Origin of the sequence: Bradyrhizobium erythrophlei (assembly GCF_900129505.1) — a bacterium.
GTDB classification, from domain to species: Bacteria; Pseudomonadota; Alphaproteobacteria; order Rhizobiales; family Xanthobacteraceae; genus Bradyrhizobium; species Bradyrhizobium erythrophlei_D.
Map to the genome: position 1 here is coordinate 2,968,850 of NZ_LT670818.1, position 115,343 is coordinate 3,084,192.

Genomic DNA, 115,343 nt, shown 5'->3' on the forward strand with positions numbered 1-115,343 from the left:
CCCGGAGAAAGCCCCTTAGATGTCCACCCCGAACGATCTGCGCTCGCTTGCCGAACAATCCAACGCCTGGCCGTTCGAGCAGGCGAAGGCGATCGTCGCGCGGCTGAAAAAGAAACCGAAGGACGAGGTGCTGTTCGAGACCGGCTACGGACCGTCGGGGCTGCCGCATATCGGCACCTTCGGCGAGGTCGCGCGCACCACCATGGTGCGGCATGCGTTCCGCGTGCTGACCGAGGACAAGATCAAGACCCGGCTGCTGGCGTTCTCCGACGACATGGACGGCCTGCGCAAGGTGCCGGACAATGTGCCGAACAAGGAGATGCTGGAAAAGCATCTCGGCAAGCCCTTGACCACGGTGCCCGATCCGTTCGGCACCCATCCGAGCTTCGGCGCGCACAACAATGCGCGGCTGCGCGCCTTTCTCGATACGTTCGAATTCGACTACGAATTCGCCAGTTCGACCGAGTACTACAAGTCGGGCCGCTTCGACGCGACATTGCTTCTGATGCTGGAGCGCATCGACAAGGTGATGGCGATCATGCTGCCCAGCTTGCGCGAAGAGCGCGCGGCGAGCTATTCGCCGTTCCTGCCGATCTGCCCGCGCACGGGTGCCGTGCTCTATGTGCCGATATCGGAACACGACGTGAAGGCCGGCACCATCTCCTATGACGATCCCGAGACCAGGGAGCGCGTCACGCTGCCGGTCACCGGCGGGCATTGCAAGCTGCAATGGAAGCCGGACTGGGCGATGCGCTGGGCAGCGCTGGGCGTCGACTATGAAATGGCCGGTAAGGATTTGATCGATTCCGTAAAGCTGTCGGGCAAGATCTGCGCGGCGCTCGACGGCCTGCCGCCGGAAGGTTTCAACTACGAACTTTTCCTCGACGACAAGGGCCAGAAGATTTCGAAGTCGAAGGGCAACGGGCTCACCATCGACGAATGGCTGCGCTATGCCTCGCCGGAATCGCTATCGCTGTTCATGTACCGCGAACCGAAATCGGCGAAGCGGCTGTATTTCGACGTCATCCCGCGCAACGTCGACGACTACCAGCAATTCCTCGAAGGCTATCCGCGGCAGGACGCAAAGCAGCAGCTTCAGAATCCGGTCTGGCACATCCATGCCGGCCATCCGCCCAAGGCCGACATGCCCGTCACCTTCCAGCTTCTGCTGACCCTGGTGTCGTCGTCGAACGCGGAGAACGCCGCGACCTTGTGGGGCTTCATCGGGCGCTATCGTCCGGGGGTCACGCCGCAGACCCATCCGAAGCTCGATGCCATGGTCGGCTATGCCATCAACTATTATCGCGACTTCGTGGCGCCGACCAAGCAGTTCCGCGAGCCGGCCGATACCGAACGCGCCGCGTTGCAGGATCTGCGTGATGCGCTGTCGCAGCTGCCAGCGACGTCCTCGGCCGAAGACATCCAGAACGTGGTCTACGAGATCGGCCGCCGCGAGCCGTTCCTCGACCCCGTGAAGAAGGGCAAGGACGGCCGGCCGGGCGTGTCGCTCGACTGGTTCAACATGCTCTACCAGGTGCTGCTCGGTCAGGAAAAAGGCCCGCGCTTCGGCTCCTTTGTCGCGGTCTACGGCCTCTCAAATTCGGTCGCGATGATCGACGGCGCGCTGGCGCGGTCGGCGTAGGCCTTCCACTCCCTGCGAAAGCAGGGACGACTCCCTGCGAAAGCAGGGACGACGCTGAGAATCCGCGCATCCATGCGGAAGCGACGCCGTCCTTCGGACGGCTATGCCCGGCAATGACGATCGCGGCGAACCGTGCTACATTGCCGGCATAAGAAACACACTCAACATGGGAGCACGCTCATGCAGTTCAGGGTTTCGCCGGAAACGCTTGGGGACTACAGCGCCGAGGAATGGCAGGCGCGGGTCGACCTCGCGGCGGCGCACCGGCTGGCCTTTAACCAGGGCTTCAGCGAGGGCATCTTCAACCATTTGACCTTCGTGGTGCCGGGCCGCAGCGACCGCTACTACCAGATTCCGTTCGGGATGCATTGGTCCGAGGTCACGGCGTCTTCGTTCATGGAAGTCGGCATCGACGACGGCAAGGTCAAGCGCGGCGAGGGCGAGGTGGAACGCTCCTGCTATTGCATTCATGCGCCCATCCACAAGGCGCTGCCGCAGGCCAAGGCGGTGTTCCATACCCACATGCCCTATGCCAGCGCGCTCACGCGCCTGGAAGATCCGCGCATCAAGGAGATCGGCCAGACCGAAGTCGGAATGTCCGGCGAGATCGCGTATGACGACGAATACACCGGTCCGGCGCTCGATCCGGCCGAAGGCGCCCGCCTCGCCAGGGTGATCGGCGACAAGAGCGTGTTGTTCATGGCCAATCACGGCATCTCGACGGTCGGCGAGACTGTCGCCGACGCCTACGACCGGCTGTATTACATCGAGCGCGCGGCGCAGGTTCAGATCTACGCGATGTGGACCGGGCAGCCCCTGAAACAGCTTCCCGACGCCGTGGTCGAGAAGACCAGGCGCGATATCGGCGGGGCCAGCCTGTACAAGGGTCCATCGCCGGCGCAGCGCCATTTCGATGCATTGAAGCGCATCCTCGACCGGAAAGAACCTGACTACACGACCTAGCGCATGATGATTTTTGGCTAGGGCGTGAACCCATAGGTTCGAGCAGCCGGCGGAGGTCGCTTTGGTGCGTATTCCGGACTCATGTCGGACATTGCAGCAGTTCCGGAAAGCGCCATGAACAGACACGCCGCCTCATTCACCTCAAGTGCGGCGCAAGCCGAAACCTAATCTGATCCAGGCTGTGCCGGCCATGATGAGATCGATGCCAAGGAACACGCCGAGGATATAAAGGCTCGAGACCGGCCAGTGCGCTAAAATGAGCAAGCCGAGCAGCAGCGTGATGACGCCGGACAACAGCACCCAGATCCAGGGTGATTCCCGTTTCATGCTGAAGGCCAGGATGATCCTCATGATGCCCGAGGCCACGAGCGATGCGCCAAGAATGAGGGTGAGCAGCGCGGCCGCGAGCAGTGGATTCTCGAACGTGACGAAGCCGGCAACGATATAGAGGACCCCGAGCAGGGCCCAGAGCAGGAATTTGCCCCAGCTCTTGATCTGGAAGGCGCTAAACACTTCGGCGACACCGGCGATGATCATCATCACGCCCACCAAAAGGACGCTCGCGACGGTAGCCATCACCACGCTGCCAAGCGCGACAAGCCCGGCGAGCAGATAGACGACGCCGAGCGCGACGATCCAGCCCCACTTGGCGCGTAACGGTGCCAGGTCAGAACTGGCTTGAGGATTTCTCAGGGTGTCTGAAGCATTGGTCATGACGGTCCTCCGATGCGAAACCAATCCGACGTTCGTCTGCTGTTTTAATATCAAGAGGAGGAACTGCCTCATAAAGCGATGGGTTCCGTTGATCTATATCAACCTTCCGCGCTGAAAGTTCCTTAATCTCCCGTGCGTGGGGATTTATAGGGAGGTTACTGTCATGCTTCGCTATATTCTCGCTGCTCTTGCAGCAGTCGTTCTACTTACCGCGAGCTTGATCCCCGATGATGCCTATGCGCGTCGTGGTGGAGGTGGCGGCTTCCGTGGCGGTGGCGGCGGATTTCACGGTGGCGGCTTCCGTGGTGGCGGCATGCATGCCGGACGCATCCACGGCGGCACTGGAAGAATTCATGGTGGCGGCGGCTATGCGGCACGCCCCTCGCATCCGATAGCAGGTCGACCCATAGCCGGTCGTCCGGGCCGTCCGATAGCAGGTCGCCCCGGCCGCCCCGTCGCGGGTTATCCCGGCTATGGTGGTGGCTACCGCCCGGGTTGGGGCTACGGTGCTGCGGCAGTGGGAGCAGCCGCCGCGGCCGGCGCGTACGGTGCCTCTGGCTACTACGGCAACAATGGCTGCTACTACGGCAACTATGGCGAGTTGGTCTGTCCGCAGCAATATCCGTATCAATATTGATGCGACCGAAGTTCAGGGCGGCGGTCTGTTGCCGCCGTCCGCCCCTCGCTTTCTTGGTAGGGCTCAAAGGAGCCAACTCATCAGCGGCTGCCGTCAATTGCGCATCGGATTGTAACGGTAGTTTTTTCGGAAAGTGTCTGGCGCAGCGCAGCAACGTTTCTTTTCACGAGAGCTGAGTTCGTCAGCCAAGAGGCCATCCCACCGGCCCCGCGCGTGTCGGCGGCAGGCATCCTGCTGGATCGCGGCGTTGGCGTTGCTCGGCGATTTGATCCGGTCTACCGCCGATCTGAGAGGCGATTACTTCGTCCAACATGCTTTTGGCGAGACGGCGCAACAGTTTTTTTCGCGAGAGCTAAGGGCTAGACCGCTCATCGATATTCTCTGATCACGCGGCCTGATGCATCCAGGATTGCGTCCGAGGGGTTAGAAGGCTTCAGGGCGTTTTTCTTTGGGGTCGCTCGAGACGCAGCCGCTGCGCTCGCATGCGTTTGATCTCTTCATTGAGCGCGTCGATTTGCTCGTCGCGCCGCAAGGATTTCGATTGGCGCGCGTCCGCTTCGCGCAACTTGTCGAGCGCTTTCTCGACGGAAAGTTTTTTGGTGTCGGCCATGGTGCCATCCCTGATGCGAATGGGTGTTCTGACGAGGCGCACTACGCACTACTTCTTGAAGCCGGAAAAGGCCTTTTCGCGAATACGTCGCCGATATCGGCTGACACGTTCGGCCGTCGAACTGAATCAGCCGCAATTGCTTTCTCGGCCGGAAATCCCAAGGATCCCCGCTAGGCACCATATATATACATATTGGGCAGACGAAGCTGACCATAGACGTACGGCTTGGCTGACATCCGAGTTGGGTCTTGTGTCACGAAGCGTAGCCGGTCCAAACGGCTGCGCGCAACTTTATAGGAGATGAAGGTAGGTCCTTCGGGTTCGGCGATCAGGTCGCTGATCCCAAGCCACCGCAGGCCGCTTTGGTCAAAAGCCACGGTGGTGAGCGCTGCGGAAACGCTGGGACGGTGATCCCGGCAGGTACGGTTGAGAGAGGCGAGCGCAAGCGAACCGTCGATGAAATGTCGAAAGCGGATTAGGTGATGTCAAAACCGAGGGTTGACCCTACCTTCGGGATCAGTTCGGTGGATGTCCTGATACTGACCGAGCGACATCCGGCATGTAGACGGCGCGAAGCTCAACCAGGCTCTTGTAAGGAACGTGAGAACCTAGCCGGCGATGCCAAGGGAAAAGACACAAGCGGCTCCAACCGCAAGGCCGAAAGTACCGATGCGCCGGAGAGGGGCGGACTGCTCCGTAGTAGCGAGGAAGCGGCTGTAATGGTCGTGGAGCGAAGGGGGCGGGTCATCGACGATGAATCGGGCCAACCGGCAACGGGAGGAGCCCGAAGCTCAACGGAAGGCGGCAGCCTTCAATCGATGGCACGAGCCGGATGATGCGAGAGTATCAAGTCCGGATCTGTGAGAGGCTCAGGGTGAAATTCCCCGGGCCTACTCGGCATTCGTGTCGTTTCCGCGATGTCGGCTGTGAGTCCGCTTTACCCCCAAGAACCGACATCGTCAGTTAGACCAGCCACGTCCGAAAAGTGCCAACAACGGAAGTGAAGCGGCGTCTTTGCGGTCTTGAGATTGATGACCACTTCCATTTTGGTGGGCTGTTCAACCGGCAAATCGGCTGGCTTTGCGCCACGCAAAATCTTGTCGACGTAGTTTGCGCCCTCGATGGCGATCGCGACCATATTTGGACCAAGACGCATCAAGCCGCCAGCAACTACAGTATCCCTAAAACCGTAGCAGGATGGCAATCGATGCTGTTGCGTTAGTAGCGCAATCTGCGTGCTATTGAGCAAAGTAAAGGCCCCCGGCGATGCTGATGAGGCCATCTGCCTTGCTTTGTTCAATTTCCTGAAACACAGCAGGTAAATCGTCCGATGATTGGGCCTCGTATTGCGTTAGCTGAATGCCAAGGGACGGCGCTGCTCTCGCTAAGGCGGCTATGGCGAGAGTGGAGACGAACTGAGATGAGCAAACACTTTAAGGAGGATCTCCGATGGCTTGGCTCTTCCTGCTCGTTGCTGGCCTGTGCGAAATCGCCTGGGCAATCGGCCTCAAATACACGGAAGGATTCTCGCGCCTGTTACCCATGATCGGCACGGTCGCCGCCATGGCGGCCAGTATCGGATTCCTCGGCCTGGCCCTTAAGTCGCTGCCGGTCGGTACGGCCTATGCGGTGTGGACGGGCATCGGCACCATCGGCACTGCGGCGCTAGGTATCTATCTTTTCAATGAGCCCGCGACGTTGCCTAGGCTTGCCTGTATCGGCCTCATTCTCTCGGGCATCATCGGACTGAAAATCACCTGATAGGCCGTGCTGCGATGTGGATCTCGCGGAAGGTCAACACTCAAAAATAGCTCTCCAACGTGCCGCGCCGCCGGATGTCAAGCGTGGCGCAGTGGAAGGCGCCGCCAAATGCGGCGTAGTGCAAGAACTCGCATGGAATCGGCTCAAATCCCCATTTTTCCATCGCTCGCATTGTTCCGGTATGATGGGGATCAAGGATGACGCGATTCTCGTCCACTGTCAGCACGTTCATGTTGAGCCATTTGCCGCATAGCGACGTGATCTTGAGCATACGATCGATGATCGGGTCGGGCTCCGGGGCCACAAGGACGTCCCATTTTTTCAAGATGGCCGGGAGACGGTCGACGTCTATGTATTCGGGATTGATCAGAATCTTGCCGGGCCCAAGCGGCAACATGGTGGTATCGATGTGCATCGGATTGGGACAGCGGCTCTCGATCTCATGAATGCGATAACCGTCCCCAAGATGGCGACGCAGCCATTCAATACCGGACGCATTGGTTACGTTGCTGCGGATCACGAACAGGTCGCGCCCGCAGCGAAAGAAATCGGCGGCGTCGAAGACCGGTTCGAATTCAGTCAGGATATATGAGATCGGCTCGCCTTTTTCGGGGACGCGAAAATCTGGATCGAACAGTTCGTTCGTCAGTTGCGGTCTGGGCGCGGCGGTCCAGCGCGCGCCACGCCGGAAATAATCCTTCAGGATCGGACGATAGGAGTGCGTCTCGAAGTAGCGACACGGCCAAACCATCGGCGTTTCGATGATCTCGTCACCGATCACCAGCATGCTGTCGCGCGGACAGGTATTGCAGAACCCGTGTGAAGACCATTCCGGCGTGCTGAAGCGTTTCTTGTGATCAACCGGTTCCGGCCGCGTCACCACGATACCCAGCGACTGTAACAGCGCAACAAAGCCATCAAGCTCGCGCTGCGCCGGTTCGATCATGATCTTTGGAAAACGGAAGCCTGCGACCAGCGACTGAGCCCGCGCAGCCATGCCCGGAATGTTGCAGGTGACAACCGGATGACCGGACGGGATGGTCGCACCCTCGAGCCTTCCGACAATCACTTCCTCCAGCGGATCCCACTCGTTGTGCGAGTTCACTGGAGAAGCCTGCCCCGCTGGGGCCGCGTCCGGGCCGATACTGCGCGTGATCATGTCCATTGCATGAGGCCTCTGAGGGCTACAACTGTCGCGCGTCTTGGAGGTTCCAACGGAAGCTGGACGCGGTCGGCGGGCGACGAATTGGCCTAATCTACGACCGGGGACGGCTCGTATAAATCTAAAGACTAGAGCCGCTTGCCGATTTCAACTGAGGCGGTTCCGCCTGGCGTTAGCGTCAAAGTGTCCAAGTCCGAGTTGGGTCTTGTGTCACGAAGCGTAGCCGGTCCAAACGGCTGCGCGCAACTTTATGGGAGATGAAGGTAGGTCCTTCGGGTTCGGCGATCAGGTCGCTGATCCCAAGCCACCGCAGGCCGCTTTGGTCAAAAGCCACGGTGGTGAGCGCTGCGGAAACGCTGGGACGGTGATCCCGGCAGGTACGGTTGAGAGAGGCGAGCGCAAGCGAACCGTCGATGAAGTGTCGAAATCGGATTAGGTGATGTCAAAACCGAGGGTTGACCCTACCTTCGGGATCAGTTCGGTGGATGTCCTGATACTGACCGAGCGACATCCGGCATGTAGACGGCGCGAATCTCAACCAGGCTCTTGTAAGGAACGTGAGAACCTAGCCGGCGATGCCAAGGGAAAAGACACAAGCGGCTCCAACCGCAAGGCCGAAAGTACCGATGCGCCGGAGAGGGGCGGACTGCTCCGTAGTAGCGAGGAAGCGGCTGTAATGGTCGTGGAGCGAAGGGGGCGGGTCATCGACGATGAATCGGGCCAACCGGCAACGGGAGGAGCCCGAAGCTCAACGGAAGGCGGCAGCCTTAAATCGATGGCACGAGCCGGATGATGCGAGAGTATCAAGTCCGGATCTGTGAGAGGCTCAGGGTGAAATTCCCCGGGCCTACTCGGCAATCGCATCGGTTTTGGCATGCCCCAAGCATATCCAGTTAGTGGGTAATCTCGGAGGTGCCGAAGCAGATCAATTATCCGCGCCTCTGCGCACCTCCCATAGGGAGAGGTCGGCGCATCCGGGTCGGCGCATCGCGCCGTCCGGGCACAGGCTCAGCGCCGGGTGAGGGGTTACGCTCACTCGTTGGACCTGCGCCCCTTACCCGATTTGCTGCGCAAATCGACCTCTTCCCGATGGGAAGAGGTGACTAATCATCCTGGTCCAGCCGCGCCTCTGACTCGTTCCGCGAACGCGTGCCAGATTTCCGGACGCCAGCTTCCATTGGCCGCGCCCGATGTCGAAGGCAGTATCCAGATCCGGGTCGTCGCGATGGTCTCGGTCTGCTCGCCATAATCTTTCCTGCCGCCCAGAAATCTCTCGCCTGCCGTCTTGCTGGTGAAGGCAAGGAATTTGGGCCGGCACGCGGCGATGGACGCTTGCAGACGGGTGCGTCCGGTCCCCGCCGCGCCGGCCAGCGGGATCTGATGATCCATTCCCGCATGTGTCTTCACGAGGTCGGTGAGACCGATCCCGTATTTGAGGAGCTCGCGATATTGCCGAGGCTCCAGCAGCTCGGAAGTAAGCCCGGTCTCGTGCAGAATTATCCAGAACTTGTTCTGCTTGTGCGCATAGTAGGCCGCCGCTGCGGCGGATGCGGTACTTGCCGCGGATCCACACAGCACGACTTGCAGGGATTCGACCAGCAGGTCCTGGAGAATGTCCGGCAAGCGCAAGTTACTGACTCGCCCACACGATCCGCGCGATCCACGCGACGTCGCCGGCCGAAAGCGTGCGGTCGGCATGGCCCGAATTCAGCGATTGCAGCTCCAGCGTCTTGGTGGTGCGGCGCTTCAATTCCCTGACCATCACTTCGCCGGCCCTGGTTTTCACCACCACCCGGTCGCCCCGGCGGATCGGCGTACCGGGGGACACCACGAGGACGTCGCCGTCGCGATAGGTGGGCTGCATCTGGTCGCCGGAGATTTCCAGCGCGTAGGCATGCTCGTCATTGAGCGCAGGCAGCGCCACCTGGTCCCATCCCTTGCCGGTCGGGAACCCGCCATCGTCGAAATAGCCGCCGCCGGCGGTTTGCGCGAAGCCGAGATGCGGCAGCGACGGCACGGTCCGCGCGCTGTCGCCGATCAGTTGCACGAACGTCTCGATGGAACTGTTGGTTGCCGCCAGGGCCTTGGAGACCGATTCGGTCGAAGGCCAGCGTTCGCGGCCATCGGGCGTGACGCGCTTGGATTTGTTGAAGGTGGTGGGATCGAGGCCGGAGCGCCTGGCGAGCCCGGAGGGCGACAGGCCGGCGCGCTCCGCCAGCCGGTCCAGCGCCGTCCAGATTTGCCCGTGGGTCAGCGTTTTCGGCTGTTTGGCCATCATCCGGTGCTTCTCGACTTAGGAATTATTGCCTCAAATGGCGGCCTTTCGCAATCGCGGTGGAGCGTCCTGCGCTACGCCCTTGAAGTGCGCAGGCGCCGCCGATACGGTCCGGCACCCCCCGGGAAATCCCATTGGACTCAACGACAAGACAGGACTTTCGGATCACGTGCGCAGGATCTACAAAATCTGCCCCGCTTCGGCCTGGCGCGAAGCCGAGCGGCAAGGGGTTTACCGCGGCAGTGCCGACGACGCGCGCGACGGTTTTATTCATTTTTCCATCGCCTCGCAGGTCGCGGAGACCGCAAGGAAGCATTTCTTCGGCCAGACCGGACTGTTCCTGATCGAGGTCGACGCCGATGCGCTCGGCGAGGCGCTGCGCTTTGAACCCTCGCGCAACGGCGAACTGTTTCCGCATCTCTACGGCGAACTCGATCTCGGCGCGGTCGTCGGCGTGCACGACATGCAGGCGCGGTCGGACGGCACGCATGATATTCCGGAGTTCGCCCCGTGATCCGCGCCTTCGACGCCTTCTCGCTGCCGCTGTTGCGCTGGTTCGATCCGGAGGATGCGCATCGGCTTGCGATCCAGGGTTTGAAACTGCTGCCGCCGACGCGGCCGCGGCCGGACGATTCGAAGCTCGCGGTGCGGGCGTTCGGCCTGAACTTCCCCAACCCGATCGGCATGGCCGCGGGCTTCGACAAGAGCGCGGAAGTGCCCGACGCGCTGCTGCGGTTAGGTTTCGGCTTTGTCGAAATCGGAACCGTGACGCCGAGGCCGCAAACCGGCAATCCGCGGCCGCGGCTGTTCCGGCTGGAGCGCGACGAGGCCGCGATCAACCGCATGGGATTCAACAATGACGGCGCCGAGGCGGTGCTGCGGCGGCTGGCGGCGCGCGCGCATCTGGGCGGTATCCTCGGCGTCAATGTCGGCGCCAACAAGGATTCCGCCGACCGCGTCGCCGACTATGTCAAGCTGATCGAGACCTTCGCGCCGGTGGCAAGCTATTTCACCGTCAACGTGTCGTCACCGAACACGCCGGGCCTGCGCAACCTGCAGCAGGCCGCAGCCCTCGACGATCTCCTGGCAAAAGTGATCGACGCGCGCGAGCGCGTGCGCCAGAACGCCGGCGATTCGCCGGTGCTGTTGAAGATCGCGCCCGACCTCAGCCTCACCGAACTCGACGACGTCGTGCATATCGCCCGCTCGCGCCGTGTCGACGGCATGATCGTGGCCAATACCACCACGGCGCGGCCCTCGACCTTGCGCGAACAGATCCGCGCCAAGGAGCAGGGCGGCCTGTCGGGGCGGCCGCTGTTCCGGCTGTCGACTCGCATGGTGGCCGAGACCTATGTGCGCGCCGAAGGCGCATTTCCGCTGGTCGGCGTCGGCGGCATCGATTCAGGCGGCGCCGCGCTGACAAAAATTCGCGCCGGCGCCAGCCTGATCCAGCTTTATTCGTCGCTGATCTACAAGGGCCTCGGCCTGGTCGACCACATCAAGAACGATCTCGCCGCGACGCTGCTCCGCACAGGCCGCGACTCGCTGTCCGAAATCGTCGGCGCCGACGCCGCGACGATCACTGCCGAGGACTGGCCGGTTTGATTCGAACGGGCGGGATGTCAAACTCGTCATTGCGAGCGCAGCGAAGCAATCCATAGAGCGGCAGGAAAGAAAGCTAGATTGCTTCGTCGCTTCGCTCCTCGCAATGACGGGAAAATAGCTTACAACTCCACAATCATGCCGTCGCTCGCAGTCGTGTAGGCCAGCGTATCCAGCCGCCCCAGCATGTCGTCGCTCATGTGGGTCAGCACCAGCCGCTTCGGCTTGATCTCGTCGAGATGCGCCGCAAGCGTTGCGAGGCTAAGGTGGTTCTTCACCGGCCTGTCATACGTATAGGCCTCGGCGATGAACAGGTCGGCGCCGCGTGCCGCCGGAACCAGCGTCTCCGTCCATTCGGTGTCGGCGCTGTAGGCGATGACACGGCCCTCGGCTTCCACCCGGTAGGCCAGGAACGGGCCGCCGGATTCGCCATGCACCACCGGATAGGGCGTGACTTTGATCGTACCGAAGTCTTGCGTTTGTTCGGGCTTGAGCGCGACCACCGAAAGATCGAACCGCTGCTTTGTCCTGGACGAATTCTCAAACAGGACTTCCATCACCTGCGCCAGCCGCGTCTCGATTCCTTCCGGCCCCGCGATCACCAGCGGCCGGGTGCGGCGGGTGAACTGGGCGTCGAGCAGCAGGAACGGCAGCCCGGCAAAATGATCACCGTGAAAATGCGTGATCAGGATGAGATCGATGCGGTCGCGGTCGATGCCGAGCCGCTTTAGCGCCGGCAGCGAGGAAGCGCCGCAATCGATCAGGAAATTGACCTTCTCGCCAGTGACGTGAAAGCAGGTGTTGTACCTTCCGCCGGAACCGAACGCGTCGCCACAGCCGACAAACCGCACCTGCATCGGTCGGATTCCCTTAAGGTTCAGCCGGCACCTTCGGTTGCCGGAACGACGCCCGCAGCATCGCCGGATAGCGCAGCGCCTGCAACCCGCCGCGGGCGGCGTAATGCACCAGGAACGCAGCCCACAGCCCGGCATTGCCGAACGACCGCAAGCCCAGCCACGCAGCGAGAAAGATCAGCAGCGACAGCATCATCAGATTGCGCATCTCGCGCGCCCAGGTCGCGCCGATATAGACCCCGTCGAAGCCGAAGGCGAATACGGCAAGCAGCGGCGACGCCACCACGAACGGCAGATAGTCGCGCGCGCCATGGCGGACGTCCGCGCTCGCGGTCATGAGGTCGATCAAGCCGGGGCCGAACAGCGCGAAAATGGCGGTCACGGCAAGCGCGAAGCCAAATCCCCACGACATCACGCGCCGGACCGCGCCGGAGAACGCCGGCCTGTCGCGGGCGCCATAGGCGCGGCCGCAGAGCTGTTCGGCGGCATTGGCAAGGCCGTCGAGGAAGAACGCGCTGACTAGGAGAAAATTGTTCAGCACCGCGTTGGCGGCCAGCGTCACGTCGCCGGCGCGCGCGCCCTGCGCGGTGAAGAACAGGAATACGGTGATCAGCGAGGCGGTGCGGATCATGATGTCGCGGTTGACGCCGAGCATGCGGATCAGCTTGTCGCGGTCAAGCAGCGTCGCACGGGGGATGGCGGGTTGTCCGCTGGTGAGGCGGCGCGCAATGAGGAGGCCGAGCAGGAGACCGAAGGCTTCCGCGATCAATGCGGCGATGGCCGCGCCGGATATGCCGGCGTTTGCGACCAGCACCAGCAGCACCGTGCCCGCCATGTTGATGAGGTTGATCGCGATCTGCACGGCCAGCGCGAGCCGGGCGCGCGCCTGTCCGATCAGCCAGCCGAGCACGACATAGTTCGCCAGCGCCACCGGCGCCGACCAGATCCGGATGATGAAGTAGGTCCGTGCCGCGCGCGTAACGCCCTCGCTGCCACCCATCGCGCCGAGCATGATCGCGGCCAGCGGGATCTGCAGGGCGATGAGGGCGGCGCCGATCAGCGCCGCCACGACAAGCCCGCGCACGAACAGCGCGCGCAGTTCCAGCGTCTCGCCGGCGCCGAGCGCCTGCGCCGTGAAGGCGACCGTGCTCATGCGCAGGAAGGCGAACAGCCAGAACAGGCAGTCGAAGATCACCGAGGCGATGGCGACGCCGCCGAGCAGGGTGGCGTCGCCGAGCCGGCCGATCGCGATCGTCGAGACGATGCCGATCAGCGGCGTGGTCAGGTTCGCCACCATCGCCGGACCTGCGATGGCGAACACCTGCGCGCTCGTAACCCTGGAAGTCAACGACGGCTGCCTATACGCGAACTAAATCACGATCCGATTAGATCGGATCGTGATTTTCGTTTTTTGTTTGAGCATGATCTTGTCGGAAAACCGGCATCCACTTTTCCGGATCATGCTCTATCGCCCGCGCGGCGTGCCGAACAGCCGCGACAACAGCCAGATCGGGATCACGATCACCGCACCCAGCAGGAAGTAGCGCCACAGCCAGTTCACCGCGTCGAAGCCGAGGTTCCACAGCCGCTGGAACAACAGCCGGATGCTCTCGAGGATATTCCAGGGATCGAAGCCGATCGCAGCCAGCACCACGCCGACGAGGATCGACAGCAGCACCAGCCGAAACGCCACCATCAGCGGCGAGCCGCCGAGAAAGCGGCTGACGCTGTCATTGGCTGCCGGCAATTCCCTGGTGTCGTTGGCCATTGATGATCTCCCGCGCGTCAAGCCGCAGCCTAGTGTAGTCGGTACCGGGCAGATGGGGAACCCGCCTGTTGCCGTCAATGGCCCGCCGTTGCGGCTTTACTTCGACGTATTTTCTTCACGCGAACCGGCATCCACTTCGCTTGAAAACGCTACGGTTTCGGCCTTCAGCATCCGTTCCAGCGTTTCCAGCCGGTCGGCTTCGCGTGGGGGCTTGTCCCAGCGCAACCGGCTGATGCGGGGAAACCGCATTGCCACGCCGGATTTATGCCGCGGCGAGCGCGCCAGACCCTCGAACGCGACTTCCAGCACCAGCCCCTGATCCGGCTCGTGCACCACATGCCGCACCGGTCCGAACTTTTCCGTGGTGTTGCGGCGGACGAAGCGGTCGATCTGCAGGAGTTCTTCATCGGTGAAGCCGAAATAGGCCTTGCCGACCGGCACCAGCTGCTCGCCGTCCTCGCTATTGGTCCAGACCCCGAACGTATAGTCCGAGTAATAGGACGAACGCTTGCCGTGGCCGCGCTGCGCATACATCAGCACGGCATCGATGATGTGCGGGTCGCGCTTCCATTTCCACCACTGGCCTTTCGGCCGTCCCGGCAGATAGAGCGCGTCGCGTCGCTTGAGCATCACGCCCTCGACGGCTTCGGCGTCCGCGCCGGCCCCGGCGCTGGCCGGATCCTTTCGCGCCGAGGTCAGCGTGTCCCAGCTGTCGAATGCGATCACCGGCGACAGGTCGATCCTGGGATCGTCGAGCTTGGTGACGAAAGTCTCGAGCCGCTTGCGGCGTTCGGCGAACGGCAGCGTGCGCAAATCGGCATCGCCGTCGCCAAGGAGGTCATAGGCGCGCAGATGGATCGGATAATCCTTGGTCAGTTTCGGCGACACCACTTTGCGGTTGAGGCGCTGCTGCAGGACGTTGAAACTCTGTACGCGTCCCTCGCGCAGCACCAAAAGTTCGCCATCGATCGCGCCGGGCAAATGCAATGACGGCAATAAATCCGGAAAGCTCCCGGTGATGTCCTCGCCGCTGCGTGAATAGAGCCGCGCCATCATGTGGCCGCGCGGGTCGCGGCCGCTCACCGCCTGCACGCGGATGCCGTCCCATTTCCATTCCGCGATGAAATCGGCAGCATCAAGACCCGCAAAATCCGTGTTCTCGATTGCATGCGCCAGCATCACCGGGCGGAACGGCGTGGGATCGAGATTTTCAGGCTTTTCGCCGCGGCCCTCCAGCCACGCGAACAGATCGAGATAGGGCGGGCTGAGGCCTGGCCACATCAATTCGATCTCGTGCGGGTCCTTGGCCCCGAGTTCGGCCGCCGCCGTCTTCGCCAGCCGCGCCGAGATCCCGATCCGCATCGCGCCGGTGACGAGTTTTAGAAGCGCCCAGCGGCCGGTCTCGTCGAGCTCGTCGAGCCAGCGCGCGAGCTGTTTTGGGAGTTCGGTCTTGCCCAGCGTGCGCAGCGTGGTGACGACTTCGGTCAGCGTCGGCGGAGGCGGGTTGTTGTGACCAGCAACCGCTTGCTTCTCCCCTCCCTCCACGCGCGAAGCGCGTGGCGGGGTCCGAGGCGAGCGAAGCTCGCTCTCGAGGTCGGGGGTGGGGGGAGTTTCAGTAGATTCGGTGCCAGCATGAGAGCGAGAACTCGCTGAACCACCCCCCACCCCCGACCCCTCCCCGCCGCTTCGCGGGGGGAGGGGGGAAGAGGGAGCTGTCGCGGTGGCCGTCTTCAATTCTTTGCGGAGTGACCGCGCCGGATTCGGATCGGCTCCCTCCCCCCTTGCGGGGGAGGGTTGGGGAGAGGGGTGGCCCAGCAAAGGCTCCTCGCGATTGATCGCGGCCTTCGGCCACATCAGCGCCACCGTCTCCGAGAGGTCGCCGACGTAGTCATAGGACAGAGCGAACAGCACGGGATCGGTGCGGGCGGCGATCAGGTCGCGGATCAGGCCAGGCTTTGCGTGCTTGAACGACAGCGCGCCGGTCAGCGCGGCGAGCGCATAGCCGCGGTCGGGGTCTTCGGCCTCGCGGAAATAGGCGGTGAGCAGCCGCAGCTTGTTGTTGCGACCGGGCTCGTAGGCGAGGCGGTCGAGCAGTTTGGCGAAGCGGTTCATGCTTCGGGGTCCTCGGCCAGCGGCGCCGCATCACCCTCGTCCTCGTCGCCGTAGCCGACCAGATCGAGCGGCCGGGCGGCGAGGCCTTTGGTCTTGCACCAATGCACCAGCGCATCTTCCTGGCCATGGGTGACCCAGACCTCGCCGGCGCCGGTCGCCTCGATCGTCGCGGTCAGCCCGTCCCAGTCGGCGTGGTCCGAAATCACCAGCGGCAATTCGATGCCGCGCTGGCGCGCGCGGGCGCGCACCCGCATCCACCCCGAGGCGAATGCGGTGACCGGATCCGGGAAACGCCGGGTCCAGATATCCGAGGTGGCCGACGGCGGCGCCAGCGTGATGGTGCCGGCGAGATCGGCCTTCTTCACGCCCTTGACGGCGCGCAGCTCACCGAGCGCGATGCCGCGGCCCTCGTAGTAATGCGTGATCTTTTCCATCGCGCCGTGCAGATAGATCGGCGCGTCATAGCCGGCGACGCGCAACAGCGCGATCACGCGCTGTGCCTTGCCGAGCGAATAGGCGCCGACCAGATGCGCCCGCTCCGGAAACAGCGCCACCGACGCCAGCAGCTTTTTCACTTCATCCGCCGCATCGCCGTGGCGGAACACCGGCAGGCCGAACGTGGCCTCGGTAATGAAGACGTCGCAGGGCACCACTTCGAACGGCGCGCAGGTCGGGTCGGCTGCGTCCTTGTAGTCGCCTGACGCGACGATGCAGGTATCCCGGCAGGAGACCGCGACCTGCGCCGAGCCCAGCACATGGCCGGCGGGATGAAATTTCACCGTGACGTCGTCGAGTTTTACCGTTTCGCCATAGGCGATCGCCTGTGTGCTGCCGGCAATATTGTCGCCGTAGCGCAGCCGCATCATGTCGAGCGTCTCCTGCGTCGCCAGCACCGCGCCATGGCCCGCCCGGGCGTGGTCGGAATGGCCGTGGGTAATCACGGCGCGCTCGACGGGGCGGACCGGATCGATGTGGAAGCCGCCGGGCTTGCAGCACAGGCCGGCGGCAACGGGCATCAGGATGTCTTGCGGGCGCATGTCGTTTATATAGTCTCTGCCGGGACTCGTTCGAGTCTGGCTCCTCTGCCCTCGAAGCCCGCAATCGGTTCCCGACGATGCCCATCCGCATGTTCCTGTCCTCCGGCGATCTGATGGCCGACCGGCGGTTCGACTTCGCGCGCGATCTGCAGCTCAATGGCGATCTGGTCGCCGCCGCCGATCTGCTATTGCAAGCGATCGAGCTCGCGCCCGGCTTTGCCTCGGCCTGGTTCACGCTCGGCGAAATCCGCGTACAGCTCGGCGAGCGCAACGCGGCGATCGAGGCCTTCCGCAAGGCGCAGGTCGCCGATCCCGAGGACCGCCACGGCGCCGGCCTGCGTTTGATGCGGCACGGCGCCGAGCCGCTGGCGGACATGCCGCAGGCCTATGTGCGCGCGTTGTTCGATCAATACGCGCCGAAATTCGAATCCGCTTTGGTCGACGATCTCGGCTATCGCGGGCCGGCGCTGTTGTTCAAGGCGGTGCTCGCCGCGCGCGCCGCGGTCCGCAAGCCCGCCTTCTTCAGGCGCGCCATCGATCTCGGCTGCGGCACTGGCCTCGCGGCGACCGCCTTCGCCCGCAACGTCGACCATTTCATCGGCATCGATCTGTCGCCGCGGATGATCGAGAAGGCCCGCGCCTCGTCGCTTTATGCGGAACTGGAAGTCGATGATTTGCTGTCTGGCCTGCGCCGCAAACCCGACGCCAGCGCCGAGCTCATCCTCGCCGCCGACGCCATGGTCTATGTCGCCGATCTCGCTCCGGTGCTGGGGGAGGCCGAACGCGTGCTGGCGCCTGGCGGCCTATTTGCGTTCACGACCGAAACCCATGACGGTGAGGGCGTCATTCTCGGCGAGGGGCTGCGTTACGCGCACGGCGCGGATTATGTCGGCGCGTCGGTTGCGGCGGTGGAGCTCAATCTGTCGCAGCTTGAGGATCGCTCCGCCCGCAACGAGGACAATGCGCCGGTGCCCGGCCTGGTCGTGGTCGCCACGAAGTCGTGAATATCGCGTCCTGCGGAATTAGGGCGGAGCGGTATTGCGCCGCAATCCAGAACTTCGCGCTTGCCGTCTCTGCGCGAATGTAGATCAATGCTCCCTCTAGGGAGAAACCAAATGAACCGAAAACAGACGAGGCGCCAGTTTGGCGCCACCTCGCTTGCTGCGATCGCAGCCTCGGTGCTGCCCGCGCCTTACGTCTGGGCCGCCGAAAAGAAATACGATCCGGGCGCGACCGACAGCGAAATCAAGCTCGGCCAGACCGTGCCGCACAGCGGCCCGGGTTCGCTCTACGGCGTGCTGGGCCGCGTCGGCGAAGCCTATTTCCAGATGCTGAACGAAAAGGACGGCATCAACGGGCGAAAGATAAAATTCTTCACCATGGATGATGCCTACAGCGCGCCGAAATGCGTCGAAGCCACGCGCCGGCTGGTCGAGCAGGAGGAAGTGCTGGCGCTGTTCGGCTCGCTCGGCACCGCGCCGCAGACCGCCGTGCATAAATACCTCAATTCCAAGGGCGTGCCGCAGCTTCTGCTCAACACCGGCGCCTCGAAATGGAACGATCCGAAGAACAACAAATGGACCATGGCGGGGTTGCCGCTCTATCCGACCGAAGCGCGCATCCTCGCCAAGCATGTCGTGGCCGTGAAGCCGGATGCGAAGATCGGCATCCTCTACCAGAACGACGATTTCGGCCGTGATTTCCTCGGGCCCTTCAAGAAGGTGCTGGAGGATGCCGGCGGCACCGCCAAGGTGATCATGGAGCAGACCTATGATCTGACCGAACCGACGGTCGATTCCCAGCTCATCAATCTCTCGAAATCGGGCGCGGATGTCTTCTACAACATCTCCACCGGCAAGGCGTCGTCGCAGTCGATCCGGAAAGTGGCCGAGCTCGGCTGGAAGCCGCTGCAATTGCTGTCGGCGGGTTCCACCGGCCGCTCGATCCTCAATGCCGCCGGCTTCGAGAACGCGAAGGATATCGTCGCGATCCGCTATTCCAAGGAGGCCGGGCCGGGCCGCTGGGAGAAGGACAAGGACGCGATGGCGTTCGAGGCGCTGCGCGCGAAATACCTGCCCAATGTCGATCCCGACAACACCATCGCCTATGCCGGCTACGGCCAGGCGGTTTCGATGGGCGAAATCCTGCGCCGCTGCGGCGACGATCTGACCCGCGCCAATGTGCTCAAGCAGGCATCGACGCTGGCCGGCTTCCACTCGCCCTTCTTCCTTGACGATATCAATTACAGCTACACCCCCGACGACTACTCGCCGATGAAGACCCTCCACATCTCGATCTTCGACGGCAAGGACTGGCAGATTTCGGAAAAAGCGGTGACGGAATAGGCCGCGGCGCCATCTCCCCTCCCGCCACGCGCTACGCGCGCGGAGGGAGGGGAGAAGCAAGTGCTTGCGGTACGGAGGTGGCAGCGCCAATTCGTTTGCACCGGCAGCCGGGTTGACCTGCTGCCGCCCCTCGACGAACCCGGTCCGGCGGCATAGCTCTAATGCTGTGCCGCCCCGCATCCAGATCCAGTCTCCGACCGAACCGGCCGAATTGCTGCCGGAGCGTTTCCGTCGCTGGTTCGCCGCGCGCGGCTGGTCGCCGCGCGAGCACCAGCTCGAGTTGCTCGCAAAAGCCCGCGACGACCGCTCCGCGCTGTTGATCGCGCCCACCGGCGCCGGCAAGACGCTGGCGGGATTTCTGCCGACGCTGGTGGAACTGAGCGCGATGTCGGAACGTGCTAGCTCTGCTATCGCGTTGCCGGCACGCTCTTCTCCCTCATCCGCTGTGCGCTCTTCCCCCCTCCCCCCGCGCAGCGGCGGGGAGGGGTCGGGGGTGGGGGGTGCTTCAGCGGGCGCTCGTGCCCATGTTGGTGCCGAGACTGTTGAGACACCCCCCACCCCCGACCGCGAGAGCGAGCTTCGCTCGCCTCGGACCCCGCCACGCGCTTCGCGCGCGGGGGGAGGGGAGCAGAGATCGCGCGCTACGGAGGAGGCGACGCGCGCGGAAGGAGGGGAGGAGGAGTCATTCGTCGCGAAGGCAACGGCGAAATCTTCGCGCCCCGCCGTCGCCTCCACCGGACGCGGCGTGCAGCGCAGCCGCGGCCTGCACACGCTCTACATTTCGCCGCTGAAGGCGCTCGCGGTCGATATCGCGCGCAACCTGGAAACGCCGATTGCCGAGATGGGGCTGCCGGTCAAGGTCGAGACCCGCACCGGCGACACGCCGGTGTCGCGGCGGCAGCGGCAGCGGCGCTATCCGCCGGACATCCTGCTCACCACGCCCGAACAACTGGCGCTGCTGCTGTCGTCCGACGATGCGCCGTTTCTGTTCTCCTCCCTCAAGCGCATCGTGCTCGACGAATTGCATGCGCTGGTCACCTCCAAGCGCGGCGATCTGCTGTCGCTTGGGCTGGCGCGGCTATGGCAGCTCGTGCCGCAGATGCGCGCCATCGGCTTGTCGGCGACGGTGGCGGAGCCGGAATCGCTGGCGCGCTTCCTGGCGCCGCAGCGCGGCGGCGCAAGCGAAGCCGCCGACATCGTCGTCGCCGGTGGCGCCGCGGCGCCTGTTGTCGAGATGCTGGACACGCGCGAGCGGCTGCCTTGGGCCGGCCACTCCGCGCGCCACGCGCTCAACGAGGTCTATGACCTGATAAAGCGCAACAAGACCACGCTGGTGTTCGTCAACACCCGCAGCCAGGCCGAGATGCTGTTCCAGGACCTCTGGCGCATGAACGATGACGGGCTCGCGATCGCGCTGCATCACGGCTCGCTCGACGTCGCGCAGCGCCGCAAGGTCGAGGACGCGATGGCGACGGGAAAACTGCGCGGCGTGGTCTGTACTTCCTCGCTCGATCTTGGCGTCGACTGGGGCGACGTCGATCTCGTGATCAATATCGGCGCGCCGAAGGGCGCCTCGCGGCTGATGCAACGAATCGGCCGCGCCAATCACCGCATCGACGAAGCCTCGCGCGCCGTGCTGGTGCCGGCCAATCGCTTCGAGGTGCTGGAATGCGCGGTGGCGATCGACGCGGTCAATGAAAATGCCCAGGATACCCCGCCGCTGCGCACCGGCGCGCTCGACGTGCTGGCGCAGCACGTGCTCGGCCGCGCCTGCGGCGAACCGTTCTTGTCCGATGAACTCTACGCCGAAGTACTCACCGCGGCGCCGTACTCAAACCTGGCGCGATCCGATTTCGATGACGTGGTCGATTTCGTCGCCACCGGAGGCTACGCGCTGAAGACCTATGAGCGTTTCGCGCGCATCAAGCAGGACAAGCAGGCCCGCTGGCGCGTCGCCAATCCGCGGGTGCGGCAAAGCTACCGCCTCAATGTCGGCACCATCGTCGAGGAATCGATGCTGAAGGTGAGGCTGGTGCGCTCGCGCGGCGCCAAGGGGAATACCGGATCGACCGGCGTGCTCGGGCGCGGCGGCCGCATGCTGGGCGAGATCGAGGAATATTTCATTGAAGGCCTGGTGGTCGGCGACACCTTTGTGTTCGGCGGCGAGGTGGTGCGTTACGAGGCGCTGGCGGAGGACCAGGTCTATGTGTCCCGCGCCAACGACAAGGACGCCAAAGTGCCGTCCTATATGGGCGGCAAGTTTCCGCTCTCGACCTATCTCGCCGAACGCGTCCGCAAATTGCTCGACGACGTCAGCGCCTGGAAGGCGCTGCCGGACCAGGTGCGGGAATGGCTGTCGCTGCAGGCGCATTTTTCGCGCGTTCCCGGCGTGCGCGAGCTGGTGGTGGAAACATTTCCCCGCGCGGACAAGCATTACCTCGTCTGCTATCCCTTCGAGGGGCGGCTGGCGCACCAGACGCTCGGCATGCTGCTGACGCGGCGGCTGGAGCGCGCCCGCGCCCGGCCGCTCGGCTTCGTCGCCAACGAATATGCGTTGGCCGTATGGGGGCTCGGCGACCTGTCCTTCATGGTCCGCCAGGGCAAGCTCGATCTCGACGCGCTGTTCGATGCGGACATGCTGGGCGACGATCTCGAGGCGTGGCTGGCGGAATCGGCGCTGATGAAGCGTACCTTCCGCACCTGCGCCATCATCTCCGGCCTGATCGCCCGCCGCTTCACCGGCGAGGAAAAGACCCGGCGCCAGGTCCTGTTCTCGACCGATTTGATCTACGACGTGCTGCGCAAGCACCAGCCCGACCACGTGCTGTTGCGCGCCGCGCGTGCCGACGCCGCGACGGGGCTGCTCGATATCCGCCGGCTCAGTGATATGCTCTTGCGAATCAAGGGTCGAATCATCCACAGGGAACTCGACCGCATTTCGCCGCTCGCGGTGCCGGTGATGCTGGAAATCGGCCGCGAAGCGGTTTATGGCGAAGCCTCCGACGAGTTGCTGGCGGAGGCCGCCGAGGAACTGGTCAAAGAAGCGACTGGATAGAGGCGACTGGACAGACCGTGACGGCACGCGTGGAATCTTTGGACGAAGAAATAGCCCCTTCGCGCGCTGCTACCGTCGATGTCGCGGGCGTGACGTTCATCGCCGATCTCTCCGGCGCGCTGTTCTGGGAAGAACAGCGGCTGCTCGTCGTCTCCGACCTGCATCTGGAAAAAGGTTCGAGTTTCGCCACGCGGGGCGTGCTGCTGCCGCCCTACGATACCGCGGCAACGCTCGGACGCCTGAGCGCCGTGATCGCGCGGCATGACCCGCGCATGGTGATCGCGCTCGGCGACAGTTTTCATGACCGCGACGCCCACGGCCGGCTCTCCGCATCCGACCGCGACGCCATCGCGGGCCTGCAGGTCCGCCGCGACTGGATCTGGATATCGGGCAATCACGATCCAGCGTTGCCGGCCGATCTCGGCGGTGTGGTCGCGAGTGAAGTCGCGATCGGGCCGATCGCGTTCCGGCACGAGCCGACCGGCGCAGCGGGTGAAATCGCCGGCCATCTGCACCCCAAGGCGCGGCTGTCGACGCGCGGCCGCTCGATGGAGCGGCGGTGTTTTGCCAGCGACGGCGAGCGCGCGGTGATGCCGGCGTTCGGCGCCTATACCGGAGGCCTGAGCATCCGTGACGCGGCGTTTGCAAAAATATTCCAGACGCTGGGTTTTGTCGCGCACGTGCTCGGCGACAACCGCCTGCACGCCATCGCCGCGTCGCGCTGCCATTGATGGTCGCCCATCCAGCGGCCTCATCCCCGCGTAACGGCTTCGGCGTTATCGCTGGAGGAACGGCCACTTGGCCGCGCCTCGAAGGATGGACGCGCTGAGATTGGCCGAAATCTGCATTACGGCCCCAGCCGAATGGTAAACGACCCGTTGTCCCCACCGCCGGAATTCGGGGGCTGGCATTGAAGCTTGCTTATTGAGCGCGCGCATTAAGTGGTGGCTGGACCATCTGTCCGACGAGCCCTCGATGAGCAGCATCTCCACGATCGCACTGTCCGGCATGAACGCGGCGGCCCGCCGCCTCGAGGTCTCCGCCTCGAACGTCGCCAATGTCATGAGCACGGGCGCGCTTCCCAACGCTGATGGCACGGTGCCGGCCGGGGCGCGCCACGAGCCTATGCACCGCTCGAGCTTGTCCAGACCGCGAGCGCCGGCGGGGGTACCCAGACGGCCGTCACGACGGTTACGCCGTCCACGACCGCCGTCTCCGATCCGCAGGCGCCCTTCGCCAACCAGAATGGCCTCGTCGCCGCGCCCAATGTCGACCTCTCCCAGGAGATGCTCGGCCAGATGATTGCAAGCTACAGTTTTACCGCCAATGCGACGGTGATGAAGGCGGTCGACCGCATGGCCAAGACGCTGCTCAACATCACGGCGTGAGGCCAGGCACAGGACGGGGTTGGGCTGCTCGCTCCCCGATGACCGCTCCGGCTCAATCGCGTCGGCTTGACGAGGCGCCGACCACTTCCGGCCCGCCCCGGTTAACAGACATTTTCAAGGTTGCTCGCCTCTGCCTAACCCCATCATCGGCCGGTCGCATTTCGGCACCAGCCGAACGGCGCGGCCGGTGAAATTGCCGGCCATCTGCACCCAAAGGCGCGCGTATCGACGCGCGCCGCGCGATGGAGCGGCGGTGTTTTGTGCCTTTCGAATGAGGTGCTCCCTAGAGATCGAAATTGGTGGGCAGCATAACCACGTCGCGAATTGTCATGCCGCGTGGTCGCGTCAACATGAACATCACCACGTTCGCCACTTCGCTGGCCTCCAGCAGGCTTCCCGACTCCCTGGCTTCCTTCAGCTTCTCAGGCGGCCAGTCCGCGAGCAGTGCGCTGATGACCGGTCCGGGTGAGATAGAGCCCACGCGAATGCCGTGCTTGAAGACTTGGCGTCGTACCGTCTGGACAAAGCAGTTGATTGCCCACTTGGACGACGCATAGACCGGCTCCCATGGCGTCGGAAAATGGGCCGCCAGGGAACTCGTGACGATGATATCGCCGGTCCGGCGCTCGATCATGTGAGGCAGCACGTCGTGCACATTCTTCATCACGACGTTGACATTCAAGTTCAGCATCCGGTCGATATCCCCAGTGTCGGCATCGACCAGGTCGCCGCCAACGTAGGTACCCGCATTTGCATGCAAGATGTCGAGTTTGCCAGCCTTCTGCAAAACCCTGGGCAGCAACGTAGCGCAGTCCGCCGGGTCGAGCAGGTCGATGACCACCGCGATCGCGGCGTCGCCGTGCTTGGCGCAGAGCGCCTTCAGCGCTGCCTCGTCGCGGTCGACCATCACCACGCGCGACCCTGCGGCCAACATCGCCTCGGTACTAGCCAATCCGATGCCCGACGCAGCCCCGGTCACGGCGGCAACCTTGCCTTCCAATTCTCTCGCCATAGCTCTCCGCCTTGCCGGGTCACCACAACACGCGGCGCAGTATAGCAATCCCGGGCGGGGTTGTCGGGGACAAAGGAGGGCGTGGCGTTTGGCGGCGTTCGCCGCCGCACGCATTGGAGCGGCGGTGTCTTGCCAGCGACGGCGAGCGCGCGCCCCCCTTTGGCGGATGTTCGGATATCAAGCTCCGCCCTGGCGGTCCTTCGTCGACCGAATGTCCGGGTCAAAAGACGGCCTCGCGGGCAGGGCAGCTATTGGCTGCCAAGCGAACATTGACGGCGATCGCCACGCTGGCTGGTCGCGAGGCCACCCGGTACCAATTTCTACGAAATCAGCTTCATGGATAAATTCCAGAGCCGTTCGGCGTTCTCCAGATCGAGTGCATATCCAGCATACCCGCCCGTGAAGTCGCTGGGCCGTTTTGTGACCTGCTGCGCCTCGTTGCAGTCCTCGAAGTAGAGACCGCTGATGCCCTCAAGAAGAGGCGATGCTGCCAGCAACACCGACGTCGAGGCACCTTGCTCCGGTGTCTTACGCCGATCGGGAGGCGTCTTGAGGCCACCCGTATACTTCTGCAGCCCCGTCGCAATTGCTCCCGGGTGGAGCGTATTGGAGCGAATGCCGTCATCTGCCCAACGCTGCGTGATTCCGACGGCCAAGAGCGCGTCAGCAGTCTTGGACTGGCCGTAGGCACCAATTGGCGTGTACGGAACGAAGTCGAAATTCAGATCATCGAAAATCACCGGCGAGAACAGATGGCCGGTGGAGCTCACCGATACGACTCGAGCGCCGTTAGCTGCAGCAAGGGCCGTGTGCAAACCGATGGTGAGCGCGAAGTGTCCAAGGAAGTTGGTGCCGAACTGAAGTTCGAAGCCCTGCGGCGTCTTTTCGAGCTCCGGCACCGCCATGATACCGGCGTTGTTGACCAGGATGTCGAGTGGGCCCTCCCAGGCATCGGTGAAAGCCTTGACGGACCTGAGATCCGACAGATCAAGGGCCTTGATGTCGATGGCCTGGTTGCCCGCCGACCGGCGTAGTTCGGTCGCGACCGGTTCGGCGACATCCACGCGCCGCACGGCCATCGTCACGGCGGCGCCTGCACCGGCCAAGGCACGCACGGTCTCAGCACCGACACCCGCCGCGCCGCCAGTGACGATCGCTTTTCGCCCGGTCAGGTCGACGCCCGCGATGACTTCCGCCGCCGTCGATTGGAATCCAAAGTGGGTGGTGAACCGCGTCATTGTTCCGACGAAGATAGCAGTTTACGTGCGCTCCGTCGGTTAAAATTTGTTTTGGGAGTGCGCGCTGCGACGAGTCTCGCCTGCCTGCTGCGTGATCGGGGTCGATCCGCCGATGCCGTTGCGTGCCTCCGGCTGATCTACGATCGCTTTACGGACGGTGTTGACACCGCCGATCCAATCGCAGCGAAACGGCTTCTGGAACAGACTGGGCGTCACCCTGATCAGAGGCCACCTACCGCCGATCATGATCGTCAGGATGCGTCCACGGATACGGCGTTATCGCCCGCATGCGCACCGGTGGGGCGTACCCGCGCTTCTTGGGCGAGAATTCAGACGAGCCGCCATTGATCGGGTTTCTTCTTATCGTTCAGATGGCGAACGCGCGCTACGTGCGGAGAATGGCCGTTCCTTTTAGCCCAGTCGATTGCCTCCTTTTGCGTTTTGAATGTTGCCAGCACGTGATCCGCGTGGTCTTCAACGACGAAATCTGTGATCGGCTGTCCTTCAGCTTTACCCTTAGGCCGTGCTTCGACGAACACGTTGGACATTGAAAATCCTCCATTACGCCCATGAGGCTTGTGCGGTTCAGCATTATACTAAGTCTGTCCTGGATGAAGGTTCGACTGACTGGGAGCTTCCCAATCTTGCGCCTTTCACCGTCTAGGATGGCGACGCGACGACCCTCGGCAATTTCCAGCAGATCCGTTGCGATCTGTCGGGCTATGATGACAGCCTGATCAGTAGCTTACTGATCATCGCGGCAGTCAAGGCCAGCGGGATCGATCAGCCGGTGAACGTTTTCTTCGTCAAAAAATCAGCGCGGCATTCAATCTCCGATAGTGCCTGCCGAATAAGCAAATGCGATCAAGCGCGATCAGTTCCTGCCTGTAAGGAACACGCACAACACCACCAAGCTAAATACTTGCTTGGTGGCGAAGCACCAGAACTGAAAATTGCAATCCCCCAGTATCGTTGTGTCGGCAAAAGCGGCGCGGAGGTTCAAGAGCGGGACGTTGAGTTCCATGTCTGGAACCATCGCGACAAGGCCGTCATGTCTTATTTTGCCGCAATCAAAGTTCAAGTTGTGGCTGCTACACAGTGGTTATTCGCAACGATCAATTGACGTCGATAAAGGCGGCAGTCTGAGGTTGCCAAGAACATAAGTAGTGCTTCAGCACGGAGAATTATCAGTCGTTTCGCGACCGCTATCAAAAATTTCGCGATCCGAATGCTACGAGTAGCGATGCGATCTCATCGCCTTGCTGCTGCTGACTTTTGTAAATCGCCAATTTCACATGTCGATCTAATTGGCCACACAAATGATATTTGAAGCATTTTTTTGGGTTGCCCTTGTCTCTGCTATCCGAGCGATTGCCAAGAGCTATTATCGGCGGCGCGATGTGCTTTATGGACCATACATCCGACACCGACTGAGGGTCATGCGCCCTCTCGATCTTGCCGGTAGTGAGTGGCGTCATCGCTTGAGGCCTTCAGAGCCATCTCGGGTCGTAACGTCAGCTCTCGTTACGGCTAGCCCCAACCGCTTCAGCCTCGGCGCTGCCCGACCAACAGACATCACCGAACGCAAACGTCAGGTCCGAAAAGTCCCAGATCTTCGCTTCCTCTTCCGCGATGAGCTTGCTGATTAAGCACGCGGTCGTCGCCAAGTCGTCGCCTCCGAGCCAGACGCTTACGGAACAATTTGAGGTTCTCGTCATGAATGAAGTTTTCCATGATCTGCGTTCTCTGGTCCCGGCGCATCTCACATGCAGAGCGGCGCTCGTCATCATAACTTTATCCGGTTATTCGTCTTGCGCCGGTGCGGTCTCCGACTGAGACGGCGCGCGGTACCGGATGTCGCATGGAAACGTTAGATTTTTGCATCCTCCATTCGAACCCAGTTGTTTCCCCGGACACATTTCCGGGGAAGGGTCGGTTCATTCCCCTCCCGGCGCGCGCAGTGGGTGGTCGTGCGGAAAAAACAACACCAACCGCCAGCGAGGTTTTACAGTGGGTGCGAGTCCCCCGTTATGTTTCCTCCAAGAACCGGCGCTGGCACTTTTCCCGAGAGCTACCCGAAAAGTGCCAGAAGGCAAAATCGGTCAAGGATTAAAGGGCAGCATCCGCTGTGGGCACCTGCTCAATGAGCGCTTGAAGTCGAATGATGATTTCGGCTGCTCGCTTACCGTCGCTAGCGATAAAATTGAGCAGCTTTCGGACTTCCTCCAGATCTGGCGGTTCAGCGCGCAGCCAGTTTAGCCCAGCCTCTGCGCTAGTGACCGCCGCCGTCATCGCGTCGACGATCTCGTGGGCTTGGGCATTATAGGTGCGCACGAATTCCGCCGCCGCCGAGCTCTGCAATGGCACTTGGCCCTTCGCGTCGCTCACAATTCCCTCCGGCCGGAGCAAGTGTTGAACCATTAGCATGACAAATCTCCTCAACCGTAGAGGTGTTGAGTGTAGGAGACGCCCGCGCGACGGTCTCTCAAAATCGATCAGGAACCGATCACGCGGAGGCCGTAGTGGGCGGCGATCACGTCGTGTCCCTCCGCCTGAAGGGTGGGGATCAATTTGCTGAATGACGAGCCATCGGCCCAAATCCCGTGGACAAATACGATGCTCGGTTTGGTCTGCTTGGACCTAGCGCGCTCCCTTAGTGGGTATGCGATCCGGCGCTGTCGGCCCGAGGAGCCGCTCCAACGTCGATGCCAACGAGCCAACTCCTTCCAGCTAGTTCCTGTGAGTATATGCCCACGGCATGGTTATATGCTCACCTTAGAAATTCAGCTTGTCAAGGCTTGATCCCCCAAGGGAGCGAGTTTTTTGGTGCTGGTAGCCCAGCTTTCTTCCATATTTGCACTACTGGGTTCATTTTGGCCGGCCTACATTCCGCACCTGTTGCTCCAATAGAAAACATGACCACTCAGACCCTTCGGGAGGAAGCAAAACCCGCTGCGGCACTGCGGGTGCTTTTTGGATCATATGCCCTCGCTCTGGGTATTTGTTCATCTCAGGCTGCAAGTGAAAAAAGCTTGTTCCGCCGAGGCTCGCAGACCTTTGCATTTGGCGCCGAGGTCCGTCATACCCGCGTTAAGCTATTTGATATTAAAGGTCGCCCTCATAAAGTCTTTCGCGGCTTTGAGCGTTGCCTGGTAAGCGGCGTCATTATAGCCGATGTGAACGCCTTTTTCGATGCACGGGTTCTGACCATCGAAAGGCTTACCAGTCTTACTGTCAAGGATTTCGCCGTTCTCTCCCTCCTCAAGGGAGCAATTCCGTATAGTCGGTGCGTTAGGTAATGTGACCGGCGTCGCGAAATACGAAACGTCGTAAGCGTGGTAAGCGTCGGCAAATTCCGTAAGCGTGACATCCGCGCCTGCTTTCTTTAGGCGTTCGACGTAGGACCGGCAGGGCACAATTGAGACCCAATCGTCTGCAGCGCCGTGAAACAACCGTATTGGCTTGCCGGTCGTCTTAGTATCGTCGTGATAGATCAAATCGCAACCCGAGTAGAGCGCGATATGCGCCGCGAATTGGGTCGTGCTCGGGCCGTAGATTTTCCTGAACCGCTCATTGCTCGAATACAGCCCGGCACCGCCCCCGAGGGAAAATCCCATGACCGCGATCCGGGCGGGATCAACGAGCGGGTTCTCAGCGAGCAACGCAAGAGCACGATAGGAGTCCACAATCATGGTCCGTTGGCCTAACTGCGCCCTCTCGTTGATGGAGAAGGCGCCGCGACCGGCATAGGGGTCAAGGATGAACACAGCAATGCCAATACTGTTGAGCTCCTCCGCCCAACGATCGTGCGACGCGTCAGGTCCACCTACGCCGGGGACCAGGATGACGGCAGGAAGCTTATCAATCGCAGCCGGTGGTCCAGGGATTCGCAGCGCGCCAGCCACCACGGCCGGCTTGCCGTTCTGATCGCCCGTTAGGAACTGTTTCGGGGTCAGCGTAACTGTTGGAATTGAATGTATTTGCGTTCTGACGAAGGTTTCGGCACTGGCTGACTGCGTTTGCAACGCGCAGGCCGATAACATGATCGCCCAAGCTGTCGCCCCGACGAATCTTGACCTAACAACGGCTACGTTCATCATGTGGGCCTCCCTTGGTTATTGGGACAGACTAAACGTGGTCACGTGCGTCGATGCGGCGGAATAGGCCGGAAGCGCTTCATTCCGTTCGACGTCAGAATGCGCTTCACGGTGCCCCTAATTGATGGAAAGCTTAACGATGCGCCCGCCTCGCGCGCGTCGATGAGTTGCGTTTTTCGGAGATGATAGTTCGGCCGACAAAAAAGGCGGCGTGCTTCAAAAACAAATGCCTGCCGAAGGCACCCACGTTACCGACCGGACGGTGATTGCGGCATATCCCGTCGTGAAAAACTACTCTACTTTTGCGTGCTCTGTAAAGCTGCCGCCTGCGGCTGCTTTACAGCCCAATGACCTCAATTGTTTCGGGGAGAGCGCAAAAATAACGGCAGCTCTTCGTCGTCGTCCAGCCCGCTAAGCGGTTCAATCTCGGGCTCTGGAATACGTGGCTCAATCTCAGACTCTGAAATGGGTGCTTCAATCTCGGGCTCCGAAATTTTGTAAGACTTGCATTCCAAACGAGCCCATTTGAGTGCCTGAGAATAGTCCGGACAGCGGAGGATTATCTCTTGGCCCCGAACTGAAACCACGACGTCGCAAATCTTGGACGCTTTATGGCGTCGGATGAATACCTGCGGGGAAGTGAACTGCTCAATCATTTGGTGACGCCGAGCGCTGCGACCGTACAATCCGACTTGCGTCATGTCGCGGGTGGCGGCTCAATGTCCGGCGGCGTTATATCGAGCGTCGCGGCCGGTTCGTCAACTTTCGATTTAAGATCAGCCGCCTTGTCCATTAGAGCGGCGGAAATCTTGGGGTCCTTGGTTGCCTTGGCGATCCCAAACACGATCGCGGCTTGACGCACGAAGTACGGTTTGCCGATCACTGATTTTCCCCGTGGTTTCTCAGCGCGAACGCTTGACGCTGAATGGGGGAGATCGTTCCGGGCGGAATGTATAAAAGTGATCATAGCGGATTTAGGGCAACACATACACACCGGATCCCGAAACGTTTCTATGTCGCTAAGACGACATTCCGGAGTTATACGGAGTTCTCATCAACCAAAAGGACCACCACAAAAATCAAAACGGACCAGTCACTTATCCGAGGGATGGAAAGGGGCCAGCACCGAAATTGACATGGAAACAAAAAGTGAACATTCTCCCTGACGTCCCAATCTGCCGATGAGTTTGCCAGAATGTCATCAGCCCCCAACCCACAATCCGACACCGACCAGCTAGAGGCGCCCGCCGATCAGGCTGTCGCGGCCTGTGGCGGTGACGCTCGCGAGGCGGTCAAGGCGCTGATCGTCGCCAACCATTTTCTCGAAACTGATCTGGAAAAACTGAAGGCGGCGGCCTCGGTGGGCTTTCAGCTACCGGTCGACGTTGGAGAAAGCCGTTTCGAGGACATCACCGATTGGTTGCCACGTGCGGCCATCGAATTGAATTAGCCGCAGGTGTTTGATCGGCCGAAAATTCCAAGGTCCCGTGCTGATTTTGATCCCAGGTAGCAAAACGGAGCCTTGGTAGTCCTTAAGGGCCGCGGCTTGCTTCATGACGTTCTCGCGAGACAGGTCATTGCCGCACTGCTTGAGCACTTGCACCAGTGTCTCGGCGGCCGCGTAGCCGAAGACGGCGGCGCCGTCGTCTTTGCCTCCGGCCCGACTATATTTGTCAACAAATGACTGCCAGTCCTTTTTGGCTTGTTCGTCCTTCCAAGCTGGATCATTTGCATCCTTCAAGAAGGCGGCTGTCATCACGCCCACAGCATTCTCCAAGCCAGCAGGCCTTAGCGCCGTCGCAATCGATGAAGCCATATGGCTAAAAATGAACAGAGGGTGCCAATTTAACTCCGCCGCTATTTGGAGTACTTTTGCTGCGTTTTCAGGCGCTCCCGCAAATACCAAAATCTCGGCTCCTGATTGCTTCAAGATCGATACGTGCGTGTCCAGATGCTCATCTGCCATATCGTACGCGATATCGACCCTGATCATACGGGCGACGTTACCGAGCCCGTCCTCCAACCCCTTGATTATTTCCCGACCGACTTGATCGTTCTGCCAAAGAGCTACAATCCTGCTTCTAGGGTAGAACGCCTGTATATAGTTGGCGTAAATGCGCCCCTCTTCCCGAAATGAGGGCTGCCAACCCATTGTCCACGGAAACATCGATGGATCGCTCAGATGATCGTCTCCGGAGGCGATAAAAAGTTGAGGAATTTGCCTTTCATTCAAGTATGTGCGAACGGCAAAGTTGCCCGGAGTACCGAAAGAGCCGAACATCAACGAGACGTCGTCTTCTTCGATAAGACGGCGCGTAAGCTCTAGGGCGATCACCGGATTGGATTTGTCATCATATGAGATAAACTGCACCTTACGGCCGCTAATCCCGCCGCGCTCGTTGATCATCTCAAAATACGCTGCTTCGGCTTTCCCAATCGCCCCGAAGACCTCCAAATTTCCACTATAGGGCATGAGATTGCCGATACGAATTTCAGTGTCGGTCACGCCATGTACGCGCACTCGCTCGGAGATCGCGCTCAATGAAGTGAGTGCCAAGACAATCGCGACGAGCTTTAGGACCCACGTTTGCATCGGATCAACTCAATTACAAAAGCCCATCGCTTGCTGACGATGGGATAGTTGGGCTCGCGCGCGACGATCGGTGACGCACAGCGCTGCACCGCCACGAAGCATGATGAACTCACGCCGCCGTATGTGCCTCCCGCAAGATCACCCTTGTTCAATACGTAAAGCCTAGCACTTTGCTGCCGGGCAACGAATGAAAAATGGTCACAAACGATGTCAAAAAGCTGAACAGACTCAATGTCCGGTAATGGGATGGTCCGGCCGTGCTCCTGTCCTTCCAGCAATAGAATGCTGGGAAGGGGCGGCCCGAGCATAACAAACCAGGCAAGGCTGACGTGCGAACATCCATCCTTCGAGACGCGGCCAAGGGGCCGCTCCCGCCGCGATAACGGCGAAGCCGTTACGCGGGGATGAGGTCCGAGATATACTCACGACTCCGCAGGATGAGGATTTCCCGAATCAATCCTTCCTGAACACGATCGAGGCGATCCAGCCGGTCATCAGCGCCATGCAGGCGGTGACTAGGCCATAGATCAGGCCGTTCTGGCGCGCGGTGGTGGCGACGAACTGTTCGAATCCCACCTTGACGATTTCGAACGCGGTGTCGGTCTTGGTCACCAGCGCGCCGTCGGAAAACAGCTTGATCTCGACGTCATAGGTGCCGATCGGCACTTCGGCCGGAAGCGGGATGCCGGTGCGAAACAGCGTCGGCGTCAGGAAGGTGACCGCGCTTGTATCCTCGCGGTAGAGGCCGTGTTCGCGGCGCAGTCGCACGAAGGCGCTGCGGAACGCGTCGTTGGGCACCACGTCGGCGTAATCGGGCCCGACGCGCTGGGTCAGCAGCACATTGTTGAGGCCGAGCTGCTGGCGCCGTTCGACCTCGGGCGACGCGATGGCGTCGAACGGCCGGTTGGCAAACAGCGCGAGATAGGTCGGCACCTGCAGGAATTGCCGGTAGTCGGTGTTGATCCAGATGCCGAATTTGCGTTCCTTGCGGCGCGTCACCATGTCCGCGCGCGGCCCGCTCACGGTCACCACGAGATCGTAGGCGTTGCGGGTCGCGGGCGTCGCGGCGTCCTTCTCGACCGAGCCGAACAGCACCAGCTCTTCGCCGGAATAATTCGGCGTCACCGTGACCCGGTGGTTGGACACCGACACGATCAGCCGCTCCGCGCGCGCCGGCGGTGCCGGCAAAAGCGCGCCCAGCACCAGCGCGGCGACGACGGCAGCGAGTGAGGCGCGCCCGCTCATCCGGCGCCTCCGGTTTCCCGGATGGTGAAGAGATCGTCGGGCCGGATCACGAGCTCGATCGCAAAGCGGATTCCGACCGCGAGCACCAACAGTCCCAGCAACAGCCGCAGATGTTCGCCGCGGATCTTCTGGCCGGCGCGGGCGCCGAACTGCGCGCCGGTGACACCGCCGACCATCAGGATCAGCGCCAGCACGGCGTCGACCAGATGGTTGGTGACGGCGTGCAACAGGGTGGCGAACAGCATGGTGACCAGCGTCAGCACCATCGAGGTGCCGATCACGGTCGCAGTTGGCACCCGCAACAGATAGATCATGATCGGGACCAGGATGAAGCCGCCGCCGACGCCCATCACCGCGCCGATAAAGCCGATGATGGTGCCGACCACGATCACCGGAATCACCGACAGATAGATCTTGGAGCGCTTGAAGCGCATCTTCAGCGGCAGGCCATGAATCCAGCCATGGCTTCCCGAGCGGCGCAACGGCACCGCCACGCCGCGGCGAACGCGCAACAGCGCGCGCAGCCCCTCCCAGAACATCAGTCCGCCGACGCTGCTCAGAAGCACCACATAGGACAGCGCGATCATCAGGTCGAGCTGGCCGAGCGAGCGCAACAGCGTGAAGGTCCAGACGCCGAGCATGGTGCCAACGGTGCCGCCGCTCAGCAGCACCATGGCCAGCGCCGGATCGATGGCGCGGCGGCGCCAGTAGGACAGCGCGCCGGAAAACGACGAGGCCGCGATGTGGCTAGCGACGGAGGCGACCGCGACCGCGGGCGCGATGCCGATGAAGATCAGGAGCGGCGTCATCAGAAACCCGCCGCCGATCCCGAACATGCCCGACACGAAACCCACCGCCGCGCCCATCGCCAGGATGAGGAAAACGTTGACCGGCAGGTCGGCGATCGGGAGGTACAGCTGCACGCGCGTCCGCTTTTTTTGATTGAGCCGTGCGCCCGGCCGGGACCGCGTTCGGCTTGGTGCTAAAAATCGAACAAGTGGGATTCGGTTTGCACGACAAGCGCGCGCGAACGCGGATCGACACCCCCTGCATAACCGAATTCGCTTCCGGGAGGGACTAAAGAATCCGCTGCCAGCGGGCTATTTTGACGCGGCCCGCCGCGCAGCTTCGGATGGGGTGAATAATTCAGATTAACGAGCCAGATCAACGTGTCTGGCTCAAGGCGTCCGGGCAGGCTCAGTGACGAGCTTCATCGCCGCGGCTTCCCTGACGCCGAGCCAGCGGATGTCGCTGGTTTCGGACATGGCCTCCACCACCGAAGAGGAGACCCCCATCCTGGTCATATAGCTCAGGACCACTCCCGTGGTCCGCTGGGTCTCGGCGACGGGGTCGTGCCCGGGCACGGATGTCACAAACCGATGGACCCCGAGCTTCGAGCCTTCGATGCCGTAACGGCTCTTGCCGCCGGCGTAGACCAGTACGCAGGCGCTCGCGCAATAGGAAGGCCTGACCTGGCCGGAGCCGTCGACGACGCCGACGGCGGTGTCCAATCCGCGCGAGCGAATGATTTCGCCGATGATCATGGCCTGGTTCAGATCGCCGCCCGGAGAGGACATCACTATGGTGTCGCCGGGTGCGAGATGGGCTTCATCGAGCCTGTCGCGGAACCAGCCTGCGGCGGCGGCGCCGATCTTCCCCCTGATGAACAAGGCCGGCCGGCCGCGGCCTTCACCATCGATGTCGGCATTTGCAACCGGCGATGACGTCATGCTCGGGGCGAAATACTGATCTCTCCAATAGGCCCAGGCCTCCGGCCTCGACAGGTCCCGGTAGGCGCGGATGCCGATGCCGCTCGCCACGAGCATAAAGAGCACGGCCGACCACAGAGGCCGCCTGCTTCGGGTGGGTCGGGGTGGCGGCGCCGCGGGCGGCCCGGCCGGCCTGCGCGGCGGTGCGACCCGGGGCCCGGTCGGGGACCTCTGGAATTCGCCGCTTCCGTCCTGACGATCATCGAAAGACAAATGATCCTCTCGGCAACTCGAGTTGTCCCGGACGTCGAGCCTCCGGGCGCGCGCAGTCAATGACGAGCCTGTCTATGCGGCATTGTCGAGGAGGAATATGACGGCGATACCGCCGGATGCGTCAATGGGCGGAGGCGGTTCGCTTGGTCGCAACCGGCTTGGCCGCGGGCTTGACGGGTTTACCCTGGACCTGTGCCGGCCCCGGCGCCGCGTCCCATCCGCCGGCCGGACTTGCCACGTTGATGGCGTCGTCGGGCTGGGGTTCGGCCGTGAAGGTCTGGAGCGCCAGCTTGGCCGCGGCCAGCGATTGAGGATCGAGCCGCTTGGCGACATCGTCGCGTTTGCGCGCGGCATCCGCATCGCCCTGCGCCGCCGCCAGGCTGAACCATTTGAAGGATTCGGCGAGGTTCTGTTCGACCCCGATGCCACGGGCATAGAGGATGCCGAGGTTGAACTGGCTGTCGGCGACGCCGCGATCGGCGGCCTTGCGGAACCATTGCGAGGCGCTCTTGTAGTTGGCGCCATTGCCGCCGCCATCGGCGTCAAGCACGGCCAGATTGTGCATCGCCTTGGCGTTGCCGCGCTCGGCGGCCTGCAGGTAATAACGCCGCGCGATATCGATGTCCTTCTTCACACTCAGGCCCTTCTCGTAGAAAGTCCCGAGCCTGAAGATCGCCGGCACTACGCGGGCCTGGGCCGCGCGGTCGTACCATTTGGCGGCTTCGTCGAAATTCTGCGCCACGCCCTTGCCTTCGGCGAAACGCACGCCGACCTCGTAGGCCGCGGTGGGATCGCCCTTCAACGCGGCCGCGCGCAGCATTGGACCGCCGATGCCATCCGGCAAGTTCTCGCTCGGCGGGACCTGCACCTGACCGAGCTTTCGGCCGGCCGAGGACGGCTGCGCAGCCGGGATCGCGCCGGTGATATCGTTGGACGTGACCGGCGAGCCCGGGCTTTGCGGGATCGCGACCGAGGCGCCGTCGGGGCTGCTCGGCGCGGCGCTGTTGAGCGATTGCCGGCCGATCGGGGTCGGCGAAGTCATCGAGGGCGTCACCGGATCCGGCACCACCGGCCTGGCGCTGTCTTCCGCGGGCGGCTGCGCCGCGGCCGGTGACTCGCTCGAATGCTCGATCGCGGCAGTCGGCGGCGCGCTGCCGCCATCGAGCAGCGACATCCCCAACTTGAAGGTGCCAAGCACGATCACGACCACGCTCGCGGCGACCAGAAGCGAGCGGATCTTGGAGGTGATCGTCGATCCCTCCTTGGCCTTGTCGCCGGCGGTGGTCCTGATCGAGCCTCGGCCGGCCTTGCCGTCAGCGGGTTGCGCGGCCGCGGCGGCCTGCGCGGCGCGGCGGGCGGCGGCGATGAAGCTCGAGGTGCTGACCTTTTCGCCGCTCTTCAGGGCGGCGGCCGGAATCTCGCTGATGGCGCTTTCGGAAGCTGCGATGCGCTCCGACGGCGACGCGGTGCGGCCGGTCGGCCGAGTACCCGGTTCGAGCGGATGGTCGGGCGGCAGGCTCGGCTCGATCGGGGTGCGCGTCTGCGTGTGCGGCTCGAGGATCTCGCTGATGGCGCGCGGCGCCGCGATGGTCACGGCCGGTACCGGCGGTGGCGCGGCCTGGAATTCGCGGGGCGCCGCGGTGAAGTGTTCCTGTGCCGCGGCGGGGTTGGGCAATTCGGGTTTGGGCTGCGGCGGCGGTGCGACGCGAGCGGCGGCTGCCTGCGGGGCGGCTGCTTCCGGCGGGGGTGCGGTGGGCTGGGTGCGGACCGCGCGCAGGTCGCCTTCGATCATCGCCAGCCGGTCGACTACATGGCCGAGCGTATTGTGGACGGCCTCGAGCGAATCCTGGGTGTGGCGGCCTGTTTCCGTCTGGCTGAAGCGGATGTCGGACAATTCGCGCTTGACGAGATCGATCAGGCCCTTGTCAGCGGGCTCGGCTGCGTCGCGGCTGCTCTGCGCCAGCGCGGAGACGGTCGTATTCTGGTTTTCCAGATGGCGCAGAATGTCATGCAGCCCGTCCTCGACCCGTCCGAGGTCGACCGAGGGGCGCTGATCGGCCAGGGCTTCCAGCCGCTCGAGCAGATAGGACACGCGCTGCTCAAGATGGGCGAAGGCGGAGGCGTTGTCGGTGCCGACCGGCAGGCGGTCGATGCGGTCGGACAGCGCCCGCAGCGCGCCTTCGATCTGGTCGGTGTTTTCGGCCGGCGCCGGGCGTTCGCGGCTTTCCAGCGTCGAGGTCAGCGCCGCGATGCGCTGTTCGAGGATCGCGAAGGAATCGCTGTTGTCGCCGGCGCGGGACAGATGGTCGACCTTGGACGACAGCGTGTGTACGTCGTCGCTGAGCCGGGCCAGCGCGTCGTTGGAAGCGACATTGGAAACGATGGCGCGAAGTGCTGCGATGGCGCCTTCGAGCTGCTGCACCGTGGAGGGATCGTCATTGCTGCGCAGGATCAGGTCGAGTTTGGTGCCGAGATTGCGGATCGCCTCGTCATAGCCGGCCAGTTGCTCCGCCGGCATCAGCGAACGCAGCACTTCGCGAATTTCGCTCAACGCCCGTTCGATGCCGGAAAGCGCGTTGGCGTCGATGCCGTTCTGGCGGGTCTCGTCGATGCGGCGGGACAGCGAGCGGATTTCGTTTTCGATCGATTCGATCGCCCGGCGCGGCATCGCCTCGGTGATGGCCTGGCGGATCTCCGTGAGTTCGCTGCGGAACGCGGCGATCGATTGCTCGATCCCGTCGGGGCGCTGCAGCGCCTCGATCTGGCTGGTGATCTTGAGCAGATGGCGTTCGAGCGAGGAAAAATCCGGGCTCGGAGGCGCTGCCGGTGCCATCGGGGCCGGTGCCATCGGGGCCGGCGCCATCGCGGGCGCCATCAGGGGTGCAATCGGCGGCGCGCTGCGCGGCGGCATCTGTCGCGGCGCCGGCGCATCGAGCTCATTCTGGCGCGCGGCGATTTCCGCGATCGCGAAATCGAACGAGGCCGGGCTGAGCGGCGGCGAGGGACGATAGACCTGGGCGGCGGCGCGCTCGACCATCTCGGTCTGGCGCTGCTTGTCCTGGGGGGCCTGCCGCGGCGGTTGCGGGTTCGAGATCTGCGACAGCCGCGCGTCGAGGCGCGAGATCGCGTCGTTCAACTGCCTGGCGACGCCCTGCTCGCTGCGGGGGGCGGCGTCGTTGCGCGGCGCGTCGCCGCGCGGCATTTCGTTGCGCAGAGTATCGCTGCGCGGCATATCGCTGCGCGGTCTGGGTTGCGAAATCTGTTCGATCTGGCGGGTGATCGAATCCAGCCGCTGATGGATATCGGCGACATCGCGGCTTTCCTGGCTCGGCACCACGAAGTGCTGCTCGGGGGGGCTGCGGAAATTCGGAGGCGCGGAATCGCCGATGGTGGAATTGAGCCAGTCGTTCAGCGACATGCCGGCGCGCCGCGCGGCGGCCTCGGCCCTCTCGCGGACGGACGGATCGATGCCTTCAACACTCCACGATACGCGCGAATTCATGCTTCCGTCCGGTTCCAGACTTCGGCGCTCCACCTGCGCCTTCAGCCTCCCCGCGCGTCCCGCTCGAAAGACAAGCGGAATCCGCGCAGGTCGTCTGCCTCAGATCCTGACTTTTTCCCCTTACGGTAAATAACGGGTTAAGGATTTGAGTTGCCGAGAAGTAAAGTTGGCGAGGCGCCGAATCGACGGCATTCCGGCCCGGGCAATACGCCGGCCCCGCGCCGTCCTAATTCGTCAGGATGCGTCGGCTCGTCCGTTGTTGTCGCGCTGGCTCTCGTCGAGCGGCACGACATTCGTCCGACTGGCGGCGGACAAGGCATCGAGCGCCTCTTCGCACCACTCCGCCACCAGACGCTCGTGGCGCAGCCCGATGCGAAGGCCGAGCAGTTTGCCGGTGTCGGCGGGCGAGGCGGCGCCATGAGGAAAAAGTTTGTTGAGGATGCGTTCGTAGCGGGCGGAACGGTCGCGGTGGTATTCCTGCCGCGCCATCAGGTCGGCGCGCAAGGGTTCGATGTCGATACTGTCGAGCGCGCATAGCCGCACCAGCAGATCGTCCTTGATCGACGGCGGGATGCTCGGCTTCGCCGCCCAGTGCTTCAGCGCAGCCCGGCCCTCGCCGGTGAGCGTATAGACCAGCTTGTTGGGCTTGCCCGACTGCACGACTTCGCGGCCCTGGACATGGCCACGGTCCCGCAGCCGCGAGAGTTCGCGGTAGATCTGCTGATGATTGGCTTTCCAGAAGAACCCGATCGACGAATCGAACGTCTTGGCAAGCTCATAGCCCGTCATCGGACGTTCGGTCAGGCAGGCAAGGATTGCGTCACCCAGCGCCACGACGCGGCCTCCTCTTGCGAAGCTCCATCCTTGACTTTATGCATAAAGGCGCATATGCGTCAATGTGCATATCGTTTTGACCGATGACTGCCCCTGCACCCGTCCGAACGCGTTTTCAGCCACACGAGACGTCCGATGAGCATGACCGGCCTCGACAAATGGTACGGCTACATGAAGTCCCATGACCGTGCGGCGCTGTGGGATCTGCTGCATCCGGACGCGGTGTTCGAAAGCCCCGTCGTTCACACGCCGCAACGCGGCCGCGACATCACCTTCAAATATCTGTCGAGCGCGGAAAAGGTGCTGGGCGGTCCGGGCTTCGCCTATGTCGGCGAATGGCGCAGCGCGACCGGCGCGGTGCTCGAGTTCGAAAAAGCAATCGACGGCATCACCATCAACGGCGTCGACATCATCACCTTCAGCGACGACGGCCGCATCACGCATTTCAAGGTGATGGTGCGTCCGCTCAAGGCGATCAACCTGCTGCATCGGCTGATGGGCGAGCAATTGGCGATGACGCAAGGCGATACCGGCGGCGCAAGGTCGCAGCCGCCGACGTGATACCGAACTGACTTAAGGAATGCGTCGGACCGCCGGAACCGGTTAAGGTCCATTTCAGGAACTGAGTAATTGCTGCGCTGGATGAACTCCCCTAAAGGAGCCGCCAGCCAGCCGGGAGGACATCATGCCAATTTACAAAGCCCCAGTCGAAGACGTGAATTTCCTGCTCAACGACGTGTTTCAGATCGACCGCTACGACAATCTTCCCGGCTTCAGCGATGCCTCCGCCGACGTGCGGGAGGCGATTTTGGGCGAGGCCGCCAAACTCGCTGAGGAAGTGCTGCAGCCACTCAATCGCACCGGCGATCTCGAAGGCTGCACCCGGCATGACGACGGTAGCGTGACGACGCCGAAAGGCTTCAAGGAAGCCTACAAGCAGGTCGCCGAAGGCGGCTGGCTGGGCTTGTCCGCGCCGGCGGAATATGGCGGGCAGGGCCTGCCGGTGACGCTGAGCCAGGCGGTCAACGAATTCCAGTGCTCGGCCAACATGGCGTTTTCGATGTATGGCGGCCTGACCATGGGTGCCACCGCCGCGCTGATGGTGCATGGCAAGCCCGAACAGAAGAAGATGTTCGTGCCGAAGATGGTGGCCGGCGAATGGACCGGCACCATGAACCTCACCGAGCCGCAATGCGGCACGGATCTCGGCCTGTTGCGCACCAAGGCGGCCAAGCAGGCCGACGGCAGCTACAAAATTACCGGCACCAAGATCTTCATCTCCGCCGGCGAGCACGATCTGGCAGACAACATCATCCATCTGGTGCTGGCCCGCATCGAGGGCGCGCCCGCCGGTATCAAGGGTGTGTCGCTGTTTGTCGTTCCGAAAATCCTGGTCAATGCCGACGGTTCGCTGGGCGCCCGCAACGGCGTCACCTGTGGCTCGATCGAGCACAAGATGGGCATCCACGGCAATTCGACCTGCGTGATGAATTATGACGGCGCCACCGGCTGGCTGATCGGTGAGGAAAGCAAGGGCATGCAGGGCATGTTCGTGATGATGAACGAGGCCCGGCTCGGCGTTGCGGTGCAGGGACTGGCGCAGTCCGAAGTCGCTTACCAGAACGCGGTGGCCTATGCCCGCGACCGCCTGCAGGGCCGCTCGCTGTCGGGGCCGAAGGCGCCGGACAAGCCGGCCGATCCGATCATCGTGCATCCCGATGTCCGCCGCACGCTGCTCACCATCCGCGCCTTCAACGAGGCGGCGCGCGCCATGGTGGTGTGGACGGCGCTGAAGAGCGACGTCGCCCACCGCTCCAGCGATCCCAAGGACCGCCAGGAGGCCGACGATCACATGGGCCTGATGACGCCGGTCATGAAGGGCGTTCTCACCGATGTCGGATTTTCCAATGCGGTGCTGGCGCAGCAGATGTATGGCGGGCACGGTTACATCGCCGAACAGGGCATGGAGCAGTTCGTGCGCGACGCCCGCATCGCCATGATCTATGAGGGCGCCAACGGTATCCAGGCGCTGGATCTGGTCGGCCGCAAGCTGCCGCGCGACGGCGGCCGGGCGGTGATGGCTTTCTTCGGCGAGGTCGCGGGCTTCGCCAAGGAGCACGGCGGCGACGAGGCGATGAAGCCCTATGTCGCGCCGATGAGCGCCGCACTCGGTCATCTGCAGCAGGCGACCACCTGGCTGATGCAGAATGCGATGATGAAGCCCGACAATGCCGGTGCCGCCGCCACCGATTACATGCAGCTGTTCGGCCTCGTCACCTTCGCCTATATGTGGGCGCGGATGGCGAAAGTCGCAGTGGACAAGATTGCAGGCAGCGGCGCCACGCCCTATCTGACCACCAAGCTCGTGACCGGCCGTTTCTTCATGGAGCGCATGCTGCCGGAAACGACGGTTCACCTCGCGCGCATCCAGACCGGATGCGCGACCACCATGGAATTGGCCGCGGAAGCGTTCTGATCGGAGAAATTCTTCTTCAAGGCCCGAAAACCAACCCGCGACATCTTCGCCAATCCGCCTATATATTATGATCCTCATACCAGGAGGGCGTCATGCCTGAGGCATTCATCTACGATCACGTTCGCACCCCGCGCGGCCGCGGCAAGCCCGATGGCGCGCTGCATGAGGTGACCGCGGTGGCGCTGGCCACCGCACCGCTGAGGGCGCTGAAGGAGCGCAACAATCTGGCCGAAGACGTGGTCGACGACGTCATCCTCGGCGTGGTCGATCCGGTCGGCGAGGCCGGCTCCGACATCGCGCGCTTCGCGGCCATGAACGCCGGCCTCGGCGAAGCCGTCCCCGGCATCCAGATCAGCCGCTTCTGCGCGTCGGGCCTGGATGCCGTGAATTTCGCCGCGGCCCAGATCATGAGCGGCCAGCATGAACTCACCATCGGCGGCGGCGCCGAATCGATGAGCCGCGTCGGCATCGGCGCCTCCGGCGGCGCCTGGCCGATGGATCCCTCGATCGCGGTGCCGACCTATTTCATGCCGCAGGGCGTCTCCGCCGACCTGATCGCGACCAAATACGGCTTCTCGCGCGACGACGTCGACGCCTATGCGGTGCAGAGCCAGCAGCGCGCGGCGAAGGCCTGGGACGAGGGCCGCTTCAAGAATTCGGTCGTCCCGGTCAAGGACGTCAACGGGCTGACCATCCTGGCCAAGGACGAGCATATGCGCCCGACCACGACCATGCAGTCGCTCGGCCAGTTGCAGCCGTCCTTCGTGGCGATGGGACAGATGGGCGGCTTCGATGCGGTGGCGATCCAGTCGCATCCGGAAATCGAGCGCATCAACTACGTCCATCACGCCGGCAATTCCTCGGGAATCGTCGACGGCGCCGGCGCGGTGCTGCTCGGCAGCCAAGCAGCCGGCAAGAAACACGGCCTGAAGGCGCGCGCGAAGATCCGCGCCTTCGCCAATATCGGCTCGGAGCCGGCGATGATGCTGACCGGCCCGGTCGACGTCACCGAAAAGCTGTTCGAGCGTTCGGGCATGAAGAAATCGGACATCGATCTGTTCGAGCTCAACGAAGCCTTCGCCTCGGTGGTGCTGCGCTACATGCAGGCCTTCGACATCGACCCCGCCCAGATCAACGTCAATGGCGGCGCGATCGCGCTCGGCCATCCCTTGGGTGCGACAGGTGCGATGATCCTCGGCACCGTGCTCGACGAACTCGAGCGCACCAACAAGTCGACCGCCCTGATCACGCTGTGCATCGGCGGCGGCATGGGCACCGCGACCATCATCGAGCGGGTTTAACGCGCAGAGCCGTAGGGTGGGTTAGCCGAAGGCGTAACCCGCCGACATCGCAGCATTGGGAATGGTGGGTTACGCTTCGCTAACCCACCCTACGATTTCAGAGACAACCGCCGCGCCCAGGGGCTGTCGGCATCGAGGGAGCGACCAACATGGCCTTCAAGAATTTCAAGCTGGAAACCGATGCCGACGGCATCGTGCTGGTGACCTGGGACACCCCGGGCCGCTCGATGAACGTGCTCGACGAAACCTCCGTCACCGAGCTCGAGGAAATCGTGAAGCAGACCTCCGCCGACGCCGCGGTGAAGGGCGTCGTCATCACCTCGGGCAAGGAAGCTCTATGCGCGGGCGCCGATCTGTCGATGCTCGAGGGTATGAGCCATCAGTACGCCGATATGTTGAAAGCCAAGGGCGAAGTCGCCGCCAACCAGGTGCTGTTCGATCAGAGCCGCAGGTTCTCGCAGGTGTTCCGCAATATCGAAACCTCGGGCAAGCCTTGGGCCGCCGCGATCAACGGCCTGGCGCTGGGCGGCGGTTTTGAACTGACGCTGGCCTGCCACTACCGCGTCGCCGCGCAGAATCCCAAAACGCGCCTTGGCCTTCCCGAGATCAAGGTCGGGCTTTTCCCCGGCGCCGGCGGCACCCAGCGCGTGCCGCGCATCGTGCAGCCGCAGGACGCCATGCAACTCCTGCTCAAGGGCGAGGCGATCAATCTCGACAAGGCCAAGGCGCTGAAGCTGGTCGACACCATCGTTCCCGCCACCGACCTGATCAAGGCGGCAAAAGACTGGATCAAGGGCGGCGGCAAGGCGGTGGCACCCTGGGATGAGAAGGGTTTCAAGCTGCCGGGCGGTCCGGTGTTTTCCAAGGCCGGCATGATGATGTTCCCGGCCGGCAACGCGATCTATCGCCGCGAGACCTACGACAATTATCCGGCGGCGCGCGCCATCATGAGCTGCGTCTATGAAGGCCTGCAATTGCCGATCGACGCCGCTTTGCGCGTCGAATCGCGTTACTTCACCCAGATCCTGCGCTCCAAGGAAGCGGCCGCGATGATCCGCAGCCTGTTCCTGTCGATGCAGGAACTGAACAAGGGTGCGCGGCGCCCGCCAAATGTGCCGCCGACGAAGGTGAAAAAGCTTGCCGTCATCGGCGCCGGCTTCATGGGCGCCAGCGTCGGCTATGTCTCGGCGCGCGCCGGCATCGACGTGGTCCTGATCGACCGCGACCAGGAAAGCGCCGACAAGGGCAAGGGTCACGCCGCATCCGTGATCGACGATCTCATCAAGAAGGGCCGCGCCAAGGAAACCGATCGTGAGACGATCCTCGGCCGCATCAGCGCGACCGCCGATTACACCGTGCTGAAGGACTGTGACCTCGTCATCGAAGCGGTGTTCGAGGATCGCAAGGTCAAGGCCGAGACCTACGCCAAGGCGCAGCCACTGCTGAAGGGCGACGCGATCTTTGCCTCCAACACCTCGACACTGCCGATCAATTCGCTGGCGGAAGAATTCAAGGACCAGGGCAAGTTCATCGGCATCCACTTCTTCTCGCCGGTCGAGAAGATGATGCTGGTGGAAATCATCGTCGGCAAGAACACCAATGACACGGCGCTCGCCACCGCGCTCGATTACGTGCGCCTGATCGGCAAGACGCCGATCGTGGTCAATGATTCCCGCGGCTTCTTCGCCAACCGCTGCGTCATGCGCTATATCGCCGAAGGCACGGAGATGTTCCTTGAAGGCGTGCCGCCGGCGATGATCGAGAACGTCGCCAAGATGGCCGGCATGCCGGTCGGACCGCTGTCGCTGTCGGACGAAGTCGCGCTCGATCTCGGCCTGAAGATCATGAGGGCGACCGAAGCCGACCTCGGCCCGAACGCCATCAACCAGGACCAGAAGAAGCTGATGGTAGAGATGGTGGAAAAACAGGGCCGGTTCGGTCGCAAGAACAGCAAGGGATTCTACGATTATCCGGAGAAGGGCAAGGGTCAGAAGAGCCTGTGGGCGGGACTGGCGGGCCTGCAGCCGGAGCATCTCGACCCGGATACCCTCGACATCGAGGAACTGAAGCAGCGCTTTCTGGTCGTGCAGGCGGTGGAAGCCGCGCGCACCGTCGAGGATCACGTCATCACCGACATGCGCGAGGCCGATGTCGGCTCGATCCTCGGCTTCGGCTTCGCACCGTTCACCGGCGGCACGCTGTCCTATATCGACTTCATGGGCACCAAGAAGTTCGTCGATCTCTGCCACAGACTGGAAGCCAAATACGGCTCGCGCTTCACCCCGCCAAAACTGCTCGAGGAAATGGCCGCCAAGGGCGAGACCTTCTACGGCCGCTTCCCGCCGAAGAAGCTCGCCGCGGCGTAGGGTCTTTATCCGTCATTCCGGGATGGTGCGTTAGCACCAGACCTCAGATGCGCAATTGCGCATCGGGGAATCTCGAGATTCTCCGATGTGCAATTGCACATCGTAGTTCGATGCTTCGCATCGCCCCGGAATGACGACTACAAGAAAGGGCCGGATCATCGATCCGGCCCTTTTGTCTATCGCTACCTGCAAAACCTCACGCCGCCTTCATCAGGCCTTCCCTGGTGAGTGCTTGCTGCACCGTCGGCCGCGCCGCGACGCGGTCCTTGTAGGCCATCAGGTTCTTCAGGCCGGAGAGGTCCAGTTTGTTTCCGTCGGCCCACCGCAGCATGGTGTAGAGATAGCCGTCGGCGACCGTGAACTGCTTGCCCATCAGGTAGTCGCGGCCGGCAAGCTGGCTGTCGGCATGTTTGAATTTGCCCATGATGCGGTCCTTGAAGAAGTTCTTCACCTCGTCAGGGATCGCCGGATTGAACAGCGGGCTGAAATTCTTGTGAAGCTCGCCTGTGATGAAGTTGAGCCACTCCAGCAGTTTGTAGCGCTCGGCGCTGTCGCGGGCGGGCGCGAGGTTCTTGGCCGCCACCTGGTCGGCGATTATCTGCACGATAACCGGGCCTTCGGTGACGAGTTCGCCCGAGTCCAGCGCCAGCGCCGGCACCTGGCCCTTGGGATTGATCTTGAGGTAGTCGTCGCCGTTCTCGAGCTTCTTGGCCTTGAGATCGACCTTGACCAGATCGTAGGGCAGGCCGGCTTCGCACAGCGCGATATGGGGAGAAAGCGAACAGGCTCCAGGCGAATAATAAAGTTTCATTGGCATTTTCCTTCCCTTGGACTATTTGGCTATGGGCGCTTGAGCCCGGCCGGTCCTGAGCGGACCAGAACCGATCAGGCTCCAAATCTCGATTTCGTTACGTTTTCTTCATGCGAAGCGGTATCCGCTGCGCTCGAAAACGCCAACGGATGACTAAATGCATCTGCATGAAATAGTCAAGATTGATGCAGCTGCATTTAGTAGGCTACACTGTATGCGTTATCTACGGGCCGGGACATGAAACGCAAACCATCGACCGAGGCGACCGCCGCCTGGATCCGCCTGATGCGGGTCCAGAGCCGGGTGCTGGACTGCGTCGAGCAGGATTTGAAGAAGGCCGGCTTTCCACCGCTCGCCTGGTATGACGCGCTGCTCGAGCTGTCGCGCGCGCCGTCCGGCGAGATGCGCCCGGTCGAGCTGGAAAAGCAGATGCTGATCCCGCAATACTCGACCTCGCGGCTGATCGACCGGCTGGTCGATGAAGGACTGGCGGCGCGGCGTGAATGCAAGATCGACAAGCGCGGCCAGTTCGTCGAAATCACCGAGGCCGGGCGCGAACTGCAGAAGAAGATGTGGGGCGCGTATTCGGCCGCGATCGAAAAGCACGTTGGCTCGAAACTGTGCGATGCAGACGCCGCCAAGCTCTGCGGCCTGCTCGACCGGCTGGGCTGCTCTTGCGGCGAGACGCAGGCGCTCGCCGCCAGAGACGGCGCGCCCGCCCGATGATATTATTTGTACTTCTCGCATCCGCGGACCGGTCGGTTCGGGGATACTCCCGACACCGCGCGCATTCCGTCGAAGCGCCTTTCAACCGGAATTTTCATGGCGCGTGACCAGATCGATATGACGCCGCTGCAATCGCGCGCCGAATTGGTGGCGTGGCTGGAAGCGGGCGTGAAGCCGCCTTCCGAGTTTCGGATCGGCACCGAACACGAGAAGACGCCCTTCACCCTCGAGGGCCATCGTCCCGTGCCTTACCAGGGCGCGCGCGGCATCGGCGCGCTGCTCGAAGGCATGCAGCTCCTGCTCGGCTGGGAGCCGATCATGGAGCGCGGCAACATCATCGGGCTCTACGACGTCACCGGCGGCGGCGCGATCTCGCTGGAGCCCGGCGGGCAGTTCGAATTGTCCGGCGCGCCGGTCGAGAACGTGCACCAGACCCAGTCCGAGCTGATGGCGCATCTGGCGCAGGTACGCGAGATCGCCAGTCCGCTCGGCATCGGCTTTCTCGGGCTCGGCATGACGCCGTCATGGTCGCGGGCGCAGATCCCGATGATGCCCAAGGGCCGCTACAAGATCATGACCGACTACATGCCGAAGGTCGGCCAATACGGCCTCGACATGATGTACCGGACCTGCACGGTGCAGACCAATCTCGACTTCTCCTCCGAAGCCGACATGGTCAAGAAGCTCAGGGTATCGGTGGCGCTGCAGCCGGTGGCGACCGCCCTGTTTGCCAATTCGCCGTTCACCGAAGGCAAACCCAACGGCTTCCTGTCGTTCCGCTCCGAGATCTGGCGCGATACCGACAACGGCCGCGCGGGGATGATCCCCTGGGCGTTCGAGGACGGCATGGGGTTCGAGCGCTGGGTCGATTACGCGCTCGACGTTCCCATGTACTTCGTCAAGCGCGGCGATCAATATATCGACGTCGCCGGATCGTCGTTCCGGGCTTTTTTTGAGGGCAGGAATAACTCGCTTCCCGGCGAGCGCCCGACGCTGTCGGACTGGGCCAACCATCTCTCCACGATCTTCCCCGAGGTGCGGCTGAAGCGCTATCTGGAGATGCGCGGCGCCGACGGCGTCCCGTGGGATAGGCTGCCGGCGCTGCCGGCGTTCTGGGTCGGCCTGCTCTACGACGATGTCAGCCTGGATGCCGCCTGGGACATCGCCAAGCACTGGAATGCGCATGAGCGCCAGGCCCTACGGGACGATGTGCCCCGCCTCGGCTTCAAGGCCAGGATCAGGGATCGCTATTTGTTCGAGATCGCCAAGGAATGCCTGGCGCTGGCCCATTCCGGCCTGCGCCGGCGCGGTCGCGCCGATCATCTCGGTCGCGACGAAAGCCGTCATCTCCAGCCGCTGGAGCGGATCATCGATTCCGGGCGGACGCCGGCCGAGGAGATGCTGGAGAAATTCCACGGCGCCTGGCATGGCTCGGTGGAACCGGCCTACGACGAATACGCGTTCTGACCGGCATCTGCGCCGACGAGATCGTGGTCCGATTGAACCGGTACCCACCCATCGGGTCGTAGCCCCAGGGCATGCTTTTCCGGATCATGCTTTGCGGGCCTTTTGAGAGCCGCCGGCCGGGCGCCGTTCATCCGCCGTACAGGTTCGTGGCGATCAAATGGCCATCCGCGCGAGCGGGGCGACTAATTAATTGAAAGCAATCGCGAATGTGGGGAGGCCGCCTGCTCAGAGCGTGTTTGGCGACCCTCGCCGTGCTGGCGGCCGTTACCGCCGCGCGACCGGCGCTGGCGCAGGCCAATTTCGATCGTCCCGGCAGTGATTATCTCAGCTTGCCGGTGCCCTCGGGCGACCCGGCGGATTGCGCGCTGGTGTGCGAGCGCGACCGCCGCTGCCGGGCCTGGAGCTTCAATTACCCGACCGATGTCGCCGGCGGTGCCCTGTGCTGGCTGAAGAACAGCGTGCCGCCGCGCGTTCAGGATGATTGCTGCGTCTCGGGCGTGCGCGGCGCCGGCGTGGTGGAGCTGCGCAATGGCGGGGTGGAAACCTCGATCGACCGGCTCGGCGGCGATTACCGCAATTTCAGCCTGAAGCCCGGCGAGAGCAGCGAGGCCTGCAAGGCGGCCTGTACCGACGACAACAAATGCCGCGCCTGGACGTTTGCCCGCCCGGGCTATGTCGGCAAGGAAGCGCATTGCTTTCTGAAGAAGGAGATAAAGCCGCCGCGGCGCAAGGCCGGGTTTATCTCGGGGGTGGTGCGGTAGGATCGTTCGTATAGTGGGCAAAGCGAAGCACGCCCACCGACCAACGCAACCGGAGTTTAAACATCCGGAGGTGGGCACGGCGCAGACGCGCCTTTGCCCACCCTGCGATCTGCTACGATTCAATGCACCGACGTGAAGAACCGCGACAGACGAAAACCGGACAGCCAGGTCGAGACCGGCTGGTGGCGGATGCCGAGATCCCAGGAGGCGACCACGGCGTCGGCGCGGCCGACCAAATCGTCCATCGGCAGCATGCCGACGCCGCCGTCGCGCACGGGCACGCGGCTGTCGGCGGAATTGTCGCGGTTGTCGCCCATCACGAACAGCCGGCCCGGCGGCACCGTGATTTCGGCCGTGTTGTCGAGTCGGCCGTTGTCGCGCAGCTTCAAGATCTGGTGACTGACGCCGCCCGGCAGGGTTTCGACGAAGCGGTAGGCCGGCTCGACGCTGCCGTTGTCATCCTCGGCCTGGCCGACGCCGTCGGGCTTCAATTGCGCCGGCTGGTCGTTGATGAAGAGCTGGCCCTGCCGCATCTGGATGCGGTCGCCGGGCAGGCCCACGACGCGCTTGACCCAGGCCTGCGAGCGGTCGCCCGGCCAGCGGAACACCACGACGTCGCCGCGCTTCGGCGTCTCGCCGAACACCCGCCCGGTCTCGGGCAGATTGATCTGGATCGGCAGCGACGCGGTCGAATAACCATAGGCGTATTTCGACGCCAGCAAGGCATCACCGATCTGCAGCGTCGGCTCCATCGAGCCCGACGGCACGTAGAAGGGTTCGGCGAGCGCGCCCTTGGCGAGGAACACCGCCAGCACGATGCCGGCGAGCTGCACGAACTGCCCGCGCCAGGTTGAGGTCTTCGGCACGATGGTTTCGTTGTTGATGCTCATGCGCCGGTACCTCCGACCGTAATCCGCTCCATCCGCAGCGTCGGCTGGCCGACGCCGACCGGCACACCCTGGCCGTTCTTGCCGCAGGTGCCGATGCCGGTGTCGAGCGCGAGATCGTTGCCGACCATGGTGATGCGATGCAGATCGGTCGGGCCATTGCCGATCAGCATCGCGCCCTTCAGCGGTGCGCCGATCTTGCCGTTCTCGATCTTGTACGCCTCGGTGCACTGGAACACGTATTTGCCCGAGGTGATGTCGACCTGGCCGCCGCCGAAATTGGCGGCATAGATGCCGTTCTTGACCGACGCTAGAATTTCCGCCGGATCGCTTCGGCCCGCCAGCATGTAGGTATTGGTCATGCGCGGCATCGGCACATGGGCGTAGCCCTGGCGGCGGCCGTTGCCGGTCGGCTTCATGTTCATCAGCCGGGCGTTCTGGCGGTCCTGCATGTAGCCGACGAGGACACCGTCCTCGATCAGCACCGTGCGGTTGGTCGGGGTACCCTCGTCATCGATCGACAGCGAGCCGCGGCGCGAGGCCATGGTGCCGTCATCGACCACGGTGACGCCCTTGGCCGCGACCTGCTGGCCCATCAAGCCAGCGAAAGCAGAGGTCTTCTTGCGGTTGAAATCGCCCTCCAACCCATGGCCGACGGCCTCATGCAGCATCACGCCGGGCCACCCGGCGCCCAGCACCACATCCATCTCGCCGGCGGGCGCGGGCACGGATTCCAGATTGACCATGGCCTCGCGGATCGCGCCGTCGGCGGCCTCGCGCCATGCCTTGGTCTCGATGAAGCGCGCATAGCCCTCCCGGCCGCCATAGCCCTTGCTGCCGCTTTCCTGCCGGTCGCCTTGTCCGGCGACCACCGAAATATTGACCCGCACCAAAGGGCGGATGTCGCGATAGCTTTCGCCGTCGGGGCGCAGGATTTCCACCACCTGCCAGGTCGCGCCGAGGCTGACCGTGACCTGCCGCACCCGCGGATCCTTGTCGCGGACATAGGCGTCGATCTCGGCGAGTAGCTTTATCTTGGATTCGAAGCCCGGCGCATCGAGCGGATTCTCGTCGCCGTAGAGCCGTACGTTGGTGCGCGCGGGCGCAGCCGCGAAATTCCCGCTATAGCCGCCACGGACGGCCGCGACCGCATCCGCGGCGCGGATCAGCGCCGGCAGCGAGACGTCGGATGAATGCGCGTAGCCGACCCCGTCGTCCTTCACCGCGCGCAGCCCGAAACCTTGGGACGTATCGTAAGTGGCCTGCTTCAGCCGGCCATTGTCGAACATCAGCGCTTCGGTCTGGCTGTATTCCAGGAACAACTCGCCGTCGTCGGCGCCTTGCAGCCCCCGCCCGATCTGGTGGCGCACGGAATCGCGATCGAGGTTGGCGCGGTCGAGCAGGGAGGCGGTAGGGGTCATGGGGTTCCGGTCCGTTGTCGGGGAGCTAAATTCAAGATAGGTGTTTTCCGGTCATTTCGCGAGGGGCGGGTCAGATTGTCTCAGTTTGACATCGATATGGTCGAAATTGTTCCGATGGCGCCGGGCCATATCGAGAGCTTCCATCGGACCCTCGATTTTGTCGCCCGGGAGCGGCGGTATCTGTCGTTCCTCGAAGCGCCGCCGATCGAGCTGACGCGGGCTTTTGTGCTGAACAACATCAAATGCCGCTATCCCCAATATGTTGCTGTAACGGCAGGCGAAGTGGTCGGCTGGTGCGATGTGACCCCGAAGGAAAGGCCGATTTATGCCCATGGCGGCGTTCTCGGAATGGGCCTTCTGCCACCGTTCCGGGGGCGTGGGATCGGCACCAAGTTAATCTGGTCGGTGCTCGCCGCCGCCCGGAGGGCCGGAATGCACCGGGTCGAATTGACGGTGCGCGAGACCAATGCCGGCGCAATCGCACTCTACAGGAAAGCCGGGTTTGTGGTCGAAGGGTTGCAACGCGACGCCGTTCACGTCGACGGCATCTATGAAAATGTGATCTGCATGGCAGTGCTGTTCTAGGGGCGGCGCCTTACGGCAACTTGTCGTAGCCTTCGCCAAGCCCGTTCAAGCTGAGCGGGAAGCCGATGCCTTCTTCGGGGGTTTCGAAGATGATGAAGGTGGCGGTCTTGGCGCTGCGCAGCTGACCGAGCAGCTTGTCGTCCATCACCACCTCGGCGACGCAACCATTGGGCAGGCAGCGGACGAAACCGGCGCGGCCGACATCGACATTGTCGAGTTTCAGGCCGAGCCCCGAGGGCAGGAGCACGCCGAGCGGCGCCACCACCCGCATCAGCCGGCTCTTCTGGTCGGCGGTTTTCAACACGATGACGGTGAGGCCGGCATTGGAGCGATCTTCGGCCACCACGCTCTGGATCAGGGCGCATTGCTCGGCCTGCGCGCCCGGCGGGGTGTCGCAGCGGATCTGCCAGTCGCCGTGAACCGAACGCACCGCGCCTTGCGCGCTGGCGGACGCCGTCATGCCGAGAAAGCAGGCAGCCGCAAGGCTCAGCGTAGCAAGGCTCAGCGTAGCAAGGCTCGCGGTGAGGCCAGCGCCCAGTCGGCGGCCCGCAGATCGGCTGCCGCGCCCTGCGCTGTTTCTCGCCCTGTATTTCGAAGGCCCCATCCGGGTCGATCCCATGATATTCCCTAGAACTATCGGTCCGCGCAGGGGACTGATACGCAATGACGGCGCCTTGAAGGCGATTTTCGCCAGCCCTCGCGCCGCAATGGCTACTCCCGAGCCAGCGAATCAGGTTCCTGTGGAGCACCCTGCCTGTGCCTACATCGGGCAATCCCTCTGTCAAGCGGCCTTGGCCTGTGAAACCCGCGCCATTGGCTGATTTCACGGGAATTCACGGGAAAATGTGACGTCGGCGATTTGGCTGGCTGCGCTGCGCGCCGTGGCCCACGACTGCATTGCGATAGATGAAGAATTATGGTTTGAGAGGCTGGATTTCGACGCGTTCTAGCGATCTGGCCCCGGTACTTCGCAAAGTACCTCCCAAGGCCGTTTGTCAGGGGGCGGATCATGCGGCATCTCCCGCCAGGGCGCGGAATGCCGAGAGGTTCTATCAAGGGAGCGCGAGCGGCATGAAGATGTCGAAGGGCCAAATCGGCCGGCGGTTGCTGGGGTTAGCGGTGGGCGGCATGGCGCTGGCCGCGAGCGGGGCGGCATTTGCCGAACTGGGACAGCCGGCGCCGTGGGAATTCAGGCTGCAGGGAGCGGCATCGCCGGTGATGGAGCAAATCACCTGGTTCCACAACATGCTGCTCTGGATCATCAGCATCATCACGCTGTTCGTGCTGGGGCTGCTGGTCGCGATCGTCGTCAAGTTCAACGCCAAGGCCAATCCGGTGCCCTCGCGCACCACCCACAACACCCTGATCGAAGTGGCCTGGACGCTGATCCCGGTGCTGATCCTGGTCGCCATCGCGGTGCCGTCGTTCCGGCTCTTGTTCCTCGAGCTCGACGTTCCCAAGGCCGATCTGACCATCAAGGCGACCGGCAAGCAGTGGTACTGGAGCTACGCCTATCCCGATAACGGCAAGTTCGAATTCGATTCGCTGATGGCCCAGGACAAGCAGCCCCGGCTGCTCGGCGTCGACAATGAGATGGTAGTGCCGGTCAACAAGGTGATCCGGGTCCAGACCACCGGCGCCGACGTGATCCACTCTTTCGCGGTGCCGGCGTTCGGCATCAAGATCGACGCCATCCCCGGCCGGCTCAACGAAACCTGGTTCAAGGCCACCACGACCGGCATGTTCTACGGCCAGTGCTCGGAACTGTGCGGCAAGGATCATGCTTTCATGCCGATCGCGGTGCGGGTGGTGAGCGATCAGGACTTCGTGGCCTGGGTCGAGACCGCGAAAAAGAAATTTGCCTCCAACCCGGCGAACTCGTTCGCCTCGGTGGGGACAGCCGCGCAGTAAGCCTTCAGGCTTAAGGCGCGCAACCGACAGGACAAGGGCTACAGGACCGCAAGGTCCAAGGGCCCTGCAAGGGTACTGCAAGGCAGGATTTGAAAATGGCAACTTCCGCAGCGACACACGACGATCACGTGCACGACGATCATGCGCACGACCATCCGACCGGATGGCGGCGCTTCGTCTATTCGACGAACCACAAGGACATCGGCACGATGTACCTGGTGTTCGCGATCATCGCGGGTATCATCGGCGCGGCGATGTCGATCGCGATCCGCGCCGAGCTGATGTACCCGGGCGTCCAGATCTTCCACGAAACTCATACCTACAACGTGTTCGTGACCTCGCACGGTCTGATCATGATCTTCTTCATGGTGATGCCGGCGATGATCGGCGGCTTCGGCAACTGGTTCGTGCCGCTGATGATCGGCGCGCCGGACATGGCGTTCCCGCGCATGAACAATATCTCGTTCTGGCTGTTGCCGGCCTCCTTCGCGCTGCTGTTGATCTCCACCTTCGTCGAGGGTGAACCGGGCGCCAACGGCGTCGGCGCGGGCTGGACCATGTACGCGCCGCTGTCGACCTCGGGCCATCCCGGACCGGCGGTCGATTTCGCGATCCTGTCGCTCCATCTGGCCGGCGCCTCGTCGATCCTGGGCGCCATCAACTTCATCACCACGATCTTCAACATGCGCGCGCCGGGCATGACCCTGCACAAGATGCCGCTGTTCGTCTGGTCGATCCTGGTGACGGTGTTCCTGCTGCTGTTGTCGCTGCCGGTGCTCGCCGGCGCCATCACCATGCTGCTGACCGACCGCAACTTCGGCACCACCTTCTTCTCCGCCGAGGGCGGCGGCGATCCGGTGCTGTTCCAGCATCTGTTCTGGTTCTTCGGCCATCCCGAAGTCTACATCCTGATCCTGCCCGCCTTCGGCATGGTCAGCCAGATCGTCTCGACGTTTTCGAAGAAGCCGGTGTTCGGCTATCTCGGCATGGCCTATGCGATGGTGGCGATCGGTGGCATCGGCTTCGTGGTGTGGGCGCACCACATGTATACGGTCGGCATGTCCTCGGCGACGCAGGCCTATTTCGTCGCCGCCACCATGGTGATCGCGGTGCCGACCGGCGTGAAGATCTTCTCCTGGATCGCCACGATGTGGGGCGGGTCGATCGAGTTTCGGACCCCGATGCTGTGGGCGATCGGCTTCATCTTCCTGTTCACGGTCGGTGGCGTCACCGGCGTGGTGCTGGCCAATGCCGGCGTCGACCGCGTGCTGCAGGATACCTATTACGTCGTCGCGCACTTCCACTACGTGCTGTCGCTCGGCGCGGTGTTCGGCATCTTCGCCGGCTGGTACTACTGGTTCCCGAAAATGTCGGGCTACATGTACAACGAGACCATCGGCAAGCTGCACTTCTGGGTCACCTTCATCGGCGTCAACCTGGTGTTCTTCCCGCAGCATTTCCTCGGCCTGTCCGGCATGCCGCGCCGCTACGTCGATTATCCCGACGCGTTCGCCGGCTGGAACCTGGTGTCGTCGATCGGCTCCTATATCTCCGGCTTCGGCGTGCTGATCTTCATCTACGGCGTGGTCGATGCCTTCGTGCGCAAGGAACAGGCGGCCGACAATCCGTGGGGAGCGGGCGCCACCACGCTGGAATGGACGCTGTCGTCGCCGCCGCCGTTCCACCAGTTCGAGGTGCTGCCGCGCGTGCAGTAATCCAATGCGCGGCGCATACCTCGCGCCGCGCTGCTGTAGAGCATGATCCGGAAAAGTGGGAACCGGTTTTCCGAGAGGATCATGCTCAGACGAAGAAATAGGATCATGATCCGATCCAATCGGATCATGATCTTGACAAAGTGAGACCTGTTTTGTCGGTTGCCGAGAACAACGCCATCGAGCTGTCGTCGCCCCGGATTTCCGAGGCCGAGGTTGGTGATTACATCGCGCTGTTGAAGCCGCGGGTGATGTCGCTGGTGATCTTCACCGCACTGGTGGGCCTTGCGATCGCGCCGGGCCACGTCCATCCGGTGCTGGCGTTCACCTCGATCCTCTGCATCGCCGTCGGCGCCGGTGCTTCCGGCGCGCTCAACATGGCGCTCGAAGGCGATATCGACGCCCTGATGTCGCGCACCGCCAACCGGCCGATCCCGCGCGGCCGCGTCACCCGGCAGGAAGCGCTGGCGTTCGGCATGACGCTGGCGTTCTTCGCGGTGATGACGCTCGGCATCCTCGTCAACTGGATCGCCGGCGCGCTGCTGGCATTCACGATCTTCTTTTACGTCGTGATCTACACCCTGCTGCTGAAGCGCTGGACCGCGCAGAACATCGTGATCGGCGGCGCCGCGGGCGCGCTGCCGCCGGTGGTGGCGTGGGCGGCGGCGACCGGCTCGCTCTCCGTCGAGCCGATCCTGCTGTTCTTGATCATCTTCTTCTGGACCCCGCCGCATTTCTGGGCGCTGGCGCTGTTTCGCAGCGACGATTATGCGCGCGCCGGCGTGCCGATGCTCCCCGTGGTCGCCGGTCCCGACGCGACCCGGCTGCAGATCCTGCTTTATACGATCGTGCTGGTCGCGACCGCGTTCGCGCCATGGCCGCTCGGCTATTTTGACGCGGTCTATGGCGTGACCTCGCTGGTGCTCGGCGTCGGCATGATGGTCCTCGCGATCAACGTCTATCGCCGCCGGGAAGGTGTCGAAGCGTCGCGCGCGACGCGAAAACTGTTCGCGTTCTCGATCTTCTATCTGTTCGCGCTGTTCGCAACCTTGCTGATCGAGGTTGTCGCCCACGCCATCGCACCATCGATCTGGTAGGGGGCGCATGGCGAGGCAATGGCCGACAAAAAGCAGCCAGACGGAATCGTCCTCACCGAGGCGCAGAAGAAAAGCCGTCGCCAGCGGTCGATCGCCATTGCGCTCGCGCTCGGCATCCTCGTCGTGCTGTTTTTCGCCGTCACCATGGTCAAGGGGCCGGGCGTGCTCGTGCGGCCCATGTGACCTCAAGATGTGACCGGATGATGTGATCGACATGGACAACCAGCCCACGATGCCGCGAGAGCCGGCCGCAAGCCCGAAGCAAAGCCCCGCGGCTGGCCCGAAGGCTGCGCCGCGGCTCGGCCGTGACGCGGTGGTGGCGGCGATCTGCGGCTTCGTCGTGGTGCTGATGGTCGGCGCGTCCTATGCCGCCGTGCCGTTCTACAACTGGTTCTGCCGCGCCACCGGCTTCAACGGCACCACCCAGGTCGCGACTTCGGCGCCGTCAGCAGCGCCGCTGTCGCGCAAGATCGCCGTGCGCTTCGATTCCAACGTCGCCGGCGGATTGCCGTGGAAATTCGAGCCGGAGCAGACCGAGATCGAGGTCAGGATCGGCCAGGTCGTCACCGTGTACTACACCGTGACCAACCAGTCGGCGCGGACCACGACTGGGCAGGCGGCCTACAACGTCGCGCCGCTGACGGTCGGCGCCTATTTCCAGAAGATCAACTGCTTCTGCTTCACCGAACAGACCATGGCGCCGGGCGAAAAGCGCGAGATGCCGGTGGTGTTCTATGTCGATCCCTCGATCGTCAATGACAGCGACAATGAGGGACTGAACACCATCACGCTGTCCTACACCTTCTACCCCGTGCGCGAGCCGGCGCCGCAGCCGGTGGCCGCGAGCGAGCCGGACAAACGCAAGGGAGCGCTTTAGATCGGGGACCGGCAAGGGGTCCCCATGATCTTGGAGTTTGATTTTTGAGAGAATACGTGCCGAATAGGCACCGCTAACGGAGAGAGACCGAAATGGCTACGGCGCAAGTCAAGCATCACGACTACCACCTCGTCGATCCGAGCCCCTGGCCGGTCGTTGGCTCCATTTCGGCCTTCATCATGGCGGTCGGGGCCATCACCTGGATGCACCATCTGACGGCGGCCGCCCCGATCATCTTCGGCGCCGGCACCATCGGTGTGCTCTACACCATGGCGAGCTGGTGGGCGGATGTGATCCGCGAGGCGCAGTACAAGGGCGACCACACCCGCGTGGTGCAGATCAGCCACCGCTACGGCATGATCCTGTTCATCGCCTCCGAGGTGATGTTCTTCGTCGCCTGGTTCTGGGCCTTCTTCAACTCCGCGCTGTTTCCCGGCGACCCCGTCCACGCCACCCGCGAGGCGCTGTTCGGCGGCGTGTGGCCGCCCAAGGGCATCGAGACCTTCGATCCCTGGCATCTGCCGCTGCTCAACACGCTGATCCTTTTGACCTCGGGCACCACGGTGACCTGGGCGCATCACGCGCTGCTGGAGAACGACCGCCAGGGCCTGAAATACGGCCTGATCCTCACCATCCTCCTGGGGGCGACCTTCACCTGCGTGCAGGCCTATGAATACAGCCATGCCGCGTTCGGCTTCGCCGGCAACATCTACGGCGCGACCTTCTTCATGGCGACCGGCTTCCACGGTTTCCACGTGCTGGTCGGCACCATCTTCCTGACCGTCTGCCTGATCCGCGCCTATGCCGGCCATTTCACGCCGACCCAGCATCTCGGCTTCGAATTCGCCGCCTGGTACTGGCATTTCGTCGACGTGGTCTGGCTGTTCCTGTTCGTCTGCATTTACGTCTGGTTCCACGGCGCCGAAGTCGTGGCGCACTAGCGCCGGCTGATTGTGTTACAAGGGGCGGCCTTGGGGCCGCCCTTTTTGTTTCGCGAAACGCGAAAGGCTATCGCATGCCGGACCAGCCGATCCCCACGGTGACCGAGAGCGCGTTGCGCGGGCTCGCCTGCCGATGTCCGCGCTGCGGCAAGGGCAAGCTCTATGCGGGATTCCTCAACTTGCGGCCGAATTGCGAATCCTGCGGGCTCGATTACACCTTTATCGACACCGGTGACGGCCCCGCGATCTTCATCATCATGCTGGCCGGCGCCATCGTGGTCGGCTGCGCGCTCATCGTGGAAGTGAAATACCAGCCGCCGTTCTGGCTGCACGCGGTGCTGTGGCTGCCGCTGATCCTGGCGACCACGCTGCTGCCGCTGCGCGCGATGAAGTCGCTTCTGATCGCGCTGCAGTTCCACCACAAGGCCGCACCCGGCCGGCTGATCGACCGAGAGCCGAAATGATCGGTATGACGGGACGACGGCGCAATCGCGCTAGTGCCGCCGATTTGAAGTTCCTGCAGTGGTTGCCGCAAGACCGTGTCAGGAACTTCAAATCGAAAAGCGGCACTAGAAGAATAACTTTTGTAGTGCCCCTTATGTTTCCGAAGTTCGTGTAAGAGGTCGCCGCGATGATGCACGAACTTCGGAAACGGGGCACTACCTTCGGCATCTTCACGTTTTCGATGCTGGCGGTGTTCATCGGCCTTGGCGTCTGGCAGTTGCAGCGCCGGGTCGAGAAGCACGCGCTGATCGCGGCGCTGACCGAGCGGCTGGCGGCGGCGCCCGCTGCGCTGCCGCAGCCTGCGCAGTGGAGCGCTCTGACGCCCCCGCGCGATGAATTCCGCCGCGTGCGTTTTGCCGCGACCTATGCATCGGGGCCCGACGCCATGGTCTACAGCTCCGGTTCCGCCGTGCGCGACGATGTTTCCGGCCCCGGCACCTGGGCCTTCCTGCCGGCGCGGTTGGCCACTGGCGAGACCGTCGTGATCAACACCGGCTTCGTGCAGAACACGATGCAGGATCGCGATCAGCAGGATCGCGCGGTCAAGCCGCTCCTCACCGGCGAGCCCGTGACGCTGACCGGCTATCTCCGCTTTCCCGAAACCGCGGGCACGCTGACGCCGGCGGAAAACCTGGCAAAACGGCTGTGGTTCACCCGCGATCATCTCGCCATGGCGCATGCGCTCGGCTGGGGCGAGGTTGCCCCGTTCTATATCGACCTGGAGCAGCCTTTGCCGGCCAACGGCATCCCGAAGCCGGGTCCGCTCGACGTCCACCTGAAGGACGACCACATGCAATACGCCATCACCTGGTTCGCGCTCGCAGGCGCGGTGCTGATCGCATTCGCGGTTTGGTGGCGCGCGCAAAGGCTTGCACAGCCATTCCGGGATCAAGACGTCTGACCGAAGGCAGGAGCGATAACCTGCGGCGCCGGCGGTCAAAACCGGACGGGAGCCGGATTGACCTGTATCAGTCGTTTTTCCCGTTACCCACGGCAGATTGAGCATCCTGCACGGCTCGAATGGAATTGGATCGCGCCGAGCGGGTGCTGGAATTGCCTGATTGGGTCGGCCGCGAAGTGACGGGAAACGCCAGCTACAGCAGAATCAAAATGTTGGAGGACAAGACTGCCGAACGTCGGGCAGAGCCGGGCTAACGCTCGCGAGTTTTACATGCAGCCTGAATTATTTTGCGCGAAGGCCTCCTTGTTGGCGCCGCATTGATTTGAGACGCTTCATGCGTTCAACGAACGTTTAGAACTCAACCATGAAGATCTCAGACTTTACCTGCCGGAACTGCCAGTCCGTGTATGAGGTTGCCGAATCATTTTCGGCGAAGGGAAGTCCAGGCCAGGCGGAATGCTCGGTCTGCGGTGAGCTCTTGGAATCCTGGCAGACCCCCAAGTTGAAGGCCTATCGGTTGGTGTTGTCGCCGGAGCACAAATATCGCCATATTCCGGCGCCACCGTCTCCGACGCGATCGGTTGTCGCTTAGCCCAAGGCGGGTCGCTGCTTTTGATGATAGTCGACAAACGACCTGCTGGACCCTGCGAATCTGCTAAACATGAAGACCGGGCGGGGCATGATATCTCGCATTCCTTGTCCGCATTCCTTGTCCGGGAGGAGGATCGGCCCAAATGGGTGAACTGAAGACCACGGAACCGGCAGTCGACGTGTTCGAGGAAAAGCTGCGCAAACTTATCAAGCGCGCCAAGAAACAGCGCGGGATGCTCTGGCCTTCGGTTGTTGCCAGACTTGAGCTTGCCCGCGCCGATGTCCGTTCAATGATCAAGGTCTATGACTCCGGGCCGAAATAAGCGGGCCGAAATAAGATAGTGCGGTGAAGCCGCCCGTCACCAGCGAACAGGTCGCAAAAAAGGATCCGGGGCCTCGGTTCTGATCCCGTCAGAACGAAGCTCTAAGTCCGTGCGGGCGTGTCCTGCTGTCCGTCGGCGGGACATTTTTCAGTCGGAAACACGCTCTCGTATAGTGCGCGCGCCTGTTGAATAAGACGAGCCACGTCGCGGTCTCGGTCAGGCTTCGGAAATTTTACGACTTCTCCCATTTTATCTCCAAAAAAGGGGACGCCCGGCAAGGATGATGAAGCGAATATCATGCCAGCTGGTGAATATCCGGCCCCGTATTAAACCGGAGATCGGACGGCCAGCCGCGGTTCGTCGGCATTGAACCTTGAGCGTTCAAACGGCGACCCAAGCCGGACGGTGTCGTTTCGCCGCCGAGAACGAGAGAGCGTGCCCCCTTGCATCCGAACAAGGCCCTCCCTGCCGTGCTGGCAGCGGTCATTTGCGGCCTTTGCGCCAATGTCGCCACGGCGGAGGCGCCGGCGCCCAACGCTCATGGCCGTCCTGCTGTCGGCGAGCGGCCGTGGCCGAGGTAAAACCGATGCCCGAGGATGGCCGGTTCTGTCCAAGCTGGGCGGAGGCGCATGAACGCACGCTGGCGAGCCTCAACAACGGCCGCGCGCCCTACAAGGTGCGGTGGAAGGGCTGCGTGTTGATCAAGAAGGGTGAAAAGGTCGATGTCGTCGACGTCGACCAGACCGACGGCTCCAACGAGATCACCTACAAGGGACGGCACTGGTTCTCGGACGGCGGCCCGTTTTGATCCGACCGACGATCGCCGAATGTTCCAACAGCGATGTTGCCGATTGCCTACATGGCGCGCTGCAGCGTCGAGCACAGCGTCCGATAATCAGCCTTGACGGGTCCTGCGAAACGTTTGCCGTAAAATCGCTTCGCGATCTCGAAAAACGCGTCAGGTGTGAAGGCCGGCGACAGCTTTCTGAGCACCTTCGCCGCCGCCTTCGCCTCGACGTTCCTTCCCTGAAGTCCCAGCGCGCACGTCAACTCGACCCATTGCGCGGGAGCATCACTGTAGAGTTCGATCGCGTTGCGGGCCGCGCCTTCCATCTTGTCCAGTTCCCCCAATTTCCAGTGACACCAGCCTGCATAATGAAACCATCGGTGGCTTCGGGGGTCGCGCGGGCTGATCCGAATGGCCCGTCCGATCATGCGCAGGCTATCGGCAGGATTGCCTCCCGCAACGCGATTAGCGTTCGCGAGAAGAGCCAATCCCTGCGGGTCGTAAGGGCTCCGCTCCACGGCCTCGTTCAGCAGCTCCAGCGCCAGATCGATATCGCCCGCGCCGTATATCGCGGCGTCGGCGCAGTTGACGAGAACGAACGAGTTTCTGGGGTCGGTCTTGCGCGCGAGCGCCGCATATTGGAGCGCGAGCGCCCGCTCGGCTCCGATCCGTGTGGAGGTCGACCAGACTGCGCGCCAGGTATAGACCGCCGCAAGAAGCGCCTGCGCCATCGCATAATCGGGATCGATCGCCAGCGCCTGCTTGAGCTCGACGATCGCGCCGAAGAGGCCCTGGGCGCTGCGGTTGAAGAGAACCTGCGCATTGGCGCGCTGCAGCCGCGTCCACGCGTCCAGATTGTTCGGACCTGCGTCCAGCGCGCGATCGATATCGGCCATCATCAGAGCCGGCTGAAGCTGGCTGGCAACTGCCAGCACGATCCGGTTCCGGACCGCAAAGAAATCTCTGAACTGCTCATCGTAGTTGTTCGCCCAGATATGAAGCCCCGAGCGGCCATCGATCAGGCGCGCGTTGACCCGAACGGACTTGCCCCTGACTTCGATGCTGCCTTCCACGAGATATCGGACGCCCAGATCGGAAGCGATCGTGCGCGCATCGATCTTGGCATTCTTGTAGACCATCGTGGACTGACGGGCCGTGACGAATACGCCCGGGATGCGAGCCAGGGCCGTCGTTGTCTCTTCGGTCAATCCGTCCGCCAGGGCCGTCTTCGACACGGCTCCCGGGCTCAGATCGACAAACGGAACGACGGCCAGGGCAGTCGCCGTCTCTATCGGGAGAAGACGGACAGGTTGCGGGGCTGCGGCAACGCGATGCTGGCAGTTGATTTGCGCGATCCAGTGCGTCGAAAACCCGGACTGCGACGAGATCCCCTTGCGCGAGGCGGCGGCTATCGTCTCATCCAGCAACCGTTTCATCCCCGGCGAGGGAACGCTGCCGGTCTTGCGGCCGCCGTTCGCGACATAGATGCGATACCGTTCGATCACCTCGGCGAGATCGTGCCGCGAAGCCGCGCTGCGCATCAGGCACCGGTGCGCTTCCTCGTTTTGCGGATCGAGCGCCACCAGTTTCAGGGCCATGTCCTCGAACGAGAGAGCATCGCCGCCATCATCCAGCATGCGCATGGCGGCTGCGAAGCTTTTGCCCGCGGCCACCCGCAATCTCGAACGGGACAGCGCAAGCCAATCCGCAAATGGCCCTTCGGTCATCTCCGTTCCCTGCAGCAGATCCCCGCGCCAGATCGACGCGGCCTGTAACCCGTCATCGCCTGATATCGCCGACCGGAAAAGCTCGACGTCGGTCCGTATCTGCCCGGGCAGGCATACGAAGGGATCCTGCCCCCATTCGCCAGGCGACGTGAGTCCGAAATCCTTCCGCAGCTGGACGAGTTCCTGGCGAAGACTGGAGCGCCCCTGCTGTTCGGATCGCTTGTCCCAAAGCAAGGTTGCAAGCCGCGATCGCGTCCAGCTTTCGCCGGTCTCCATTGCGAGGCACGCGAGCAGCGCCCGCGACCGCCGGCTGCGTATCGCCAACTTCTCGCCCCCGGTACCGAGAACCTCGAATGGGCCCAGGATATTTATCGTGATGTGGCCAGCCATTGCGTGTTGCCCGTCGAGATCTGTCTTGTCCAAGGGCTTCGCCACGGGAGCCGGCGAAGGGACGATCAACATTACAACGATAACATTTCGGCGCTGAGTGCTGTCATCGTCAAAACCGGCGCGCCAATTATTGACGCTGATTGACGATGACGCCTGTCATCGTTCGACCTACCTTCGTTTTCGAATTGTGAACGATCTCACATTGCAAGACAACCAGACTGGTAAGATGAGTTCGGAGGCTGGCGTTTGCGCCCGCTTCGGCGAAGGCGACAATATCAAGAGGATACTATGCCGACATTCATCAAAATGGCCGTCAAACTGGAAGAGCCGGCCGGGTTTTTTAGCGACGATTTTCGCGCGGTGGCGCTGTTCAGCGGAATCGGCTTGGCGGTGACGCTGATCGCGGTGAGCTGCGGTGTGCAGGGCGTCTGGTTCTGAGACTACCGACGCGGCGCCCGAACGACCCGTCCCGGTTTTGCTTGAGCTGTTTCGCATTGCGTCAGGTTGGAGGCTTTTCGACATCACCATGACATTGGAGCACGCATCATGTTTGAAGCAAATCGCCGGTTTTTCCTTCAGTCAGTTGCGATCGGCGCGGGCGCACTCGCAACCTCGCAATCATTCGCTGCCGGCAGCGACGGACACGCCGCGGGATACGACGTTTCCGCCGCGTCGGACTACCTGAAGACGGTCCCGCGCAAGCCGGGTGACCCCGTCGTCTTCACGGCTTCCCTCGACAGGGGACCGATCAAGGCCACCTCCGGCGGCTGGGCGCGTGAAATCACCGCGCGCGGACTTCCGATCGCCACCGATATCGCGGGCGCGCATCTGTTCATGAATGCGGGCGGCGCCCGTGAGATGCATTGGCACAATTCGGCCGAGTGGGCCTACATCGTCGATGGCCATTGCCAGGTGACGGTGGTCGACCCCGACAGCCTGGCGGAGGTCGTCAATCTTGGTCCCGGCGATCTCTGGTATTTCCCCAAGGGTCACGGCCACGCCATCCAGACCCTCGGCCCGGCGCCGTGTCATGCGATTCTGGCTTTCGACGATGGGCTCTATTCGGAGCACGGCACGTTCGGCATCAGCGACTGGATGAGCCGTTATGATACCAGCGTGCTCTCGCAGGCATTCGGAGTCTCGGCGGAAGCTTTCGCGCAGATCCCCAAAGCCGAGACCTACATCATGCAGGGTGAAGTGCTGGCCCTGGACGGTCCGCAGGCACGTTCCGCCCGCGAGCTGGATCACGCGCGAACGCATCGCTATGCCCTGATGGCGCAGAAGCCGAGAGTGAGCACCGCCGGCGGTTCTCTCCATATCGCATCCGCAAAGGAATTTCCGATGTCGACGACGCTGACGGGGATGGTTCTGAAATTGAAGCGCGGCGCGATGCACGAGCCCCATTGGCATAGCGACGCCAATGAATGGCACTATGTGCTGAAGGGACGAACGCGGGTCACGCTTTTTGCGGCCGACAAGCGCGTCGCCATAGCCGAGCTCTCACCCGGCGAGTGCGCCTACATTCCCCGCAATTGCGGACACTCGATCCAGAGCATCGGTCCGGAAGACGCCGAGATCGTCGGCGTGCTGGACAGCGGCACCTACCACGAGAGCACCTTGTCCGATTGGTTGACGAAGGCGCCGCGACATCTGCTGGCGAATAATTTCGGCCTCCCGGAAACGGCCATCGCCAATTTCAAAAAGCGCACGGTGATTTCCGCACCGATCACCCCGGCCTGAAGCCGGCGGTCCTCGGCCGAAATCCGGCCGAGGGCCAGTCCTGTGAGGGGCGCGTTTCGTTTTGAGCGCGTCGGAGGAAAATGACGATGACCGCGAAATTTGGTGCGCGAGTCGTTGCGCTCGCGCTGGTACTCCTCTTGGCCGCGAATTCGGCCACATGGGCGGCGGACCGGACGATCACCCTCAGCCTCGGTGCCGGATCGGCGCTCGTCCTTGAGCGGGCATTCAAGACGGTTCTGATCGGCGATCCCAATGTCGTGAATGTCCAGGCGCGCGGCGATCGATCGGTCATGCTCGAACCGCTGAATCCCGGAGCGACGGATCTGGTGTTCATTGACGATGCCAACATCGCCATTGCCAACATCCGGATACTGGTCCAAAGCGCAGGCGCGATCCCGATTGGTTACCGTGCCGGGTCCGGTGACGAGTGAGTCCGCGGCTTGCGCGCAAGAATTGCAAGCCGCGACAGACGCGATGGCGCGACGACGTCGCCGGGGACGGGTTCCGACGAAACCAGTTTCCTCGTCCATGAAACCATTTTGGCCAGCTTGCGAAAACGGCAGGAAACGAACGTCGGTCAAACTGGGCTCGATGATCAACAATGGAGTTCGATCATGTCAGCACTTCTTACCTTGATCTATCGCGCGTATTGCAAGGCGTGCCTCGCCGAAATGCAAAAGCATTATCCGGGGAGCTGATGCGGGAAGTGGCGGCAGGCCTCCGACATTTATTCCTGCCAGTCGAATTTTTCACGCGGCATTTTCATCATTGATAGATGGAGCGGCGCAGATGGAGCGGGACCGGGATAAAATTGATTGCAATGATCTAGCCGGGATTTGGAGGAATGCGGAGTAACAGCGCGCCGAAGATACCGGTGCATGGTTGCGTCGGGCTATCGAGCGGCGTCGTCAAATAGCTTCCGAGGCTGACGGGTCGTACCCGCAGGGGAAACCGGTACCGAGGTGAAGGCAACCGACGGCTTCCTGTTTGATTTTGGCCTGTCCCGGCGGCTAGGGAGATTTACCCGTGCCTAGGACTTGCGCCTAAAATCTAATTTCCTGAACCAGATCAAGCTGTTTCTACCTGTCCAGTCCCGTTTGAAAAAATATTCTGGTTTTCCGAAACCCCAAATCACTTTTATAACCCAGCCGTCCACCCCACTCGAGGGGCGTATCGCGATCGTCACGAACGCGGGGCTGGATGCGGTGGCCGCAGGCGGCGCTTCTGACGAGAGCGTTTTGCGTGCGGACGGCAAAATCGTGTGGTCCTGACGCCTCGACGCCGGCGTCAAGTTTGCGGGAAGCGATTTTCGCAAGCGACGGTGACAAGAAAGCCCGATCGCCGGGGAGAGTACGACATAAGCCGTAAAGCCATTGCGTGCGGGGATGCCGGGTGATTTCCGGTGCGACCGCTGTGAATACTCGTGTGCATTTTGCACTACCACTTCGCACACGAGGCTGCGGGTGCACTGGGCACCCGGCATTCCCCACGCCCTCTTTGGGCGAAGGCTTCTCAATGCCTCGGGCGCACCGCGCCGCGAGAGTAATACGCGTGTGTGGAAATCGTCATCGCAACCCGCTGGCTCGGAATAACGGCTGCAGGACGAGCGCGCGCCACACTCTCGGTCGTCATCATCAGCGAAAGCGGACGATCCGGTATTCCAGAGGCGTCCGTAGTGAAATCGATAAGGCGCGGCGTACCGGATACCCCGCTTGCGCGGGGTACGACAGCTAAGCGGGTCGCCGGGCGCCCACCTGTTCCGTCATTGTTGCATTTCCCATTAACCCGAAACGCTTTATGGTGCCGACCGGCTTTGCTATATGCAAATGCAGATTATCTTTCAACATCAAAGGCTTGGCGGTATGCCTCGCCTTTGGAGGGTGGTTTGACGCGGTATATTTCGACCCGGGGGGAGGCCCCGGCCTTAGGTTTCTGCGATGTCATGCTGACCGGGCTTGCCCGCGACGGCGGCCTCTATGTGCCCGAAACCTGGCCGCGCCTTTCGCCTGACACTATCGCCGCCTTCTTCGGCCGGCCCTATTGGGAGGTCGCGGTCGAAGTGATCCGCCCGTTTGTCGCGGGCGAGATTTCGGATGCCGATCTAGGCCGCATGGCGAACGAGGCCTATGCCACGTTCCGCCATCCCGCGGTGGTTCCGCTCGACCAGACCGGTCCCGGTCAATTCGTGCTGGAGCTGTTTCACGGTCCAACCTTGGCGTTCAAGGACGTGGCGATGCAGCTGATCTCGCGGCTGATGGATCACGTGCTGGCCAAGCGCGCCGAGCGCACCACGATCGTGGTCGCGACCTCGGGCGATACCGGCGGCGCCGCGGTCGATGCGTTCGCGGGGCTCGACAATGTCGATCTGATCGTGCTGTTCCCGAACGGGCGCATCTCCGACGTGCAGCGGCGGATGATGACGACATCGGGCGCCGCCAATGTGCACGCGCTCGCGATCGAAGGCCATTTCGACGACTGCCAGGCGATCGTGAAGGGCCTGTTCAACCATCACGGATTTCGCGATGAGGTCGCGCTGTCGGGCGTCAACTCCATCAACTGGGCGCGGATCGTGGCGCAGGTGGTGTATTACTTCACCTCAGCGGTGGCGCTCGGCGCGCCCGCGCGCACGGTGGATTTCACCGTGCCGACCGGGAATTTCGGCGACATTTTTGCCGGCTACGTCGCCAAGCGGATGGGGCTGCCGATCCGGTGCTTGCGCATCGCCGCCAACATCAACGACATCCTGCCACGCACGCTTAAAACGGGCATCTATGAGGTGCGCGAGGTGCACGCCTCGGCTTCGCCATCGATGGATATCCAGGTCTCCTCGAATTTCGAGCGGCTGTTGTTCGAGGCCAGCGGCCGCGATGCGGCGGAGGTTCGCCGGCTGATGGCGTCGCTGAAGCAGTCCGGCCGCTTTGTTCTCCCCGACGCGACGCTGGCGGCGATCCGCGCCGAATTCGATGCCGGGCGCGCCGACGAGACCGAAACCGCTGCGGCGATCCGCGCCGCCTGGCGCGAGGCCGGCGATCTCGTCGACCCCCATACCGCGGTGGCACTCGCCGTGGCCGATCGCGACTCCGCGGGTTCGAAAATTCCCAACATCGTGCTGTCGACCGCGCATGCCGCGAAATTTCCCGACGCCGTGGAAGCCGCCTGCGGCGTGCGCCCGGAACTGCCGGCCTGGCTCGAGGGTTTGATGACCAAGCCCGAGCACATCAAGGTCATGGCCAACGATCAGGTCGAAGTCGAACGGTTCGTGCGCTCGGTCAGCCGTGCGGCGAAGCAAGGAGTTAGCGGATGAGCGTCGATGTCACCAAGCTTCCCTCGGGCCTCACGGTGATCACCGACACCATGCCGCATCTGGAAACCGCGGCGCTCGGGGTTTGGGCCGGCGTCGGCGGCCGCGACGAAAAGCCGGACGAACACGGCATCTCGCATCTCTTGGAACACATGGCCTTCAAGGGCACCACGCTGCGTTCCTCGCGCGAAATCGTCGAGGAGATCGAGGCGGTCGGCGGCGATCTCAATGCCGGCACCTCGACCGAGACCACCGCCTATTATGCGCGGGTGATGAAGGCCGACGTGCCGCTGGCGCTGGACGTGCTCTCCGACATTCTCGCCAATCCCTCTTTCGTGCCGGACGAACTCGAGCGCGAAAAGAATGTCATCGTGCAGGAAATTGGCGCAGCGCAAGACACCCCCGACGACGTGGTGTTCGAGCATCTCAACGAGCTGTGTTACCCGGAACAGCCGATGGGCCGCTCGCTGCTCGGCACCGCGAAAACCCTGAAGGGTTTCGATCGCGATACGCTGCGCGGCTATCTCTCGACGCATTATCGCGGCCCCGACATGGTGGTGGCGGCGGCCGGCGCGGTCGATCACAAACGGGTGGTGGAAGAGGTCGCCGAGCGCTTCAAGAGTTTTGACGCCACGCCCGCTCCAAAACCGCAAGTAGCGACGTTCGGCAAGGGCGGCTCCCGCGTGGTGCACCGCGAACTCGAGCAGGCGCATCTGACGCTGGCGCTGGAGGGCGTGCCGCAGACCGACCTGTCGCTGTTTTCCCTGCAGGTCTTCACCAACACGCTCGGCGGCGGGATGTCGTCGCGGCTGTTCCAGGAAGTGCGCGAGAAGCGCGGGCTGTGCTATTCGATCTATACCTTCCACGCACCCTACAGCGACACCGGGTTTTTCGGGCTCTATACCGGCACCGACCCCGAGGATGCGCCCGAGATGATGGAAGTGATCGTCGACGTCATCAACGACGCGGTGGAAACCCTCACCGAAGCCGAAATCGCCCGCGCCAAGGCGCAGATGAAGGCGGGGCTGCTGATGGCGCTGGAGAGCTGCTCTTCGCGCGCCGAGCAGCTGGCGCGCCACATCCTGGCCTATGGCCGGCCGCTGACGGTGGAAGAGCTGGTGGACCGGATCGACGCCGTCAGCGTGGAATCGACCCGCAACGCCGCGCGCGGCTTGTTGTCGCGCAGCCGGCCGGCGGTTGTCGCACTTGGCAGCGGAAGAGGTCTGGACACGGCGGTGTCTTTTGCGGAAGGATTGACCCGGTCGAAAGCGAAGTCGCTGCTGCATTGACGGCGGCTCGCGGTTGACCAGGAATCGGGTAGCGGGGGGTAACAGATATGGCCCTGTTTCGGCTTCCATCCAGCGGACCGGCCGCGCTTGCCCCGCGCGGGTATGGGCTGTTGCTGCGCGCGCCGCAGATGTCCGACTTTATGCAATGGGCGCATCTGCGCGAATACAGCCGGGAATATCTGACCCCATGGGAGCCGATCTGGCCTTCCGACGACCTCACTCGCTCCGGCTTCCGGCGTCGGCTGCGCCGCTATGCGGAAGACATCGCCGCCGACCGCTCCTATCCCTTCATCATTTTCCGGGAGATCGACGGCGCGATGATCGGCGGCATCACGCTCGCCAATGTCCGCCGCGGCATCGTGCAGGCCGGCACCATCGGGTACTGGGTGGGGCAGCCCCATGCGCATCGCGGCTACATGACGGCGGCGCTGCGTGTGTTGTTGCCGTCGCTGTTCGGCGAACTGAATTTGCACCGCATCGAGGCCGCCTGCATTCCCTCCAACGCGCCGTCGATCCGGGTGCTGGAGAAATGCGGCTTTACACGCGAGGGGCTGGCGCGGCGCTATCTCTGCATCAACGGCGTCTGGCAGGACCATTTGCTGTTCGGCCTTCTGCACGAGGATTTTCGCGGTTAACCGTCGATTGTGGGATTGTGGCACCCGCCTTGGGTTCGCCGTCATTGCGCTGTTATAACCCGCCGGCCACGCGCCGCTTTTTTGGGCGCGCCATATTGCGGGACCTTTGGGGACATCTGGATGATGCGTAACGGGCTGATGATGCGGACGATGGGCCAAGGGGGCCGTCTGCTCATGGCGCTGGCGCTTGCCGTTGCGGGAGCCGCTCTTTCGGGGTGCGGCGGCGGCGGCATACTCGGCGGCTCGTCGGATTCCAGTTCCAGCCCCTCGATCTCCAGCCGGTTCAGCGAGTTGTTCGGCTCGAAGTCGCAAGCCGTCGGCGAGACCCCGCCGCCGCCGGCAGAGAATGAGCTGAGCTGTCCACCCGTCACCATTCGCGCCGGGGCATCGACCTTTGCGGTGGGAGTACCGGGCAAGGAGGCGGTCGGCAACGATCTGCGTTATCAGGCCTCGATCACGCGCACCGCGCGCGATTGCACCCGGAACGGCGGCCAGATCACCGCGCGGATCGGCATTCTCGGCCGCGTCATCGCCGGACCTGCCGGAGCTCCGCCGACGGTCGAGGTTCCGCTGCGCGTCGCCGTGGTGCAGGGCGGGGTGCAGGAAAAAACCATCACCACCAAGGTGTTCAGGACGACGGTGACGATGAACGACCAGGGCAGCGTGCCGTTCAGCCTGGTGGCGGAAGACGTGGTCTATCCGGTGCCGTCTGGTTCCACCGGCGATGCCTACATCTTCTATATCGGCTTCGATCCGCAGGCGCTGAAGCCCGAGCCCGCGCCGCGCGCGGCGCGGAAGAAGAAGTAGTCTGGTCGCCGTCGCCTGCCGTGCAACCGGCGACGTCCGCTTTCGCGGATGATGACATTAACAAAAAGCCGGCGCGATCATCTCGCGCCGGCTTTGGTCTCGGTGACCGGAATTTGTTCAGTTCAGCTTGGCGCGAACTTCCGCAATGCCCTTGGCCAGCAGATCGTCGGCGATGCCGCCCTTGACCGATTGCGACAGGATGGTCGAAGCCGCAGTGACCGCGGCGTCGGCCGCGGCCGCGCGCACATCGGCCAGCGCCTGCGCCTCGGCCAGCGCGATCTTGCTCTCGGCGGTCTTGGTGCGCCGGGTGACAAAATCTTCCATCTTGGTCTTGGCCTCGGCCGCGATGCGCTCGGCTTCGGCCTTCGCCGCCGCGATGATATCCTGCGCCTCGCGTTCGGCGCTGGCGCCGCGGGCCTTGTATTCCGCCAGCAGCTTGGCGGCCTCTTCCTTGAGGCGGCGCGCGTCGTCGAGTTCCGCCTTGATCCGCTCGCCGCGATGGTCGAGCGCCTTCAGCACCGTGCGATGGATGCCGAGATAGGCGAACAGAACCATCAGGATCACGAAGGCGATGGCAACCCAGGTTTCAGGTTCCAGGAACATCGGATTATCCCTTCAACGACGCATCGACAGCGCTGTTCACCGCGCTGCCGTCGGGCAGCATGCCGGTGAGCCGCTGCACGATGGCGCTGGCCGCGTCCGCGGCGATGCCGCGCACGTTGCTCATGGCGGTCTCGCGCGTTGCCGCGATGGTCTTCTCGGCCTGCGCGAGCTTGACGGAAAGCTGGTCTTCCAGCTTCTTGCGCTCGGCTTCGGAGGCCGCGTTCAGCCTCTCGCGGGTCTCGTTGCTGATGGCCTGGGCGCGGGAGCGTGCAGAAGCCAGTTCGGTTTCGTACGCCTTCAGCGCCGCGCCGGAGGCGTCCTTCAGCTTCTGCGCTTCCGCCAGATCGCCCTCGATCGCGTTCTGGCGTGCATCGATCACGCTGCCGACGCGCGGCAGCGCAATGCGCGACACGATCAGATAGAGCGCGACGAACGCGATCGCCAGCGACACCAGCTGCGAAGCGAAGGTCGAGGACTCGAACGGAGGAAATCCTCCGCCGTGGCCACCTTCGGATTCGGTGTGGGCGCCGGTGCTCTGGCCCTTTGGGGTGCCATGACTTTCAGCCACGGGGTTCTCCTCTTGCTGTCATGCGCGCCGCCCGGGAAGGCAGCGCGACGGGGTGCAGCTCAGAGCGGAACGAACAGCAGCAGCAGCGCGATCAGCAGCGAGAAGATGCCGAGCGCTTCGGTCACGGCGAAGCCGAAGATCAGGTTGCCGAACTGGCCCTGGGCCGCGGAGGGATTGCGCACTGCAGCGGCAAGGTAATTGCCGAAGATGACGCCCACGCCGACGCCCGCGCCGCCCATGCCGATGCACGCGATGCCCGCGCCGATAAGTTTTGCTGCTGCCGGTTCCATTTTCTAGAGCTCCTTGAGAAGAAAGACAAAGGGTGGGTGGAAATTCCCCGGACGGTTTAGTGTCCCGGATGAATGGCGTCGTTGAGGTAGATGCAGGTGAGGATCGCGAACACATAGGCCTGCAGGAACGCGACCAGAAGCTCGAGCGCGGTCAGCGCGACGGTGAGCGCCAGCGGCAGCACGCCGCCGATCCAGCCGACCGCGCCAAGGGAAATGCCCAGCATGGCGACGAAGCCCGCGAACACCTTCAGCGCGATGTGGCCGGCCAGCATGTTGGCGAACAGGCGCACGCTGTGCGAGACCGGGCGCAGGAAGAACGACAGGATTTCGATGAACATGACCAGCGGCAGGATGTAGATCGGAACGCCGCTGGGAACGAAAATCTTGAAGAACTTCAGGCCGTTCTTGTAGAGGCCGTAGATCAGGACAGTGAAAAACACCAGCAGCGCCAGCGCCGCGGTGACGATGATGTGGCTCGAGATCGTGAAGGTGTAGGGGATGATGCCGACGAGGTTCGAAACACAGATGAACATGAACAGCGAGAAGATCAGCGGGAAGAACTTCATGCCTTCCGCGCCGGCGGTGCTGCGGATGGTGGTGGCGACGAACTCGTAGGAGATTTCGGCCATCGACTGGAACCGCCCCGGCACCAGCTGCCGCCCCGCGACGCCGCCGATCATCAGGATCGAGATCAGCGCTACCGCCAGGAACATATAGAGCGACGAATTGGTGAAGGCGATCGTCTGATTGCCGATATGGCCGATCGTGAACAGAGGTTCGATATTGAACTGGTGGATCGGGTCGATTTTCATCCGCGCGGCTCTTGTCCACCGGCCTCGCCGGCAATCTGAATTTCAAATGTCGTGACTTCCCGTCAGCGTTCAGCGCTTGCCTGGAGCTACGCCCGCAGATCTCACCACGTTGACCACGCCAGCTACAAAGCCGAGCAGGACGAACACGATGAGACCGAACGGCGATGTCGACAGCAAGCGGTCGAACCCCCAGCCAATCACCGCTCCGACGACAACGCCCGCGACCAACTCCGAGGAAAGCCGGAAACCGAGCGCCATCGCAGAAGCTCTGGCGGCTCCGTCTCCGCTTCCATCTCCGGGTTGGTCAGTCCGGATTTTTCGGCTGCCCTGAATTTCGGACAACCGGTGATCCAGACTTCCGAGCCTTGCGGAAAGCGCAGCTTCATCGGAGGACGATTGATCGTGACTTCCATTTTCGCTGTTATTCGTGCCTTCAGCCATGCTGCACAGACCCGAAAGAAGCTTGCGTTGATGGAGATGACGCCCCGTTACCCTCAAAAGCCGCGCGGACCATACTGACCGCATCTGAGCAAGTCAAGATTGCGTCATAACCATCTAACTAATTGATTCAGCTTCATTTACGCCAAGTGCCGCAAGTCCGTCGTGGGCACGGCCGCCGCACTGCAATAGCTCAACCTGCGATCGGCAAAATCTCGACGGTCGTTCGGGGGCCGCTTGACGAATTCATAACCATATGGTTATGGAATTGTATCCGCAGCGCGGGCACGACCGGTTTGATGCGCTGCAAAGCCTGCTGAACAGGATGGATCGATGACCGAATCTGTTGCCGCTATGCGTAGCCTCGTCGTCGAACGGGTGATGCCGCATCCGCCGGAAAAGATCTGGCGCGCGCTGACGCAGGCGCCGCTGATCGAGGAATGGCTGATGCAGAACGATTTTCAGCCGATCTTCGGCCACAGGTTCAATTTCCGCGCCACGCCCATCCACGGTTGGAATGGCGTTACCGATTGCGAGGTTCTCGAAATCATTCCCTGTCGACGCCTTGTATATAGCTGGAACGCTTCCGGCGATCAGGCGCCCGGTGGCCTGAAGACCATCGTGACATGGACGCTGACGCAAGGCGAGAACGGAACGCAGGTCCGAATGGAGCAATCCGGGTTCCGGCCGCAGGATGAAGCCGGCTATCGCGGCATGGGCGGGGGCTGGCCGCGCATCCTGGGAAGGCTCGAGGAAGTGGCCGCGAGATCCTGACAACATCGTTGACATTTTCGGCAAGCCGCTTCCACCGGCGCGCGTCGCGCCTGTCTGCGCCCGCGGAGTAACACCCCAATTCGGCTCAAAAGCTCGCGAGGATCGACCTTGCATCGTTCCGGCGGGTCTGTTGGGATGATCGCAATCAAGCGGATCCCGGGAGCCCACATGCCGCGCCAGGTCGATTACTATTTTTCGTTCCAATCGCCGTGGGCCTATATCGGGCATAGGGCGTTCCAGGAGACTGCGAGCACCTTTAATCTCAAGGTGAATTATAAGCCGGTGGTCCTGGTCGATCTGTTCTCGGAGACCGGCGGGTTGCCGCTGATGAAGCGCCACCCGGTACGGCAGCGCTACCGCATGGTCGAACTGCAGCGGTGGCGCGACAGGCGTGGACTGAAATTCCATCTCCAGCCGGAGAACTGGCCGTTCAACGCGCGGCTCGCGGATGGTGTGGTGATCGCAGCGACCGAAGCCGGCCTCGACCCCGAGCCGTTCATGCGGCGGGCATTTGCGGCGGTCTGGGAAGACCAGCTCAAGATGACCGATCCCGCGACTCTGATCAAATTGGCCGACGAATCCGCACTGCCCGGCAAGCAACTGGTCGAGCGCTCGGGATCGGAGGAGATCAGCGCGGCCTACGAGAAGAACCGCCAGGATGCGCTGGCCGCCGACGTGTTCGGCTCGCCGGTCTATGTGCTCGACGGCGAGGTATTCTGGGGACAGGATCGGATCGAATTGCTCGCGGACGCGTTGAAATCAGGCCGCGCGCCCTACCGTTCGCAGGTGTAGGATTAGGAGAAGGCTCGATCGGCTCTGAGGCGGAGTAGTCCCATGGTGACAGCGACATTGGTGACGGTGGCATCGCCTTCGAAACCCTCTACCTCGGTCGCGGCCTTCGGCGTGGGCTTGGCCGTATTGTGCGGCCTCGGCGGAATCGGCGGCGCGCGCGCCGAGCCGATGCCCGACGGCGAGAACGGCCGCTACGTGCTGTCACCGGTCTCGGACGGCGTGATCAGGCTCGATACCAGGACCGGAAGCGTTTCGACCTGCAGCAACAGCGGTGCGGGCTGGGCCTGCTATGCGGTGCCCGATGAACGCGCCGCGCTCGATGCGGAAATCGGCCGGCTGCAGGCCGAGAATGAAAACCTGAAAGGGCAACTATCCGCGCGCGAGCCGACGGTGTCCGGCAAGCTCGATGAGCCGCTGCCAAAAGCGGACTCGCTCAAGAAGCCCGAGCCCAAGATCGCCGAGGGCGAACGCAAGATCGAAATCCCGTTGCCTAGCGACCGCGACATGGATCGCATGATGTCGTTTCTGGAGCAGGCGTGGCGGCGGCTGGTCGAGATGGCCAACCGGATGCAGAAGGACGTCAGCGGCAAGATTTGAGAACCTCGCCGGGACGACCATGTTGAGAGATCGCCCATGACTGCACCCAAATCGCTGTCACGCTCTCCGCTATCCATCGTCGGCGGCACCACCATAGTTTCCTCGCTATTGACGGTTCAAACGCCGGGGCGTGGCTTTACCGATCTCACCGCCGATGTCGCGAAATTCGTCAGAGACGCCGGTGCGACAGAGGGCGCGGTGACCTTGTTCGTCCGCCACACCTCGGCGTCGCTGACGATCCAGGAAAATGCCGACCCGACGGTACTGGTCGATTTGACGACGGCGCTGGATCGCCTCGCGCCGGAGAATGCCGGATGGCGCCATGACACCGAGGGCCCCGACGACATGCCCGCGCATGTCAAGACCCTGCTGACGGCGACCTCGCTGCATATTCCCGTGCTCAGAAGCGAACTCGCGCTCGGAACGTGGCAGGCGATCTACCTGATCGAGCATCGCGCACGGGCGCATCGCCGGGAAATCGTGCTGCAGTTTGTGGGCGCCATTCAATAAGACAAACCCGCAATAATACAAAACCGGCCGCGGAGCGATCCGCGGCCGGCGTTACGCAAGTCCGTCCAGCGGCTTTCGCCGCGGGCCGAATGGTCAGTTGGTCCTGATATCGACGTCCTTGGTTTCCGGCAGGAAGAAGAAGCCGACGACCGCGGTGATCGATGCGAAGATGATCGGATACCAGAGACCGGCGTAGATATCGCCGGTCGAAGCCACGATCGCGAACGCGGTGGCCGGCAACAGTCCGCCGAACCAGCCGTTGCCGATGTGGTAGGGCAGCGACATCGAGGTGTAGCGGATCTTGGTCGGGAACAGTTCGACCAGCATCGCCGCGATCGGTCCGTACACCATGGTGACGAAGATCACCAGGATGAACAGCAGCCCGATGATCGCCGCGACCTGCGGACGGAAGATATCGAACGGGTTCGACATCTTGACGATGCCGGCGTCGCCCGCCTTGGGATAGCCGGCAGCGGCCACCGCTGCGGCAACCGCCGGGTTGCCGGCCTTCGCGTCGGTGTACGGCACTTCCTTGCCATTCACGATCACCTTCACGCCGGAGCCCGCGGGACCATAGGAGGTCGAATACTTGACCGAAGACGATGCCAGGAACGCGCGGGCGGTGTCACAGGGTGCCGTGAACACGCGGGTGCCGACCGGGTTGAACAGATCGCCGCAACCCGCGGGATCGGCAAACACCTCGACTTTACCCGCTTCGATGGCCTTTTCCAGTGCCGGGTTCGCGTTGGACGTGATCATGCGGAAGATCGGGAAGAAGGTCAGCGCCGCGATCAGGCAACCGGCCAGGATGATCGGCTTGCGGCCGATCTTGTCGGACAGCGCGCCGAACACGATGAAGAAGCCGGTGCCGAACAGCAGCGACCAGGCGATCAGGAGGTTGGCGGTGTAGCCGTCGACCTTCAGGATCGATTGCAGGAAGAACAGCGCGTAGAACTGGCCGGTGTACCAGACCACGCCCTGACCCATGGTGCCGCCGAGCAGTGCGAGCAACACGATCTTGGCGTTGCTCCAGTTGGCGAAGGCCTCGGTCAGCGGGGCCTTCGAACTCTTGCCCTCGTCCTTCATCTTCTGGAACACGGGCGACTCATTGAGGCGCAGCCGGATCCAGACCGAGATCGCGAGCAGGACGACCGATACCAGGAACGGAATACGCCAGCCCCAGGCGGCGAAGTCGGCTTCGCCGACGGCGGTGCGGGTGAACAGGATCACCAGCAGCGACAGGAACAGGCCCAGCGTGGCGGTGGTCTGAATGAACGAGGTATAGTAGCCGCGCTTGCCCTGCGGCGAATGTTCGGCCACGTAGGTGGCGGCTCCGCCATACTCGCCGCCGAGCGCGAGGCCCTGCGCCAGACGCAACGCGATCAGGATGACCGGCGCGGCAAAGCCGATGGTCGCGGCGTTCGGCAACAGGCCGACGATGAAGGTCGACAGACCCATGATCAGGATGGTGACGAGGAACGTGTATTTGCGTCCGACGATGTCGCCGATGCGCCCGAAAACGATAGCGCCGAACGGGCGCACCAGAAAGCCGGCGGCGAAGGCAAGCAGCGCGAAGATATCGCGCGTCCCCGGCGGATAGGCCGAGAAGAATTGCGCGCCGATAATGCTGGCTAGCGATCCGTAAAGATAGAAATCATACCATTCGAAAACCGTGCCTAGCGATGAAGCGAGAATGACGAACCGTTCGTCCTTCGTCATTCCGCCTATTCTGGTCGATGTTGCAGCCAATGTGGACATTTTGATTCGCTCCCCGAGATCGTTGATGCAAAGTTCGCCCACCCGCCGAACTAAGCCGGATTAGTTATGGGTCTCGTGCTAAGGTAACATCGGCGTGAAACCTCACCCAATAAGACTTTTGGCCCTTCGCACTTCTATCTCTGAGACGGTGACATTCCGGACGCACCTTGGGAGTCGTTCGCGCGGGGCGCGCGCGGATCGTATTGCGACGCACAAATCGCGCGGATTAACTGCGTTGCGGCGTGGCATAATTGTGCGCTTGCATGCCAGCCCCCATCGGGGGACAATTGACAACACAAGAAAAAATTCGCCTGACAGGCCAATCGGTAGGATCACAGGTTTGTCGCAACCCTCTTGCAAGAAATAAATGACCTCCGTCGCCACCACGCATCTCGTCATTGCCGATGACCATCCGCTGTTTCGCGACGCCTTGCGACAGGCGGTCGCCAGCGTCGTCACTCAGGCGAAGATCGATGAAGCGGGGTCGTTCGAGGATCTGACCTCGCTGCTCGAGCAGGATTCCGATGTCGATTTGATCCTGCTTGATCTGACCATGCCGGGGATTTCGGGATTCTCCGGGCTGATCTATCTGCGCGCGCAGTATCCGGCGATCCCGGTGGTGATCGTGTCGGCCAGCGACGATGCCGGTACCATCCGCCGGTCGCTGGATTTCGGCGCCTCGGGGTTCATTCCCAAGCGATTCGGGGTCGATACGCTGCGCGACGCGATCGTGAAGGTGATGGATGGCGACGTCTGGATACCCCCGGATACCGATCTTTCCGCTGCGACCGATCCGGACATGACGCGCCTGCGCGACCGGCTGGTGACGCTGACCCCGCAGCAGGTAAGGGTGCTGATGATGCTGTCGGAGGGGTTGCTCAACAAGCAGATCGCCTACGAGCTTGGCGTGTCGGAGGCGACCATCAAGGCCCATGTATCGGCGATCCTGCAGAAGCTCGGGGTCGAGAGCCGGACGCAGGCGGTGATCGCCGCGGCGAAAATCGCCGGCGGCCAGTGGCGGCAGGGCACGCCGTCGGCGCAATAGCGAAGAACTCGCCGATGTTGCCAGGATCAGGGAAGGCGCTGCTGTTCGACATCGACGGCACCCTCGCCGACACCGATGCGCTTCATCTGGAAGCATTCAATCAGGTCCTTGGTCCCCGTGGTCAGGTTTTTGACCACGCCCGCTTCACCCGGGAGCTTCAGGGCTTTTCCAATGCCTCTATCGGCGCGCGATTTCTGGCGGGGGAACCGCCAGCGCGGAAAGCGGCTATCATTGGCGAAAAGGAAGCAGCCTTCCGCAAGCTCATTGCCGGGAAGATTCAGCCGGTGCCCGGTTTGATGCCGCTATTGGCTCTCGCGGATCGCGCAGGCATCCCCATGGTGGCTGTCACCAACGCGCCCCGGCTGAATGCCGAAATGCTGCTCTCCGGGCTGGGGATCATGCATCGCTTCACGGCTCTCGTCATCGGCGACGAGCTTGCGCACGGCAAGTCACATCCCATGCCATATCTGGAGGGATTGCGCGCGGTGAATGCGGCAGCGAATTTGTCACTCGCCTTCGAAGATTCTCGCTCCGGCGTCCAGTCCGCCTCCGCTGCGGGCATTGCGACCATCGGCATACGTACGAGCCTTGGCCATGCCGACATGGTCGCCGCAGGCGCTGCCATGACGGCCAAAACCTTCGACGACCCGGAACTGGTGAAACTGGTCGGAACGACAATGAATTGGTGACGGGCCATCGCGAACTGGCCTGTCGCGCTTTTCACGTGGGCAAGCCGCGCTGCCTCTACTCCGCAGCCACCATCTGCTGCGTGCGCCACTGACCCAATAGAGCCCTGAGCGAGGCCGGTTTCACCGGCTTGTTGAGCACCGCGATATTCTCGTCGCGGGCCGCCGCCCGCACATGCGGGCTGCGGTCGGCGGTGATCAGGATCGCCGGAATGTTCTCGCCGAAGCGGCGGCGAATGTCCCGGATCGCGGCGACGCCGTTGCCGCGATCGAGATGATAGTCGACCAGAAGCCCGGTAACCGGCCGGCCGGCGGCCTCGATCGCCTCGATGGCGGCATCCGGATCGGCCACCGCGATGACCTCGGCGTTCCAGGCCTTCAGCAGCGTTCGCATGCCGTCCAGGATCGCCGCGTCGTTCTCGATGCAAACGATCAGGGAGCCGCTCATCGGCGTCCGGGAGAGGGGTGTCGCGGTGGTGACGGCCGCGGTGTAGTTGATCGCCTTCGCGGTGGGCACCATCACCGAGAACACCGAGCCGCCGCGGCTGGTGGCCTCGAGCGCGATGCCGTGGTTGAGCACGCGTGCGAGGCGTTCGACGATCGACAGGCCGAGCCCAAGGCCGCGCGCGATCCGCGCGCCCTGCTCCAGCCGGTGAAACTCCTTGAAGATCTCGCCGCGCTTGAGGACGGGGATGCCGACGCCGGTGTCGTAGACGCCGATCTGCAGGCTCTGGCCGTGACGGCGGCAACCAATCAGCACGCGGCCGCGCGGCGTATATTTGATGGCGTTGGAAATCAGGTTTTGCAACAGCCGCCGCAGCATCAGTCGATCGGATTCCACCGGCAGCGAGCAGGGCACGAAGGTCAGCTTCAGTCTCTTGGCGCGCGCGATCGGCGCAAATTCGATTTCCAGCGAGCGCATCAGGTCGCTCATCTTGAAGCTCGTGATCGACGGCGTCATGGCCCCTGCGTCCAGCCGCGATATGTCCAGAAGCGCGCCGAGGATTTCCTCGATCGCCTCCAGTGAATCGTCGATGTTTTCGACCAGCCGGGAATCCTCGCCGCCGGCCTGGCGTTCGACCAGGCTCGTGACATAGAGCCGCGCGGCGTTCAGCGGCTGCAGGATGTCGTGGCTGGCGGCGGCGAGGAACCGTGTCTTGGAAATGTTGGCGTCCTCGGCGGTGCTCTTGGCCAGTGCCAGTTCGGAATTCAGCCGCGTGAGTTCCTCGGTACGGTCGCGCACCCGTTTTTCCAGGGTGGCGTTGGCGCGCTCCAGCGCTTCGGCCGCCTCGAAGGAAGGCGTGACGTCGGAGAAGGTGATGACCAGTCCGCCGCCGGGCATCCGGTTGGAGCGCACCTCGATCACCAGGTGACGGTCGGGCAGGCGTTCCAGATAGGGCTCGCCTTCGGTGGTATAGGCGGAAAGGCGCTTTTCCAGCAACGCGTCGTGGTCGGTATCGCCGAAGCCCGGCGGACTGATCGCTCCCATGAATTCGAGGATTTCCCGGAGCGGAATCCCGATCTGGACGAGGTGCAGGGGAAGGCCGAGAATCTCGGCGAACTGCCGGTTCGAGCAGATCAGCTGCAGATCCGCGTCGAACACGGCGATGCCCTGCCGCACGTGGTTCAGCGCGGTCTGCAATATCTCGCGGTTGAAGTGGAGCGCGGCGTGGGAATCGTCGAGCAGTTTCAGCGCGGCCTTCGCCGAAACGGTGCGCTTGCGCAGCAACAGCGACATCACCAGGCGCGAGGATGCCGCGCCGATCGAGGAGGCGATCAGATGTTCGGCGTGCTGCAGCAGCTCGAAATCGGCCGGCGCGGCGGGATCGAGTCGCGCATCGCGGGTGACCGCGAAAGCTTCGAACGAATGAAGGGCGCGATCGGGGCCGAGATATTGCGACACCGTGCTCTGGATGTCCTGCACCGTCACGGTGGTACGCCAGCGCCGGAATGTCGGCGTCATCGGCGCCCGCGCGCTCGGCACGAACAGGTCGGCCTGCACGCGCTCGATCGAGGACGGCTGGCGCGCCAGCGACAGCGCCACATAGGTCAGGACGTTGAGCGCGAGCGACCACAGGACGCCGTGCAGCAGCGGCGGCAGATCGGCGCCGAACAGGGCTTGCGGACGCAGCGCCTCGATGCCTAGCGGGCCGTGCTGCAGCATCAGGAGCCCGGCGGTATTGCCTTCGAGGAAGCTCGGCAGAAACAGCGTGTAGACCCAAGCGGCGCCGCCGACCAGCATGCCGCCGATGGCGCCGCGCGCGGTTGCGCGGCGCCAGAACAGGCCGCCGAAAAACGCCGGCGCGAGCTGCGCGATGGCGGCAAAGGACAGCAGCCCGATCGCCGCGAGCTGGGTGTTGCCGAGCGCGCGATAATAGAGATACGCCATCGCCATGATGCCGAAAATCGCAAAGCGGCGCACCTTGAGCAGGAAGTCGCCGAAATCCGTCTGGCGCGCGGCCGATTGCGGACCGCGCTTCAGCACCAGCGGCACGATGATGTCGTTGGAGACCATGATCGAGAGCGCCACGCATTCCACGATCACCATCGCGGTTGCCGCCGACAGGCCGCCGACGAAGACGCCGACGCTGAGCAGCGGAGCATTTCCCTCCATCGGCAGAGCCAGCACGAACATGTCGCTGTCTACCGCACCGAACGGGAACATGATGAGGCCGGCGAGCGCGATCGGAATCACGAACAGATTGATGGCGACCAAATAGAACGGAAACAGCCAGCGGGCGCGGCCGACCTCGGCATCGGTGGAATTCTCCACCACGCTGACGTGGAACTGGCGCGGCAGCAGCATGATCGCGCAGAACGACAGCAGCACCATGGTGAGGAAGTTGCCGATCGACGGCGCGTAGTCGATGGCGCGCACCGCCTCCGGCGTCTTCATCGCGCGTTCGATCAGTTCGTGAGGGCTGAACATCCAGAACGTGACGAAGGCGCCGGCCGCGATAAAGGCCACCAGCTTGATGATGGATTCCGTGGCGACCGCCAGCATCAGGCCGTGCTGGTGTTCGGTCGCGTCGCTCTGGCGGGTGCCGAACAGCACCGCGAAAGCCGCCATCGCCAGCGTGACCATCAGCGCGATGTCGCCGATGATCGGAATGCGGGAAAACGCCTGGTCCTCGCTCAGGATGGTTTCAAGCGAGGAGGCCACCGCCTTGAGCTGCAGCGCGATATAGGGAACCGAGCCGATGATCGCGATCAGCGCGACGGTTGCGGCAACCGCCTGGCTCTTGCCGTAGCGGGCGGCGATGAAATCGGCGATCGAGGTGATGTTCTGCGATTTCGCGAGCTGGATCACGCGGCGCAGCAGCGGCGTGCACAGCCCGATCATCAGGACCGGGCCGATATAGATCGCGAGAAAATCCACGCTGGTGCGGGTGGCGAACCCGACCGAGCCGAAGAACGTCCAGGAGGTGCAATAGATCGCCAGCGACAGCGGATAGATCAGCGCGCTGGCACGGCCGCGCTGCGTCGGCGACAGGCGGTCGCCATAGCTCGCCACCAGAAACAGGAACCCGATGTAGCCGAAGGCGGCTGCGATCACGCCCCAGTCGTGCAGCATCGCTGCTTGCTCCCTGTACGTTCCGCGCGCGATTTGCCCGCGCTGCCGCGGACGACCGACGTCGCCAGGGAAGTATAGCCGGAATAAATTGGCAAAGCACGACGCTTCGCCGGGCCAGGAAGCGGGATTTTGCTCCAGCAGCGAAGGTTAACGTTATTCGGCGGCCAGCGACTTTTCCTGCAGCGGCAGGCCGAGACGTTCCCAGACCTGCAGCAGCGCTTCCGCGAGCTGATCGATCAGCGCGTCGTCATGATAGGGCGAGGGCGTGATCCGCAGCCGCTCGGTGCCCTTGGCGACCGTCGGATAGTTGATCGGCTGGATGTAGATATTGTGCTCTTCCAGCAGGATGTCGCAGGCCCGCTTGCAGGCTTCGGGATTGCCGACGAACAGCGGCACGATATGGGTGTCGTTCGACATCACCGGCAGGCCGGCGGCATTGAGGATCGCCTTGAGCCGGGCGGCGCGGTCCTGATGGCGCTCGCGCTCCCAGCTCGAGGTCTTGAGATGCCGGATCGCCGCCGTTGCCGCGGAACAGATCGCCGGTGGCAGCGAGGTGGTGAAGATGAAGCCGGGGGCATAGGAGCGCACGGCGTCGATGATGTCGCTGCTTGCGGCGATATAGCCGCCGAGGCAGCCGAACGCCTTGGCCAGCGTGCCTTCCAGGACATCGATCCGGTGCATGACGCCGTCGCGTTCGGCGATGCCGCCGCCGCGCGGGCCGTACATGCCGACCGCATGAACCTCGTCGACATAGGTCATGGCGTTATAGCGTTCGGCGAGATCGCAGATCCTGGCCAGCGGCGCGACGTCGCCGTCCATCGAATAGAGGCTCTCGCAGACGATCAGCTTCGGCCGGTCGGGGCCGGCGGCGCGCAGCAATTCCTCCAGATGGGCGGTGTCATTGTGGCGGAACACCTGGCGCTCGCAGCCGGACTGACGAATGCCCTCGATCATCGAATTGTGGTTGAGCTCGTCCGACAGGATCAGGCAATTGGGGATCAACTTGGCCATGGTTGCGATGCCGGTCTGGTTCGAGACGTAGCCCGAGGTGAACAGCAGCGCCGCTTCCTTGCCGTGCAGATCGGCCAATTCGGCCTCGAGCTGCACCAGCGGGTGATGGGTGCCGGCGATGTTGCGGGTGCCGCCGGCGCCGGTACCGACCCGGGTGGCGGTTTCCACCATGGCGCCGACCACTTTCGGGTGCTGCCCCATCCCGAGATAGTCGTTGGAGCACCAGATCACGACATTGCGCGGGCCCTTCGGGGAGTGCCACACCGCGTGCGGGAAGCGACCGGCGATGCGCTCGAGGTCGGCGAAAACCCGGTAGCGCCGCTCGTCATGCAGGCGGTTGAGGGCGGCACTGAAGAACTGGCTATAATCCATCGCAAAACTGCCTGTCAGTGAAGCTGGGGCCGGGCGGCCGGCCCACGAGATAGCTGCCTTTTTAAAGCGTTTCCGGCTTTGCTGTCGAGCCGGAATCGGATCGTCGGAAACCTTATATGTGACGGGCCGGGTTGCATCGCACGCGGGCTGAATCTTGATCCTGATCAATACGCTGTGAGTCGGAACGGACCGGCATTGCAGATAGGATATCGCTCCGGATTAGCCGGCAGACAATGGCTACGCGGCGCCGAATCGTGCACATTCGAAACTGCAAATATCCTGAAAAAGGCTTCGGTCGGCAGAGCTGGGTCTACAGGCTCACGTGGTCCTGAAGTGTAGCACGCCGTCGGCTTCCTCTGCCGTCAGGCGGCCTTCGACCAGCATGTAATTGACATGGGCGATCAATTCGCCGGCGGCGAAGCCCATCTGATGCACGTCGAGCACGTGCTTGTGGAACACCACCGGCACCAGTTCCTTCGACGTCTGCGGCGTTTCCCGGCAGGCCTCGGCGATCAACCGGCAGCGGTCCTCATGGTGATCGGCCAGTTGCTTGATGCGCGTCTTGAGGCCGTAGAACGGTACGCCGTGGCCGGGCAGCACGATGACGTCATAAGGTAACGTCGTGGTCAGGCTTGCCAGCGACGCCAGATATTCGCCGAGCGAATTCTGGTCGGGCTCGACCGCCCAGACGCTGACATTGGGCGAGATCTTGCTCAGCACCTGGTCGGCGGACAGGAACAGCTTGTCGGCGGCGCAATACAGCATCACCTGGTCCAGCGCATGGCCGCCGCCCGTGATCACCTTGAAGCGCCGCGTGCCGATGGAAATTTCGTCGCCATGCGAAATGCGCCGGTAGGATGGCGGCAGGATCGACACCCGCTTCAAATAATCCTGGCCGCGGCCGAGCAGCTTGTCGGTCAGGTTCTCGTCCATGCCGTGGCGCCGGAAGAACAGCCGCTGCGCCATCTTCCGCTCTTCGGTGCCGCGGTTCTGATGATAGACCGACTGCAGATATTCCACCTGCGACATATAGAGCGGGCAGTTGAACCGCTCGACGATCCACCCGGCGAGGCCGACGTGATCGGGATGCGAGTGGGTCACGATCAGCCGCGTGACCTTGACATGGCTGAGAGGGCCCTCGAACAGCGCGGTCCACGCCGCGATCGTTTCCTCGTTGCCGAAGCCGGAATCCACCATCGCCCAGCCGTCGCCGTCGGCGAGCAGATAGATGTTTACATGGTTGAGGCGGAACGGCAGCTTGAGCCGGACCCACAAAACCCCCGGCATCACCTCGACGACCTGGTCCTCGCCGGGATGATTCTCCCAGGGGTACCGCAGCGCCTCGGCCGAGGACTGAACCGTGTCTGTTTTCGAATGCATGGCTTTCGCGTCGCAATGATTTGACATCGGCTTAGCCGCACAAACGCCGCAGCGCCAGCCGAAAAAACAGATGCGGCTTTGGGCAAAACACATGGGTGCTTGAATTAGGCCGTCATTCCCGGGTCATGCCAACGGGCTCGGCCCGATCACGGGCTCCGCGTGGAACTACGATGCGCAATTGCGCATCGGGGAATGACTGCGGCTACGCCGCCCGGATATTGGACAGGAAGGCGTCGATTTCCGCGCGCAGCACGTCGGCCTCGCGGCGTAGCGCGTCGGAGGCGCTCAGCACCTCACCGGCGGCCGATCCGGCTTGGGCGGAAGCGGTGGAGACGCCGACGATGTTGCTGGAAACCTCGGAAGTGCCGCCGGCGGCGTGCTGGATGTTGCGGGCGATCTCGCGGGTCGCCGCCCCCTGCTCCTCGACCGCCGCCGCGATCGCGGTGGTCACGTCGTTGATCTCGCTGATGGTATTGGTGATGCTGCGGATCGCGCCGACGGCCGACGAAGTCACCTGCTGCATATTGGCGATCTGCGAGCGGATTTCGTCGGTTGCCTTCGCGGTCTGGTTGGCGAGGCTCTTTACCTCGGAGGCGACCACCGCAAAGCCGCGGCCGGCGTCGCCGGCGCGTGCGGCTTCGATGGTGGCGTTGAGGGCGAGCAAATTGGTCTGCGAAGCAATGGTCTGAATCAGGTCGACCACGACGCTGATGCGCCCGGCGTTTTCGGCCAGGCCCTGCATGGTGGCGTCGGTCGCGCCGGCATCCTCGACGGCCTTGCGGGCGATCTCCGCCGAAGAGACCACCTGGCGGCTGATTTCCGCGATCGAGGACGACAATTCCTCGGTGCCCGCGGACACCGTCTGCACGTTGACCGAGGTTTCCTCGGCGGCGGAGGCTACCGCGCTCACCAGCGCGCTCGACTGATCGGCGGTCGCGGACATGCTTTGCGCCGTGGTCTGCATGGAATTGGCCGACCCCTGCAGGCTGTCCAGCGCGGCGCGGACGGTGGTTTCGAATTCGACGATCCTCGCTTCCATGCGGGAAGCGCGTTCGGCCTTGGCGACGCGGTCCTTGTCCTGATCGGCGGAGAGCGCGCGGGCCTCGATCATGCTTTGGCGGAACACCTCCAGCGAATTCGCCATCGCGGCGATTTCGTCGTGCTGGTGTGAGCGATAGACTTCCGATTCGAGGTCGCCGTCGGACAAAAGCTGCATCGAGCGCTGCAGCGCGCGAATCCGGCGCAGGATGCTGCGGCCGACATACAGCCAGACGAACAGCACGGATCCGATCAGGGTCAGCGCGCCGAGCGCCAGCATCACGATGGTCGCATAGGATATTTCGCGGCGCGCCTGCCAGGTCGAGGCGTTGGTCTCGCGCTGCACGCCGTCGACGAGCTGCTGCACGCTGATGCCGAGACCGACGTTCAGCTTGCGGGTTTCGTCGAGGATGATCTGGCCGTAGTCGTTGGCGTCGAGTTCCTTCTGGCGAAGCTTGAAGACGCCAGCCTTGCCTTCGCCCAGCACGAGCAGTTTCAGGGCCGCGTCACTCAGCCCCTTGGTGCCGGTGTTCTTGGGCAACAGCTCGAGGTTCGACTTGACGCGGGCCTGGGCTTGCTTGAACTCCTTCTCGATCGCGTCCAGCGTGTCGCTGGAGTTGGCCGAAAGGGCTGCGATCATCTGGGAGGCCGCCAGATTGCCGCTGGCAAAGACATTGCCGAGCTGGTCGACGGTCCGTGCGGCCTCGGCGGCGTCGTCGGGAGAAAGGTTGGCCGACTGCAGGATGGCGTTGATCTGCGATTGCGCGTCCATCATCGCCGGGCTCGCGGCGGCAACGAAAGCTCCCTGCGTGCTGCGCAGCGCATCATATTGTTTTTCGTGCTGGGCGGCGATGCCGAGCCGTTCTTTCGCAGCCGCGCCGAGGCTCGTGATGTTGTCGTCGATATTCTTCACGGTCTCGGTCAGCGCCGCGACCACGGCTTTGTCGGCGCCGAGTTCGATGATTTCGCCGAGTTTCTGCAGCGTGACCTTCTGCGCCTCTTTCATCTTTTTGGAACGTTCGTTCAGCACCTCCTCGCTTTCGGAGGTGAGCAGCGCCGGCCCCTGGCTGGCAAGGCTCGCGCTCTGGGCGGAAAGCTGCAGGCTGGCGGCAAGGCGTGGGATATCCCGTCCGCTCAGATCGACCATGCGGCCGCCGAGATGGCCGAGTACCATGGCGGCGCCGGCGCTGATCACGAGGGCCATGCCCGCGATGACGGCGAAGGCGGCGAACAGGCTGCCCCTGACACCCCAACGCGGCCGCAAAAAGCCAAACAACCTGCCAAGCCTGCCGATCGAAAATCGTCGCGCCATGTCGTTCCCGCCCGCTGAATCCGTTTGGATGGACCTTGGCGGCAGTATCGTGTTACCGGGTTAATAAAATTGGGAATATTTGGGCGCATTGCACGATTTTCGCGCAACAAGACTACAATTCTTGCCTGGACCGGGATGGCTTTCCTCGAATCGTCATCCCGCTCTATTTTTCTGTTTGTGATGACGCGTCTTCTTGACGCGCAGCGGCCACCACGTCGGTTGAACAGGCTCTCGCAAAAACAAAAAGGCCGGCGCGAGGCCGGCCTTTCCGAAATTGCGATCCGCCTGGGATCAGTACTTCGCGACTACCGGGCCACCCCAGTTGAAGCGGTAGTTCAGGCCCGCCTTGACGGTGTGGTCGTCGGTGGTGAAGCTGCCGAACGGAACCAGCCCGACCGGTGTGGTGAAGTTGGCGTTGCCGAAGTTGTAATACTGATATTCGATCTTCGCCGACCAGCTCGGAGCGAACATGTATTCGAGGCCGGCGCCGACGGTGTAGCCGTTGCGATGGTCGCCGTTGATCGCAAACGCGACCGGTACGCCACCAAAGGTTACCGATTCGTTGTTGTCGGAATAGGCATAGCCGCCCTTCACGTACAGCAGGCCCGGACCCCAGGTGTAGCCGACGCGGCCGGTCACCGAGCCCAGCCCACGCTGGTTGTTGTTGTAGGCGAAGCCGCCGGGGAACACGGCGCCGACATTGCCGCTGAGCCAGCTGTACTGGCCTTCAACGCCGAGCACCCAGTTCGGAGCGAACTGGTAGTCCGCGCCGATCTGCAGACCGCCGAGGAAGCGGCCGTTGGAATTGTTGCCGGTGGCGAGACCGTTGAAATTGTTGTCGCTCGAGAACGCACCGCCGACGTGGCCGCCGATGTAGAAACCGGTCCAGTTGTAGATCGGCGCGACGTAGGCCGGAGCCTTGTTGTAGTAGGGCCGAGCGCCGAGATCGGCGGCAAGTGCTGGCACGGTCGCGCCGAGGGCGACGAGGGCCACAGTACCAAGTAGAAGCTTCTTCATTGTTATTGTCTCCAACAGATTCTTTTTCGAGAGGCGCCGTGCGTCGGCTCCATCCATGGCGCGCACTTAGACAAGTTTTGAATAAAAAGCTGTCACTTGGCAGCCACACTGAGTGACAACCCAACCTGTTGGCGGAGCTAGTATTTTCCGTGCTTAATGGAGCCTTAATCAAACCTGAAAGAAGCCTTAATTTTTGGCCTCCAGGCTCACGCAGCCGTGATCGACATCCGTCGAATCAGCGACGCTAGCGCTGCATCTGCATCAGCTGATCCATCGGCATCATGTTGTGATTGAGGTTCGCCATGATCCAGAGCGAGCCGCCGATCACCAGCAAGACAATGAGCACCCCGAACGCCAGCGCCAGTATGTTGTTGGTGTTGTCGGCGCCGGTGGTGATGTGCAGGAAGAACACCAGGTGCACGCCCATCTGCGCGATCGCCAGCACCACCAGCGCGACCGGTATGCTCGGTTGCCAGACCAGATCGGTACCGGCAACAAAGAAAGAGGTCGCCGTCAGCAGGATGGCGAGCCCCAGTCCCGTCAGGTAGCCAAGGACCCGCTCGCCGATGCCGCCTTCGAGGTGTTCGTCACCCGGTGCGATGTCGATATTTTGATCAATCTCCTGGTGCCCGTTGGTCATGCGGCACTCCCGAGCAAATACACCACGGTGAACACGGCGATCCAGATGATGTCGAGCGCGTGCCAGAACAGCGCGAAGCAGAGGAGGCGGCGCTGAATGTCCGCCCGGAATCCCTTGGCGAGAACCTGCGCCATCATGGTCAATAGCCAGAGAATGCCGGCCGAGACGTGCAGCCCGTGGCAGCCGACCAGCGTGAAGAAGGCCGACAGGAATGCGCTGCGCGTTGGTCCGGCGCCGCGGGCGACGAGGCTCGCGAACTCCCTGCCTTCGATGGTGAGAAAGGCAAGCCCGAACAGGCAGGTGACGGCCATGGCGACCTGGAACCAGAATTTGTTGCGGGCGTCGGCGGCGATCGTGGCAAGTCCGCAGGTAAAACTCGACGCCAGCAGGAAACCGGTTTCGATCGCCACATTGGACAAATCGAACAGCTGGCCGCCGCTCGGCCCGCCCGCCGTTTGCCCGAGCAGCACGGCATAGGCCGCGAAGAAGGCCGAGAACATCACCATGTCGCTGAGGATGAAGATCCAGAAGCCATAGGCGGTGACGATACGCTTGGACGCGGGACCGCTGTGTTCGACCGCCCGCACATGATGCGGGTCGCTCTGGGCGTACGCCAGGGTCACGTCGGTCATCTATGCGCTCCCTGCGGCGGCCAGAAGCGCGCGCCGCTCCGCCAGATTGGCGCGGTCGATGCGCGCGACCTCTGCGGCGGGGATGACGTATTCGTCGTGGTCGCGCCAGGCGAACGCCACGAAGGTCGCGAACGCGCCAATGAGCCCGGCGGCGACCATCCACCAGATGTGCCAGATCAGCGCAAATCCCATGACGGTGGCGAAGAACGCGCAGACGAAACCGGTCGGCGAGTTGCGGGGCATTTCGATATCCTCGTAGTCCGGCTCGGTCTTCCCGATGTCCTGCTGCTGCGCGTGCTGTTTCATCGCCCAATAGGCGTCCTCGCCGCGTACATCGGGCGGTATGGCGAAATTGAACACCGGCGGCGGCGAGGCGGTGGCCCATTCCAGCGACCGCCCGTGCCAGGGGTCGCCGGTGCGGTCGCGTAACTCGTCGCGGTGGCGGATGCTGACGACGAGCTGCAGGATCTGAAAGACGATGCCGGCCAGGATCAGCAGGGCGCCGAACGCGGCCAGGATCAGCCAGGGCCGCCATTCCGGCACGTCGTAGTGCTGCATCCGCCGGGTCATGCCGAGCATGCCGACCGCATAAAGCGGCATGAAGGCAACGTAGAAACCGATCAACCAGAACCAGAATGCGGCCTTTCCGAAGCCTTCATGCAGCCGGAAGCCGAATGCCTTCGGGAACCAATAGGTGTAACCGGCGAAGGCGCCGAACAGCACGCCGCCGATGATCACGTTGTGAAAATGCGCGACAAGAAACAGGCTGTTGTGCAACATGAAGTCGGCGGGCGGCACCGCGACCAGAACGCCGGTCAGGCCGCCGATGATGAACGTCACCATGAACCCGATCGACCACAGCATCGGCGTCGCAAAGCGAACGCGGCCGCCGTACATCGTGAACAACCAGTTATAGATCTTCACGCCGGTCGGCACCGCGATGATCATGCTGGCGATGCCGAAGATCGCGTTGACGTTGGGGCCCGCGCCCATGGTGAAAAAATGATGCAGCCAAACCATGAACGAGATCACGCAGATCGCCATGGTGGCCAGTACCATCGAGCGGTAGCCGAACAGCGGCTTGCCCGAAAACGTCGAGACCACTTCAGAGAAGACACCGAACGCTGGCAGGACCAGGATATAGACCTCCGGGTGGCCCCAGGCCCAGATCAGGTTCATGAACATCATCATGTTGCCGCCGCCCTCGTTGGTGAAGAAATGGAAGCCGAAATAGCGGTCGAGGATCAGCATCGCCAGCGTTGCGGTCAGGATCGGAAATGCCGCGATGATCAACAGGTTCGAAGCCAGCGTAGTCCAGCAGAACATCGGCATGCGCAGAAGGGTCATGCCCCTGGTGCGCAGCTTCAGCACCGTGGTGACGAGATTGATGCCGGCGACCAGCGTGCCGACGCCCGAAATTTCCAGCGACCACAGATAGTAGTCGACGCCGACGCCCGGCGAATAGGTCAGTTCCGACAAAGGCGGGTAGGGCAGCCACCCGGTGCGTGCGAATTCGCCGATCACGAGCGAAATATTGACCAGCAGCGCGCCGGTGGCGGTGAGCCAGAAGCCGACCGAATTCAGGGTCGGAAACGCCACGTCACGGACCCCGAGCTGCAGTGGCACGACGAGATTCATCAGTCCGATCACGAACGGCATCGCCACGAAGAAGATCATGATGGTGCCGTGGGCGGAAAAAATCTGGTTGAAATGCTCCGGAGGCAGGTAGCCGTTGGAATGAAGGGCGAACGCCTGCTGCCCGCGCATCATGATGGCGTCGGCAAATCCGCGCAGCAGCATCACCGTGGCGAGCAGCGTGTACATCACGCCGATCCGCTTGTGGTCGACGCTGGTGATCCATTCCTCCCAGAGATAGGGCAGGTGGCCCTTGACCACGACCCAGCCGAGAATGCCGAGAATGCCGAGCACTACCACGCCCGATGTGATCATCGGAATCGGCTGATCGATCGGGATCGCCGACCAATTGAGCTTACCGAGCATCGGACGCTCCGATATAGGATTGCGCGGCCTCCGTGGTGATCTTCGGCCCCGGGCCAGGCGGAATTTCCTGGGTGGCGATGGCGTGGAAAAGCAGGGGATCGTCGAGCCGATAGGTTAGCGTGGTAGGCTCCACCGTCTGCCGGGCGAGCTTCTCATAGCTTTCCGGGTTCAGAGCAAGATCGCTGCGCGCCGTCTTCGCTACCCAGTCAGGGAACGTCAGCGGCGATACGACGTGAACGTCGAACAGCATATTGGGGAATCCGTCTCCGCTGAAATGCGCCGAGAGACCCTGATAGTCGCCCTCGTTGTCGGCGCGGAGGTGCAGCTGCGTCACCATGCCGTTCATGGTGTAGATCATGCTGCCGAACTGCGGGATGAAAAATACGTTCATCACGCTGCCGGAGGTCAGTTCAAAGCGCAGCGGCGCACCGGCGGGCACGGTCAGCGTGTTGACGGTCGCGATCCGCTGATCCGGATAGATGAAGAGCCATTTCCAATCCAGCGAGACGACCTGGATCCGGACCGGACTGCCCGTGCCCTCCACCGGCGTGGCCGGATCGAGCATGTGCGAGCCGATCCAGGCGACGCCGCCGAGCAGGATGACGGTGAGCGCCGGGATCGACCAGACCACCAGTTCGATCCGACCCGAATATTCCCAGTCCGGCCAGTAGTGGGCTTTGGTGTTGGATGCCCGGAACCAGAATGCGAACGCGAAGATCGCGACGATGGTCGGCAGCACGATCGCCAGCATGATCGCGACCGAGTCGATGAGGATGGTCTTGTTGGCGGCTCCGATCGGACCTTGCGGATCAAGGATATTCATCGGGGACCCAAAGATGGCACCGGGGAACCAGAATGGAACGGCTACCAACGGCGCCGCCGCGCTTAGGTTCCACGGTATCCCAATCTCCGGTCTGACGTTTGCCGAAACACCCGCCGCCATACCCGTGCGAACTTGAAAGTCTTCCTACTTAAAGTTTTCCTACTTGAAGTGCGGAATCGTCGGGACCGTGATGTGCGGCTGTGGCAGCTGCGGCACTCTGGCGGCATTGCCGATCCCGCTGGGATCAACGTTGATATTGTTCATGCCCCCGACATTGGCCGGCCCCGGGGGGATGCCGCTGATCGGCACGTTTCCCGATCCTGCTTCACCCGCCATCCGGGCGAACGAGGCGGCTGGCGGCGCGGAGGCCAGCAGCATTGCGACAGCGATTTTTGCTGAAGTATTGGACATGGCGAAGCTCCATGGTTGTTCGGCGAGAACGTCGGTTGATGAAGCTGATGTAGGCCGCCAATTCGCCGGCACCATTAAAATGAATGTCAGAGCGTGCTTCGGCGTGGCGGCTCGCGCTTGGAGGACGGCCGCGCGTCGAGAGCGTACGCTTGCCGACATTGGCGAGTTCCATCCGCTGCGTTTGCCGCGAGGAACTTTAGCGCGCGTCTCGCGCTTTGGCTTTTCGCCGCGAGCGGCTTCGGTTGACTCGGCGCGACCCCATTTTATATTTCGAAACGGTGAGTTCGGTTTGTGTTTCGAAGCAGAGAGTTCGCTTAAGTCTCCGGTGTCTTTGGCCGACTCGGACGCCTGCACCCACAGAGCGGGATGTCGATGACCGATCGTGATACCGAGCCGGACTCCGCACATCGCGATCCTGCCGGGCGTTCCAGCGACGGCAATCGGCAGTCGGCCGCGAGGGAAGACACCGGCGCGGACGACGGCGGCAAAGGCAAGGCCCCCGAGCCGTCGGGCGACAGGACCCAAGACGACGAGGTCGAGGCAGACAAGGCCAAAGCAGACAAGGCCATCCAGGACGACAAGGCCAAACAAGAAGAAAAGGCCGACGAAGAGGCGCGCCGGAAGCGTCGTCCGCTGGTTATTTCGATTGGCGTGGTCATCGTCCTCCTGTTGATCGCCAGCGGCCTCTATTACTGGCTCACCACCCGCAACCTCGAAAGCACCGACGATGCGTATACCGACGGCCGTGCCATCACCATTGCCTCGCAGGTGTCGGGCGTCGTGCTGTCCCTTGCGGTCAACGACAACCAGTTCGTCAAGAAGGACCAGTTGCTGATCCACATCGATCCCCGGCAATACGTCAACGACCGCGACCAGGCCGAGGGCGCGCTGGCGACGGCGAAGGCGCAGTATGAGGGGCAGCAGTTCGGCGCCGAGGTCGCGCGAAAGAACTTTCCGGCGCAGCTCGAGCAGGCGCAGGCGCAGCTCACCAACGCCAGGGCCAACCTCGTCAAGGCGGAGGCCGATTACGAACGCCAGCGCAGCCTGCCGAAGCCGGCGACGTCGCAGCAGGAGGTCGACGCCGCGACCGCGGCGCTCAAGCAGGCGCAGGCGCAGGTCGCGCTCGCCGACGCGCAGGTGACGCAGAATTCGCCGGTGCCGCAGCGGATCGGCGAAACCGATGCCCAGGTCGGGCAGTTGAAGGGGCAGGTCGAGCAGGCCCAGGCGAGGCTCGACCAGGCCAACCTTAATCTGTCGTGGACGCTGGTGAAGGCCCCGCAGGATGGCTGGATCACCAAGCGGAATGTGGAGGCCGGCAACTACATCACCGCCGGCCAGCAGATCTTCTCGATCGTCGCGCCCGAGGTCTGGATCACCGCGAATTTCAAGGAGAGCCAGCTCGCCGACATGCGTCCGGGCCAGCCGGTCAGGATCAGGATCGATGCCTATCCCTCGCTCGATCTTCGCGGCCATGTCGACAGCATCCAGTTGGGGTCGGGCTCTAAGTTCACGGCGTTTCCGCCCGAGAACGCCACCGGCAACTTCGTCAAGGTGGTGCAGCGCGTGCCGGTCAAGATCGTGATCGACAGCGGCCTCAATCCGGATATTCCGCTGCCGCTGGGGATCTCGGCCGAGCCGACGGTGACAGTGAGATGAGCGCTGTGGAAGCCGCGGGCCAGCGCTCCGAGGCCGCCTGGAAGCCGGCGTACAATCCCTGGCTCATAGCGGTCACGGTGACGCTTGCGGCATTCATGGAAATTCTCGACACCACGATCGTCAACGTGGCGCTGCCGCACATCGCCGGCAGTCTTTCCTCGAGCAGCGACGAGGCGACCTGGGCGCTGACTTCCTATCTCGTCGCCAACGGCATCGTGCTGACGATTTCGGGATGGCTCGGCGATCTGTTCGGCCGCAAGCGGTACTTCATCATCTGCATCGCGATGTTCACGGTGTGCTCGTTCCTGTGCGGTACCGCGACCAGCCTTGGCCAGCTCATCATCTACCGGCTGGCGCAGGGCTTTTTCGGCGGCGGATTGCAGCCCAATCAGCAATCCATCATCCTCGACACGTTCCCGCCCGCCAGGCGCGGCGCGGCGTTCGGCGTGACGGCGATCGCCACTGTCGTGGCCCCCGTGCTCGGTCCGACGCTGGGCGGCTATATCACCGACCAGGCGAGTTGGCGCTGGATCTTCTTTCTCAACATCCCGGTCGGCGTGCTCGCGGTATTTCTGGTCTCGATCCTGGTCGAGGATCCGCCGTGGGTGAAAAGCAGGAGAAGCCGCGGCGTCGATTACATAGGGCTGTCGCTGATAACGCTCGGGCTCGGCGCGCTGCAGATCATGATGGACCGCGGCGAGGACGAGGGCTGGTTCGAATCCGGCTTCATCTGGCTGATGGCGCTGATTGCCCTGCTCGGCATCCTCGGCGCGATCGGGTGGCTGTTGATCGCCAGAAAGCCGATCGTCGATCTCAACGTGTTCAAGGACCGCAATTTCGCGGCCGGCTGCATCCTGATCGGCGCGATGGGCGCGATCCTCTATGCGAGCGCCGTCATCATTCCGCAATTCGCCCAGCAGAACCTTTCGTACACCGCCACCTGGGCGGGCCTCGTGCTGTCGCCCGGCGGCGTTGCGGTGATCGTGCTGATCCCGATCGTCGGCAGGCTGATGACGGTGATCCAGACCCGCTATGTCATCGCCATCGGGTTCACCATCATGGGCCTGGCGCTGCTTTATTCCAGCACGATCACGCCGGGCATCGATTTCGAAACGCTGGTGAAGATGCGGACGGCGCAGACCGCCGGTCTCGCATTTCTCTTCGTCCCGATCAGCACCGTCACCTATCTGACGCTGCCGCGCCGCCTCAATGGCGATGGGGCCGCCTTGTTCTCGATGTTCCGCAACGTGTTCGGCTCAATCGGAATCTCGCTCTCGACCGCGCAGGTGACGCAACGCTCGCAGGTTCATCAGACCTATCTGTCGCAATGGGCCGGCCCGTTCCATCAGCCCTACGAGGCGCTGATCGCCACCTACGAAAACAGCCTGCGTTCGATGGGACGCGCCGGCGCGGCCGTGCACAATGTCGCGGTAGGGCAGGTCTATGCGGCTTTTCGCGCGCAGGTTTCTGTACTGGCCTATGCCGACGTGTTCTACTATTGCTCCATCGTCGCTTTCGTCGTGGTCCCATTTTGCTTCCTGCTCTCGCCAAAGACCGGCGGCGGTGCTGGCGGAGCCCATTGAATGAATGTCGGGGCGTTCAGGGATTGGCTTGCGATTGTCGGCGCCTTGGCTCTGCTCGCGGGTTGCACCGTGGGCCCGGATTTCGTCCAGCCGAATTCCCATCTGCCGGAGCAGTCGTTCCTTGGCGACAACGGGACGCCAGCGGCCATGGCACATGTGCCGGCGCCGACGGATCCTGTCTGGTGGAACGTGTTCCACGATCCCGTGCTCACCAATCTCGAGCGGCGCGTGGCGGAGGCCAATCTCGACGTCCGCACCGCGACGGTGCGCCTCGCCGAAAGCCGTTTTCAACGCGGCGTCGCGGCCGCCGCCGAATTCCCCTCGCTCAACACCGACGACAAATATACCCGCGAGCAATACAGCAAGAACGGCATCGTCAGCCTGTTGAGCGGGTTGCTCGGGCCGTCGGCCGGCGGCGGCGTCGCGCCCGGGCCGCTCAACGAGTACTATGCCGGCTTCGATGCGTCATGGGAGCTCGATCTCTGGGGCCGGGTGCGCAGGGGGGTCGAGTCGGCGGACGCCCAGGTCGATCAGGCGGCGGACCAGCGCCGCGATGCGCTGGTCTCGAGCCTGGCGGAACTTGCCAGGGACTATCTGCAGCTGCGCGGCGTGCAGACGCAGATCGGAATCGCCAACGACAATCTGAAGGTCGATCGCGATATCCTGCAGCTCGTGCAGGATCGCCAGCAGCATGGATTGCAGAACGGCCTCGATGTCGAGAATGCCGCGGCCCAGGTCGAATCAATCCGCGCCCAGATTCCGCAGCTGCAGCAGCAGGAATCGCAGTACATCAATGCGCTCAGCCTGCTGCTGGATCAGCCGCCGGGCGCGCTCAAGTCCGAGCTTGGCGTGCGGACGTCGGTGCGGATCGGGCCGCCGCGAATCCCGCTCGGCATTCCCTCCGAACTCGCACGCCGGCGTCCCGACATCCGTGCCGCCGAGGATCAGCTGCATGCCGCGACCGCCAACATCGGCGTCGCCGTCGGCGACTTCTATCCGAAAGTGCAGTTGAACGGCACCGTCGGTTTCGACTCGCTCGACATCAAGCATCTGTTCGATGCGAGCTCGCTGCAATACATGGTCGGGCCCGAGGTCACGCTGCCGATTTTCGCGGGCGGCCGGCTGCGTTCGACGCTGGCGCTGCGCGAAGCACAACAGCAGGAAGCGGCCATCACCTATCGCAAGACCGTGCTGCAGGCCTGGCACGACGTCGTCAACGCGCTGGTCGCCCACCGCCTCGAACTGAACCGCCGCGCACGGCTGCGGGCGCAGGCCGATCACGCAGGGGCTGCGCTCGATCTGGCACGCGCGCGTTACAAGGACGGTGTCAGCGAGTTTCTCAACGTGCTCGACGCCGAACGCTCGCTGCTGCAGGCCGAGCAGCAATATGCCGCCAGCACCACCAGCGTCTCGCTCGATTTGGTGCAACTGTTCAAGGCGCTCGGCGGCGGCTGGGAAACGCAGTTTCCCGACGTGCCCTCCGAAACCGCGGCGGTTCCCGTTCCCGTCGACCTTGTTGATCGCGCTATCCGTTAACGCGCCGCGTGCTGTCGCGCCGATGGATTTCGCCGGCGAGCCGGCCCGTGCGTTCATCGGCAAGTAGGAATGACGCGCCGCTAGAGTCTGTCGACCGCCTTGAAGGTGCCGTCCGCCTGGATGACGGTCAGAAAGACCTTGGGCGGCAGGTCCTGTGTCTTCGGCCCGAACGTCATGACGTCGCCGCTGATATCGAAGCGGCCGACATCATTGATGAGCCGCAGCATTTCCGCGCGGGTCGGATTCGGGCCGGCCATTTCCAGCGCCGCCGCCACCAGGCGGCCGGAAAGATATCCTTCCAGCGAGACGAAGTCCGGCTTGAGATTTGGATCGAGCGCCTTCTCGGCGGCCTGGTAGTCGGCGACGACTTTCACCGAGGCATCCCATGGAAACGGCACGACCTGGGAGACGATAACCCCCTTGCCCTCGGGGCCGAGCTCTTTCGCCAGCGAACTGGCGCCGACGAAGCTGATATTGACGAAGATCGGATCGAAGCCGCTCTTGTGCGCGAGCTTGATGAATTCCGCGCATGGTCCATAGGTGCCGACCATGACCACGGCTTCCGGTTCGGTGCGCTTGAGGGTCCGCAGCGCCGAGCCGACCGCTCTGGTATTGCGCTCGAAAGTGCCTTCGGCGGTCAGCTCCATGTGGCGTTTGTCCAGCGCCGCCTTGACGCCGGCCAGGCCGTCGCGGCCGAACGCATCGTCCTGGTAGAAGATGGCGATGCTCCGGACGTGCAGATCCTCGGTCAGGTGCTTGATCCACGCCTCGGCCTCGGCGGCGTAGCTGGCGCGGATGTTGACGACGTTGTGGAGGTCCGGGGTGCGCAGGAACGCCGCGCCGCTGAAGGGGCCGATGAACGGCACACCCTTGGCTTGCGCGATTGGAACAGTCGCCGCCGTGGTCGGCGTACCGACCGCGCCGATCAGCGCGAATACCTTGTCCCGCTCGATCAGCTCAGTGGTCTGCGCCATCGAGCGGTCCGGATCGTAGCCGTCGTCCCGGCTGATCAGCTCGAGCTTGCGGCCGTGCACGCCACCCCTGGCGTTGATCTCGGCGAAGGCGGCGAGAATGCCTTGCCGCATGCCCTGACCGAGCGCCGAGGAGGGACCGGCGAGCGCGGCCGCCTGGCCGAGCAGGATGCGATTCTCGCTCACGCCGGTCTCATCGGCTTTGGCGTCAGGCGAAACCGCGACCGCGAGCAGCAGTGTCAGTCCGGCGGCAATCGTCAGTCGTTGTCCGGGCATGGTGGCATTCCGCGCAGGATGAAGACGGCATCGCCGTCAGAAAAAACATAACGGCGGTGACGTGAAAGGCGCCTTAATCGATGGGCAAATGTTCGAGGTACCCGGCTGGGCCGGTTAACGACATGTAAATCATAACGCGCGGCAGGCGCCGCGCTGGGCACTCGTCGTAACCCCCGCGCGCATATTTTTAATTCAATATCCCGTCATGCGTTTGGATCCGGAAATTCCCGGATGGAGAGCCGCGCAGTCGGACGAAAGCCGTTGATGGACGATCGCAACCAGTCTCGTGAAACAGTGGGAGACGCCCCTTCGGCGCTTCGAAGACCCGCGTCCTGGCTGTGGCTGCTTTTGCCGACGCTGGTCGCCGGCGGAGTCGGGCTCATGCTGTCGCTGATCGCGGCCTTTGCAGTCGGACGCTGGGAGGCGCGCGTCACCCGGGTCGAATTCGAGGGCCTCGCCTCGACCGAGTTGATCGTGCTGCAGAACGGGATCAACGAATATCTCAGCCGGCTGGTCGCGCTGCGCACCTTGTTCGAATCCGCCAACGAGGAAATCACCCGCAGCGAATTCGAGGTTTTCAGCGGCCGCCTGCTCGAGAACCACCCGGGACTGCTTCGCGTCGGTTGGCTGCCGAAGGTCTACGCCAGGGAGCGCGCCGACTACGAGGCCGCGGCGGTCAACGATGGCCTCGCCGGCTATCGGATCAAATCCTTCACCGAGGACGGTGCCGTTTCGCTGGCCCCACCGGCGAATCAATATTTCCCGGTCTACTTTTCCACCGAGCCGAAAACCGCTGCCGTTTATGGGCTGGACTATTCGACCGATCCGATGCGGTGGGCGACGCTGGAGCGTTCGCGGGACGATGACTCGATCGCGGCACTGCCCACCAGACTGGTTTACGATCAGAAAGGCGGTACTCACGGGGTACTCGTCAGCGTGCCGGTGTATGTGAAGGGCACGTCGCGGACGACGATTCCCGATCGCCGCCGCAATCTGAACGGCTTTGTTGTTGGGATATTCGATCTGGAGCGACTGCTGCAATCGATCCGAACCGCGACGGCGGCATCATCCGCCATTGCCGTCAACGCCTACCCGCCGGATCTGGGCCGAAGCACCGGTCCGCAATATCGCAGCGTTGCCGATTTCTCGTCCGTGCCGGAAACGTCGGAATCGATCAAAGCCCTTGCTACCGGGGTGCCCTGGTCGGGCGTGCTCAGGATCGGCGATGCCAACTGGAAAGTGCTGGCCGTTCCGACCCCGGGAGGCCGGCTCACCGCGCGCTACGACCGCGGCCTGATCGTGCTGGCCGCCGGCTTGATCATCACCGTCTTCGTGGTGGTCTATCTCGTTCTCGCCAGCCGCAACGCGCGCCAGATCGAACTCGCCAACCAGCGCGTGCTCGATCTTGCCCGGATCGACCCTCTGACCGGCCTGCCCAACCGGGCGGTGTTTCTCGAACAATTGGAGGCGGCCGTCTATGCGCGCGTGCGCGGGCGCGGCGAGACGTTTTCGGTCCTGATGCTCGATCTCGACCGTTTCAAGAACGTCAACGATTCGCTGGGCCACGCCGCCGGCGACACCCTGCTGCGGGAGGTGGCGAGCCGCCTGCGATCGGCGCTGCGCAGCTCCGACCTGCTGGCGCGGCTCGGCGGCGACGAATTTGCCATCATTCAGTCGGCCTGCGACAACCAGCGGCAGGGTTCCATCGATCTGGCGGCGCGGATCTGCAAGTCGATCGCCGAACCGTTCCTGTTGCCGGGCCGTCAGGTCGAGGTCGGCACCAGTATCGGCATCGCGATGGTGCCGGAGCACGGCAGCGAGCGCGAGCAACTGCTGAAAAAGGCCGACCTCGCGCTGTACCGGTCGAAATCGGCCGGCCGCAACTGCTTCACGGTTTACGACGACGCCATGTCGGCCGAACTCGAGGCGCGCAACACGCTCGAGGGCGATTTGCGCGACGCCATCGCGCGTTGCCAGTTCGAGGTGCATTATCAGCCGTTCTTCGACGTCCAAAGCGGCCGCCGGCAGGGTTTCGAGGCGCTGGTGCGCTGGCGTCATCCGGTCCGGGGGCTGGTACCGCCCGACCAGTTCATCCCGCTCGCGGAGGAGACGGGGTTGATCGTGCCGCTCGGCGAATGGGTGCTGCGGCGCGCCTGCGACGACGCGACATCGTGGCCCGACGGCACAAGGATCGCCGTCAACCTGTCGCCGGTGCAGTTCAAGCAGGCCGATCTGTTCGAGATCATCCAGTCGGCGCTGGCGAATTCCGGATTGCCGCCCGATCGGCTTGAAATCGAGATCACCGAATCCGTGCTGCTGGAACGCGCCGCCGAAAACCATGCCTTCATGGAGAAGCTCAAAGGCATCGGGATCTCGCTGGCGCTCGACGATTTCGGTACCGGCTATTCGTCGCTGAGCTGCCTGACGGCGTTTCCGTTCGACAAGATCAAGATCGACAAGTCGTTCATCTCCAGCCTGACCAGCCTGACCAGTCAGTACAAGAGTTCGGCGATCGTCGCCTCGGTGGTGACGCTCGCATCGGGCCTCGACATCTCGGTGACCGCCGAAGGCGTCGAGACGCCGGAGCAATTCGAGCGGCTGAAGACGCTCGGCGTGAATTTTACGCAAGGCTATCTGCTCGGTCGTCCGATGCCGATGGCCGAGCTCGAAAGCCAGCCGCAGTCGTACCGCTCGCGCCAGGACGCGGCGTAGCGCTGCCAGCAGGAAGTTCGTCATGCCGAACTGACGCTTGGATGTCCCCTGTTGCACTCGCTGTATTACGCTAAAGAAGAATTTAATGGTGCCGGTGCGGTTGTCTCTTATCTAATCTCTAAAGGAGAAAACCATGAAAGTTACAACGATCGCCCTAGCAATCGCATTCGCTCTCCCGAGCACGTTGGCGCTCGCACGAGGTGGAATGCAGGTTGGAAGCCACGCCACGCGCCTTTTCGCAAACCCTGTCGGAACGGGACGTATCGCGAGAGAACCCAGAAATATTTCGGGGAATACGCTTGCTCCCATCGCGCATGACCCAAGCGGATCGACACTGACCGGGACAGCTATGAACCGGACCGGCGGATAAAGAAAAGCCCCGCACGGAAGGGACTGCCTGGGCCGTTTTCCTGGCAAACGTTGAATGGCAAACTAGCCCTTGATCATGCCTCGCCGCATAGCGGATCTGGATTACAGGCGTCCCGACGCGGTCATTTTTCGCGTGGGCGACATTCGAAATGAAACGGGCCGCGAACTGAGGTGACCCTTGTCGCGCTGCGCGATATGTGCCGTCCCCGCCGCCTGCGTCGGCAGGGACTGCGCGACCTTACCAACGACGATGCTGGCCGCGATGCCAATGATGGAAATATCGGGGTCCGCCGTATCGATAGCCGTAATCTGCAGGTGCAAAGTAAAAGTAGATGCTAGTGCCTCCGCAATCCCGAGGGTAACCGTAACGATATGCCACGTAGGCGTAGGGTGGCGCGTACCCAGGGTAGGACCCGTCGCTGGGGTCACATCCATAGGGGGTGGAAGCTAATCGTCCGGCTTGGGCCGGCACGGGTGCGGCAATTCCTGACACCGCCAGCGCACCTGTGATCGCCAAAACAATCGCTATTCCTCTCACGACACTGTCCTCCTCTTGGTGGCGGTGTGGCGCATTGACAGCGAATATCGAAGCTTGTTGCTTCGAACGCTGCCTGTTCGTCCAACTCACGCGCAACCTAATTCTTCACGGAAAGGAGGCAACTTTGTTCGTCCACGCGGCAAAGTCGGTTCCCAATTCCGGCCTTTTGCTCACGTCAAAATAGCCGCCGTGAGCGGTGCGGTTTGAATCAAAACTTTGAATCAAAACTTTGAATCAAAACAATGTGTGCAAGCTGTCATGCCACCGACTCACTCGACGGCTACACGGCAGTCTGCTGACAGGAGATTCCCCGTGCGGATTTCACCATCGCCCAAATTGTCACCGTCCCAGTTTGAGCCGGAACTGGTTTGGACAATGCGGTCCGTTCTCGACGAGGCTGTTAATCAGATTGTTTCCGAAAACCGGACACCCGCGACAAAAGCGAAGATGGCGGAACGAATTCTGCGAGCCGCAGCAGAAGGAGTCACGGACCCAGCGAGGCTGACTGCAATCGCGATTGAGGATGGTATGCAGCCAGCGGACTAGGCGCACCGTGAGCCGCCAAAATCAAATTAGGCAACCAGAAAACGCGTAAGAACACCTCGCGAACCGACAGCACGGAAGTGCACGCCGTTTCGTGCTTTGTTCTGCGTGCAGGTGCCAAAGATCGCCGGGCAGCGTTGCCCCTGACTCGCGACAAGCGTTGATTATATTGAAAAAACTGGTGCTGCCAGACAGGATTGAACTGTCGACCTCTCCATTACCAACGGCTTGGCCCGGGGTAAAGTGGCGTAAACACTCGGTAACTGGTAGCAACAGAAATGCCGATAAACATTGAGTTTCCCTGCGATTGGCGTAATGTGGGGCAATTGGGGGCAGCACATAGCAACCCCGCTTCTGCTGCCCCAGCGCTGCCCCAAGGAGGCTCCCATGCCAAGAAAAACCGCTTATCGCGTCAAGCTACGCCAGCCGGAAACAGGCAAGGAACATGACCGGCCGATCTTCGCCCAAGATGAAGCGACCGCCGGGGCGCGCGCTGTTGTGAGGGCGCGGATAGCCTTGGGCAAGACATTGGCCGAAGTGGAATATGGGCGGTTCGAAGTGCTGTCCTGTGCTCCCGCAGGGAGGCTCCCATGACCGACCTGATCGCCACCACTGAGAACCCGACGGACCTCAGTGCTGCCAAGGCTCCCGCGGAAAAGCGATCCAACAAGCTCAAGATTCCCAAGAAAATCCTGGCCGATAAGACCATCAAAAAACTGCTCAAGAACAAGACCCGGGCGCAACCCGGCAAGCGCTATACGATTTGGGATGCGGGATTGCCCGGCTTCGGAGTCCGCGTGACCGACAACCATCTGTCCTACATTTTTGCTGGACGGTTTCCCGGCTCCAATCACTGGACCCGCCGTGAAATCGGAGCCGTTGATGCGATGGACCTTGCCGCTGCCCACGCCATCGCCCGCGACTGGATTGAGATAGGCAAGCAGGGCAAGGACCCCAAGGCCGAGATGGAACGGCGGGAGAAGGAAGAAGCTCGAAAAAAAGATCACACCTTCGGGTCGGTGGTCGAAGCCTATATCGACGAACGGGTGATCGGCCCCAATCCGGAGCGTCCGATCATGCGGAAATGGAATTATGTCTCGCGAGTTCTCCGCGATCCCTTTGCCAAGACGTTTAAAGAACGCCCGATTGGTACCATCGACCGCGCCGACATTCTTGCAATCATCAAAATGAAGAAAAAGCGGCACCCCGCCGAAGCGAGGAGTCAACTCGCTGTTGTCAAGTCGTTGTTCAATTGGGCGCTGGATCAGTCATTCGGTTTAGAACGGTCGGTGTGCTCCGATATCAAGCCGCGCGCCGTCATTGGCGAGAAGAACTCGCGTGAGCGCGCCTTGAACGATGACGAAATAACAGCGCTGTGGCGCGCTGCCGATCAAACGCCTTATCCGGTCGGACCAATTTATAAAATGCTTCTGCTCACCGGCTTACGCCGCAATGAAATGGTGAGAGCAAGCTGGAGCGAATTCGATCTGGCGAAGAAGCTATGGATCATCCCGGCGGCAAGGATGAAAGGCCGCAATGTCGGCAGCGACGGCAAACGGGCTCGTCCGCATCTGGTGCCGCTGACCGCGCCGATGCTGCAGATTCTCGACACCCTGCCGCGCTTCAAGCATGGCGATCTGCTGTTCTCGACCACCAAAGGCAAGAAGCCGCTATGGATGGGCTCCAAGGTCAAGGACGCCATCGACGTCAAGGTGCTGGAGCAGTTGCGGGCCATCGCGGCAGAACGCGGCAACGATCCGCAAAAAGTCGATTTGAAGGAGTGGGTCAATCACGATCTCCGCCGCACGATTCGCTCCAATCTGTCGGCGTTGAAGGTGGTGAAAGAGGAAGTCAGCGAAGCAATCCTTGCTCACGCGAAGATCGGCATTATCGGGACCTACAATATTTATGGATATGCCGACGAGAAGCGCGAGGCTCTGGAATTATGGGGTGTCAGACTGCACGAGCTGGTGAATCCGCCACCGCAGCCGGAGCCGGAGCCGGTCGATAGCAATATCGTTCATCTGCCGCAGAAGGCAGCACGACAATGACCCGCTCCCGTGAACACATCATTCAAGCCATCTGCGAGCAACTGGAGCCGTTGAAATCGAACGAGCGGCTGGGTGCGGCGGATGCGCGACCTTTCGTCAAGGCGGCCATCAGGGAGAAGCTGGAGCTGACGCCCAGGATAAGTACCGCAGTGATGCCGATCACCAATGCCAGCGCGATCAGCAAGGCCGCCAAATTATTCCGAGCCAAGTTTCAAAAAGACAAACTTGCCGAGCTGCTGAAAGAAACGTTTCCCGAGCAATTCAAGGCGCTCGACGAGCAATTCGAACAGCTTGAAAAAATCAAGGGACCGGACGTCAGGTTCGATACCTCGATATGGCTTACCGGCTTTATTGCTTGCAGTTTGATCAAGGAATTTTCACGGCTAGCGCCGACCGGCACCGAAGGTGGTCCGCTGCGCAGCATTGCCAGCCTGGTCCATGAATATCGAACTGGCGAACCGGAACACGATCTCAAACGCGCCTGCTACAGGGCGCTTAAAGAGCGCGTTGTGCGCGGCGCTGACTAGGCTCAAGTCACGGCCCAAAACCGGGCCTGTCCTGTCCCTGACTCTGGGCGGGGTTGCGCTAATTTGGTCCCAGTTTACCAACTGGGCCGACGCACATGACATCCTCATCCTCCAAAGAAATCTCCGAGCGCGAGTCAGCTCGTCGGAATCGGCAATCCCGCCAAGACAAGCAGCTCCGGATTCTCTCTTATCAGGATCTGAAGGACAAAGGCATTCGGTACTCTCGGCAGTGGATCATCGAACTGATCAAGGCCGGGAAGTTTCCGCGTTCGGTAAAGCTTGGCGAGGCTAGTGTCGGCTTTATCGAGAGTGAAATTGATGCCTGGATCGAGAGCCTGATCGAGCAGCGCGACGGCGAGGCGAGCAATGTGCGCTGACGAGCTAGTGCCGACACGCGTGACGGCTCAAATCGGCTCCAAGTCTTTGCAATTGCTAGATTGTGCCGGTGTGCCGTCATGACAAAGCATGGCAGCACCATCGTGCAACGGTTCGGCGAGCGCGAGCGCGAACGCCTCGTCAAGCTCTTGCGCTCGCTCGGCTCCGATAACACGCATGAAAGTGAAGCCGCGCGCGGCCGGATCGATAGCCTTTTCCGGCAGTTCAGCAAGACATGGAGCGATCTGATCCGGCTGCTCGGCGATGGCGCGGCGCCTATCCGTGCTGATCTCGCCGATAACATTGCTGCGCTCGGCTCCAGTGATCCCGAGGAACGCGTCAAGGCGCGCGCGAATATTGCGGAGCTGCTCGCACGGCATCGCAAGACTTGGAACGATCTGGTTGATGAGCTGTGTTCGCCCGCGCCGGCAGCATGGGTGAGCAGCAATTCATCGTCGGGTGATCCGGAGCGCGTCAATCCGCTGGCGCTTATGCATTACCTGCTCAAGGAGTATGTCGAACTTCGCGAGCATGAATACATCGTTGTCGCGCTCTGGATTCTGCATACGCACGTCTTTCGCCACTTCATGGTGTCGCCGCGATTAGCGTTGCGCTCGCCGGTCGCCGGCTGCGGAAAGACCGTGCTCATCGATGTCCTGGCGCGCACAACATCGCAAGCCGCCAAGTTCGATGCGATCACAGCGAGCGCGATCTTTCATCTGATTGATGAAACGCATCCAACCCTCTTGATCGACGAGGCGGACAATCTTGGACTCGGGCTGCAACCGAATGGCCGGATTCGGGCCGTCTTTAACTCCGGCCACCGCAACGGCGGCACGGTGGCAATCAGGGACCGTGGCGAGACGCGGAAATTCTCGACCTTCGCACCGTTGGCGCTGGCGCTGCCTGATTCGATGGGCGGCCTGCCGCGTACTCTTAACTCGCGCAGTATCACCATCACCATGCAGCGTTATGACGGAGCCCGCGAACTTCAGCGCCTTGATGCCTATCGTCCTGATCCCGCACTTAATGCGGCCTACACGCAGATTTTGTTGTGGCGCTGCGACGTCGAGCTTGATTCTGATCCCGAGATGCCGGCCGGGATACGCAACCGGCTCGCCGATAATTGGAGGCCGCTGCTTAGTATTGCGGATTCTCTCGGCTGGGGTGAGCGGGCGCGCGAGGCCATGCTGATCATGGCGCGTGAATACCAGGACGCTGATGTCAAGATCCTGCTGCTCGACGATATCCGCAGGGTGTTCGATGCGCGCGCGGTCGATCGTTTGCCAAGCAAGGTGCTGCTCGATGCGTTGCATGCCTTGGACGATTCTGACTGGCGCGAATTTCGCGGCGTTCGCGGTGACGGGTCGCCGCACAAGCTTAGGGATAGCGAGCTGGCAACCATGCTGCGCGAATTCAAGATCAGGCCGCGCAGCATCTGGCCATTGCATCGGACGGCCAAGACCAAGTCGGCAAAGGGTTATCGGCGCGAGCAGTTCGAAGCGGTCTGGCGCGTGTACTGCGCCGATAACAGCACAGCGGCACATGGCAGCAATATCAGGAGTTTGCGACGCGCGGGCGCCGGCACAGCGTGACGGCACAGCGTGCACGGCAGGCCGCGCGGGTGAGGCGCAGAAAGCTGACCTTCTGCGGGCAGGTTCGTCTTTCCGACAACGTTAGCTAGCACGGAAAGACGAACCACATGGCGACGATGACAGGCCGCGTGTGGTGGCGATGCGAAAGGAGCCAACATGAATGTGCTGTTTAACCATAGGAATTAGATCCTATAGGTTATGCCGTAACGTAATATGTGACCTCGCCACCCGTTTACGGGACGGCTCCGCTAGGCCGTAAAGCAGCGTCCAGCGACATCGAAACGTAGAGCGCGAAAAAGCAATCGTTCCGTTTCCGTCAATCGTTCCCCAATGTGCCAAAAAAGATTCTCCGTCACCGGTGCTGTCGAGTGACGGAGAACAAAAAACCACAGTTGCGCTGTGCGATTCCATGAAACCCCGGAAAGGGAAATTCCATGCCAAGCATGAACTCACCAGAAAGGACAAGCCATGCCTAAGCCGCATACTTACACCAAAATCAAAACCGTTGCAAGTGCAACGAACCGCAAGGCCCGCCGCGAGAATCGCCGGATCGGCAACCTGTTTTACAGGTTCGGCAAAGGCCTAAGCCGCGAAGCCAAGCAGGCCATCCAAGGCAACCGCCGCGCCAAGGCGCTACAGGCCGCACGGCGTAGGCCACCATTGCCACCACCATTGCTGCCGCGTCGTCAGTGCTATCAACCGCACCGTTCCTCTTCTGCAAACGGGGAGGATGTTGCGCCATGCTGACCCCACTAGAAATCGCAACCTCTTATCTCGGCCGTAGCTGGAATCCTGTCCCGGTACATTACCGCAAAAAAATCCTATCGGTGACGATTGGCAAAATCGGATCATCACCAAAGACAATATTGCGAAACACTTCAACGGAGCAAAACTGAATGTCGGTGTGCAACTCGGTCCCAACTCCAAGGGTCTCACCGATATCGACCTTGACTGCGACGAGGCAATCCAGCTCGCGCCTTACTTCCTGCCGAAGACCCCCGCCATGTTTGGCCGGAAAAGCAAGGCGACGTCACACCTGCTTTACACAATTGACGACGCTCCGACAGACAAAGCGGTACTTAAGCTGACCGACAAGATTGGCAAGGATGCCAAGGGCATTGTCGAGTTACGAATGGGTGGCGGGTCAAAGGGTGCGCAAACTGTTTTTCCCGGCTCCACTCACGAAAGCGGCGAGATTATTGAATGGGTATGTGACGAGACACCGACCCATTCCGATTATGCAACGCTCAAACTAGCCGTCACCAAAATCGCGGTAGGAACCATCCTGCGACGCAATTGGCCCGGTCGCAGCGGTCACGCCGCAGCGTTGGCGCTGGGAGGTTTCCTTGCCCGCGCCGGGTGGTCGCCTGACGATATTGAAAAATTCGTTCATGCCATCGCACCCGATAAAAAATGGAAGAAGGATAGCAGCCGCACCGCCAAGGATTCAGCCGAGGCACATGCCAAGGGAGAGAACGTTCAAGGCTTCCCCGGCCTGTGTGAACAGTTTGGTGAAGAACCAGCCAAGGCTATCGCCAAGATTCTTGACTATGGCTCGGACCTAAATCAATCCGAAGACCTTTACGAGATGCTTTATGGCGAGGGGGGCGAACTTAAGAGTGACGACGACGCGGCCACCGGAACAGCGTCGATGCCGACACCGCCCATTCAGCGTTCAGTCATTCAGATCAAAGCTGACGGTCTTTCAATCAACTCGACACAAGCGCAACGATTGTTGAAGGCTGCCGGCGTGAAGTTTTTTGAGCGCGGCGGCTTGCTGGTGCGTCCGATTACAAAAGAAGTCACCGCCTCGGAAGGACAAAAGACCAAGGTTGCGCAGCTTCAACAAGTCGATACGGTTTATATGCGCGACATGCTCGCCAGAGTTATCAAATGGGAGCGCTGGGACGTTAGGAAGGGAAAATGGGTACCGACAAATCCGCCGTTTGAAATTGCCTCAACCATCCTCGGCCGCAACGGCGAATGGCCGTTCCCGACTATCGATGGCGTCATTACCACCCCGACCATGCGGCCGGACGGATCGCTGCTGCTGACACCGGGTTACGATAAGGCCACCCGATTGCTGCTGGTGTCGCCGCCGAAATTACCAACCATGCCGGACCAGCCGACCCGTGACGATGCGTTAACGGCACTGGCGCTGCTGGAAGATCTACTGGAGGAATTCCCATTCGACAACGAAATCTCCCAAGCGGTGGCGCTGTCGGCGCTGATCACGCCGGTTGTGCGAGGTGCGTTTATGATGACCCCGGGGCACAGTGCCAAGGCCGCAACCCCGTCCAGCGGCAAATCCTATTTGTTTGACATAGTCGCCGCCATCGCCATCGGCCAGTACATGCCGGTGATAGCGGCCGGAAGAAATGAGGAGGAAACCGAAAAACGTATGGGCTCGGCGCTGATGGCCGGACAGCCGTTGATCTCAATCGACAATGTCAACGGTGAATTGGGTGGCGATGCGCTGTGTCAATATCTGGAACGGCCCAGCGTCGAAATCCGAATGCTCGGCCTTTCCAAACTCATCACGGTCGAAGCGCGGGGGACCTCGATATTCGCTACCGGCAACAACATCACGCTTCGCGGCGACATTGTTCGCCGGGTGATTACCACCACCATCGACCCAAAGATGGAACGACCGGAGCTGCGCGAGTTCAAGAAAAAACCGCGTGAGATGGTATTGGAAAATCGCGGCCAGTATATCGCCGCTTGCCTGACCATCTGCCGCGCTCATGTGGTGGCTGGGCGTCCATTCCAAGTGGTTCCGCTGGGGTCATACGAAGGTTGGAGCAACACGGTTCGCTCGGCACTGAAGTGGTTGGGGAAGGCTGACCCGGTGGATTCCATGGAGACCACCCGCAAGGAAGACCCGGAGCTGATACGGCGGCAGAACATGCTGACGGCATGGGCCGTTGCAATCGGTATCGGGTTTAGCTCCAGGTGCACCATGGCCAAGGCGGTCCACACCGCCAAGCAAACCAGCAGCCCCGGCACCCCGCAGTTTTCAGACTTGCGCGACGCCATGGCAGCGGTCGCACCAAGGAAGGGAGATAATATCGACCCCGACGACCCTATTGACAACGACGCTCTTGGAAGATGGCTCCGTAGCAATAACGGCAAGATCGTCGACGGTGTGCGATTTACCAACAAAACAAGTGAAGGCGTCGTCATAAGTCGTGGCTCCCCGGTTTGGTGGATTGAACACCGTGATGGCGAGCAGGCAGGGCAACGATACCGGGAGCAATGCGTCAAGCAGCCGTTTTGACCCCATTTACGGGACAGGGGTAAGGCTTGGCGGGTGGTGGGCATTGGTGGCCATGGGGGGTTTTTCGCCCCCACTCCCCCAATTTAGCATATTAAAAAAAACGACTGCTAAATTGCACACGTAGCCCAAAAACCACCCGCTATGCCTACCAATGCCCCCCACTTTTGACTGCGCCAAAAATTTTCGGGAGCACGCAACTTTTTACGGGCAGGGTGGAGGAGGCAGCCAACACCGCGTGCGCGGACCCTGAAATAGCCACAACCTGAAATAGCACTACTGAACCAAGGCCAACCGCAACACCCTGCGACCAACCGGCCCAAAACAGCCTTATTTCAACGATTCCCAAACCAAACCAAGCAGTTAGCGATGGGCTGGTCGTACGTTGCAAACACCCTATATATACAATGACTTAGCACCTGATTGGTAGACGCCGCTTCGGCTGGGGGCAGCGCAGGGGCGGCAGGTGTCGGCCGAAACGGCCGAAAACGACCAAGGGAATTGCGATGGAACCGTTCCGCAACCGTGAGCCTGCCAATGGCGCCCAATTAACCAAGCGTGCAACCGCCGTGGCTGGTGTCGGCGCGGCTGTCGGTCGCCCTGCCAAGCAAAGGTCCCGCGTCACCAATGGCAAGCTGTTTGCCACCACGGTCCGCGATGGCCGATCCGGCTGGTCCAGACGTTTGGGGGACGTGCTTTCGTTGCACATCGCCGATTGCGGCGGGGAAGATGTAGTCAGTTACGCCGAACGCTCAATCATTCGTCGGATTGCAACGATCACGACCGAACTTGAATGGATTGAGCAAGATTTCAAATCGAGCCGCAAAGGTCCCACGGCAGAACAACTGGACCTTTATCTTCGCGGATCGAATAATTTGCGTCGATTGCTTGAGGCAATTGGTCTGGAGCGTCGATGCCGCGACGTGACGCCGACCCTTTCGGAATACCTGGCGCAACGCGTCGATGACGATCACGCCGACGTCGAAATCGAGGGAGGCCAATAACCTGACGCCGTGAAAGCGCTAACCACTTTGCTCGACGCTATCGGTGACCGCCAATTATTCAGCTCTTGGTTCAAGAAGCGTTCGTCTTGGGAAAACTGGTTCACATTCATCGCCGCGTTGTTCGCATTGCCGATGACGCCGCAACAGTTGGCCACCTATCAACAGTGCACGGGCCGTGAGGCACCACCCGACAAGCCGATCACCGAAGTATGGCTGGCCATTGGCAGGCGCGGCGGTAAATCATTCATCCTTGCATTGATCGCCGTGTTCCTGGCGTGCTTCCGCGAATATCGGCAGCACCTAATCGCTGGCGAACGCGGCACAATTATCATCATCGCCCAAGATCGAAAAGCCGCGCGAACGATCTTCCGCTACGTCAAAGGTCTGCTGACTGGCGTGCCGATGCTGGCTCGCATGATCGAACACGAGCGCGCCGACTCATTTGATCTGACTAATCGAATCACGATTGAGATACAGACCGCCAGCT

At 62.4% G+C, this 115,343-nt stretch carries 103 protein-coding genes and 2 pseudogenes (1 of these 105 cut by a window edge); 59 read left to right on the forward strand and 46 right to left on the reverse strand.

What is annotated here, in order from left to right; genetic code table 11:
- Positions 1 to 19 precede the first annotated feature (19 nt).
- Together B5525_RS13740 and B5525_RS13745 are read left to right on the forward strand one after the other, a co-directional pair.
- The gene (locus tag B5525_RS13740) at positions 20 to 1,642 is read left to right on the forward strand and encodes a lysine--tRNA ligase (protein ID WP_079566486.1); all 1,623 of its coding nucleotides are present in this window, start codon (positions 20 to 22) and stop codon (positions 1,640 to 1,642) included.
- Between the two features lie 180 nt (positions 1,643 to 1,822).
- Positions 1,823 to 2,605 carry a class II aldolase/adducin family protein gene (locus B5525_RS13745; protein ID WP_079566487.1) on the forward strand — a complete coding sequence of 261 codons (783 nt, stop codon included), beginning with the start codon at positions 1,823 to 1,825 and terminating at the stop codon, positions 2,603 to 2,605.
- A gap of 141 nt (positions 2,606 to 2,746) precedes the next feature.
- Here the strand turns inward: B5525_RS13745 and B5525_RS13750 are convergent, their stop codons facing one another.
- Positions 2,747 to 3,319, reverse strand: coding sequence for an HdeD family acid-resistance protein (locus tag B5525_RS13750; protein ID WP_079566488.1), 573 nt, complete (start codon positions 3,317 to 3,319; stop codon positions 2,747 to 2,749).
- A gap of 163 nt (positions 3,320 to 3,482) precedes the next feature.
- On the opposite strand from B5525_RS13750, the gene B5525_RS13755 reads away from it, so the two are divergent.
- Positions 3,483 to 3,956 (forward strand): hypothetical protein, encoded by a 474-nt coding sequence (locus tag B5525_RS13755; protein WP_079566489.1) that lies wholly within the window; start codon positions 3,483 to 3,485, stop codon positions 3,954 to 3,956.
- A gap of 433 nt (positions 3,957 to 4,389) precedes the next feature.
- Here B5525_RS13755 and B5525_RS45330 read toward each other — a convergent pair whose 3' ends face one another.
- Both B5525_RS45330 and B5525_RS43850 read right to left on the reverse strand, forming a co-directional pair.
- On the reverse strand, positions 4,390 to 4,566 hold the full coding sequence (locus B5525_RS45330) for a hypothetical protein (RefSeq protein ID WP_172899869.1): 177 nt from the start codon (positions 4,564 to 4,566) through the stop codon (positions 4,390 to 4,392).
- A gap of 937 nt (positions 4,567 to 5,503) precedes the next feature.
- Positions 5,504 to 5,848 (reverse strand): ABC transporter substrate binding protein, encoded by a 345-nt coding sequence (locus tag B5525_RS43850; protein ID WP_154073198.1) that lies wholly within the window; start codon positions 5,846 to 5,848, stop codon positions 5,504 to 5,506.
- A gap of 167 nt (positions 5,849 to 6,015) precedes the next feature.
- Between B5525_RS43850 and sugE the strand changes: the two genes are divergently transcribed.
- Positions 6,016 to 6,327, forward strand: coding sequence for a quaternary ammonium compound efflux SMR transporter SugE (gene sugE / locus B5525_RS13765; RefSeq protein ID WP_079566491.1), 312 nt, complete (start codon positions 6,016 to 6,018; stop codon positions 6,325 to 6,327).
- Between the two features lie 40 nt (positions 6,328 to 6,367).
- Here the strand turns inward: sugE and B5525_RS13770 are convergent, their stop codons facing one another.
- The 3 genes from B5525_RS13770 to B5525_RS13780 form a co-directional block, all read right to left on the reverse strand.
- On the reverse strand, positions 6,368 to 7,492 hold the full coding sequence (locus B5525_RS13770; protein ID WP_244567894.1) for an amidinotransferase: 1,125 nt from the start codon (positions 7,490 to 7,492) through the stop codon (positions 6,368 to 6,370).
- Positions 7,493 to 8,596: 1,104 nt separating this feature from the next.
- Positions 8,597 to 9,118, reverse strand: coding sequence for a mismatch-specific DNA-glycosylase (locus B5525_RS13775; RefSeq protein ID WP_244567895.1), 522 nt, complete (start codon positions 9,116 to 9,118; stop codon positions 8,597 to 8,599).
- A 1-nt stretch (position 9,119) separates the two neighbouring features.
- The gene (locus B5525_RS13780) at positions 9,120 to 9,764 is read right to left on the reverse strand and encodes a S24 family peptidase (protein WP_079573335.1); all 645 of its coding nucleotides are present in this window, start codon (positions 9,762 to 9,764) and stop codon (positions 9,120 to 9,122) included.
- Between the two features lie 169 nt (positions 9,765 to 9,933).
- On the opposite strand from B5525_RS13780, the gene B5525_RS13785 reads away from it, so the two are divergent.
- Together B5525_RS13785 and B5525_RS13790 are read left to right on the forward strand one after the other, a co-directional pair.
- A complete protein-coding gene (locus B5525_RS13785) occupies positions 9,934 to 10,278 on the forward strand; it encodes a DUF952 domain-containing protein (protein WP_079573336.1) in 345 nt (114 codons plus the stop codon).
- Positions 10,275 to 11,369, forward strand: coding sequence for a quinone-dependent dihydroorotate dehydrogenase (locus B5525_RS13790; protein WP_079566494.1), 1,095 nt, complete (start codon positions 10,275 to 10,277; stop codon positions 11,367 to 11,369). The genes B5525_RS13785 and B5525_RS13790 overlap by 4 nt, the downstream gene beginning before the upstream one ends.
- 119 nt (positions 11,370 to 11,488) lie before the next feature.
- On the opposite strand, the gene B5525_RS13795 is transcribed toward B5525_RS13790, so the two are convergent.
- From B5525_RS13795 to B5525_RS13815, 5 genes are all read right to left on the reverse strand, one after another.
- On the reverse strand, positions 11,489 to 12,223 hold the full coding sequence (locus B5525_RS13795; RefSeq protein WP_079566495.1) for an MBL fold metallo-hydrolase: 735 nt from the start codon (positions 12,221 to 12,223) through the stop codon (positions 11,489 to 11,491).
- Between the two features lie 13 nt (positions 12,224 to 12,236).
- Positions 12,237 to 13,517: an MATE family efflux transporter gene (locus tag B5525_RS13800; RefSeq protein ID WP_079573337.1), complete on the reverse strand. Its 1,281-nt coding sequence runs from the start codon at positions 13,515 to 13,517 to the stop codon at positions 12,237 to 12,239.
- 168 nt (positions 13,518 to 13,685) lie between these two features.
- Positions 13,686 to 13,988 carry a DUF6460 domain-containing protein gene (locus B5525_RS13805; RefSeq protein WP_079566496.1) on the reverse strand — a complete coding sequence of 101 codons (303 nt, stop codon included), beginning with the start codon at positions 13,986 to 13,988 and terminating at the stop codon, positions 13,686 to 13,688.
- 96 nt (positions 13,989 to 14,084) lie between these two features.
- A complete protein-coding gene (locus B5525_RS13810) occupies positions 14,085 to 16,100 on the reverse strand; it encodes an ATP-dependent DNA ligase (protein WP_079566497.1) in 2,016 nt (671 codons plus the stop codon).
- Positions 16,097 to 17,137 (reverse strand): ligase-associated DNA damage response exonuclease, encoded by a 1,041-nt coding sequence (locus B5525_RS13815; protein WP_079566498.1) that lies wholly within the window; start codon positions 17,135 to 17,137, stop codon positions 16,097 to 16,099. Before B5525_RS13815 ends, B5525_RS13810 begins: the two co-directional genes overlap by 4 nt.
- A 77-nt stretch (positions 17,138 to 17,214) precedes the next feature.
- Here B5525_RS13815 and B5525_RS13820 point away from each other — a divergent pair, with 77 nt between their 5' ends.
- The 6 genes and pseudogenes from B5525_RS13820 to B5525_RS46265 all read left to right on the forward strand — a co-directional run.
- On the forward strand, positions 17,215 to 18,141 hold the full coding sequence (locus tag B5525_RS13820; RefSeq protein WP_079566499.1) for a class I SAM-dependent DNA methyltransferase: 927 nt from the start codon (positions 17,215 to 17,217) through the stop codon (positions 18,139 to 18,141).
- 111 nt (positions 18,142 to 18,252) lie between these two features.
- Complete coding sequence (locus B5525_RS13825) at positions 18,253 to 19,482, forward strand: ABC transporter substrate-binding protein (protein WP_079566500.1); 1,230 nt, start codon at positions 18,253 to 18,255, stop codon at positions 19,480 to 19,482.
- A 211-nt stretch (positions 19,483 to 19,693) separates the two neighbouring features.
- Positions 19,694 to 22,537, forward strand: coding sequence for a ligase-associated DNA damage response DEXH box helicase (locus tag B5525_RS13830; protein ID WP_425305312.1), 2,844 nt, complete (start codon positions 19,694 to 19,696; stop codon positions 22,535 to 22,537).
- A 38-nt stretch (positions 22,538 to 22,575) separates the two neighbouring features.
- On the forward strand, positions 22,576 to 23,268 hold the full coding sequence (pdeM, locus tag B5525_RS13835) for a ligase-associated DNA damage response endonuclease PdeM (protein ID WP_079566501.1): 693 nt from the start codon (positions 22,576 to 22,578) through the stop codon (positions 23,266 to 23,268).
- A 244-nt stretch (positions 23,269 to 23,512) separates the two neighbouring features.
- Positions 23,513 to 23,925: pseudogene (locus tag B5525_RS13840) on the forward strand (flagellar basal body rod protein FlgC).
- A 150-nt stretch (positions 23,926 to 24,075) separates the two neighbouring features.
- Positions 24,076 to 24,185, forward strand: a pseudogene (locus B5525_RS46265) (ligase-associated DNA damage response endonuclease PdeM); the annotation flags it as partial.
- A 23-nt stretch (positions 24,186 to 24,208) separates the two neighbouring features.
- Here B5525_RS46265 and B5525_RS13845 read toward each other — a convergent pair.
- From B5525_RS13845 to B5525_RS13860, 3 genes are all read right to left on the reverse strand, one after another.
- Positions 24,209 to 24,937, reverse strand: coding sequence for an SDR family oxidoreductase (locus B5525_RS13845; RefSeq protein ID WP_079566502.1), 729 nt, complete (start codon positions 24,935 to 24,937; stop codon positions 24,209 to 24,211).
- A gap of 320 nt (positions 24,938 to 25,257) precedes the next feature.
- Positions 25,258 to 26,175, reverse strand: a complete 918-nt coding sequence (locus B5525_RS13850; protein ID WP_079566503.1) for an SDR family NAD(P)-dependent oxidoreductase — start codon at positions 26,173 to 26,175, stop codon at positions 25,258 to 25,260.
- Positions 26,176 to 26,504: 329 nt separating this feature from the next.
- On the reverse strand, positions 26,505 to 26,723 hold the full coding sequence (locus tag B5525_RS13860) for a hypothetical protein (RefSeq protein ID WP_079566505.1): 219 nt from the start codon (positions 26,721 to 26,723) through the stop codon (positions 26,505 to 26,507).
- Between the two features lie 242 nt (positions 26,724 to 26,965).
- On the opposite strand from B5525_RS13860, the gene B5525_RS43860 reads away from it, so the two are divergent.
- On the forward strand, positions 26,966 to 27,298 hold the full coding sequence (locus B5525_RS43860; RefSeq protein ID WP_154073201.1) for a hypothetical protein: 333 nt from the start codon (positions 26,966 to 26,968) through the stop codon (positions 27,296 to 27,298).
- A gap of 391 nt (positions 27,299 to 27,689) precedes the next feature.
- Here the strand turns inward: B5525_RS43860 and B5525_RS45335 are convergent, their stop codons facing one another.
- The 10 genes from B5525_RS45335 to B5525_RS13925 form a co-directional block, all read right to left on the reverse strand.
- A complete protein-coding gene (locus B5525_RS45335) occupies positions 27,690 to 27,842 on the reverse strand; it encodes a hypothetical protein (RefSeq protein ID WP_172899774.1) in 153 nt (50 codons plus the stop codon).
- Positions 27,843 to 28,284: 442 nt separating this feature from the next.
- The gene (locus tag B5525_RS13870; RefSeq protein WP_154073202.1) at positions 28,285 to 28,563 is read right to left on the reverse strand and encodes a hypothetical protein; all 279 of its coding nucleotides are present in this window, start codon (positions 28,561 to 28,563) and stop codon (positions 28,285 to 28,287) included.
- A gap of 707 nt (positions 28,564 to 29,270) precedes the next feature.
- Positions 29,271 to 30,275, reverse strand: coding sequence for a dienelactone hydrolase family protein (locus tag B5525_RS13880; protein WP_079566509.1), 1,005 nt, complete (start codon positions 30,273 to 30,275; stop codon positions 29,271 to 29,273).
- Positions 30,276 to 30,969: 694 nt separating this feature from the next.
- Entirely contained in the window at positions 30,970 to 31,155 is a 186-nt protein-coding gene (locus tag B5525_RS13890; RefSeq protein ID WP_079566511.1) for a hypothetical protein, read from the reverse strand.
- Positions 31,156 to 31,644: 489 nt separating this feature from the next.
- Positions 31,645 to 32,865 (reverse strand): ABC transporter substrate-binding protein, encoded by a 1,221-nt coding sequence (locus B5525_RS13900; protein ID WP_079566513.1) that lies wholly within the window; start codon positions 32,863 to 32,865, stop codon positions 31,645 to 31,647.
- A 453-nt stretch (positions 32,866 to 33,318) separates the two neighbouring features.
- Positions 33,319 to 34,110 (reverse strand): TIGR02186 family protein, encoded by a 792-nt coding sequence (locus tag B5525_RS13905; protein ID WP_079566514.1) that lies wholly within the window; start codon positions 34,108 to 34,110, stop codon positions 33,319 to 33,321.
- The gene (locus tag B5525_RS13910) at positions 34,107 to 35,033 is read right to left on the reverse strand and encodes a sulfite exporter TauE/SafE family protein (protein ID WP_079566515.1); all 927 of its coding nucleotides are present in this window, start codon (positions 35,031 to 35,033) and stop codon (positions 34,107 to 34,109) included. Before B5525_RS13910 ends, B5525_RS13905 begins: the two co-directional genes overlap by 4 nt.
- 255 nt (positions 35,034 to 35,288) lie before the next feature.
- Positions 35,289 to 36,092: a hypothetical protein gene (locus tag B5525_RS13915; RefSeq protein ID WP_079566516.1), complete on the reverse strand. Its 804-nt coding sequence runs from the start codon at positions 36,090 to 36,092 to the stop codon at positions 35,289 to 35,291.
- Positions 36,093 to 36,213: 121 nt separating this feature from the next.
- Positions 36,214 to 39,594 (reverse strand): tetratricopeptide repeat protein, encoded by a 3,381-nt coding sequence (locus B5525_RS13920; protein ID WP_079566517.1) that lies wholly within the window; start codon positions 39,592 to 39,594, stop codon positions 36,214 to 36,216.
- Positions 39,595 to 39,828: 234 nt separating this feature from the next.
- A complete protein-coding gene (locus B5525_RS13925) occupies positions 39,829 to 40,428 on the reverse strand; it encodes a PadR family transcriptional regulator (RefSeq protein ID WP_079566518.1) in 600 nt (199 codons plus the stop codon).
- 135 nt (positions 40,429 to 40,563) lie between these two features.
- On the opposite strand from B5525_RS13925, the gene B5525_RS13930 reads away from it, so the two are divergent.
- The 4 genes from B5525_RS13930 (at position 40,564) to B5525_RS13945 (ending at position 46,571) form a co-directional block, all read left to right on the forward strand.
- A complete protein-coding gene (locus B5525_RS13930) occupies positions 40,564 to 40,989 on the forward strand; it encodes a nuclear transport factor 2 family protein (RefSeq protein WP_172899870.1) in 426 nt (141 codons plus the stop codon).
- Positions 40,990 to 41,113: 124 nt separating this feature from the next.
- The gene (locus tag B5525_RS13935) at positions 41,114 to 42,904 is read left to right on the forward strand and encodes an acyl-CoA dehydrogenase C-terminal domain-containing protein (protein WP_079566519.1); all 1,791 of its coding nucleotides are present in this window, start codon (positions 41,114 to 41,116) and stop codon (positions 42,902 to 42,904) included.
- Between the two features lie 92 nt (positions 42,905 to 42,996).
- Positions 42,997 to 44,205: an acetyl-CoA C-acetyltransferase gene (locus B5525_RS13940; RefSeq protein WP_079566520.1), complete on the forward strand. Its 1,209-nt coding sequence runs from the start codon at positions 42,997 to 42,999 to the stop codon at positions 44,203 to 44,205.
- A 149-nt stretch (positions 44,206 to 44,354) separates the two neighbouring features.
- A complete protein-coding gene (locus tag B5525_RS13945; RefSeq protein WP_079566521.1) occupies positions 44,355 to 46,571 on the forward strand; it encodes an FAD-dependent oxidoreductase in 2,217 nt (738 codons plus the stop codon).
- Between the two features lie 196 nt (positions 46,572 to 46,767).
- On the opposite strand, the gene gstA is transcribed toward B5525_RS13945, so the two are convergent.
- Positions 46,768 to 47,382 (reverse strand): glutathione transferase GstA, encoded by a 615-nt coding sequence (gene gstA / locus B5525_RS13950; RefSeq protein ID WP_079566522.1) that lies wholly within the window; start codon positions 47,380 to 47,382, stop codon positions 46,768 to 46,770.
- Positions 47,383 to 47,619: 237 nt separating this feature from the next.
- On the opposite strand from gstA, the gene B5525_RS13955 reads away from it, so the two are divergent.
- From B5525_RS13955 to B5525_RS13965, 3 genes are all read left to right on the forward strand, one after another.
- Positions 47,620 to 48,108, forward strand: coding sequence for a MarR family winged helix-turn-helix transcriptional regulator (locus B5525_RS13955; protein WP_079566523.1), 489 nt, complete (start codon positions 47,620 to 47,622; stop codon positions 48,106 to 48,108).
- A 96-nt stretch (positions 48,109 to 48,204) separates the two neighbouring features.
- The gene (locus tag B5525_RS13960; RefSeq protein ID WP_079573343.1) at positions 48,205 to 49,575 is read left to right on the forward strand and encodes a glutamate--cysteine ligase; all 1,371 of its coding nucleotides are present in this window, start codon (positions 48,205 to 48,207) and stop codon (positions 49,573 to 49,575) included.
- A 236-nt stretch (positions 49,576 to 49,811) separates the two neighbouring features.
- Positions 49,812 to 50,336 (forward strand): PAN domain-containing protein, encoded by a 525-nt coding sequence (locus B5525_RS13965; protein WP_154073203.1) that lies wholly within the window; start codon positions 49,812 to 49,814, stop codon positions 50,334 to 50,336.
- Between the two features lie 119 nt (positions 50,337 to 50,455).
- Here B5525_RS13965 and lepB read toward each other — a convergent pair whose 3' ends face one another.
- Both lepB and tldD read right to left on the reverse strand, forming a co-directional pair.
- Positions 50,456 to 51,226 carry a signal peptidase I gene (gene lepB, locus B5525_RS13970; protein WP_079566525.1) on the reverse strand — a complete coding sequence of 257 codons (771 nt, stop codon included), beginning with the start codon at positions 51,224 to 51,226 and terminating at the stop codon, positions 50,456 to 50,458.
- A complete protein-coding gene (gene tldD / locus B5525_RS13975) occupies positions 51,223 to 52,644 on the reverse strand; it encodes a metalloprotease TldD (RefSeq protein ID WP_079566526.1) in 1,422 nt (473 codons plus the stop codon). The genes lepB and tldD overlap by 4 nt, the downstream gene beginning before the upstream one ends.
- A 96-nt stretch (positions 52,645 to 52,740) precedes the next feature.
- On the opposite strand from tldD, the gene B5525_RS13980 reads away from it, so the two are divergent.
- Positions 52,741 to 53,229 carry a GNAT family N-acetyltransferase gene (locus B5525_RS13980; protein WP_079566527.1) on the forward strand — a complete coding sequence of 163 codons (489 nt, stop codon included), beginning with the start codon at positions 52,741 to 52,743 and terminating at the stop codon, positions 53,227 to 53,229.
- Between the two features lie 10 nt (positions 53,230 to 53,239).
- On the opposite strand, the gene B5525_RS13985 is transcribed toward B5525_RS13980, so the two are convergent.
- On the reverse strand, positions 53,240 to 53,833 hold the full coding sequence (locus B5525_RS13985) for an invasion associated locus B family protein (protein ID WP_079566528.1): 594 nt from the start codon (positions 53,831 to 53,833) through the stop codon (positions 53,240 to 53,242).
- Between the two features lie 467 nt (positions 53,834 to 54,300).
- On the opposite strand from B5525_RS13985, the gene coxB reads away from it, so the two are divergent.
- From coxB to B5525_RS14040, 11 genes are all read left to right on the forward strand, one after another.
- Positions 54,301 to 55,140 (forward strand): cytochrome c oxidase subunit II, encoded by an 840-nt coding sequence (gene coxB / locus B5525_RS13990; RefSeq protein WP_079566529.1) that lies wholly within the window; start codon positions 54,301 to 54,303, stop codon positions 55,138 to 55,140.
- Positions 55,141 to 55,235: 95 nt separating this feature from the next.
- A complete protein-coding gene (gene ctaD, locus B5525_RS13995) occupies positions 55,236 to 56,855 on the forward strand; it encodes a cytochrome c oxidase subunit I (protein WP_079566530.1) in 1,620 nt (539 codons plus the stop codon).
- Between the two features lie 152 nt (positions 56,856 to 57,007).
- Entirely contained in the window at positions 57,008 to 57,949 is a 942-nt protein-coding gene (locus tag B5525_RS14000; protein WP_079566531.1) for a heme o synthase, read from the forward strand.
- An 18-nt stretch (positions 57,950 to 57,967) separates the two neighbouring features.
- On the forward strand, positions 57,968 to 58,132 hold the full coding sequence (locus B5525_RS14005; protein ID WP_079566532.1) for a CoxF protein: 165 nt from the start codon (positions 57,968 to 57,970) through the stop codon (positions 58,130 to 58,132).
- Between the two features lie 31 nt (positions 58,133 to 58,163).
- On the forward strand, positions 58,164 to 58,826 hold the full coding sequence (locus B5525_RS14010) for a cytochrome c oxidase assembly protein (protein ID WP_079573345.1): 663 nt from the start codon (positions 58,164 to 58,166) through the stop codon (positions 58,824 to 58,826).
- Positions 58,827 to 58,918: 92 nt separating this feature from the next.
- Positions 58,919 to 59,767, forward strand: coding sequence for a cytochrome c oxidase subunit 3 (locus B5525_RS14015; protein ID WP_079566533.1), 849 nt, complete (start codon positions 58,919 to 58,921; stop codon positions 59,765 to 59,767).
- A gap of 74 nt (positions 59,768 to 59,841) precedes the next feature.
- On the forward strand, positions 59,842 to 60,231 hold the full coding sequence (locus tag B5525_RS14020; RefSeq protein ID WP_079566534.1) for a DUF983 domain-containing protein: 390 nt from the start codon (positions 59,842 to 59,844) through the stop codon (positions 60,229 to 60,231).
- A 167-nt stretch (positions 60,232 to 60,398) separates the two neighbouring features.
- Entirely contained in the window at positions 60,399 to 61,172 is a 774-nt protein-coding gene (locus B5525_RS14025; protein ID WP_079566535.1) for an SURF1 family protein, read from the forward strand.
- Between the two features lie 119 nt (positions 61,173 to 61,291).
- Positions 61,292 to 61,426, forward strand: a complete 135-nt coding sequence (locus B5525_RS47180) for a hypothetical protein (RefSeq protein WP_276328849.1) — start codon at positions 61,292 to 61,294, stop codon at positions 61,424 to 61,426.
- Positions 61,427 to 61,906: 480 nt separating this feature from the next.
- On the forward strand, positions 61,907 to 62,086 hold the full coding sequence (locus tag B5525_RS14035; RefSeq protein WP_079566537.1) for a hypothetical protein: 180 nt from the start codon (positions 61,907 to 61,909) through the stop codon (positions 62,084 to 62,086).
- Between the two features lie 568 nt (positions 62,087 to 62,654).
- Positions 62,655 to 62,894: a hypothetical protein gene (locus tag B5525_RS14040; protein WP_154073204.1), complete on the forward strand. Its 240-nt coding sequence runs from the start codon at positions 62,655 to 62,657 to the stop codon at positions 62,892 to 62,894.
- A 47-nt stretch (positions 62,895 to 62,941) separates the two neighbouring features.
- On the opposite strand, the gene B5525_RS14045 is transcribed toward B5525_RS14040, so the two are convergent.
- Positions 62,942 to 65,023, reverse strand: a complete 2,082-nt coding sequence (locus tag B5525_RS14045) for a BTAD domain-containing putative transcriptional regulator (RefSeq protein WP_172899871.1) — start codon at positions 65,021 to 65,023, stop codon at positions 62,942 to 62,944.
- A 255-nt stretch (positions 65,024 to 65,278) separates the two neighbouring features.
- Between B5525_RS14045 and B5525_RS43870 the strand changes: the two genes are divergently transcribed.
- The 8 genes from B5525_RS43870 (at position 65,279) to B5525_RS14080 (ending at position 72,762) form a co-directional block, all read left to right on the forward strand.
- Complete coding sequence (locus tag B5525_RS43870; RefSeq protein ID WP_154073205.1) at positions 65,279 to 65,428, forward strand: hypothetical protein; 150 nt, start codon at positions 65,279 to 65,281, stop codon at positions 65,426 to 65,428.
- A gap of 108 nt (positions 65,429 to 65,536) precedes the next feature.
- Positions 65,537 to 66,730, forward strand: coding sequence for a cupin domain-containing protein (locus B5525_RS14050; protein ID WP_079566540.1), 1,194 nt, complete (start codon positions 65,537 to 65,539; stop codon positions 66,728 to 66,730).
- Between the two features lie 86 nt (positions 66,731 to 66,816).
- A complete protein-coding gene (locus B5525_RS14055) occupies positions 66,817 to 67,161 on the forward strand; it encodes a pilus assembly protein N-terminal domain-containing protein (RefSeq protein ID WP_172899872.1) in 345 nt (114 codons plus the stop codon).
- Between the two features lie 9 nt (positions 67,162 to 67,170).
- The gene (locus tag B5525_RS43875; protein WP_154073206.1) at positions 67,171 to 67,428 is read left to right on the forward strand and encodes a hypothetical protein; all 258 of its coding nucleotides are present in this window, start codon (positions 67,171 to 67,173) and stop codon (positions 67,426 to 67,428) included.
- A 1,187-nt stretch (positions 67,429 to 68,615) separates the two neighbouring features.
- The gene (gene thrC / locus B5525_RS14065) at positions 68,616 to 70,034 is read left to right on the forward strand and encodes a threonine synthase (RefSeq protein WP_079566543.1); all 1,419 of its coding nucleotides are present in this window, start codon (positions 68,616 to 68,618) and stop codon (positions 70,032 to 70,034) included.
- Positions 70,031 to 71,320 carry a M16 family metallopeptidase gene (locus B5525_RS14070; protein ID WP_079566544.1) on the forward strand — a complete coding sequence of 430 codons (1,290 nt, stop codon included), beginning with the start codon at positions 70,031 to 70,033 and terminating at the stop codon, positions 71,318 to 71,320. Before thrC ends, B5525_RS14070 begins: the two co-directional genes overlap by 4 nt.
- Before the next feature lie 47 nt (positions 71,321 to 71,367).
- The gene (locus B5525_RS14075; RefSeq protein ID WP_079566545.1) at positions 71,368 to 71,955 is read left to right on the forward strand and encodes a GNAT family N-acetyltransferase; all 588 of its coding nucleotides are present in this window, start codon (positions 71,368 to 71,370) and stop codon (positions 71,953 to 71,955) included.
- A gap of 123 nt (positions 71,956 to 72,078) precedes the next feature.
- On the forward strand, positions 72,079 to 72,762 hold the full coding sequence (locus B5525_RS14080) for a hypothetical protein (protein ID WP_244568038.1): 684 nt from the start codon (positions 72,079 to 72,081) through the stop codon (positions 72,760 to 72,762).
- Positions 72,763 to 72,879: 117 nt separating this feature from the next.
- Here the strand turns inward: B5525_RS14080 and B5525_RS14085 are convergent, their stop codons facing one another.
- From B5525_RS14085 to B5525_RS14105, 5 genes are all read right to left on the reverse strand, one after another.
- Complete coding sequence (locus B5525_RS14085; protein ID WP_079566546.1) at positions 72,880 to 73,365, reverse strand: ATP F0F1 synthase subunit B; 486 nt, start codon at positions 73,363 to 73,365, stop codon at positions 72,880 to 72,882.
- A gap of 4 nt (positions 73,366 to 73,369) precedes the next feature.
- Complete coding sequence (locus B5525_RS14090; protein ID WP_079566547.1) at positions 73,370 to 73,933, reverse strand: F0F1 ATP synthase subunit B'; 564 nt, start codon at positions 73,931 to 73,933, stop codon at positions 73,370 to 73,372.
- Positions 73,934 to 73,992: 59 nt separating this feature from the next.
- A complete protein-coding gene (locus B5525_RS14095; protein WP_027537362.1) occupies positions 73,993 to 74,223 on the reverse strand; it encodes a F0F1 ATP synthase subunit C in 231 nt (76 codons plus the stop codon).
- Between the two features lie 56 nt (positions 74,224 to 74,279).
- Positions 74,280 to 75,035, reverse strand: a complete 756-nt coding sequence (locus B5525_RS14100) for a F0F1 ATP synthase subunit A (RefSeq protein WP_079566548.1) — start codon at positions 75,033 to 75,035, stop codon at positions 74,280 to 74,282.
- 69 nt (positions 75,036 to 75,104) lie between these two features.
- Positions 75,105 to 75,476 carry an AtpZ/AtpI family protein gene (locus tag B5525_RS14105; protein ID WP_079566549.1) on the reverse strand — a complete coding sequence of 124 codons (372 nt, stop codon included), beginning with the start codon at positions 75,474 to 75,476 and terminating at the stop codon, positions 75,105 to 75,107.
- 330 nt (positions 75,477 to 75,806) lie between these two features.
- On the opposite strand from B5525_RS14105, the gene B5525_RS14110 reads away from it, so the two are divergent.
- The 4 genes from B5525_RS14110 (at position 75,807) to B5525_RS14125 (ending at position 78,146) form a co-directional block, all read left to right on the forward strand.
- Positions 75,807 to 76,247, forward strand: a complete 441-nt coding sequence (locus B5525_RS14110) for an SRPBCC family protein (protein WP_079566550.1) — start codon at positions 75,807 to 75,809, stop codon at positions 76,245 to 76,247.
- Positions 76,248 to 76,415: 168 nt separating this feature from the next.
- Entirely contained in the window at positions 76,416 to 77,039 is a 624-nt protein-coding gene (locus B5525_RS14115; protein WP_079573349.1) for a 2-hydroxychromene-2-carboxylate isomerase, read from the forward strand.
- A 42-nt stretch (positions 77,040 to 77,081) separates the two neighbouring features.
- Positions 77,082 to 77,636 (forward strand): hypothetical protein, encoded by a 555-nt coding sequence (locus B5525_RS14120; protein WP_079566551.1) that lies wholly within the window; start codon positions 77,082 to 77,084, stop codon positions 77,634 to 77,636.
- Between the two features lie 36 nt (positions 77,637 to 77,672).
- Positions 77,673 to 78,146 (forward strand): secondary thiamine-phosphate synthase enzyme YjbQ, encoded by a 474-nt coding sequence (locus tag B5525_RS14125; protein WP_079566552.1) that lies wholly within the window; start codon positions 77,673 to 77,675, stop codon positions 78,144 to 78,146.
- A gap of 93 nt (positions 78,147 to 78,239) precedes the next feature.
- On the opposite strand, the gene B5525_RS14130 is transcribed toward B5525_RS14125, so the two are convergent.
- Positions 78,240 to 79,865: an MFS transporter gene (locus B5525_RS14130; RefSeq protein ID WP_425305267.1), complete on the reverse strand. Its 1,626-nt coding sequence runs from the start codon at positions 79,863 to 79,865 to the stop codon at positions 78,240 to 78,242.
- 406 nt (positions 79,866 to 80,271) lie between these two features.
- On the opposite strand from B5525_RS14130, the gene B5525_RS14135 reads away from it, so the two are divergent.
- Positions 80,272 to 80,949: a response regulator gene (locus B5525_RS14135; protein ID WP_079566553.1), complete on the forward strand. Its 678-nt coding sequence runs from the start codon at positions 80,272 to 80,274 to the stop codon at positions 80,947 to 80,949.
- 14 nt (positions 80,950 to 80,963) lie between these two features.
- Positions 80,964 to 81,638, forward strand: a complete 675-nt coding sequence (locus B5525_RS14140; protein ID WP_079573353.1) for an HAD family hydrolase — start codon at positions 80,964 to 80,966, stop codon at positions 81,636 to 81,638.
- A 55-nt stretch (positions 81,639 to 81,693) separates the two neighbouring features.
- On the opposite strand, the gene B5525_RS14145 is transcribed toward B5525_RS14140, so the two are convergent.
- From B5525_RS14145 to B5525_RS14190, 10 genes are all read right to left on the reverse strand, one after another.
- On the reverse strand, positions 81,694 to 85,209 hold the full coding sequence (locus tag B5525_RS14145) for a PAS domain-containing hybrid sensor histidine kinase/response regulator (RefSeq protein WP_079566554.1): 3,516 nt from the start codon (positions 85,207 to 85,209) through the stop codon (positions 81,694 to 81,696).
- A gap of 153 nt (positions 85,210 to 85,362) precedes the next feature.
- Complete coding sequence (hemA, locus tag B5525_RS14150) at positions 85,363 to 86,592, reverse strand: 5-aminolevulinate synthase (protein WP_079566555.1); 1,230 nt, start codon at positions 86,590 to 86,592, stop codon at positions 85,363 to 85,365.
- Between the two features lie 318 nt (positions 86,593 to 86,910).
- Positions 86,911 to 87,972, reverse strand: coding sequence for an MBL fold metallo-hydrolase (locus tag B5525_RS14155; protein WP_079573355.1), 1,062 nt, complete (start codon positions 87,970 to 87,972; stop codon positions 86,911 to 86,913).
- Between the two features lie 202 nt (positions 87,973 to 88,174).
- Positions 88,175 to 90,322 (reverse strand): methyl-accepting chemotaxis protein, encoded by a 2,148-nt coding sequence (locus B5525_RS14160; protein WP_079566556.1) that lies wholly within the window; start codon positions 90,320 to 90,322, stop codon positions 88,175 to 88,177.
- Positions 90,323 to 90,613: 291 nt separating this feature from the next.
- Positions 90,614 to 91,339 carry an outer membrane protein gene (locus B5525_RS14165; RefSeq protein WP_079566557.1) on the reverse strand — a complete coding sequence of 242 codons (726 nt, stop codon included), beginning with the start codon at positions 91,337 to 91,339 and terminating at the stop codon, positions 90,614 to 90,616.
- Between the two features lie 244 nt (positions 91,340 to 91,583).
- A complete protein-coding gene (cyoD, locus tag B5525_RS14170; RefSeq protein ID WP_079566558.1) occupies positions 91,584 to 91,979 on the reverse strand; it encodes a cytochrome o ubiquinol oxidase subunit IV in 396 nt (131 codons plus the stop codon).
- A complete protein-coding gene (locus B5525_RS14175; RefSeq protein WP_079566559.1) occupies positions 91,976 to 92,611 on the reverse strand; it encodes a cytochrome (ubi)quinol oxidase subunit III in 636 nt (211 codons plus the stop codon). Before B5525_RS14175 ends, cyoD begins: the two co-directional genes overlap by 4 nt.
- Positions 92,612 to 94,612, reverse strand: a complete 2,001-nt coding sequence (gene cyoB / locus B5525_RS14180) for a cytochrome o ubiquinol oxidase subunit I (protein ID WP_079566560.1) — start codon at positions 94,610 to 94,612, stop codon at positions 92,612 to 92,614. It lies immediately after the preceding gene.
- Positions 94,602 to 95,435 (reverse strand): ubiquinol oxidase subunit II, encoded by an 834-nt coding sequence (cyoA, locus tag B5525_RS14185; protein ID WP_079566561.1) that lies wholly within the window; start codon positions 95,433 to 95,435, stop codon positions 94,602 to 94,604. The genes cyoB and cyoA overlap by 11 nt, the downstream gene beginning before the upstream one ends.
- 159 nt (positions 95,436 to 95,594) lie before the next feature.
- A complete protein-coding gene (locus B5525_RS14190; protein WP_154073208.1) occupies positions 95,595 to 95,846 on the reverse strand; it encodes a hypothetical protein in 252 nt (83 codons plus the stop codon).
- Between the two features lie 372 nt (positions 95,847 to 96,218).
- On the opposite strand from B5525_RS14190, the gene B5525_RS14195 reads away from it, so the two are divergent.
- Genes B5525_RS14195 through B5525_RS14205 form a run of 3 tightly spaced genes read left to right on the forward strand, consistent with a single transcriptional unit; the run spans position 96,219 to position 100,621 of the window.
- On the forward strand, positions 96,219 to 97,502 hold the full coding sequence (locus B5525_RS14195) for an HlyD family secretion protein (protein ID WP_079573357.1): 1,284 nt from the start codon (positions 96,219 to 96,221) through the stop codon (positions 97,500 to 97,502).
- Positions 97,499 to 99,085: a DHA2 family efflux MFS transporter permease subunit gene (locus B5525_RS14200; protein ID WP_079566563.1), complete on the forward strand. Its 1,587-nt coding sequence runs from the start codon at positions 97,499 to 97,501 to the stop codon at positions 99,083 to 99,085. The genes B5525_RS14195 and B5525_RS14200 overlap by 4 nt, the downstream gene beginning before the upstream one ends.
- Positions 99,086 to 100,621, forward strand: coding sequence for an efflux transporter outer membrane subunit (locus tag B5525_RS14205; protein ID WP_079566564.1), 1,536 nt, complete (start codon positions 99,086 to 99,088; stop codon positions 100,619 to 100,621).
- A gap of 80 nt (positions 100,622 to 100,701) precedes the next feature.
- On the opposite strand, the gene B5525_RS14210 is transcribed toward B5525_RS14205, so the two are convergent.
- On the reverse strand, positions 100,702 to 101,868 hold the full coding sequence (locus tag B5525_RS14210; protein WP_079566565.1) for an ABC transporter substrate-binding protein: 1,167 nt from the start codon (positions 101,866 to 101,868) through the stop codon (positions 100,702 to 100,704).
- A 264-nt stretch (positions 101,869 to 102,132) separates the two neighbouring features.
- Here B5525_RS14210 and B5525_RS14215 point away from each other — a divergent pair, with 264 nt between their 5' ends.
- The 10 genes from B5525_RS14215 to B5525_RS14260 all read left to right on the forward strand — a co-directional run.
- Positions 102,133 to 104,580 (forward strand): bifunctional diguanylate cyclase/phosphodiesterase, encoded by a 2,448-nt coding sequence (locus B5525_RS14215; protein ID WP_154073209.1) that lies wholly within the window; start codon positions 102,133 to 102,135, stop codon positions 104,578 to 104,580.
- 1,837 nt (positions 104,581 to 106,417) lie between these two features.
- Positions 106,418 to 106,624, forward strand: coding sequence for a hypothetical protein (locus B5525_RS14225; protein WP_154073211.1), 207 nt, complete (start codon positions 106,418 to 106,420; stop codon positions 106,622 to 106,624).
- On the forward strand, positions 106,621 to 108,081 hold the full coding sequence (locus B5525_RS14230) for a tyrosine-type recombinase/integrase (RefSeq protein ID WP_079566569.1): 1,461 nt from the start codon (positions 106,621 to 106,623) through the stop codon (positions 108,079 to 108,081). The genes B5525_RS14225 and B5525_RS14230 overlap by 4 nt, the downstream gene beginning before the upstream one ends.
- Complete coding sequence (locus B5525_RS14235; protein WP_079566570.1) at positions 108,078 to 108,608, forward strand: hypothetical protein; 531 nt, start codon at positions 108,078 to 108,080, stop codon at positions 108,606 to 108,608. Before B5525_RS14230 ends, B5525_RS14235 begins: the two co-directional genes overlap by 4 nt.
- A gap of 95 nt (positions 108,609 to 108,703) precedes the next feature.
- Positions 108,704 to 108,985: a helix-turn-helix transcriptional regulator gene (locus B5525_RS14240; RefSeq protein WP_079566571.1), complete on the forward strand. Its 282-nt coding sequence runs from the start codon at positions 108,704 to 108,706 to the stop codon at positions 108,983 to 108,985.
- A 102-nt stretch (positions 108,986 to 109,087) separates the two neighbouring features.
- The gene (locus B5525_RS14245; protein ID WP_172899873.1) at positions 109,088 to 110,578 is read left to right on the forward strand and encodes a DUF3631 domain-containing protein; all 1,491 of its coding nucleotides are present in this window, start codon (positions 109,088 to 109,090) and stop codon (positions 110,576 to 110,578) included.
- 468 nt (positions 110,579 to 111,046) lie between these two features.
- Positions 111,047 to 111,325: a hypothetical protein gene (locus B5525_RS43885; RefSeq protein ID WP_154073212.1), complete on the forward strand. Its 279-nt coding sequence runs from the start codon at positions 111,047 to 111,049 to the stop codon at positions 111,323 to 111,325.
- 103 nt (positions 111,326 to 111,428) lie between these two features.
- Positions 111,429 to 113,855, forward strand: a complete 2,427-nt coding sequence (locus B5525_RS14250) for a bifunctional DNA primase/polymerase (RefSeq protein WP_244568039.1) — start codon at positions 111,429 to 111,431, stop codon at positions 113,853 to 113,855.
- A 503-nt stretch (positions 113,856 to 114,358) separates the two neighbouring features.
- The gene (locus B5525_RS14255; protein WP_244567896.1) at positions 114,359 to 114,856 is read left to right on the forward strand and encodes a hypothetical protein; all 498 of its coding nucleotides are present in this window, start codon (positions 114,359 to 114,361) and stop codon (positions 114,854 to 114,856) included.
- A gap of 27 nt (positions 114,857 to 114,883) precedes the next feature.
- Positions 114,884 to 115,343 carry the 5' end (the start) of a hypothetical protein gene (locus B5525_RS14260; protein ID WP_197687920.1) on the forward strand. The gene runs 1,046 nt beyond the window's last position, so only the first 460 of its 1,506 coding nucleotides appear in the window; the start codon lies at positions 114,884 to 114,886; its stop codon lies beyond the right edge, outside the window.

Bases quoted from the DNA above. Each gene is read 5' to 3' on its own strand.
- B5525_RS14120 (WP_079566551.1), top strand. From the start codon at position 77,082: ATGGTGACAGCGACATTGGTGACGGTGGCATCGCCTTCGAAACCCTCT.
- B5525_RS13755 (WP_079566489.1), top strand. From the start codon at position 3,483: ATGCTTCGCTATATTCTCGCTGCTCTTGCAGCAGTCGTTCTACTTACC.
- B5525_RS14135 (WP_079566553.1), top strand. From the start codon at position 80,272: ATGACCTCCGTCGCCACCACGCATCTCGTCATTGCCGATGACCATCCG.
- B5525_RS13905 (WP_079566514.1), bottom strand. From the start codon at position 34,110: ATGAGCGGGCGCGCCTCACTCGCTGCCGTCGTCGCCGCGCTGGTGCTG.
- ctaD (WP_079566530.1), top strand. From the start codon at position 55,236: ATGGCAACTTCCGCAGCGACACACGACGATCACGTGCACGACGATCAT.
- B5525_RS13900 (WP_079566513.1), bottom strand. From the start codon at position 32,865: ATGCAAACGTGGGTCCTAAAGCTCGTCGCGATTGTCTTGGCACTCACT.
- B5525_RS13740 (WP_079566486.1), top strand. From the start codon at position 20: ATGTCCACCCCGAACGATCTGCGCTCGCTTGCCGAACAATCCAACGCC.
- B5525_RS14110 (WP_079566550.1), top strand. From the start codon at position 75,807: ATGACCGAATCTGTTGCCGCTATGCGTAGCCTCGTCGTCGAACGGGTG.
- lepB (WP_079566525.1), bottom strand. From the start codon at position 51,226: ATGAGCATCAACAACGAAACCATCGTGCCGAAGACCTCAACCTGGCGC.
- B5525_RS14165 (WP_079566557.1), bottom strand. From the start codon at position 91,339: ATGAAGAAGCTTCTACTTGGTACTGTGGCCCTCGTCGCCCTCGGCGCG.
- B5525_RS14125 (WP_079566552.1), top strand. From the start codon at position 77,673: ATGACTGCACCCAAATCGCTGTCACGCTCTCCGCTATCCATCGTCGGC.
- B5525_RS14020 (WP_079566534.1), top strand. From the start codon at position 59,842: ATGCCGGACCAGCCGATCCCCACGGTGACCGAGAGCGCGTTGCGCGGG.
- B5525_RS14200 (WP_079566563.1), top strand. From the start codon at position 97,499: ATGAGCGCTGTGGAAGCCGCGGGCCAGCGCTCCGAGGCCGCCTGGAAG.
- B5525_RS13780 (WP_079573335.1), bottom strand. From the start codon at position 9,764: ATGGCCAAACAGCCGAAAACGCTGACCCACGGGCAAATCTGGACGGCG.
- B5525_RS14230 (WP_079566569.1), top strand. From the start codon at position 106,621: ATGACCGACCTGATCGCCACCACTGAGAACCCGACGGACCTCAGTGCT.
- B5525_RS13985 (WP_079566528.1), bottom strand. From the start codon at position 53,833: ATGGGGCCTTCGAAATACAGGGCGAGAAACAGCGCAGGGCGCGGCAGC.
- B5525_RS13860 (WP_079566505.1), bottom strand. From the start codon at position 26,723: ATGTCCAACGTGTTCGTCGAAGCACGGCCTAAGGGTAAAGCTGAAGGA.
- B5525_RS14205 (WP_079566564.1), top strand. From the start codon at position 99,086: ATGAATGTCGGGGCGTTCAGGGATTGGCTTGCGATTGTCGGCGCCTTG.
- B5525_RS13825 (WP_079566500.1), top strand. From the start codon at position 18,253: ATGAACCGAAAACAGACGAGGCGCCAGTTTGGCGCCACCTCGCTTGCT.
- B5525_RS13955 (WP_079566523.1), top strand. From the start codon at position 47,620: ATGAAACGCAAACCATCGACCGAGGCGACCGCCGCCTGGATCCGCCTG.
- B5525_RS14145 (WP_079566554.1), bottom strand. From the start codon at position 85,209: ATGCTGCACGACTGGGGCGTGATCGCAGCCGCCTTCGGCTACATCGGG.
- B5525_RS45330 (WP_172899869.1), bottom strand. From the start codon at position 4,566: ATGGCCGACACCAAAAAACTTTCCGTCGAGAAAGCGCTCGACAAGTTG.
- B5525_RS14130 (WP_425305267.1), bottom strand. From the start codon at position 79,865: ATGACGAAGGACGAACGGTTCGTCATTCTCGCTTCATCGCTAGGCACG.
- B5525_RS14140 (WP_079573353.1), top strand. From the start codon at position 80,964: ATGTTGCCAGGATCAGGGAAGGCGCTGCTGTTCGACATCGACGGCACC.
- cyoB (WP_079566560.1), bottom strand. From the start codon at position 94,612: ATGCTCGGTAAGCTCAATTGGTCGGCGATCCCGATCGATCAGCCGATT.
- cyoA (WP_079566561.1), bottom strand. From the start codon at position 95,435: ATGAATATCCTTGATCCGCAAGGTCCGATCGGAGCCGCCAACAAGACC.
- B5525_RS13920 (WP_079566517.1), bottom strand. From the start codon at position 39,594: ATGAATTCGCGCGTATCGTGGAGTGTTGAAGGCATCGATCCGTCCGTC.
- B5525_RS13810 (WP_079566497.1), bottom strand. From the start codon at position 16,100: ATGAACCGCTTCGCCAAACTGCTCGACCGCCTCGCCTACGAGCCCGGT.
- B5525_RS13800 (WP_079573337.1), bottom strand. From the start codon at position 13,517: ATGGTGGCGAACCTGACCACGCCGCTGATCGGCATCGTCTCGACGATC.
- B5525_RS14070 (WP_079566544.1), top strand. From the start codon at position 70,031: ATGAGCGTCGATGTCACCAAGCTTCCCTCGGGCCTCACGGTGATCACC.
- B5525_RS13930 (WP_172899870.1), top strand. From the start codon at position 40,564: ATGAGCATGACCGGCCTCGACAAATGGTACGGCTACATGAAGTCCCAT.
- B5525_RS13880 (WP_079566509.1), bottom strand. From the start codon at position 30,275: ATGATGAACGTAGCCGTTGTTAGGTCAAGATTCGTCGGGGCGACAGCT.
- sugE (WP_079566491.1), top strand. From the start codon at position 6,016: ATGGCTTGGCTCTTCCTGCTCGTTGCTGGCCTGTGCGAAATCGCCTGG.
- B5525_RS13820 (WP_079566499.1), top strand. From the start codon at position 17,215: ATGCCCATCCGCATGTTCCTGTCCTCCGGCGATCTGATGGCCGACCGG.
- tldD (WP_079566526.1), bottom strand. From the start codon at position 52,644: ATGACCCCTACCGCCTCCCTGCTCGACCGCGCCAACCTCGATCGCGAT.
- B5525_RS43870 (WP_154073205.1), top strand. From the start codon at position 65,279: ATGCCGACATTCATCAAAATGGCCGTCAAACTGGAAGAGCCGGCCGGG.
- B5525_RS13960 (WP_079573343.1), top strand. From the start codon at position 48,205: ATGGCGCGTGACCAGATCGATATGACGCCGCTGCAATCGCGCGCCGAA.
- B5525_RS14255 (WP_244567896.1), top strand. From the start codon at position 114,359: ATGGAACCGTTCCGCAACCGTGAGCCTGCCAATGGCGCCCAATTAACC.
- B5525_RS13935 (WP_079566519.1), top strand. From the start codon at position 41,114: ATGCCAATTTACAAAGCCCCAGTCGAAGACGTGAATTTCCTGCTCAAC.
- B5525_RS13795 (WP_079566495.1), bottom strand. From the start codon at position 12,223: ATGCAGGTGCGGTTTGTCGGCTGTGGCGACGCGTTCGGTTCCGGCGGA.
- B5525_RS14025 (WP_079566535.1), top strand. From the start codon at position 60,399: ATGATGCACGAACTTCGGAAACGGGGCACTACCTTCGGCATCTTCACG.
- B5525_RS14195 (WP_079573357.1), top strand. From the start codon at position 96,219: ATGACCGATCGTGATACCGAGCCGGACTCCGCACATCGCGATCCTGCC.
- B5525_RS13945 (WP_079566521.1), top strand. From the start codon at position 44,355: ATGGCCTTCAAGAATTTCAAGCTGGAAACCGATGCCGACGGCATCGTG.
- B5525_RS14050 (WP_079566540.1), top strand. From the start codon at position 65,537: ATGTTTGAAGCAAATCGCCGGTTTTTCCTTCAGTCAGTTGCGATCGGC.
- B5525_RS14215 (WP_154073209.1), top strand. From the start codon at position 102,133: ATGGACGATCGCAACCAGTCTCGTGAAACAGTGGGAGACGCCCCTTCG.
- B5525_RS14075 (WP_079566545.1), top strand. From the start codon at position 71,368: ATGGCCCTGTTTCGGCTTCCATCCAGCGGACCGGCCGCGCTTGCCCCG.
- B5525_RS14085 (WP_079566546.1), bottom strand. From the start codon at position 73,365: ATGTTCCTGGAACCTGAAACCTGGGTTGCCATCGCCTTCGTGATCCTG.
- coxB (WP_079566529.1), top strand. From the start codon at position 54,301: ATGAAGATGTCGAAGGGCCAAATCGGCCGGCGGTTGCTGGGGTTAGCG.
- B5525_RS14095 (WP_027537362.1), bottom strand. From the start codon at position 74,223: ATGGAACCGGCAGCAGCAAAACTTATCGGCGCGGGCATCGCGTGCATC.
- B5525_RS14055 (WP_172899872.1), top strand. From the start codon at position 66,817: ATGACCGCGAAATTTGGTGCGCGAGTCGTTGCGCTCGCGCTGGTACTC.
- B5525_RS14210 (WP_079566565.1), bottom strand. From the start codon at position 101,868: ATGCCCGGACAACGACTGACGATTGCCGCCGGACTGACACTGCTGCTC.
- B5525_RS13750 (WP_079566488.1), bottom strand. From the start codon at position 3,319: ATGACCAATGCTTCAGACACCCTGAGAAATCCTCAAGCCAGTTCTGAC.
- B5525_RS13850 (WP_079566503.1), bottom strand. From the start codon at position 26,175: ATGACGCGGTTCACCACCCACTTTGGATTCCAATCGACGGCGGCGGAA.
- B5525_RS14160 (WP_079566556.1), bottom strand. From the start codon at position 90,322: ATGGCGCGACGATTTTCGATCGGCAGGCTTGGCAGGTTGTTTGGCTTT.
- B5525_RS14035 (WP_079566537.1), top strand. From the start codon at position 61,907: ATGGGTGAACTGAAGACCACGGAACCGGCAGTCGACGTGTTCGAGGAA.
- B5525_RS13815 (WP_079566498.1), bottom strand. From the start codon at position 17,137: ATGCGCCCGCAAGACATCCTGATGCCCGTTGCCGCCGGCCTGTGCTGC.
- B5525_RS14080 (WP_244568038.1), top strand. From the start codon at position 72,079: ATGCGTAACGGGCTGATGATGCGGACGATGGGCCAAGGGGGCCGTCTG.
- B5525_RS14155 (WP_079573355.1), bottom strand. From the start codon at position 87,972: ATGCATTCGAAAACAGACACGGTTCAGTCCTCGGCCGAGGCGCTGCGG.
- B5525_RS14015 (WP_079566533.1), top strand. From the start codon at position 58,919: ATGGCTACGGCGCAAGTCAAGCATCACGACTACCACCTCGTCGATCCG.
- B5525_RS13745 (WP_079566487.1), top strand. From the start codon at position 1,823: ATGCAGTTCAGGGTTTCGCCGGAAACGCTTGGGGACTACAGCGCCGAG.
- B5525_RS14115 (WP_079573349.1), top strand. From the start codon at position 76,416: ATGCCGCGCCAGGTCGATTACTATTTTTCGTTCCAATCGCCGTGGGCC.
- B5525_RS14235 (WP_079566570.1), top strand. From the start codon at position 108,078: ATGACCCGCTCCCGTGAACACATCATTCAAGCCATCTGCGAGCAACTG.
- B5525_RS14100 (WP_079566548.1), bottom strand. From the start codon at position 75,035: ATGAAAATCGACCCGATCCACCAGTTCAATATCGAACCTCTGTTCACG.
- B5525_RS14225 (WP_154073211.1), top strand. From the start codon at position 106,418: ATGCCAAGAAAAACCGCTTATCGCGTCAAGCTACGCCAGCCGGAAACA.
- B5525_RS13940 (WP_079566520.1), top strand. From the start codon at position 42,997: ATGCCTGAGGCATTCATCTACGATCACGTTCGCACCCCGCGCGGCCGC.
- B5525_RS13770 (WP_244567894.1), bottom strand. From the start codon at position 7,492: ATGGACATGATCACGCGCAGTATCGGCCCGGACGCGGCCCCAGCGGGG.
- B5525_RS14190 (WP_154073208.1), bottom strand. From the start codon at position 95,846: ATGTCCAATACTTCAGCAAAAATCGCTGTCGCAATGCTGCTGGCCTCC.
- B5525_RS14005 (WP_079566532.1), top strand. From the start codon at position 57,968: ATGGCCGACAAAAAGCAGCCAGACGGAATCGTCCTCACCGAGGCGCAG.
- B5525_RS43850 (WP_154073198.1), bottom strand. From the start codon at position 5,848: ATGGCCTCATCAGCATCGCCGGGGGCCTTTACTTTGCTCAATAGCACG.
- B5525_RS14240 (WP_079566571.1), top strand. From the start codon at position 108,704: ATGACATCCTCATCCTCCAAAGAAATCTCCGAGCGCGAGTCAGCTCGT.
- cyoD (WP_079566558.1), bottom strand. From the start codon at position 91,979: ATGACCAACGGGCACCAGGAGATTGATCAAAATATCGACATCGCACCG.
- B5525_RS43885 (WP_154073212.1), top strand. From the start codon at position 111,047: ATGCCTAAGCCGCATACTTACACCAAAATCAAAACCGTTGCAAGTGCA.
- B5525_RS47180 (WP_276328849.1), top strand. From the start codon at position 61,292: ATGGAATTGGATCGCGCCGAGCGGGTGCTGGAATTGCCTGATTGGGTC.
- B5525_RS14010 (WP_079573345.1), top strand. From the start codon at position 58,164: ATGGACAACCAGCCCACGATGCCGCGAGAGCCGGCCGCAAGCCCGAAG.
- B5525_RS14175 (WP_079566559.1), bottom strand. From the start codon at position 92,611: ATGACCGACGTGACCCTGGCGTACGCCCAGAGCGACCCGCATCATGTG.
- B5525_RS14105 (WP_079566549.1), bottom strand. From the start codon at position 75,476: ATGGCTGAAGGCACGAATAACAGCGAAAATGGAAGTCACGATCAATCG.
- gstA (WP_079566522.1), bottom strand. From the start codon at position 47,382: ATGAAACTTTATTATTCGCCTGGAGCCTGTTCGCTTTCTCCCCATATC.
- B5525_RS13980 (WP_079566527.1), top strand. From the start codon at position 52,741: ATGGTCGAAATTGTTCCGATGGCGCCGGGCCATATCGAGAGCTTCCAT.
- B5525_RS13805 (WP_079566496.1), bottom strand. From the start codon at position 13,988: ATGGCCAACGACACCAGGGAATTGCCGGCAGCCAATGACAGCGTCAGC.
- hemA (WP_079566555.1), bottom strand. From the start codon at position 86,592: ATGGATTATAGCCAGTTCTTCAGTGCCGCCCTCAACCGCCTGCATGAC.
- B5525_RS13845 (WP_079566502.1), bottom strand. From the start codon at position 24,937: ATGGCGAGAGAATTGGAAGGCAAGGTTGCCGCCGTGACCGGGGCTGCG.